Below are 90,050 nucleotides of genomic sequence, written 5' to 3' on the forward strand. Positions count from 1 at the left end.
AGGCGGACCGCCTGCGGCAGCGCGTGGCTCACGCAGCTGGGACACAGCATCTGGAACGCCTCCAGCACCACGACCCGGCCGTGCAGCTGGGCCAGGTTCAGCGGCTCGCTGTTGAACCATTCCGTTGTCTCCCAGGGCAGTGCGGGCGTCAGCAAGCCGCTCGCCGGAGACATCAGCAGACTCATGTCGCTTCCTTCGCGTGTCGACGCGGTTCCTCGGTGGGACTGACACCAGCCTGCCACAAACTAGGTAGGACTCCTACTAAGTTCTTCGCAGAGGTGATCCAGGTCTCACGGCGGAGGACACGTACGATCGCCGTGCACAGTCCCACTGGCGAGGCGGATCCGCATGACTGACACCGACGGCACGGCCGGGCTCGACCGGCGGCTGGCCGACGCGCTCGAGCGACTCGGGCACGGCATGCGGTCGCTCGCGCAGCGCACGGCGCGGGAGCACGGGCTGTCGCCGTTGCAGCAGCAGGTGGTGCTGGCGCTGGGCCGACCGCGGGGTCAGCGCGAGGTGGCGGCGCTCGCCGCGGAGTTCGACGTCACGACGCCGACGATGTCCGACGCGGTGACCGCGTTGGAGCGCAAGGAACTCGTGACCCGCTCCCCCGGCACGGACGGGCGCAGGCGGTCGCTCGCGCTGACCGCCACCGGCGAGGGGGTCGCACGTGGACTGTCCACCTGGGACGACCCGCTGACCGGGGCGCTCGCGGGCATCTCCGAGCAGGACAGGGCGACCACGCTGCACACGCTGCTGCGCGTGATCGCGGACCTGCAGCGCAAGAACGTGGTGAGCGTGACGCGCATGTGCACCACGTGCCGCTTCTTCGGCCGCGACGAGCACGACGACCCGGCGGTGCCGCACCACTGCCACCTGCTGCGCGTTCCGCTACCGCTCGCCGGTCTGCGCACGGACTGCCCCGAGCACGAGCCGGCGGACGCGCCGGTGTCCCGCAGGAAGCAGCGCACCCCCGGCCCGTGACGGCGGTCAGCCGCGCAGGCGCGCCGCCTGGTCCTCGACGAACCCCTCCCCGCGCCGCCGCAGCAGCTCCGCCCACGACTCGGGCAGCACGTGCGCGTGCCGCAGCAGCCGGCGGGTGCCGACCAGGTCCTCCCGGTCGACGTTGAGCACCCGGTGCACCTCGGCCGCCGTGATGCCGTGCGCCGGACTGCTGACGAGCTCCAGGACGTCCCCCGCGGCGAGCCGGCCCGCGCGCAGCACGCGGCAGTAGAACCCGGTGCGCCCGGTGCGTTGCGTGCGCACGGCCATGTCCTTGACGCCGTGGTGCGCCGCCAGCTTGTAGCACGGCCGGCGCGGCTGGCTCACCTGCAGCAGCACCGACCCGACCGAGTAGACCGCGCCGATCACGGCATCGCCTTCCAACAACCCGGACGTGGTGAGGTTCTCCCCGAACGCGGGCGTCGCGAGCTCGCCGACCTCGCCCGCCCAGGCCGCGTAGTGCTCACCGGGGTAGAGCAGCACCGCCTTGTCCGGTCCGCCGTGGTTGACCCGGTCACCCTGCTCGTCGCCGGCGAGCCCCAGCGGACCCACCTCGACCTGCCCCGCCACCGGCGTCTTCGCGATGGCGGAGTCGACGGGACGCCCGCGCCAGGACATCCGCCGCGCCGTTCCGGTGGACACGACCGCCACGTGAGCGTCGCTCATCGCCAGACCTCGTTTCTGGAACCGTTCTTGTTCTCGGCCGGGTCAGCATGCCACAGTGTGGCTAGGAGTCCTAACTACTTGGGAGTGAGCCGGTGTCCGCTGACGACCCGGTCGCCGCGTTGCGCGGGGCCGCACTGAGGGTCACGAAACAACGGGTCGCGGTGCTCACCGCGCTCGGGCGTCATCCGCACGCCGACGTGGACCTGCTGGGGCGGGTCGTGCGCGCGGACCTCGGTTCGGTGTCCACCCAGGCGCTCTACGACGTGCTGACGGCCCTGGCCGAGGCACGGCTGGTGCGCCGGGTCGAGACCGGCCCGAGGGCGCGCTTCGAACTGCGCGGCGGCGACCACGACCACGTGGTGTGCCGGTCCTGCGAGGCGATCGCCGACGTCGAGCCCGGCACCGCCGCACCCCGCGGTCTCCCGCCGGCACACGGCTTCCACATCGACGAGACCGAGGTCGTGCACCGGGGCCTGTGCCCCTCGTGCCGGTCCGGCGTCCAGTTCCCCTGATCAGAGAAGGTCCACCCGATGTCGTTCGAGGACAACACCCACCCCCTCACCACGGCCGCCGGCGCACCGGTCGCCGACAACCAGAACAGCCTCACCGCCGGGCCGCGCGGACCCGTGCTGCTGCAGGACCTCTGGCTGCTCGAGAAGCTCGCCCACTTCGACCGCGAGGTCATCCCCGAGCGGCGGATGCACGCGAAGGGGTCCGGCGCGTTCGGCACGTTCACCGTCACCGGCGACCTCACCCCGTACACGAGCGCCGCGCTGTTCAGCGAGATCGGCAACCGGTGCGAGACGTTCGTGCGCTTCTCGACCGTGGCGGGCGAACGCGGCGCGGCCGACGCCGAACGCGACATCCGCGGCTTCTCGACGCGCTTCTACACCACCGAGGGCAACTGGGACCTCGTCGGCAACAACACGCCGGTCTTCTTCTTCCGCGACCCGCTGAAGTTCCCGGACCTGGCGCACGCCGTGAAGCGCGACCCGCGGACCAACCTGCGCAGCCCCGAGAACACCTGGGGGTTCTGGACGAACCTGCCCGAGGCGCTGCACCAGGTGACGATCGTGATGAGCGACCGGGGCATCCCGCGCTCCTACCGGCACATGCACGGCTTCGGTTCACACACGTTCAGCATGATCAACGCCGCCGGCGTGCGGCACTGGGTCAAGTTCCACCTCCGCACGCAGCAGGGCATCGAGACCCTGACCGACGAGGAGGCGGGTGAGCTGATCGGCCGCGACCGCGAGTCCCACCAGCGCGACCTCTTCGACGCGATCGAACGCGGCGACTTCCCGGCGTGGAAGCTCTACGTGCAGGTCATGCCGGAGGCCGACGCCGCCACCTACCGCTTCCACCCCTTCGACCTCACCAAGGTGTGGAGCAAGGAGGACTACCCGCTGGTCGAGGCGGGCGAGCTGCGGCTCGACCGCAACCCCGGCAACTACTTCGCCGACGTCGAGCAGGCCGCGTTCACGCCGGGCAACGTCGTGCCGGGCATCTCCTTCAGCCCCGACAAGATGTTGCAGGGCAGGCTGTTCTCCTACGGCGACGCCGCGCGGTACCGGCTGGGCGTCAACCACCACCAGATCCCGGTGAACCACCCGCACGGCGCGCGGCTCGTGAACAGCTACCACCGCGACGGCGCCATGAGGGTCGACGGCAACCAGGGTGGCGTGCCCGGTGTGCAGCCGAACGACTTCGGCCGTTGGCACGAGCAGCCCGCGTTCGCCGAACCTGCCCAGCAGATCGGGTCCACAGCGGACCGGTTCGACTTCCGCGAGGACGACTCCGACTACTTCCGGCAGCCGGGCGACCTCTTCCGGCTGATGACCGGCGAGCAGCGGCAGGCGTTGTTCGACAACACCGCGCGGGCGATCAAGGGCGCGCGGGCGGAGACCGTCGAACGCCACATCGGCAACTGCGCCCAGGCGGACCCGGCGTACGGCGAGGGCGTGCGCAAGGCCTGTGAGGCGATCGGGGCGTTGTGACCGGGCGCGGTGTGCGCCCCGCGTCGATCACGGGGCGCACACCGCACAGGATCAGCCGAAGTTCACGTCACTGCACCACATGTAGGTCTGGTCGGAGTGCGACGCCTGCCAGATCGTGAACACCACGTGGTGCCCGCGGTACTGGCCGGACGTCTGGACGTTGAACCTGATGTCCTTGGCAGGAGCGAACCTGCCGGTCTGCGTGATGAAGTCCAGGTTGCCCCAGCCGAGACGTTGCGTGGCGGGGTCGAACCCGTTCTTGCTGACGTACACCCGCAGGTAGTCGGCGCCGTGGCTCGCCTGGTCGTACAGGTGCACCTGGAAGTTCGCACCCAGGCTGGTCGTGCGCCACGGTCCGGGCGTGTTCAGGGAGTTGTTGCGGGACAGGGCGTTGCTGCAGAGCTGTCCGTCCGGTGTGGACCCCTGGAAGTTGCCGCGCAGACCGTCGCGCAGCGCGCTCATCCAGTTCCACATCGTGTCGGAGTTGGCCTGGAAGGCCTGCCAGCACATGGGGTCCTGCTGCTGCATGGCCGGGTTCGTGTGCTGGCTCCCCCACGCCTGCCAGCACTGGTAGGCGCGCGTGGCCGGACCGACGATCGTGCCGTGGGCCGAGGCCACCGGCGTCCAGAGGAACGTGCAGACCAGCACGCTGACGACCACGGCGACGAGACCACGCCGTCTGGCGAGGGATCCAAAGGTGCTGCGAGGGCGCATGAACGAGCCTCCATTCTCCGATGATCAGCAGCGGCGAATTGGGAGCGCTCCCAGAAAATTACCCTACCGGTGACCCAGAGAGATGACAACAACACGGTGCGTGTCCGTCGAACGACCGTGGTGAGGGCGTCGAACGCGGGCCGCACCCGATCGACCGAGCCCGCCGGTCCCATCATGCCGACGCCGTTCGGCGGACTTAGCGTGGGGACATGTCCCTGATCTTCTCCAGCGTCGTCGCCGCTCCCCTCGACGAGGTCTTCGCCTGGCACGCCCGGCCCGGGGCCATCCACCGGCTCACGCCGCCGTGGCAACCGGTGGGGGTCGTGCGCGAGGCGAGCACCCTCGACGGCGGACGGGCCGTGCTGGGGCTGCCGCTGGGCCTGCGCTGGGGTGCCCGGCACACCGAGTTCGCGCCGCCGCACCGGTTCGTCGACGAGCTGGACTCCGCCCCGCTGCGCTGGGCGCTCAAGTGGCGGCACAGCCACGAGTTCGCGGCGGAGGGCGACGGGACGCGGATGACCGACCGGGTGGAGACGCCGGTGCCGGCCGCCCTGCTGCGGTCGATGTTCGCCTACCGGCACCGCCAGCTCGCCGCCGACCTGGCCGCTCAGTCCGCCGCACGCGAGGCGGGCGACCGGCCGCTCACCGTGGCGATCACCGGCGCCGGCGGGTTCGTCGGGACGGCGCTGTGGTCGTTCCTCAGCACGGCGGGCCACGACGTGGTGAAGCTGGTCCGCCGCGCTCCCGCCGCGCCGGACGAGCGGCGCTGGGACCCCGACCGCCCGGCCGCCGACCTCCTGGCCGGCGTGGACGCCGTGGTGCACCTCGCGGGCGAGTCGATCGCGGGCAGGTTCACCGAGGCACACCGCCACGCGATCCGCTCGTCCCGGATCGGCCCGACCAGGGCGCTCGCCGACCTGGCCGCCGCGACCGGGGTGCCGGTGTTCGTCAGCGCGTCCGCGATCGGGTTCTACGGCGCCGACCGCGGCGACGAGGAGCTCACCGAGGACAGCGAACGCGGCGAGGGGTTCCTCGCGGACGTGGTCGCCGACTGGGAGGCCGCCACCGCTCCCGCCGCGGCCGCCGGGGTGCGGGTGGTGAACGTCCGCACCGGCCTCGTCCAGTCCCCCGCCGGCGGCACGCTGCGCCTGTTCCACCCGCTGTTCGCCGCGGGCCTCGGCGGACGGCTCGGCGACGGCCGGATGTGGCAGTCGTGGATCGGCATGGACGACCTGGTCGACGTGTACCACCGCGCGCTCTACGACGGCGGGCTCAGCGGGCCGGTCAACGCGGTCGCCCCGCGGGCCGTGCGCAACATCGAGTACACCGCGACGCTCGCGAAGGTGCTGCGCCGGCCCGCGCTGCTGCCCGTGCCGTCGTTCGGGCCGAAGCTGCTGCTCGGCGAGCAGGGGGCGCGCGAGCTGGCCGAGGCGAACCAGCTGGTCCGGCCGGCCGCGCTCGCCAAGGCCGGGCACCGGTTCCGCCACCCGGAGCTGGAACCGGCGCTGCGGCACCTGCTGGGCCGCGTCTCCCAGCCCTAGGCGGAGCTGGAACCACGCTGCGGCACCCTGCCGGGCCGCGCCTCCCAGCGTTCTCCTAGGCGGAACTGGCGCGCACGAACACCTCGTCCGCGCCCAGCCGCGTGAAGAGCTCCTGGTTGGCCGAGTCGCGGACCGCCGCCACGACCACCGCCGTCGGCGTGAGCCCGCGCGCGAGCCCGGTGACGAGCAGGCCTTCCTGGTCGTCCGGCACAGCCACGACCACCCGTGCCGCGAACGGCACCCGTGCCTGCTGCAGGGTGCAGAGGTCCCGCCCGTCCCCGCGCACGACCCTGGCGCCGTTGGCCAGCGCACCGGTCAGGGCGATCGCGTCGCGGTCGACGACCACGACCTCGGGCGTCTCGTCGTGCAGCGGGAGGTGCCGCAGCACGTCGAGCGCCGCGTCGCCGTAGCCGACGACCACCGTGAGCCCGGTCATCTCGTCCCTCCGATCGCGCGTCGTTCGACGCCCCGCGGTGTCTCGGCCTTGCGCGGCGGGCGGTCGTTCGCGATGAGGACGGCCATCCACGGCAGCGGTACGGACAGCAGCACCAGGGCGAGCGCGAGCCACCAGATCTTCGCGAACAGCACGGCCAGGACGATGCACGGGATGCGCAGGCTCATCATGAGGGCGTACCGGCGCCGCCGCGCCGCGAGCTGGTCCTCGTAGGACGGGGCCGCCGAGGTGATCAGCACGGGCTCTTCCCGTCGACTGGAGTTCACAGAAACACCTCCGTTCCTACTGGTGGTTCGGAGCGGACACCGTCGAGGTTCGTGTCTGCTCGGTCACGCCTGCTGGTTGACTCGGTCACCGCACCGATCCGGCAGGGGGTAGCCACTTGCGACTGAGGTTGAACGACCTCATCGGCCCGGAGCTCGCCGAGCACGCCGAGGAGTCCCGCAGGACCAACGCCGAGCGCGGCGCCAGGAGGGGGCCGGGCAACGCCGAGGAGGTGCGGGCTCTGCGGGGCGCGGCCGCCACGGGGAACACGCTGGTCGAGGCCGCCGGCCGGCAGGTGCCGGTCCGGGTGCTGCGGCCCGCGGGCGCCCCGCGCGGCGTCCACCTCGACTTCCACGGCGGCGGGTTCTACCTGGGCACGGCCGCGCAGGACGACGCGCGCAACCAGCGGCTCGCGGACGCGCTCGGCGTGGTGGTCGTGAGCGTCGACTACCGGCTCGCCCCGGAACACCCCTGGCCCGCCGCACCGGACGACGCCGAGACGGCGGCGCTGTGGCTGTTGGACAACGCACGGGAGCTCTTCGGCACGGACCGGCTCACCCTCGGCGGCTTCTCGGCCGGCTCCACGCTCGCCGTCACGACTTTGCTGCGCCTGCGCGACCGGGCGCGGCGGTTCGCCGGAGCCGCCCTGCAGTTCGGCACGTACGACCTGAGCGGCCGGACCCCGGCGGGCAGGCTCATCGCGGACGAGTACTTCATCGAGGCCTACGCCGGGCACGTGCCCGACCGCACGCTGCCCGACATCTCCCCCGTCTTCGGCGACCTGGGCGGCCTGCCCCCGCTGCTGCTGGTGGTCGGCGCGCTGGACGTCCTGCTCGCCGACAACCTCGCCCTGGCGGCGGGGGTCGTCGCGGCGGGCGGCGAGGTCGAGGTGAAGGTCTACCCGGAGTCCCCGCACGGCTTCACCAACCGCGACAACGGGATGGCGCGGGCGGCGTGGCGCGACATCGAGCGCTGGCTCGCCGCGCGGCTCTCCTAGACTGCCGGTCCAACGAAGATCGACACGAGGTGGCGACATGGAGCTCGGCGATGTCACGCGGACCGCACTGGCCTGCGTCCGGATCTTCAACGGCGCGCTGGGCCTGGTCGCCGCGGACCGGATGGCGAAGAGCCTCGGCGACGAGCTGGGCGAGGACAGGCGGTTCGTCTACCCGGCCCGCATGTTCGGCATCCGCACGCTCGTGCTGGGCGTCGACCTGCTGACGCTGAAGAGCCGCGCGGCCGACGAACGCCGTGTGCTGGGCCAGGCCGTGCTGATCCACGCCACCGACACCGCGGCCGCCGTCTACGCGGGCAGGCGCGGTGAACTGCCCGCCAGGGCGGCGAAGCTGACCACGGTCATCTCCGCGGTCAACACCGTTCTGGCCGTGGTGTCGCTCCTCGCCGCCCGCAAGCGCCGCTGAGCCGGGGCACACGCGACGGCCCGTGTGCCCCGGTGTCTCGCGGACCAGTGACATCCACGGGCGCGAACGACCCCCTGGCAACGGCACCGTAGTCCTCGCAAGCAGGAACTACGAGGAGCCGAGAACATGCCCACCATCACCCTGACCCAGCAGACCACCGCGACGCCGGAGCAGTTCGTCGCCGGGCTCACCGACTTCGGTCCCGGCCGCGCGGACCTCTTCCCCAACAGCGCCGACGCCGACCTGCGGGTGCACGACCGCGGCGACACGTCCGCCGACGTGACCGAGGGGTCCGGCGGCATCTGGGAGCGCCTGCACTACGACTGGTCGGACCTCGACCGGGTCGTGCTGAGGACCGTGGACTCCAACGTGTGGGGCGGCCGGTCCGGCCACACCTACACGTTCACGAAGCAGGCCGACGGCACGACGCTCGTGCACGCCGAGGTCGTCCGGGAAGGCAAGAACCTCAAGGGGAAGCTGCTCGGCCTCTCGCTCGGGCTGCTCGGGCCGAAGGTGCTCGGCGGGGCCTTGGAGAAGACCGTGCGCGCGATCGAGAACAGGTTCGGGTAGGGGGCCGGGCCACGGCTCGTGCGGGAGCCGACGCGGGTGTGGAGCCAGGTGGGAGGACGCCTTCTTCCTCACGCCTGTCATCCAGCAGGAGGAACTGCGGCGCAGGGTGGCCTGATCCGGCAGGCTGGGCCCATGTCCACACCTCCGGTGATCTCGGTGATGCTGATCGTTCCGGACGCCGACGCGGCGGTCTCCTGGTACCGCGACGCGTTGGGCGCCACCCCGTTGTGGAATCTCGGTGGCGTCGCCGGTCTGGAGATCGGCGGCGCGCCGTTCTTCGTCCACCAGGTCAACCCCGCCAACCCCGCGGAGACCAGCCCGGGCGGCGTCACCAGCGTCCGGGTCGAGCTGTTCACCGACGACCCGGACGGCGTCGTCGCACGGGCAGCGGCAGCGGGAGCGACCACGACCGCCGTCGTGAGCCACGAGATGCCGTGGGGCACGCACCGGCAGGGCGGCTTCACGGATCCGTTCGGGCACAGGTGGTCCGTGGGCGATCGGTCACCCCTGGGCTGACTGGAGCGGCCACACCTCCACGACGCCGTGCGCGACCGCGCACGGCGTTCCGGACACCAGGCGCACCGCCTCCTCCAGCGACTCGGCCTCGATGATCGCGAACCCGGCGACCGGCATCGCGGAGGTCATGAACGCGCCCTCGCCGACCTCCGTGCCGGTGCCGCCGGGGTTGCGCACCTGCACCGGCCGTCCCGCGACGCCCATCTCCACCCCGGACGCCAGCAGCCGTGCGTCGTGGGCGTGCGCGGCGTCGCGGACGGCCGGATCCGTGCTGTCGTACCCCGAACGCTCTCCGTAGCCGATCGTCACGAACTTCATGCGCTGACCCTCCTCGAACCGGACTCTCCGGTGTACCGACTCCGCGTCCGCTCGAAACTCATCGCCTCGTTCATCGAGAGTTCACCTCTCGCTTGCCACGCACCACCGGGAAAACCCGTCGAAGTGACGAAGGATCTGGTGCTCGACAGGGTTTTCGCAGAGGTGGACAGTGAAGAGAGCGCTCGGCATCGGCCTGGCGGTGGTGCTCCTGGCGGGCGTGGTGACCGCGATCGTCCTGGGACAGGGCGACAAGGCCGCTCCGCTGGAGAGCGTGCGCGGGGTGATCGGCTCGGAGAAGCTCGCCTTCTTCGCCGACCAGCGGGTCAGGGACGTGTTCGCGAGGCACGGGTTGAAGGTCGAGGTGGATCCCGCCGGCTCGCGGCAGATCGCGACGGCCACCGACCTGGACCCGTACGACTTCGCGTTCCCGTCGAGCGCCCCCGCGGCCGAGAAGATCCAGCGCGACCGCAAGGCCGCGCGGACCTACGCGCCGTTCTCCTCGCCGATGGTGATCGCGACGTTCGACCCGGTCGTCGACCTGCTGACGAAGGCGGGCGTCGTCGGGTCCGGGCCGGGCTACCCGACGTTCGACGTGCGGGCGTACCTGGACCTCGCGGCCAAGGGCACGCGCTGGGACCAGTTGCCGGGCAACACCGCCTACCCCGCGCGCAGGAACCTGCTCGTCACCACGACCGATCCGCGTGACTCGAACTCGGCGGCGATGTACCTCGCGATCACGTCGTTCGTCGCGAACGGCGGGGTGGTGTCGTCGCCGGAGGCCGAGGCGAAGGTGCTGCCCGCGGTGGCGAAGCTGTTCCTGGACCAGGGGTACACGCAGAGCAGCACCGAGGGCCCGTTCGAGGACTACCTGTCCGCGGGGATGGGCAAGACGCCGCTGGTGCTCGCGTACGAGGCGCAGTTCGCGGACCGGGTGGTGCGCGGCGACTCCTCGATCCGGCCGGACATGAAGCTGCTGTACCCGGCGCCGACCGTGCTGTCCAAGCACACGCTCGTGCCGTTGCGCGGGGCCGGTGACCGCGTCGGGCAGCTGCTGCAGACCGACGCCGAGCTGGGCCGGCTCGCCGCGACGTTCGGCTTCCGCACCGCCGATCCGAAGCACTTCGACGAGATCGTCCAGGAGAAGAACCTGACCGTGCCGCGGACGATCGTGGACGTGGTCGAGCCGCCCGCGCACGAGGCGCTGGAGCGGATGCTCGAGGCGATCGCGAAGCAGTACTGACATGACCGACTTCGCGCTGACGCCACCGGACCCCGTCGAGCCCGTGCCGGTCGACCGCGCCGCCGGGCTGATCCCCGTGTCGGACAAGGCGGAACTGACCTCGCGCGCCGAGGCGTTCGTCGCGGCGCTCGCGGCGGCCGACCCGCGCTCGCCCGACTTCGGCCGGATCGTGGACGACGCGCTCGTGCTCGGCGAGGCCGAGATGCGCGCGGCGGCCCAGATCGCGGGCCGGCTGCTCGACCGCACCATCGCGTCCGTCTCGTCGCCGGTCCCGGTGTCGACGAGCCTGACCGAGCTGCGGCGGTCGGTGCGCGAGCTCGACCCGCAGGACCTGAGCAGGCTGACCGGCCGCAAGATCCTCGGGTTCCTCCCCGGCGGCAACGCGGCGCGCGGTCTGCTCGCCCGGTTGCGAGCCGCGGACGAGCCGATCAACCGGATCGTGCTGAAGCTGCGCTCGGGCCAGGACGCGCTGAAGCGCGACAACGCCGCCATCAAGGGCGAGCGGCAACGGTTGTGGGACCTGATGACCGCGCTCTCGCGCGATGCCGCGCTCGCCGGCGAGATGGACGAGGCCGTCGAACGCCAGGTGGCGGTCCTCGACCTGGCCGAACCCGAACGCGCGCAGGCGTTGCGCGCCGACGTGCTCTTCGGGCTGCGCCAGCGGCACCAGGACCTGCTGACCCAGCTCGCCGTGTGCGCGCAGGGCTACCTGGCGCTGGACGTGGTGCGCCGCAACAACGACGAGCTGATCAAGGGCGTCGAACGGGCGGTGAGCACGACCGTCACGGCGTTGCGGATCGGCGTGGCGGTCGCGGCGGCACTGGCCGGGCAGCGCGAGGTGGTCGACCAGGTCGACGCCGTGCGCGGTCTCACCGACTCGCTCCTGCGGTCCAACGCGACGCTGATGTCGGTGCAGGGCGAGGAGATCCAGCGCATCGCGTCGACACCCGCCGTCGGCATCGACGCGGTGCGGACCTCGTTCGACCAGATCTACGCGGCGATCGACGCCGTCGACACGTTCCAGGCCCGTGCCGCCGACTCGATGTCGAGCACGGTGTCCGCGCTGGACGCCGAGATCCGCCGGGCCCACGACCACCTGAGCCGCGTGCGCGGCGCCGAGGAGCAAGCATGATCCGCCGCATCGTCCCCGCGGTCGCCGCACTGGCGCTGCTGGCGGGCTGTTCCGACGAGGCAGATCCGGCGAGACCCGTCGGGGACGCCGAGCCCGGCACGCTGCGCGTCCTCGCCGGCAGTGAGCTCGCCGACCTCCAGCCGGTCCTCGACGAGGCCGCAAAGGCCACCGGCATCAGCGTGAAGTTCAGCTTCACCGGCACGATCGAGGGCGCGGAGAAGGTCGCGAGCGGCGCCGCCGAGCAGGGTTTCGACGCGGTCTGGTTCTCCTCCAACCGCTACCTCGAGCTCGTGCCGGACGCCCAGAAGCGGCTCGGCACGCCGACCAAGGTGATGTCCTCCCCCGTCGTGCTCGGCCTGCCCGCGGCCAAGGTGAAGGAGCTCGGCTGGGACGCGCGGCGCGTCGGGTGGGCGGAGATCGCGCAGGCCGCCGGCGAGCGGAGGTTCACCTACGGCATGACGGACCCGTCCGCCTCCAACTCCGGCTTCTCCGCCCTGGTGGGGGTGGCGGCGGCGTTGTCCGGCTCGGGTTCCGCGCTGGACGCGGCCAGGATCGACGCCGTCGCCCCGCAGCTCCAGCAGTTCTTCTCAGCCCAGACCCTGTCGGCCGGCTCGTCGGGCTGGCTGTCGGAGGCCTACACCCGGCGCGCGAAGGGCGAGGACCCCGGCGCCGGGGTGGACGGCCTGATCAACTACGAGTCGGTGCTGCTGTCGATGCCCGACCCGTTGACGCTCGTCTACCCGAGCGACGGCGTGGTGACGGCCGACTACCCGCTCACGCTGCTCACGTCGGCGTCGCCGGAAGCCCGGGAGGCGCACCAGAAGCTGTCGGACTTCCTCAAGGGCGCGGACGTCCAGCGCAAGATCGTGGAGACCACGCACCGCAGGCCCGCCGTGCCGCAGGTGCCGCTCGACGGCAAGTTCACCGTCAAGGACCTGGTGGAACTCCCGTTCCCGGGCAGTCAGTCCGCTGTGGACGGTCTGGTCACGACCTACTTCGACCGGCTGCGCCGTCCGTCCCGCACGCTCTACGTGCTCGACACGTCCGGGTCGATGCAGGGCGACCGGATCGACGGGCTGCGCCAGGCGCTGACCGGGCTCACCGGCGCCGACGAGTCGCTGGCCGGGAGGTTCAGCCGGTTCCACGGCCGCGAGCAGGTGACGTTGCTGCCGTTCAGCTCCAGTGCGCGGCCGGCTCTCGAGTACGAGGTGCCGCAGACCGATCCCCGGCCGGTCCTCGACCAGATCCGGACCACCGCCACGGGCCTCGGCGCGTCCGGCGGCACGGCGATCTACAGCAGCCTGCGCGGCGGCTACGACGTGCTGCGCCGGCAGATCGACGCCGACCCGGACCGGTTCACGTCGATCGTGCTGATGACCGACGGCGAGAACACCGGCAGCGAGGACGTGCGCGACTTCCAGCTGTTCCACCAGGCGCTGCCGCCGAACCTCAAGGGCGTCCCGATCTTCCCGGTGCTGTTCGGCGAGAGCGCGACCGCCGAGATGGAGCAGGTGGCGAAGATGAGCGGGGGCAAGGTGTTCGACGCCCGCGGCCGGTCGCTCTCGGCCGCCTTCAAGGAGATCCGTGGCTATCAGTAGGTACCTGGCCTCCTGGAAGAACCTGGCCGGGTGCGCGGGCGGGCTGCTCGGCCTCGCCCTGCACTTCGCCGGGCTCGCCGGGTCGTACTGGGTCGTCGTGGTGATCGGCCTCTACGGCGTCGGCGCCCTGGCCGCGCCACCGGAGCGGATCACGCTCGTCACCGATCCGGAGGAGGAGGCGGGCGCGTTGCGGACGGAGCTCGACGCCCTGGTCGCGCGGGTCGGCACGCTGCGGGTGCCCGACGAGGTCCCGCCGAGGATCGCGCGGATCGCCGAGGTGCTGCACGGGATGCTGGACCGGCCGCGCGCGCTCCGGGCCGACCCGGACGCGCTGCACGCCGTCACCCGGCTCGTGGGCACCGACCTGCCGTTGTCGGTGCAGACCTACCTCAACCTGCCGTGGTGGTACGCGGCCGCGCGCGGCTCAGGCACGGAACTGGTGCGGCAGCTGAACTTGCTGCACGCCGACGCGCGCAGGACCGCAGAACGGTTCCACGCGGCCGACGCGCAGCGCCAGGCCGACCACACCCGCTATCTGGAGGACCGCGACCGCTGACTCAGGCGATCGCCGCCGCCGCGGCCCGTCCGGCCGTCCGGCCCGAGAACAGGCAGCCGCCCAGGAACGTGCCCTCCAGTGCGTTGTAGCCCATCATCCCGCCGCCGCCGAACCCGCTCGCCTCGCCGGCCGCGTACAGGCCGGGGACGGGCGTCGTCCCGTCCACCAGGCACCGGCCGGACAGGTCGGTCTCCAGGCCTCCCAGGGTCTTGCGGGTGAGGATGTTCAGCCGCACGGCGATGAGCGGGCCGTTGGCCGGGTCCAGGAACCGGTGCGGCTTCGCGGTGCGCAGCAGCTTGTCGCCGCGGTAGGAGCGGTGCTGCTGCAGGAAGGTGACCTGGGCGTCCTTCGAGAACGGGTTGGTCAGCTCGCGGTCGCGCGCTTCGAGCAGCGTGCGCAACGAGGTCTCGTCGATCAGCCCCGACTCACCGATCTTGTTCATGCCGGCGACGAGGTCGGTGAGGGTGTCCGCCACCACGAAGTCCGCGCCGTGCTTCTTGAACATCTCGATCGGCGAGTTCGGGTTGTTGCCGCGGGCCCTCGCGAGCAGCAGCTTGAGGTCCCGGCCGGTCAGGTCGGGGTTCTGCTCCGAGCCGGAGAGCGCGAACTCCTTCTCGATGACCTTCTGCGTGAGCACGAACCACGAGTGGTCGTGGCCGGTGCGACGCAGGTGGCCGAGCGTGCCGAGGGTGTCGAAGCCGGGGAAGTACGGCGCGGGCAGGCGTTCTCCGGTCGCGTCCAGCCAGATGCTCGACGGGCCGGGCAGGATGCGGATGCCGTGGTTCTCCCAGATCGGGTTCCAGTTCCGCAGGCCCTCGACGTAGTGCCACATGCGGTCCGCGTTGATCACGCGCGCGCCCGCCGTCTTCGTGATGCCGATCATCCGTCCGTCCACGTGGGCCGGTACACCCGCGACCATGGTCTTCGGCGGGGTGCCGAGCCGCTCGGGCCAGGACTCGCGGACGAGGTCGTGGTTGCCGCCGATGCCTCCGGACGACACGACCACGGCCTGCGCGCTCAGCTCGAACTCCCCCGCCACGTCGCGGGAGGAGGCCTGGCCGCGTTCGATGGTGCTCGGCGCGAGCACCCGGCCGCGGACACCGGTCACGGTCCCGTCTGTCACCACGAGCTCGTCGACGCAGTGGCGGAACTTGAAGGTGATCCGGCCGGTGGCGGCGTGGGCGCGCACGCGGCGTTCGAAGATCTCGACGACGCCGGGCCCGGTGCCCCAGGTGATGTGGAACCGCGGCACGGAGTTGCCGTGCCCGTTCGCCCGGCCGTCACCCCGCTCGGCCCACCCGACGACGGGGAACACCTTGAGCCCCATGCCGCGCAGCCAGCTCCGCTTCTCGCCGGCCGCGAAGTGGACGTACGCCTCGGCCCACCGCCGCGGCCACTCGTCCTCGGGCCGGTCGAACTGCGCGCTGCCGAGCCAGTCCTGCCAGGCGAGCTCGTGGGAGTCCTTGATCCCCATCCGCCGCTGCTCGGGGCTGTCGACGAACAGCAGCCCGCCGAGCGACCAGAACGCCTGCCCGCCGAGCGACTGCTCGGGCTCCTGGTCCAGCAGCAGCACCTTCTTGCCCGCGTCGGCGATCTCCGCCGCGGCGGCGAGGCCGGCCAGACCGGCTCCGACCACGATCACATCGGTGTCCACGCGCACTCTCCACATCGTCCCGGGGCGCCACTCTCGCCGACGCACGTGCGCCGAACCAGATGACTTGTCAGCCTCTCACAGCTAGGTTTGTCATCCGCTGACAAGGAGACTCCTCGTGCCCGACTCCCGCGACCAGGTGCGCCGCCGGATCACCGGCGACGTCTCCGCGCTCGTCGACCTGCTCCTGGGCGTCATCCAGGCCGAGATCCCCGGCTACCAGGTGCTCGACGCGGTGCAACTGGACGAGGTGCGCGCCCAGATCCGGTGGAACGTCGACCGCGTGCTCGGCCTGTGGGCGACCGGAACCGCGCTGACGGAGGCCGACACCCAGCGGTTCCGCGGCGTGGGCGCGGTCCGGGCGAGGGACGGCCGCCCGCTGGCCGTGATCCTCCGCTCGTACCGGGTCGCCGCGCGCGAGTTCATGGGCCACGTGGCCGACCACTACGGCGACGCGCTGACCGCCAAGGACATGGCCGACCTCGCCCAGGTGTGGCTGGCCGCCGACGACAAGCTCGCCGACGCGCTGCACGAGGGCTACCAGGCGGCCGAGACGTCGATCAGCACCGACCGCGACCGCGCGCTCAGCAGGCTCGCCGGCGACCTCGTGCTCGGCCGGCACGCCCACGAGGGCGCGTTCGTCGCGCGCCTGCGGGAACTGGGCGTGCACCTCCCCCGCCGGTTCACCGTCGTCGTGCTGCAGTCCGCCGCGTCCGTCGAGACCGTGCTGCCGCTCGCGTCGGAACCCGTGATGCACACGGTCATCGACGGCACGGGGGTCGTGGTCACCGGCCAGGTCGACCTGCCGGCGCTGCACCGCCGGAGCACCCGCTGTTGCGTGCTCACGGACATCGGCGCGAACGAGGCCCCGCGCTGGTACCGGCTGGCGAAGGCGTGCCTGGAGCGGGCACCGGCGGACCGCCTGGTGTTCGACCGCGGGGACGCGGAGGTGCTCGCGCTGGTGGCCGGTCGCGCGGACGCGGACCCCGGCCGTGCGGCGTCGACCGTGCTGGCGGAGATCGCGTCCGGGCACGAGCACCTGCTCGAGACGCTCGACGCGTTGTTCGTGGCGGGCAACGCCGAGGAGGTGGCCGCGTTGCTCGGCGTGCACCCGCAGACCGTGCGCTACCGGCTGCGGCGGATCACCGCGATGACGGGACGCGACCCGCGCCTGCCGTGGGACCTGTTCGTGCTGCAGTGCGCGCGGCTCGCGCAGCGCTGACCGTTGTGCCCCAACGCCGGCGACGATCCGCCCGCCTCCGGGTCTCTCGCCCGCGCCTGCCACCGGACAAACTTGCAGGACAAGGCCTACGCGGGGGTCTCGGCGGGCGCCTCGCTCAGCTCCGCGACGGCCCTGCTCGTGAGCAGGGTGATCCCGACGACGATCTCGGCCGCCCCGAGCAGGAGCAGCAACGTCGCCGCCGACACGAGGTGGTCGGTCAGCACACCGCCGAGCAGCACGGCGACCGGGTAGGAGCCCTGGCCGAGCAGCCGCCGCGCGCCGAACACGGTGCCCTGCTGCTCCGGCGGCACGCGTTCCTGCCAGATCGCGGTGAGCGGCGCGTTGGTCAGCTGCACGGCGAGGTTGCGCGCGCAGCCCGACACCGCCCACGCCCACGGCAGCGAGGTGGCCACCAGGGCGACGCGGCCCACCAGTCCGCCGGCGAGCACGCCGCCGCCGACGAGGAAGCGCCGCGGCACCCGGCCCGCCACCAGGACGATCGCGGACGCCCCGAGCAGCAGGCCCGCGGAGCTCGCGATGTTGTACAGCGCGAGGTTCCACTCGGGGTTGTCCGCCGAGGTGAGCACGAACGCGGTCAGCACGGCCGCGCCCATGCCGTTGAAGAAGTTGTTCCAGGCGAACGAGAGCTGCAGCCGCCGGAACCTCCGGTCGCGCAGGATGTACCGCACGCCCTGCGCCGCCCCGGCGAACGGGCGCAGCGGCCGCTTCGGCCCAGTGGGAGCGGAGTCCCAGCGCGCCAGCAGGGCGAGGCACGCGGCGATCGTGAAGCTCACCGCGTCGAACAGGAACACGAGCGACGGGCTCGCGAAGCTGTACACGGCGGCGCCGAGCACCGGACCGGCGAACGTCGGCAGGTTCTCGACGAACGACACCGTCCCGTTGACCTTGGTGAGGTCGGCCTCGCCGCGCAGCTGCCGCACCGAGGCGGACAGGCTCACCGACAGGGCGGCGTCGACGAAGCCCGACAGCGCCACCACCGCGAGGATCGCGCCGATCACGCCGGGGGTGAGCGACTTGGCGAGCGCGGCCAGCACGAGGGCACAGCACGCGAGCGCCACGTCGCAGGTGATGATCACCGCGCGTCGCGGGAAGTGGTCCGCCACGGCACCCGCGAGCGGTGCCAGGTAGATGCTCGTGACGAACTTCGCGGCGAGCACGAGGGCGAGCGCGGCGGCCTGCCCGGTCGCCGCGTACACGGCCATGCTCAGCGCGAAGGTGGCGGCACCGGACCCGGTGAGCGACACCACCTGACCGCCCCACAGCAACGCGAACGCGCGGCGCCCCATCAGTCGAGTGCCGCTCGGCGCAGGAGGTGTTCGAGCAACTCCGCCCGCAGGGTGGCCGACTCGACCAACCTGCCGACGAACAGCGCACCGCTGCTCGTGAAGTGCTCGCAGTGCTCGGTCAGCGCCGCGGCGAGGCTGCGCACCGCCCCGACCGCGTCCTTCGACGCCTGCCGCACGGCTTCCCCCTCCCGCTCGGAAATGTCGTCCGCACGCAGTTCCGCGGTGCGCCACTGCAGCAGCTGGGAATAGACGGCGGCGGCGTGCAGCACGCGGTCGAGTTCCCACGCGCGGTTGCGCGTCCTGCTCGCGGTCTGCCGCCAGTAGATCGGAACTTTGGGACTGGTCGTGGAACTGTAGCCGGGCTTGAACACCTTTCTCGTGAGCAGGAGGTGGTTGACCGACTGGTGCACCGACTCGTGGTAGATGTTCTCGGCCATCAATCGCGCCGACGGGAAATCCGTCACCGTCACCGGTGGAACGTGCCGCGCGGCCCGTGCGGAGAAGAAGATGCAGAGCGGGAAGTCCGGCAACGAACACGAAGTGATCAGATCAGCGTCCGAGTCGCTTTCCACGAACGCCAGTGTGGTCACGTACTTCGCCACCAGATCGAATGCCCACGGCCGGCTCGCGAGGAATTCCAGCGCGGCGACGATCGTGGCGCGCTGGTCGTCGCCGGGCAGCACCAGCCGGTGCCCGGTCAGGCCGACCTCGTCCCACAGCCGGCTCGCGGTCGCCGGGAGCAGCCAGTGGAACTCGCGGCCCGCCACCGTGAACGGTTCGGTGATCGCGTCGGCGACGCTGGTCGCGTCCGGGCGGCGCAGCAACACGTCGTGCAACGCGAACGGCAGCGTCCCCGGCGGCACCGCGTGGGCGAGCCCGAGCTCACCCGCCACCTCGGCGGCGGTCCCCGTGGCGTCGATCAGAGCCGAGCCGGACTCGGGTACCGACAGCCTCACCGTGGCCGTCACTGCCAGCCCCAGGGCGCGACACCGACGTCGGTGGAGCGGAAGTCCCCGAGCTTCTCCAGCTTCGCGATGGCCCTGCCCTCGCCCGGGACCAGCTCGTTCAGCCGGTCGACCAGCCGCTCGAGCTTCTGCGGCGCGGTGAGCGACGGTTCCGGCACGAGTTCGTCCAGCCGGCGGCGGAGTTCGACCAGCTTCGACCGCGCGGTGCGCCGGTGCGCGGTGACCAACTGGGACTTCGGCACGACCCGCGCCAGTCGTTCCAGCCGCTCGTTCGGGCTGAGCGACGGGTCCGGCAGCAGGGTGATGAGCCGCACGGAGAGCTCGATCAGCTCCTCGGCGATGGCCTCGAACGGCTCGTCGAACTGGAAGAAGTACTCGTTCTCCTCGAACGGTCGCACGCGGTGCGTGTCGTCGGCCGGCATCAGCGGCTCGTAGACGACGTCGATCCTGATCGGTCCCACAGGCATGAAAGTCCCCCCAGCGAGAAATGGCAGAAATCGGGCGGGGGTGCCGCGCCTTCGCGACGACGCGGCACCCCGTTCGACTTACTTGCCGGCCGACGCCGGGAAGTCCGGCACGGAGTGGTCGAGACGACGGGTGAGCTGCTCGACGTTCAGCTGCTCGTCGTTGTTCTCGACGGCGACGTCCTGCTGTTCGGCGTTCATGTGAAACCCCCAAATTGTCACGGTCATCAACGTGCGCGGAGGACACGACACTTCCGCAATTCATTGATCCGTGCCCCCCAGCACGAACGCAACGTTAGCAAGCGAGCACGCAGAGGCAACCCGAACACGATGTGATCCATGTCACTCAACATGGAAATGGGGTGAATCGGCCGAGTGACCGAAATGAATCAAGAAGAGGTGATCACTTTCTCCGTCGCCGCACTCCCGGCCGCCGGGCGCACCACGGGGTCCGCGGGGGCCGGTCCCGTGCATCGCCCTTAAATGCGTGCCGACCACGTATGTGGCGGCTCGCGCCCTCCGCTAGGTTTCCCCAGTCCTGGCTGGAGAAGTGCATTCGAGGGTGAAGCTGTGCTGGTGCCGGAGTCGGCGTTCGAGCGGGCGAAACTGGGTTCCGGGCAACACTTCGCGGTCGTCGCGCCGCCGGGTGCCGAACGGACGCGCCAGCTGGTCCGGACGACGGAACTGGCTCGCGCGCACGGTTTCTCGGTCGCCTGGGCCGGGGCCCGCGCGGACGCTCCCGCGTTCTGGCCGTGGCACGCGATCCTCGCCGGGCTGGGCACGGACACCTCGGTGCTCGACGCCGCTCCCGAGGACGTCGTCGCGGCCCTCGCCGGATCGCCCGCGCTGATCGTGATCGACGACGCCGACGTGGCGGCCGAGCAGGCGGCCCGGCTCACCCGGTTCGTGGCGGGCCACGTCCACCGCCTGCCCGTCGTCCTCGTCGTCACCTCCGCCACGACGTCGCCGGTCGAACGGGCGCACGCCGCCCTCGCGCAGGGCCGGATCACCGAGGCCCGCGACCTGCTCGACCAGGCGGCGCGCGACGGTGACCCGGAGGCGGCGCTGGGCCTGCCGGGCATGTGGGTCAACAAGTACCGCGCCCGCACCGACCGCGCGCTCGCGATCGCCCGCCTCCGCGAGGCCCTGGCCACGTCGCCGCCCGAACCGTTGCGCACCAGGCTGACCACGCGGCTCGCGGCAGAGCACGCCTACGACCGGCGCGAGACCGAGGGCGCGCTGGAGGCGCTGGCGGAGGCCAGGGGCACCGGGGACCCGCTGGCGCTGGCCGAGGCGCTTTCCCTGGCGCACCACGCGTTGTGGTCTCCGGAGCACACCACCCAGCGCCTCGGCCTGGCCGGCGAACTGGTCTCCGTGGCGTCGGCGGCGGGTCTGGAACTGCTGGCGCTCAGCGGTGTCTGCCGCCGCACGATGGACCTGTTCTGCCTGGGCGACCCGCACGCCGAACGGTCGCAGGCCGAGCTGGCCCGCCGCGCGTCCGGCCACCCGGCGCTGCTGTTCTTCCACGCCGCGATGGACGTGATGAGGACGATCCGCGCGGGCCGGTTCGCGGAGGCCGAGCAGAAGTCGTCGGCCTGCCTGGCGATCGGGCTCGACGCGGGCGACGTGGACGCGGAGACGTTCCACAGCACGCACCTGTTCGCGATCCGCTGGTTGCAGGGCCGCGGCGGCGAACTGGTCGACCTCGCCGAGCAGGTCACGCACTCGCCCACGTTGCCGGACCTGGAGTTCAGCTTCGAGGCCGCGCTCGCGCTGCTGGCACTGGAGGCGGGACAACGGGATCGCGCGCGGTCGGCGTTGCACCGGCTGACCATCAACGGACTCGCGGCGGTGCCGCTGTCGAGCACGTGGATCACCTGCATGTTCTGCGTAGTGCACGTGGCCGCCGCGCTGGGCGAGGCGGACATCGCCCGCGAGGCCTACGGGTTGCTCGCACCGTTCGCCGCGCTGCCGGTCGTGCCGGCGACCGCGATCGTCTGCTTCGGCTCGACCGAGCTGCTGCTGGGCATCGCCGCGACGACGTTCGGCGACCCCGGTCTCGCCGTCGGGCACCTGGAACGCGCCGTCACCACGAACATCCGGCTGGGCAACCTGCCGATGACCGCCTACGCCCGCGCCACCCTCGCGGCGGTGGCCGGAGGCGAGCGCGGCCGGGCGCTGTACGACGTGGCGATCAACGACGCGACCGCGATCGGCATGACCGCCCGCGCCGCGCAGTGGGCCAAGGCCCGCGACGGGCTCTCCGGCCGGGTCGTGATCCGCCGGGAGAACGGGTGGTGGGTCGTGTCGCACCAGGGCAGGGAGATCCGCGTCGAGGACCTCGTCGGCATGCGCTACCTCGCGCGGCTGGTGGCCGATCCCGGCACCGAGATCGCCGCGCTGGAACTGGTGGGCGGCGAGGACAGCGGCAACCAGGCCGTGCTCGACCCGGTGGCCCGCGCCGCCTACCTCACCAGGATCCGCGACCTGCGCGCCCAGTTGGACGACCACCCCACACCGCGGCTGGAGGCCGAATTGGAGGCGCTGCTCAGCCACCTGGAACGCGAGACGGGCATGGGCGGCCGCGGCCGCAACTTCGCCGGCCCCGCCGAACGCGCCAGAACCGCCGTGCGCAAGGCGATCCGCCGCGCCATCGACACGATCGCGGCGACCGAGCAGTCCACGGCGGACGCGCTGCGCGACTCCGTGACCACGGGTTACCGCTGCTCCTACCGGCCCGGCTGACCCCTCGGCCACCGCGCGGCCGCCGGTTCGCCACCGGGGCCGCGCAGGATGGGGTGAAAGGCCGGGTCGTGGCTCGCACCCCCCAGGGCGAGCCGCGACCCACCCCTGGTCAGTGCTTCCGAGGGGGACGCACTGACCGACGGCGGGAAGCGCCGCGACCCGCACCCCCGACACGGGCCGCGGCGCTCCCGCCCACACGGGAACCGCGCGGCCACCGGTCCCTAGCCCGCCAGCACCGCCGCCTCCCGCCGCCGCAACCCCGACCCCGGCTCCATCCCGAACTCCTCCACCAGCAACGCCCGCACCCGCCGGTAGGTCCGCAACGCGTCCCCGGCCCGCCCCGCCCGCTGCTGCGCCTCCATCAGCAGCTCCCACAACGACTCCCGCAACGGGTACAGCGCCACCAGCCGTTCCAGCTGCGCGATCGCCTCGGCGTGCCGCCCCTCCAGGCACAGCGCCGCCGCGTGGTTCTCCTCCGCGAACGCCAGCGCCTCCCGCAGCCGGGCGATCTCCGCCGCGGCCCAGCCCTCCACCGGGCAGTCCGCCAGCGGGTCACCGCGGTGCAGCGCGAGAGCCTCCGCGTAGCTGCCGCGGGCCACCAGCGAGTCGAACTCCTCCACGTCCACCACCACCTGCGTGACGTCGAGCAGGTAGCCGGGTTCGCGGGTCAGCACCACGCCGTCCGCTCCGGCCAGTTCCAAGGCGCGCCGCACCTTCGCCACGTGGCCCTGCAGCGTCTTGGTCCCGGTCGGCGGCACGTCCTCGCCCCACAGGCCGTCGACCAGCGCGGACCGCGACACCAGCCGGCCGGTGCGCAGCGCGAGCATCGCGAACACGGCACGCCGCCGCGCGCCCGTGAAGCGCACCGGGCCGTTCGGGCCGCGGACCTCCAGCGGCCCGAGCAGCCGCACCTCGATCTTCATCACCATTCCCCTCCCCTTGGACACAAGAAGAGGCGTGCCACGGGTGTGCCGCGCGGTGGCACATCACGCGGACATAACGCAGCGGCAACAGAAAGATGTACCGACCGAGTACTCGGTCGGTACGCTCGCGCTCATGGACATCGAGACGGCGATCGCCCGGCTGGACCTGGCGCGGAAGGTCCGGCTGCTGACCGGGTCCGCGCTGTTCGCGCTGCACGAGGAGCCGCGGATCGGGCTGGCGTCGCTCCAGGTGTCCGACGGGCCGACCGGGGTGCGCGGCGCCGAACTGCGCGGCGGCACGATCGCGTGCGTGCTGCCGAACGCCACGCTGCTCGCCCAGCACTGGGACGTCGCGCTGGCCCGCGAGGTCGGCGAGGTGCTCGCGGACGAGGCGGCGGCGCAACGGGTGCACGTCGTGCTCGGCCCGACGATCAACCTGCACCGGACGGCCCTGGGCGGCCGGCTGTTCGAGGCCTACAGCGAGGACCCGCTGCTCACCGGCCTGTTCGCGGCCGCGTACGTGCAAGGCTTGCAAGGCAAGGGGATCGGGGCGACGCCGAAGCACTACGTGGCCAACGAGTCCGAGACCGAGCGGCGCACGGCCAGCATGGTCGTGGACGAGAAGACGTTGCGCGAGGTCTACCTGCTGCCGTTCGAGATCGTGGTCGCGGACTCCGCGCCGTGGGCGATCATGGCGGCGTACAACAACGTCAACGGTGTCCCCGCGACCGAGCACCACGAGCTGGTCGAGGGCGTGCTGAAGGGCGAGTGGGGGTTCGACGGCCTGCTGATGTCGGACTGGTTCGCCACGAAGTCCACGGCGGCCAGCGCGAACGGCGGCCTCGACCTCGCCATGCCCGGCCCCGGCGGTCCGTGGGAGGACAAGCTGGTCGCGGCCGTCGAGGCGGGCGAGGTGGCCGAGCGCACCATCGACGAGCACCTGTCCCGCCTGCTGCTCCTGGCCGCCCGCACGGGAGCGTTCGGCGAGCAGCGCACGTGGCCCGGCGACCTACCCGCACCGGACAGCCCCGCCCGGCGCGAGCAGCTGCGCCGGTTCGCGGCCGGCGGCATGGTGGTGCTGAAGAACGACGGCGTGCTGCCGCTGGAGCAGTCCGCGACAGCGCTGATCGGCCGCCACGCGATCGACACGGTCGCGCAGGGCGGTGGTTCCGCCGGGGTGCGGCCGCCACACGTGATCAGCATCGCGGACGGCCTGACCTCGGAGCTCGGCGCCGCGGTGTCCGTTGTGGACGGTGTCGAGGTCCGGCTCCGCCACGCCGCGCCCGGACCGGGCGTGCTGAAGGACATCCGCGCCACCACCTACGACGCCGACGGCGAGGTGCTGGCGACGCGGGACATGGAGATCGCCGAGCTCGCGGCCTACGGCGGCTGGGCGCAGGGTGCCGCGTCGATCGAGGTGTCCGGCGAGGTCGTGCTGGACGAGCCCACCCGGATGCTGATCGGCGTGCGCGGCTTCGGCGAGTGGACGGTCGACGTCGCCGGACGGCGGCACGCCGCGGTGCTGGCGTGGGCCGACGGCATCGTCGAGGAGGCACTGCTCAAGCCGCCGCACTGGACGGCCGAGGTGCTGCTCTCGCCCGGCGACCGGATCACCGCCCGCGTGCGCGGGGCGAGCGCGCTGGTCGGCCTGATCACCCAGCCCGTGCCCCGCTCCCCCGCCGACGCGATCGGCGCCGCGGTGCGGGCCGCGCGCGAGGCCGACGTGGCGGTCGTGGTCGTCGGGCTCACCGAGGAGCAGGAGACCGAGGGCTTCGACAAGACCACGCTCGCGTTGCCGGGCGAGCAGGACGCGCTGGTCGCGGCCGTGGCGGCGGCCGCGAAGCGCACCGTCGTCGTGGTGAACGCCGCCACGCCGGTGCTCATGCCGTGGCTCGGGCAGGTCGACGCCGTGCTGTGGGCCGGGTTGCCCGGTCAGGAAGCCGGTGACGCCGTCGCGGCCGCCCTGCTCGGCCACGTCGAACCGGCCGGGCGCCTGGTCACGACGTTCCCGCGGGCGGACGCCGACGCGCTGGACCTCGTGCCCTCCGACGGCGAACTGCGCTACGACGAGGGAACGCGGATCGGCTACCGGGGCGCGACCGACCCGTTGTTCTGGTTCGGCCACGGCCTCGGCTACACGACCTGGGAGTACGGCGCGGCCACCGTGCACGGCGCGGTCGACTCGGTCCAGGTCGAGATCACGAACACCGGCGACCGGGCCGGGCGCGAGGTCGTGCAGGTCTACCTGCGCCCGCGCGACGAACCGGTGCGCCTCATCGGGTTCGCGGTCGCCGACGTCGAACCCGGCCGGACCGCACGGGTCGAGGTCCGCTGCGACCCGCGCGCCCAGCGCGTCTGGTCCGGCGGCTGGCGGGAGATCACCGGCGACGTGCTGATCGCCCGCGGTCTGGGCGACGTCCGCGTTACCCTGCCCGCTGATCAGGAGTGAGGTGACGCGGTGTCGGTCCCGCCCAGGTATCGGACCCGGTCGCGGGTGGACTTGTCGGGCGAGGAGTCGAGGGCCAGAGCGGTGGCCGTCGCGACGGAACTGTTCGCGCTGACCGGGTTCAAGGGCACGTCGGTCGCGGCCGTGGCGGCACGGACGGGGCTCTCGCAGTCCGGTCTGCTGCACCACTTCCCGAGCAAGGCCGCGCTGCTCACGGCCGTGCTGGAGGAACGCGACCGGCAGGACGGCGACTTCCTGGCAGGCGGCGACGGTCCACCGCTCGGCTGGGCCGCGTTCGACGCGCTGGGTGCCCTGGTGGCGCGCAACTCGACGCGGCCGCACCTGGTCGGGCTGTTCGTGCGGCTGGCGGCCGAGGCGACCGATCCCGCCCACCCCGCGCACGCGTGGGTGCTCCAGCACTACAGCGGACTGACGAGGTGGCTCACCGACGCGGTGCGCACGGGCCAGGAACGCGGCGAGATCGCGGCGGACGCCCCGGTCGCCTCACTGGTGCGCCTGACGATCGCGGTGGTCGACGGCGTGCAGCAGCAGTGGTTGCTCCACCCGGACCAGGTGTCGATGACGGCGGAGTTCGAGGAGTTCACGAGAACCCTGCGCGCACGCTGGTCGCGCTGACGTCCCGCAAGGTGGTGGCCCGGATTCAGTCTGGGGGACCCGTCCGGGCCACCGGTCTTGCGGAGAGGTGGCCGACGTGCGCGGTGACTTTCACACGCCGGCCGGGTTCTGGGGGAACCGGACCCGGCAACTGCGCCGACCCCCAAACCCCGGGTTTCTCGGGCCCGGCGGCGCAGGTACCGGATCTGGACACAAAGATGACAGGGGGCGTGCACAGATTTCGCCCAGGGCGTGCACAGACCGTCAGGAAGTGCGCGAGTATGGCTGTGCACCCAACGCCTGGATCATCGAGGAGCGATCTACCTGTGGAGTTCCTGCTGCTCGGTTCGCTCGCGGTACGGCGGACGGGCACCTCGCTGGAGCTGGGTGGACCCCGGCAGCGCGCGGTGCTCACGATGTTGCTGCTGCACGCGAACGAGGCGGTCAGCGTCGCACAGCTGACCGAGGCGGTGTGGGACTCCCCGCCCGTGGCGCCGGAATCGAACCTCCGCACGTACGTCGCCGGGCTGCGCAAGGTGCTCGGCGACCGGCTGGTCACCCGTCCCGGCCACGGCTACCAGCTCACCGTCGAACCGGGCGAGTTCGACCTCGACGCGTTCGACCGCCTCGTGCGCGACGGCGAGAACGCCCTGGCGGACAACGACACCGAGGCCGCGGCGGACCTCTTCGGCCAGGCGCTCGCGAAGTGGCACGGCGTCCCGACCGCCGAGCTGAACGCGGGACCGTTGCTGCGCGCGGAGTTCACCCGCATCCAGGAGCGCAGGCTCACCGCCGTCGAGAAGTACGCCAAGGCCTGCCTGGAGCTCGGCCGGTTCGACGACGTGATCGACCGGCTGCGGCGCGAGTCGGCGCTGCACCCGTTGCGCGAGGAGTTCTGGGCCCAGCTGATGCTCGCGCTCGACCGCTCCGGCCGGCGCGGCGAGGCGCTGGAGGCCTACGCGACGGCCCGCCGGCACGTGGTCGAGCAGGTCGGCGTCGAACCGGGCGCGCGGTTGCGCCAGTTGCAGCAGGTGATCCTCGAGAGCCGGGTGCCCTCGCCCGCGGCGTTGAACGCGCACCGCCAGCTGCCGATGGACATCGCCGAGTTCACCGGGCGCGAGGCCGAGCTGCGGCGGCTGTGCGAGCCCGGCCCGCAGACCACCGTCGTGATCTCCGCGATCGAGGGCATGGCCGGAGTCGGCAAGACCAAGCTCGCGGTCAGGGCGGCGCACCGGCTCGCCCAGCGGTACCCGGACGTGCAGCTGTGGGCCGATCTGCACGGTTTCGACGCCGACGAGCTGCCCGCGGACCCGTCCGCCGTGCTGGAGAGCTTCCTGCGCCTGCTGGGCGTGCCCGGCGGGCAGATCCCGGAGTCGCTCGAGGAACGCGCGGCGCTCTACCGCGACCGGCTGACGGGCACGCGCGCGTTGGTGCTGCTGGACAACGCGGCCGGCGAGGACCAGGTGCGGCCCCTGCTGCCCGGCAGCCCGAGCTGCCTGGTGCTGATCACCAGCCGCCGCACGCTGCTGCGGCTCGACGGCGTGAGGTCGGTCTTCCTCGACGTCTTCACCCCCGGCGAGGCGCTCGCGCTGCTCTCCCGGATCGCGGGCGACGACCGGGTGCGCGCCGATCCCGAGGCGGCGCAGCGGATCGCGGAGCTGTGCGGGCACCTCCCGATCGCGGTCGCGCTGGCCGCGAAACGCCTCGCCCGCCGTCCTCAGTGGACGCTGCGGGACCTGGCGGACCGCCTCGAACGGGGAGGCGGTCTCGGTACACGAGGCGTGTTCGACCTCTCGTACCAGGCATTGCCCGAGCACCAGAGGCGTCTGTTTCGCCTCCTCGGACTCCACCCCGGAGAGGACTTCACCGCCGACTCCGCCGCCGCCCTCGCCGGCCTGACCACCTACGAGGCGGGCGACCTGCTGGAGACGCTGCTCGACGAACACCTGCTGCAGCAGCACACCCCGGGCCGCTACAGCCTGCACGACCTGCTGCGCTCGTACGCCGTCGAGCAGGTCACGGCCGCCGAACCGCCGCCGGCCAGGGCGTTGGCGCGGCGACGGGTGCTCGACTGGTACGTGCAGACGGCGTGGCTCGGCACGCGGCAGCTCAACCCCCAGCGCAAGCTGGAGATCGGCCCGGCGGACCCCGCCGTGCACCCGCGCGCGTTCGCCGACCGCGACGCCGCGTTGCTCTGGTTCGACACCGAACGCGCGAACCTCGTCGCCGGGGTCCGCGACGCCGCGCAGCACGACCTGCCCGAGCAGTGCTGGAGCCTCGCCCAGTGCCTGTGGGACTTCTTCAACTTCCGCAAGCACTGGGTGGACTGGATCGACACGCACGGCGTCGCACTGGCGGCCGCGCGCTCGGTCGGCGACCGCGACGCCGAGGGCCGGATGCTGATCACCCTCGGCATCGCGCTGCGCGAGGTGCGCCGGCACGACGAGTCCCTCGACTGCACCCGGCAGGCGCTCGCCATCTTCCGCGCGACCGGGGACAAGGCCCGCCAGGTGCCGGCCCTGAACAACCTCGGCATCGTCCACATGACGCAGGGCCGGACCGAGGAAGCCCTGGCGCACTACGAGCAGAGCGCCGCGATCTCGGCCGAGCTCGGTCAGACCCACGCCGAGGCCGTCACGCTGAACAACATCGCGCTGCTGCACGCCGACGCGGGCCGCTACGACGTCGCGCTGGCGCGGTACCTGCGGGCGCTGGAGATCCGCCAGGACATCAAGGACCCGTACAGCGAGGCGATCCTGCTCAACAACATCGGCGAGGTCCACCGGGGACTGCTCGACTTCCCCGAGGCCGTGTCCTACGTCGAGCGGGCGCTGGAGACGTTCCGGGCGATCGGCGACCTCTACGGACAGGCCGAGTCGCTCGACAACCTCGGGCTGGCACTCGACGGCCTCGGTGACCGCCGCGGCGCGGAGAAGTGCTGGCTCGAGTCCGCGGCGTTGTTCGAGGAGCTGGGCGAGCCCAAGGCCGAGGAGGTCCGCGCCCGGCTGTGACCGGGCGATCAAGTGGAGCGCGATCCGTGCCGTATCGCGTGTCTTCAGCCTGGCTGGACTGCCTCCGGGCGAGTTCACCACAACTGAAGACGTGAGGACACGGCATGAAGGACCTCTCTTTCGACCCTGACGACCTGGAGCTCGGCGACCTCGCGGTCACCTCCCTGCGCGACTCGGTCGCGCTACCGGAGTCCGGTGCCTCCGGCGGTGCGTCGTCGTGCTCGTGCGGCAGCTCGTCGTGCAGCAGCTGTACCCAGCCTCCCGTCCAGAACGCATGAGCGACCGCGTGCAGGGAGAAACCGCGCCATACGCACTCGTGCGCCTGGCGGCCCTGCCGCACCCGGACGGCGCTGCGGCGGCAGCGCCGTTCCGGCGGGCGGTGGAGGCGCTGGCGGCGGCCGAGGCCGCGCTGGTGTCGCTGGCCGGCCCGGTGTCGGACCTGTTGCACGACAGCGCCGGCACGCACTCCGACGACCACCACCGCGCGGTCGTGCTGCCGCTGCGCCGCGACGTCCACAACGGACGGTCGCCGCGCGCCGCCCTGCGCGCCGAGGCCGCACCGCTGGTGGCGCGGTTCCCGCAGCTCGGCGAGTGGCTGGCCGCGGTGGACCGGCGCGCCGAGCTGACCGAGGAGGTCGAGCGGCTGCTGCCGGACGCGCTCGCCGCCGAACGCGAGGTGCTCGCGTCGTTGTGCGGCACCGAGTCCCTGCGCAAGGCGGCCGTCTTCAGCGGACGTGACCTCTGGCAGGGACTCGCGCGCGCCGGTGCCGCCGACAAGCGCGCCCGCAAGGCCGAACCGGCCGTGCTGCGCTACGCCCTGCGCGCGACGTCGAAGACCAGTCCCCTGTCCTGGTACGCGGCCGTCGGCTGGGCCACCTGGTCGCCCGACGCGCCCGAGCCCGACTGGGGCACGCCGGTCGCCGTCACGCGGGTCAGCCAGGTGCTGCTGGCGCGACTGGTCGCGGCGCTGCTCGCGGACCGCGCGCACCTCTTCGACCACCCGCACCGGCTCGCCCCCGACGTGCACACCGAGGGCGGCCAGGTCCGGTTCCGCCGCGACGTGCCCGCGCGCGGCCCGCTGCGCGCGTACGTCGGCATCCAGGAGGACGTGGAGCTGGCGTCGAGCCCGCCGCTGCAGTTCCTCGTCGGCCTCACCGGCGCGAACCCCAAGGGGATCAGCCCCGCCGAGCTCGCCAGCGCGCTCGCGACCCGCCTGCCCGACGGCGAGTCCGACCGCGCGCAGCACTACGTGGCGCTGCTGCTCGACATCAAGCTGCTCGTGCCGGTGCTTCCGGTCGACCCGCAGGACCCCGCCGCCCTGCCCGCGCTGGCCTCGTGGCTGCGCGACACCGCACGTCCGGAGCTCGCCGACCGGCTCGTCGCGTTGCACCGCGACACGGTGGCGTTCGCGGACATCCCTGCGGCGGAGAGGCCCGCCGCGCTGGCCGCCCTGTTCGCGTCTTGGGAGGAGCTCGGCTCGCTGGTGGGGGCGGAGCTGGGCGACGTGACACCGGTGAGCGAGGACGTCGTACTACCGCTGCCGGTGCGGCTCGGACGCCGGCACGGCTACAACGGCGTGAAGTCGCTGACCGGCCTGACCCCGTTGCTGATGCTGTTCGACCGGCACCTCGCGATCCGGCGGCACTCGCGCGACCTGTTCGTGTCGTCGTTCGGCCACGGCGGGACGGCTCGGCTCGCGGAGTGCGCGCCGTTGATGCACGAGGCCATGTCCGGCGCTCCGACCGGAGGGCTGGGGGCGAGCCGCGCGCAGGTCGCGGACCTGGTGCGGGACGGCGTGATCACCGACGAGGTGGTCTCCGCCGCCGCGGACCTGCTGCCCGCGTGGATGAAGACCCGGCCGGTGTCGTACTCGTTCTTCGCCCAGCCGTCGCCGGACGGGCTGGTGGTGAACCACGTCTACGACGGGTTCGGCCGCTTCCCCGGCCGGTTCCTCGACCTGCTGCCGCCCGAGGCGTACGCGACCGTCCGGGCCACTTTGGACGGTGTGTTCCCGCGCGGGTTCGCGGAGCACCGGCCGGTGCAGGGCTTCACCCCGAACCTGCACCCGCTGCTCGGCCGTGCGGAGATCGGCGAGGACCCGCGGTGGGCCGACCACACGCCGGACGCCCTGGAAGTGTTCCACGACCAGGAGAACGACGAGCTGCGCCTGCGCCGCCGCGACAGCGGTGCCGTGCTGGACGTGCTGTACCTGGGCTACCTCATGCCGATCTCGCTGCCCGACCGGTCGGCCGCCCTGCACGCCGACCTCTCGTGCGGCGCGGCGGACCTCACGCCGCTGCAACCGGTGTCGGTCCTCGGCGACGTGCGGGTCGCCGATCGCCTGCGGTACCGGGACGTCGTGCTCGGCCGGCGCTACTGGGACTTCCCGTCGGCCGTGCTGCGGGAGGCGTTCGGCTCGGTGGCCGGCGCGACCGCCCTGCGCGCCCGGTACGGCCTGCCCGCGCAGCTGTTCGCGGGCATGGGCGGGGTGATCGCGTCCCGCGAGGACTTCGAGGCGCGCGTGAACGGCCCCAAACCCCAGTACGCCGACCTCACCAACGCGCTGCACCTGCGCTGCCTGCCCCGCCTGGCACCGCGCTACGGCGAGCACGTCCGGCTGACCGAGGCGCTGCCGGTGCCGTCCGGGCAGGTGTTGGAGATCGTCGCGGAGACCTACCGGAGGGCCGGATGACCGACGTCGTCGTGCACTACCACGACCCGATCAAGGCCCCGCTGCTGCGCGACGGCGTGCTGCCCGCACTCGCCGTAGTCGAAGGCGCGTTCGCCGACGTCACCGGCCACGTCGAACGCCACTGGCTGCACGGCCCGCACCTCCGGGTCGTGCTGACCGGCCCGTCCTCCTCGTCCGCGGCCCTGCTGCTCGCGACCCTGCTGCGCTCCCACCTGGCCGCGCACCCGTCGGCGGTGGAGCTCTCGGCGGAGGACCAGCTCGCCCACGCCGAGAGCGCGGCCGTCGCCGAGCTGCTGCTGCCCCCGTTCACCCCGTTGCACCCCAACAACTCCGTGCGCATCGAACCGACCGACGACACCCGCCTGCGCTCGCTGCTGTCCGAGGCCCACATCGCGGTGCGCGCCGAAGGCCTGCGGCTGGGGGTTCCGGTCCTGCGCCACTCGCTCTCGGTGCCACGCGCGACCCTCGCCCTGACCGCGATGGCCGTCCACGCCGGCCGGTACCCCGCCGGCCTGCGGTACGGCTACCACTCGTTCGTCTCGCACGTCGAGGACTTCCTGCTCGCCAGCGACCCGGACGGCAAGATCCGGTCCACATTGGACGCCATCTGGACCGCAAACGCTTCCGCCGCCTGCACCCTGGTCGAGCAGGCAGCGTCCGGCCACCCCGCGACCCCGCTGCAGGCGGCCTGGCAGACCTGGACCATCGCCCTGCGCCTGACCGCCGAGGACCGCTACGACGCGGGCGACCTCACCGCCGACCCCAACCCCCGCCACGGCGAACGCGCCTACGAGGTCGGCGACGAGAGCGCCATCCGCCGCTACAACTACGGCGAGCGCACGAAGTTCAGCGACTACCACAACGCCATGTGGACGGTCGACCTCTCCGACCCTGCCATCGCCCGCTCCATGGCCGTCTACCGCGTCGGCACCAACGTCCTCTACCAACTGCTGGCCATCTGCGACGTCACCCCGATGGAGCGCTACGCGGCGGCCCACCTCCTCGCCCAGGCGGCACAACAGGTCCTCGGCACCACCTGGGCCGACCAGTTCGCCGCCCTGCCGAAGGTCGGGTGACGCGCGTGCGCGTGCGGCTGCGCCCGGCCGTCCAGGCCACCCAGACCCCCGACGGCCTGCACCTGCGCGGCTGGGCGTCGAGCTGCACGCTGTCCGGGGGCTCCGGCCTGTGGAAGGTGTGGCAACGCCTGGCCCCACAACTGGAAGCGGGCCTCCCGCGCGCTGATCTGGAGGTGCCGCCCGGTACCGCCGAGCCGGTGCGGGCGGCGGTCGCGTTGATCGTGGAGCAGTTGTGGGAGCACGACATGCTGGTCGAGATGCCGGAGTGGGGTGCGGACGCGCCGGCTCCGGAGGTGGCGGCGTGGCTGGAGTCGGCGGCGGCCGAGCCGGTGGAGGCGTGGCGGCGGCTGCGGGCGGTCACGGTGGTGGTGACGGGGCGCGGGCTGCTGGGGGACGCGGCGGTGCGGGCCGTGGAGGCAGTGGGCGTGGCGGTGCTGCGGGCGGGATCGACCACGCCCGTGGTGGGAGACCTGTCGACGGCGGCCCCGCAGGGTCCCGAGGACGTGCGCACCGCGCCGATTGACCGGGCGGAGGCTGCGCGCGCCACCCTTGCCACCCCCGCCAGCCCGGCCACCCTGTCCGCGGGCGACCTCACCCTCCAGGCGGCCTGCGGAACCGAGGTCGGCTACGCCCTCCCACCCACCACAACCCTCACTTCGGTCAACACTGAAGCCACTACACGAATCACCGCAAGACTGGGCCTCACCGGCGACCCAACCGAACCCCTGGCCACCCTCGTGGCATGCGCCGCCGTCCACCGCCTGCTGTCCACTGTGGCCGGTCTCCCCGACCCCGCCACCACCCTCGGCGACAGCACCTACCCGATGGTCCTAGTAGCCCGAACCAACCCCCTCACCGCCACCTACCACCCGCTCCTCGACGGCACCCCCGACCCGGACCCGTGGCGAGCGCTCGACGCCCTCACCGACGAGGAACTCGGCCCGGTCGACACCCCGGAGTTCGGCGACCTCCCCCAAGTCCCGGCCAACCTCGCCACCGCCGGCAACGCGCTGGGCATCGGCACCACCGCCGACCAGGCCCGCCTCAACGCCGCCCTCCACGCCCTCAAGTCCGACGGCGTGCTCGGACTCGACGACACCCACGCCCGCGGTGCCGCCCTGCGCCACGCCGTCCGCCACCACCGCGGTGAGCCGGCCGACGCGGACGAGTGGACGAGCGACCCGACCGCCCATCGGTGGTGGAAGGCGCTCACCGCGAGGTTCGGCGTCGCCGCCGTGATCCGAACAGAACGGCTCGCGCCAGGCGTGTACCGGGCCGAGATCGGCAACGGCCGGCGGGTTCTCGCGTGGGCGGTCGAGGCGACGGCGGCGGACGCGGTGGCCTTCGCCGCGCTCGCCGCCACCGGGTACGCCCAGGCCGGACGGGACGGCACGGCCCACCTCAACGGCGCCGCCCCACAGCAGCCGAAGGACCAGCCCGAGTGGGTCACCAGGCAGTGGCACTGGCCTGCCGACGTGCGCGACCGCGAAGAGCGGCTGCAGCAAGCGATCGCGCGGATCCCAGGTGTCCGGGTCGTGCCAACAGAACTCGACCCGGAACTGCGCGCGGCCGGTCTCAAGGCGTACCGATGATCCGCCACGACGGCGCGTTGACGCTGATCGGGCCGGACAGCACGGAGGCCGCACGACTCGCGACAGCCAAAGCGCCACCAGAAGCCACCCTGAAAGGCGTGGTCGCACCGGCATTCCTGCCCCTCCTCACAGCGATCGAGAGCCACGACGCCGTCATCGCGCTGCGCACCGACCTCGGCCTCGTCTCCACCCACCCGGTCCACCCCGAAACCGCTCCCCCCGAGGAGAACACCAGCACTCCCAACGGGGAGCTCCGCGCGCCGAACAAGACCCTCGACGTCAAGAACGCGGTCGTCGACTTCCGGTACGGGCCCGTCACCGCGCTGTACCGGACCGGGGACCTGCCGCTCGCCACCGTCACCGCCGAACTCGACGGCCACACGGCGGGCTACGGCCGCACCACGACGTTCGCGGAGGCCGAACGGGTGGCCATCTTCGAGGCCGTCGAACGCCTCAACGGCATGCGCCCCCGCCACCCGGACCCGGCACCGCGCTCCTACGCCGAGCTCGGACCGGAGCGGGCACTCGACCCACAACGCTTGGGCCTCAACGACTTCGGCGACGCCTACCACCCCGACCTGGAGATCCGCTGGGCGCAAGGCTGGTCGTACACCCGGAAACGACCCGTCCTGGTGCCGGAGCAGGTCGCGTACTGGGCCGCGCCCACGCCACCGGAGCAGCGGTTCGTGCACGAAACGTCCAACGGCTGCGGACTCGGCAACAGCCTGACCGAAGCGGTGCTGCACGGTCTTTTCGAGGTCGCCGAACGCGACGCGTTCCTGCTGGCCTGGTACGCCCAGACACCGCTGAGAAGGATCAAGCTCCCACCCGACCCGTTGCTGCACCTGCTCACCGACCGGCTCGAAGAGCTCGGCTACGAGCTGCTGTTCCTCAACGCCACCAACGACCTGGGCATCCCGGCCGTGCTGACCCTCGCCAGGGCCACGAGAAGCGACCTGCCCCAGGCGTTCTTCGCCGCCGGCGCCAGTCCGGACCCGGTCAAGGCGCTGCGATCCGCCGCCGTCGAGGTGGCGGTCGACGTGGAAGCCTTCGCCGACCGCGCGAGAGCGAACCCGGAGAACTACACCGCAGAACGCCTGCGCAACCTCCTCCACAACCCGACGCAGGTGAAGACCATGGACGACCACGTCGCAGTCAACACCCTGCCGGAAGCGCGCGAACGCTACGCGAACCTGGTTAGCGACGCTCCTGCGAAACCGCTCGAAGACCAGCGAAACCACACGGACCTGCGCGAGCTGCTCGACCGCTACACCGAGGACCTGCGCGGCAAGGGACTGGAGCTGATCGCCGTCGACCAGTCCGACCCGCACACCGCGGGCACCCTCGGCCTGCACTGCGCCAAGGTCATCGTGCCCGGCGCGCTGCCCATGACGTTCGGCCACCTGCACCGCCGGACGGGCGTGCCCCGGCTGCGCACCAGCACCGGCCACCCCCACCCGTTCCCCTGAACCACCGTTGGAGCAGCTGTGACCTGGACCGGCCTGCACTGCAGGGTCAACTGGAACAGAGCGGACCTGGACACGTTCATCGCCGAGACGCTCGCTCCCGCGATGGCGGGCCGGGAGTGGTACTTCCTGCGCTACTGGGAGACCGGCCCGCACCTGCGCGTCAGGATCAAGAACGCGCAGAACGCCGACAAGCTCGAGATCCAGCTGCGGGAGCTCATCGCGGCCCAGGAGTTCGACCAGCAGGAGGGCGACCCGGACTGGCTGCCGCACGGTGACGTCCGCGAGGTCGAGTACGTCCCGGAGACCGAACGGTACGGCGGCCCGCACGCGCTGCCGATCGCCGAGGAAGTCTTCTGCCACAGCACGGAAGTCGCCGTCGCCGTGCTCAAAGCCACCCACACGGACAGCGCGCGGCTCACCGCCGCCATCGACCTCACGATCGCCACGGCCAAAGCACTCGACCTGAACCTCCCGCAGGCCGCGAGCTGGTTGCGCAGCCTCGGCGCCGGCTGGCGCAACGTCCAGGAGCAGGCGCCGGCGCCCACCATCGGCTCCCAGCACGCCGCGAACCAGCTGCTCGCCAAACGCGGCCGCGACCTCGCCGCCCGCTGGCACCGCGAACCGCGCGGAGCCGTCGCCCACTGGCGCACCACCATCAACGAAGCCAAGCAACAGCTCGACGTCTGGCTCCCGTACGTGTGGGCCTCCCAGCTGCACATGCTGCTCAACCGGATGGGCATCACGCCCAACGAGGAGCGCATGATCTGCTGGACCACCGCGGCCGCCGCCCTGTCCCCCACCGGCCTCACGGACTTCCACGACGACGGCGAGACCGCGCCGGACCGCCGCTACCTGGAGGCCAGCAAGTTCCTGCCGGGGTTCGCCGACCAGCTGCCGCGCAAGGCCGACGCACCGAGGCACCACTGGCCCGCCTCCACGGCGCTTCCCTCCACAGTGGACACCGACACGCTCCGGGCGCGCAGGACGAGCCGCGACCTCACCGGTGACCTGAGCGCCGAACAGCTCGGCGACCTGCTGTGGAACGCGATGTCGCCCAAGGACGGCCGGTGGCCGTACCCGAGCGCGGGCGCCCAGTACTGCGCGCGGATCAGGCTCATCGCGCTCGGCGTCGACGGCCTCGCCCGGGGTCGTTACGAGGTCAACGAGGTCGAGCGCGCCCTGACGTGGTTCGGCGGGGCGCCGTCGATCGACGACCTCGAAGCCACCTCGATGTGGTTCGGCCCCGGCGCCACCGAGCTCGCGGGCACCCCGGCCGTCCTGGCGCTCTACATCCGGCTCGGCTCGCTGCGGCAGACCTACGGCCTGCGGGCGCTGCGGTTCGCGTTCACCGAGGCCGGGCACCTCGCCCAGAACCTCACCGTCACGGCGGCGAACCTGGGCATCCGCACCGGGCTGGTCGGCGGGTTCTACGACGACATCGCCCACGACGTCATCGGGCTCGACGGCGTGGACGACGCGCTCGTCTACTTCCTGCCGCTGGCCTCAAACCTCGACTGAGTCCAGCAGCTCCTCGACGGTCGGCGAGATCGCGGCCGCCGCCCGCGCGTCCCGGAACCGGCGCTCGATGCCGAGATCGCGGCGGAACGCCGCGTCGCCGCACACCTTCATCGCGAGGTCCGTGACCGCGACGGCGGCCTCGGTCGCGGTGACCGCCAGCAGCCGGACGCGGTCGGCCGAGCGCTCCGGGTGCCACGTCACGGCGGACAGGGTGTCGTTGTACAGCACCCTGAGCGCGTCCGTGCGCAGCCTCATCCGCGCGAGGTCGGACCTCGTGCGCGGATCACCGCCGCCGAGGTGGCCGACCGCCGCCGCCAATGAGCCTTCCATGACCCCCAGCGACACCGCGGCCCCGAGCACCACGAACCACGGGAACGCGAGCTCCTCCGACCACAGGCGGTTGGACGCCGGGACCCGCACGGGGTCGGCCTCCACGCACGTCGCGACGGTGCCCCGCAGCCCCATCCCGGCGTGGTCGGCGGGTACCAGCAGACCCGGTGCCTGCGCGGGCACGAGCCACAGCGCCGGGCCGCACGACCAGACGTAGCTGTCCGCCTCACCCGCCGCGATCACCCAGCTCTTGCGCGCCCGCACCTGCACCACGTCGCCGTGCGCCGACGACTCGCCGGTCGGCCCGAAGGCCGCCAGGGTGGACAGGTGCCGGCCCGCCGCGATCTCGGCCCGCACCCGGTGGGGGCCCGAGCGGTCGAGCACGGCGGCCGCGGAGTAGTGCGAGCGCAACACGGAAGCCGTTGCGGCGCACACCCTCGCCACCTGCTCGACCACCCGGCCGGCCGACCGGATGTCCTGCCCTCCCCCGCCGACCGTGCGGGAGATCGTCATGCCCAGCAGCCCCCGCGCACCGAGGGCGTTCAGGGCGGCGCGCGGGAACCTGGAGTGCTGGTCCACGTCCGCGGCGTTCGGTGCCACCACGGTCTGCACGATGCGGAGCAGGTCCGCCCGGTACGTCACGTCGGCGGGTAGAGCGAGTAGGACGGGAAGTTGCCGTACGGGCGTTCGTCCGGCGGTCCCTCGGTCACGGCGTGGACCAGCAACGGGCCGCCCACGAACGCGCCGCGCCACGACGCCCCGCGCCCGCCGAACACCTCGTCCCGGTCGCCGCGCGAGCGGGGCTTGTTGATCCCCACCTTGAACGCCTGGACGTCCGCGCTCAACCGGCGCGCGGTGGCATCGTCGTCACAGGCCAGCGACGCGACCAGCGCGCCGTTCGAGGCGTTCATCGCGGCCAGCAGCTCCGCCTCGGTGTCGACCAGCACGATCGTGTCGACCGGGCCGAACGGCTCCGCGTGGTGCAGCACCGACGAGCGCGGCGGGTCGAGGATCGCGACCGGCGCGAGGTACGCGGCGGTCTGCTGCCCCGGCAGGAACCGGCCGGAGTCCGGGGATCCGCGGTACAGCGGCACACCGCCGGCCCGGATCGCCTCGTCCACGACGTCGTCGAGCTCCTTGGCCTTCGCGTCGTTGATCAGCGGCCCGAAGTCCAGCTCGGGCAGTGGATCGCCGGGCGAGGCGACGGCGAGCGGGTGCCCGAACCGCACGTCCCGCACCGCGGGCAGGTAGACGCTGAGGAACTTGTCGAACAGCGACCGCTGCACCACGTACCGCGGGTAGGCCGTGCAGCGCTGCTTGCCGTAGTCGAACGCCTTGCGGATCTGCGTGCCGAGCATGTCCCAGGAGTCGGTCTCCCAGACTCCCCAGCAGTTCAGGCCCTCCTGTTCGAGGACGTGCCGGCGGTTCGAGTCGACCAGGCGCGCCGCGATGGCGCTGCCCACGTCTCGACCGCCCACAAAGGACACACAGCCCAGGAAAGACGACCCGACCAGCACCGGTGCGAGCTCCGACCCGCTGCCGGACACCAGCGTCAGCGGCAGTCCCGACCGCACGGCCAGCGCGGTCGCGAGCGTCAGGCAGCTCACGCCGCCGTCCGTCGGCGCCTTGGCGATGACGGCGTTGCCCGCCAGCGCCTGCACCAGCATCGCGTGCATCAGCACGCTCATCGGGTAGTTCCAGGAGGCGATGTTGCTGACCGGGCCGTTCAGCGGCGACCGGCCGGCCAGCATCGAGTCGATCTCCTCGACGTACCAGCGCACGCCCTCGATGCAGCGGTCGACGTCGGCTGTCGCGAGCCGCCACGGCTTGCCGATCTCCCACACCAGCAGCAACGACAGCAGGTCGCGGTGCTCGGCGAGGGCGTCCAGCGCCTCGGTCACGCGGGCCTTGCGGTGCGCCAGGGGGACGTTGCCCCACTGGATGTGCTGGTCGACGGCCGCGACGACCGCCCGTCCCGCGACCTCGAAGTCGAGGAAGGGCGGTCCCGCGGTGGTGGTGCCGTCGACCGGGCTCGTGGCGGGCATCGGCTCGCCGGACCGGCTCCACTCGCCGCCGAAGTGGTTGAGCAGCCGATCGTCGTGGAACGCTTCGGGTGCTGCCTTCACGCACTGCGCGTACACGTCGTCCCACGACGTGCCGGGCTTCAGGATCAACGACATCGGAGCGCCCCTCCCTGTCGATCAGCGGTTCTGCACGTGCTGCCAGCCGAAGCGGCCCTTGATGCAGAGGTTTCCATGCGTGACCGTGCTTTCGTGCGGTGACGTGACCTTCACGATCTCGTTGTCCTGCACGTGCAGGGTGAGGTTGCACCCGACACCGCAGAACGTGCAGATGGTCGTCGTCTGCGTCTGGGCCTCTTCGTCCCAGGTGCCGTCCTCGCGCTTGTCGTGCTCGCGCTTGAAGCTCAGCGCACCCGTCGGACAGACCTCGATGCAGTTGCCGCAGTAGACGCAAGCGCTTTCGGGCAACGGCGTGGAGAACTCCGTGGAGATCCGCGAGTCGAAGCCGCGGCCGGCCACCGAGATCGCGAACGTGTTCTGCCACTGGTCGCCGCACGCGTCGACGCACTTGTAACACAGGATGCACTTGCCGAGATCGCGGACGTACAGCGGGTTGTCCACTTTGGTCGGTTGCCGCACGGTGGCGGCGGTCCGGCCGTCCGGTTCCTCGTGCTCGCCCGGATGGCGGTCGTCCCGGTCGGTCGACGGCGGTGCCGGCGGGCCGAAGCGGGAGGGGTCGGCACCGCACGCGGACATCCACTCGTCCACGTGCGGCGTGGTGGAGAGGTCCGTGGCGGACCCGAGGAGTTCCAGCACCAGCTTGCGGCTGTGCTTCGTGCGGTCGGAGTCCGTCCGCACGACCATGCCGGGCTCGACCTTGCGCGAGCACGACGGCACGAGCGTGCGGGAACCCTCGACCTCGACCATGCAGACGCGGCAAGCGTTTGCGGGCTTGAGCGTGTCGCCGTAGCACAGCGTCGGGATGGATTTTCCCTGTGCCGTGCAGGCATCGAGGATCGTGGCGCCTTCGGGAACGCGCACGGACTCGCCGTCGAGCGTCAGCTCGACCAGGCGCTTCGGCAGGCCGATCTCGACAATCGTCATGACGTCGCCTCCGTCGCGTACCCGAGCCGGTCGAGGGCGGACTCGATGGCGTTCCAGGCGGTCTGGCCCAGCCCGCAGATGGACGAGTCGCGCATGACCTGCCCGACCTCCCGCAGCAGCCGGAGGTCCTCGGCCGACGTGCTCAGCGGGCGCTTGCCCACGAGCCGGTGCATCGCCTCCTCCTGCCGCACGGTGCCGATGCGGCACGGCACGCACTGCCCGCACGACTCGTCGCGGAAGAACGCGGCGATGCGCAGCAGGAAGCTGCCCAGGTCGGCGGTGTCGTCGAGCACCAGCACGACACCGGAGCCGAGCGTGGTGCCCGCGGCGCGCGCGTCCTCGAGGGTGAGCGGCAGGTCGAGCTCGTCCGGGCGAACGAACCCGCCTGCCGCCCCGCCGAGCAGTACCGCTCGCAGCTCCCGGCCTGGCGGCACGCCACCCGCCAGGTCGAGGAGTTCTCCGAGCGTGGTGCCGAACGGCACCTCGTACACGCCCGGACGACTGACGTTGCCCGACAGGCAGAAGAGCTTCGGGCCGGTCGAGCCCGCGGTGCCGATGCCGGTGTAGGCCTCGCACCCCTCCGTGAGGATCACCGGCACGTTGACCAGCGTCTCCACGTTGTTGACCACCGTCGGCTTGCCGAAGAGACCCGACTCCACCGGGAACGGAGGCTTCGAGCGCGGCTCGCCGCGGAAGCCCTCGATCGAGTTGAAGATCGCCGTCTCCTCGCCGCAGATGTACGCACCCGCGCCGCGCCGGATCTCGATGTCGAACGAGAACCCCTCGTGGCCCATGATGTTCTCGCCGAGGAAGTTGCGCTCACGAGCGCGGGCGATGGCGTTGCGCAGCAGGTGCAGCGCCCGCGGGTACTCGCCGCGCAGGTAGAGGTAGCCGCGCGAGCAGCCGGCCGCGAACCCGGCGATCGTCATCGACTCGATCACCGCGTACGGGTCGCCCTCCATCAGCAGGCGGTCCTTGAACGTGCCCGGTTCGCTCTCGTCCGCGTTGCACACCAGGTAGTGCGGGCGAACGGGCTGGCGGGCGGTCGCGTCCCACTTGCGTCCCGTCGGGAACGCCGCACCGCCGCGGCCCACCAGCCTGGCGTCGGTGACCTCGCGAATCACCCCGGCCGGCCCCAGGAGGAGAGCCGTCCGCAACGCCGCGTAGCCGCCCGTCGCCCGGTAGTCGTCGAGCGACTCCGGGTCGACGACGCCAACCCGTTTCACCAACCGCAGACCGGCCGCACCGGCCTGCGGCACCTCCGCGCGCTCACCGTCCACATGAGAGGGACCGGCGGCCGCCACCGCGATCACCTCGTCGGCGGTGGTGGGCGCGAGGAGCTGCTCCGCCGCCACCTCCCCCGCCTCGAACGCGAGCGCGACCGGAGCCTTCTCGCACACCCCGAGGCACGGGCTGCGCAACCACCCGCTCTTCGCCCCCGCCGGGCCCAGCTCGCCGGTCAGCCTGTCGCACAACGACTTCGCGCCGTTGACCTGGCAGGCCAGGTCGACGCAGACGTGCACGACCCTCGCCGGCCGCTCGGACAACGAGAACAGCGAGTAGAAGCTCGCCACCCCGTAGGCCTCGGCCGGCGGGATGTGCAGGACGCGGCAGATGTGGTTCAGCGCGCCCTGGCTGATCCAGCCGACCCGGTCGTTGACCGCGTGCAGGGCGGGCAGGAGCTGGTCCCGGCCCCTGCCCGCGAACAGGTCCACGACGACGCGTTCGGCCTCGGACGGTTCGACGTCGAGCAGTTTGAGATCCACTCAGCCCACCTTCACCGGAAGCTTGTCGATGCGAATGGCCGCGGCCTTGTACTCGGCCGTTCCCGCGATCGGGCAGGTCGCCTCGATCGTGAGGACGTTGACGTCGATCTCGTCCGGGAAGTGGAACGTCATGAACACCAGCCCCGGCGTGAGCCCGTCGTCGATCCGCACCGGTGCCACGACCTGCCCGCGCCGGCTCGTGATCCGCACCTCCTCACCCGCTTGCACCCCGAGTGTGAGTGCGTCCTCCGGACACAGGTCGAGCGTCTCGCCGACGCGCAACGGCGACTCGAAGCCGTGGGACTGCACGCCGGTGTTGTAGGAGTCGAGCCGCCGCCCGGTGGTGAGCCGGAACGGGAACTCGTCGGTCAGCTCGTCCACCGGCGGGCTGTGCGGCACCGGCGAGAACGTGGCGGGCATGCCGCGCTTGACCGGGTCGTCCTCCCACAGCCTGCCGTGCAGGAAGCTGGGCTCGAGGGAGTCCTCGCTCGGGCACGGCCACTGGATGCCGCCGAGCGCCTCCAGCCGCTCGTAGGTCATGCCGGTGTGGATCGGCGACAGGCTGCGCAGCTCGTCCCACACGTCCTGGCCGGTCTTGTGCTCCCAGTCCGCGCCGAGCCGCCGGGCGATCTCGCCCATGATCTCGATGTCGTCGCGCGCACCTTCCGGTGGCGTCAGGGCTTTGCGCACCCGCTGCACGCGACGCTCGCTGTTGGTGAACGTGCCGTCGGTCTCGCACCAGGCCGCGGCGGCGGGCAGCACGACGTGCGCGAGCTGCGCGGTCTTGGTGAGGAAGATGTCCTGCACCACGACGTGGTCCAGGTTGGACAGTCGCTTGACCGTGTGCTCGCAGTCGGCCTCGGACTGCACCGGGTTCTCGCCGATGATGTACACGGTGGTCATGTCACCGCGTTCCATCGCCTCGAGCATCTGGGTGAGGTTCCAGCCCTTGGCTGCCTTGAAGTTCGAGCCCCACGCGTCGTTGAACTTCTTGGCGACGGACGGGTCGGTGATGTCCTGGAAGCCGGGCAGCCGGTCGGGGATGGCGCCCATGTCGCCGCCGCCCTGCACGTTGTTCTGCCCGCGCAACGGGTTCAGGCCCGCGCCGTACCGCCCGACCTGGCCGGTGAGCAGCGCCAGGTTGATGAGGCTCAGCACGTTGTTCGTGCCGTTGTGGTGCTCGGTGATGCCGAGCGTCCAGCTGAGCTGACCGCGGTCCGCCTTGGCGTAGGCGTGCGCGAGCTCGCGGATCAGCTCGGCCGGCACACCCGTCTCCAGCTCGGCGACCGGCAACGTCCACGGCTCGACGGCCTTCACGAACTCCTGGAAGCCCTCGGTGGCCCGCTCGACGAACGACATGTTGGTGAGGTTCGAGGCGATGATCTCCCGCGCGATCGCGTGCGCCAGCGGGATGTCCGTGCCGACCTTGAGCCGCAACCACTTGTGCGCCCACTTGCCGGTGCTGGTGAGCCGCGGGTCGACGACGTAGAGCTTCGCGCCCTTGTTGACGGCCTTCAGCACGTGCTGGAAGAAGATCGGGTGCGCCTCCCGCGCGTTCGACCCCCACAGGACGATCAGGTCGGCGTCCTCGATCTCCTGGTAGGAGGAGGTGCCGCCGCCGCTGCCGAACACCTTCGCGAGGCCCGCGACGCTCGGCGCGTGACAGGTGCGGTTGCAGCTGTCGACGTTGTTCGTCCCGATCACGGCCCTGGTGAACTTCTGGGCCATGTAGTTCATCTCGTTGGTGGCCCGCGCACAGGAGAACATGCCGAACGCGTCCGGACCCCCGCTGGCGACGTTCCTGCGGAAGCCCTCTGCGGCCTTGTCCAGCGCCTCGTCCCAGCTCGCCGGTCGCAGCACTCCCGCGTCGCGCACCAGGGGCTGCGTCAGCCGCACGTAGGGCTCGGTCTTCTTCCGCCTGCTCATCGTCTGCACCTCCTTCCTACATACTGTATGCAATCTTCTGTCTGCGCTAGCCCCTGTCGTGGTTCGGTTGTGCGGAGAGGAGCGGATCGGCGAGCGCGCCGGGTCGCGCGGACAGGGGTGATCGGCGGATCACCCCTTGTCCCAGCATCCGCGCGCGAACGCCGCCACGTCCAAGTGGCGGCGTCTATCGCGTGATAGGGCGCGTCTATGACGACGCGGTCGGTCAGGCGCCGGAGGTCACGCCTCGGCGAACGTGTGCGCGAAGGCCGGCGGTGCGGCCTCTGCGGATTCCCCTCGCCCAGGACGACGAGACCCGGTCAGGGGCCGGCGACACGCCCCGGAGAACCCGTGCACGACGACCGCCGGCACAGCAGTCGGCCCGGCCCCCGCGCCCACCACGACCCGACCGGTCAGGCGCCCGAGGTCACGCCTTGGCGAACGTCTGCGCGAAGATCGGCAGCACGGACGTCAGCTGGGCCTGCGCGGACTCCTTGCTCTGCCCGGACGCGGTCACAACGGAGATGAGTGTGCCTCGCCCGATCAGCGCGGAGCACGACCACGGGACGAATCCCGCGTCGGGGTTCGTCTCGCAGTGCGCGAAGAAGTCGTCCACGCCCTGCGGCTTGGCGACCGACGTCGCCTCCTCGGCGCCGCGGCTCTTGGCGCAGCGGCTCAGCCTGGTCCGCACGGCCCCCACCAGAGCGGCCGCCGTGCGGTCCGACATGGCGTGGACGCGTTGGAACAGGCTCACGCCGCCCGTCCAGACCCGGCTCCTCGCCACCGAGGTGCCGTCGACGAGCATCTCCTCCGTCCCGCAGAGCAGGGCGACGATCTCGCGGTCCGCGCCGATCTCGCCGTCGGTCGTCGGCGCGCTCCCCTTGACCTGGCCACCGAGCGCGGCGAAGGCGTCCGCCGGGGCGATCGCGGCCTTGGCGCGCTCGTTCAGCTCGGCCGGGGTCGGCGGCGCCGTCGTCGTGGTGGTGGTCGTGGCCGACGGCGGCGCGGCGTCGGGTGTGCCGGTGCAGCCCGCGGTCAGGACGACCACGGTCAGGACGGCAGCACAGATCCTCGTGTTCACGTGATTCCCCCAGAGTCACACCCGAGATCGGGCTCCGGTCCACAGTGAACCAGACGACTCACAGGTCACGGCGGTCGAGGTGCTTGTGCAGCAGGCGGTCGAGCTCCCCGCGCACGTCCAGTCCGCGGGTCAGCCCGAGCACCGCCCGCGCGAGGATCGACACCTGCTCCCCCGCGACGAGCCCGATCCGGGGCACCCGCTGGGGATCCTCGATTCGCACGACCCGCATCCCCTCCGGCGTGCCGAACATCTGCAGCCACGCGTGCGCGATGACGCTCGACCACTTCCGGGTCGCCACGTGCGCCCACAGCGTCGCCACCGTGTCCGCCTCGATCACCGGCACCGGTTGCACGCCGGCGTCGGCGAAGACCGAGTCGAGGATCCGGCGGTTGCGCATCTTGGAGGTCAGCAGGCACAACGGCAGCGCGGCCACGTCCGCCCACCGCGCCACCGGGCGGTCGGCGATCTCCTCGTCGGCGGGCGTCAGCAGGACGTAGCGCTCCTCGTACAGCGGCACGGCGCGCACCGAACTGTCCACATAGGTCATCGCCAGGTCGAGCTCGTACTCCTCCAGCCCGCGGGTGATCTCGGCGGAGGACAACGACTCCAGCGTCACCCGCACGTGCGGGTAGCGCTCGCAGAACGGTCCCGTCAGCAGCGGCGCCACCGGGAGCGCTGTCGGGATCGCCCCGATCCGGAGCACCCCCGACAGCGACTCCCTCATGCGGGACAGGTCCTGGCGCAGCGCGTCGCGATCGGCGAGCATGCGGTGCGCCCACAGCAGGACCCGTTCCCCCTCCGGCGTCAGCGACTCGAACCGGCGGCCGCGGGACACGATCGGCACCCCGAGCTCGCGTTCGAGCTTGCTGATCGCCGCCGACAGCGACGGCTGGGACACGTGGCACGCCTGCGCGGCGCGCGCGAAGTGGCGTTCACGGGCCAGGGCGACCAGGTACTCCAGCTGTCGCAGCAGCAACTCAGGACACCAGCGACGTGCGGGAGAGCAGGTCGATCGCCGCGTAGACGTGCCGCAGCGTCGGCGCCGGCACCCTGGTCAGCTCGGCGATCTCCACCACGGCGGCGATGATCGCGTCGATCTCCAGCCGCTTGCCCGCCTCCAGGTCCTGCAGCATCGACGTCTTGTGGTGCCCGACGCGGCGGGCGCCGTCGATGCGCTTGTCGATCGAGATCTGCGGATCGCAGCCCGCGGCCCTGGCGATGGTCAGGGTCTCCGCCATCATCTGGGCCACGAGGTCGCGGCTGTCGTGGTGGTCGCAGATCTCCACCATGGTCGCGCGGGTCAGCGCGCTCAACGGGTTGAACGCGACGTTGCCCATCAGCTTGATCCAGATGTCCTCGCGGACGTCCTTCTCCACCGGGCACTTCAGCCCGCCCGCGACCATCGCCTCGCTCAGCGCCACGCACCGCGGCGAGATCGACCGGTCCGGCTCGCCGATCGAGAACCGGGTGCCTTCGAGGTGCCGGATCACCCCCGGCGACTCGATCTCGGTCGAGCAGTAGACGACGCAGCCGATCGCCCGTTCCATGGGCAGCACGGCGGTCACCGCACCGCCCGGGTCCACGGCCTCGATCCGCTGCCCTTCGAGGGGATGGCCGGTCATGCCGTGGAAGTACCACCACGGGATCCCGTTCTGCGCCGCGATCACGGCGGTGTCCGGGCCCATCAGCGGTGCCAGCAGATCGCCTGACGACGCGTACGAGTACGCCTTCAGACCGAGGAAAACGTAGTCGACCTCGCCCACCTCGGCAGGATCGGAGGTCGCGTGTGGACGCGCGGTGAAGTCACCGCGCGGGCTCAGCACCCGCACGCCGTGCTCGCGCATCGCGGCGAGATGAGCCCCACGGGCGATCAGGTGGACTTCCACGCCCGCACGATGCAATGCCGCACCGACGTAGGCACCGATCGCTCCGGCTCCGAGAACAGCGATCTTCATAGCACGCCCCGCTCTGCCGCTCTCCAAGGAGAGATTGCATACAGTATACGGACAACACGACTGTTCCACTAGAAGTGCTTTTTGCATACGAAAAGCTGTATTCTGTCCGGCATGACCTCTTTGCCCAGTGGCCGCCGGGCGCCCCGCGGCTCTCTCAGCGCCGCGGCGACCCGCCGGGTCGAACGCCCCGCACCGCTGCGACAGGCCGTCTACGACGCCCTGCTCGAGCTGATCGTGAACCGCACCCTCGCCCCGGGCCAGCACCTCGTCGAGGCCGAGCTGGCCGAGTACCTGGGCGTGAGCAGGCAGCCGGTGCGCGAGGCGTTGCAGCGCCTGCAGACCGACGGCTGGGTCGACCTTCGGCCCGCCCAGGGCGCCTTCGTGCACACCCCGACCGAGGAGGAGGCCGACCAGCTGCTCGCCGTGCGCAGCGTGCTGGAGACCTACTCGGCCAAGCTCGCCGCCGAGCACGCCACCCCGGCCGACGTGAAGCTTCTCAGGAAGCTGCAGAAGGCCGGCGAGGAGGCCCTGGTCACGGCCGACGTCGAGCGCCTGGTCAAGGCGAACGCCGACCTGCACGCGGCCGTCGCGGCGATCGGCCGCAACAAGGTCCTGTCCGAGATGATCGGCCTGGTCGACCGCCGGGTGCGCTGGTACTACACCCCGATCGCCCGCCCCCGCAGCCGCGACTCGTGGAACGAGCACGCCGAGCTGGTGGCGGCCATCGCCGACGGCGACGCGGAGCGGGCCGGCGAGGTCATGCACAACCACGCGGAGCAGACCCGCCAGACCTACCACGACCGCAAGACGCCCGAGAGTTCTACCGAGAGCGACTGACCCTTCACCGTCAGATCACCCAATTCGGTCATTTGGTACCGTACGGGTGATCCGCGACACGATGGCGGCGGATTGCATACAAAACGCAGTATGCTGAATCGGGTCAGGGACGGGGTCGACGGAGACCCGCGAGAGGATCCCCGGCGAGTGCCCGGGAAGTGGGTACCCACCGGACATGACCCCGGCCGCAGCCCTGACGTTCCCGCAGCGCAGTGCCTGGTGAGCTGCTGCGCGCCCTGGGAACCACCACCGACAGGAGGAAGACCATGTCCCGCTTGAAGAACTTCGCGCGTTCCCTCACCGAGCCCCGCGGCGGCGCTTCCGCCGACGGCCGCGCGCTGGGCCTCGGCCTGTCCACCGCGCTGTCGGAACAGCGCAAGGACGCCGAGGCCCAGGCGGCCGTGGCCAAGACGCTCCGCAAGGACGCCGAAGGCCACACGATTCACGGCTGAGAGTCCTTGACCGGAGCGTCCTGCTCGCTCCGGCGGGCACTCTCGGCGTCCTCGACGGCGGACAGCGCTGCCCGGCGCGAGGTGTGCAGGCTCCACACCGTCGTGATGGCGAGCGTCACGACGATGACGCCGAGCGACACGGAGATCGGGATCTCCGGGGCCCACGAGACACCGTGGTGGTGCATCGCCTCGAAGATGAGCTTGCACCCGATGAACGCGAGCACCACCGCGAGGCCCTTGCTGAGGTGCACCAGGCGGTCCAGGAGACCACCCACCAGGAAGAAGAGCTGGCGCAGGCCCATCAACGCGAACGCGTTGGCGGTCAGCACCAGGTACGGCTCCTTGGTGAGCCCGAAGATCGCCGGGATCGAGTCGACCGCGAACAGCAGGTCCGTGGTGCCGACCGCGACCATGACGACGAGCATCGGCGTCACGACGCGCTTGCCGTCGACACGCGTCGTCAACGAGGCACCGTGGTAGACGTTCGTCGCCGGCAGGAACCTCTTCACCGCGCGCAGGGCGGCGTTCTCCGGGACGTCGGCCTCCTCGGTCTCGTCCTGCTTCAGCAGCTTCCACGCCGTGAAGATCAGGAACGCGCCGAAGAAGTAGAACAGCCAGTCGAACCGCGCGATGGCCTGCGCTCCCGCGGCGATGAACACCGCGCGCAGCAACAGGGCCAGGATGATGCCGACGATGAGCACCTTCTGCCGGTACTCCCGCGGCACCGCGAACCGGGCCATGATGATCACGAACACGAACAGGTTGTCGACGCTCAGCGAGTACTCGGTGATCCAGCCGGCGAAGAACTCACCGCCGTGGCCGGGCCCGGCGAACACCGTGACGCCGAGTCCGAACAGGACGGCCAGGCCGACGTAGAAGAGCACCCAGTACAGCGACTCGCGGAACGACGGCTCGTGGGGTTTGCGGACGACCAGGTAGAAGTCGAACGCGATGATGGCGGCGATGCCGCCCATCGTCGCGACCCACACCCAGACGGGAAGATCCAACATCCTTGGCTCCTTCGGCGGAAGGGAAGGTCAGCGGGCAGCGGTGGCACGCGCACGAAGACGCACCGCGATGCGTTCGTGCAGCCACAGGAAACCGATGGCCCAGCCGAGGCTCACGATCCCTTGGTAGGCGAGGAAACCCGCCAGGTCCGGAGGCGTCCGGAGCCGGCCGGTGAGCACCAGGCCCACGGTGACCTCGTGGATCAGCCTGGCCAGCGGGAAGGCCGCCAGCCAGTAGAGGGCGACGGGGGCGAACCGCCCGGACGGGAGCCGGCCCGCTGCCACCAGCAGGCTGAACACCCCTCCGAACGCGCCCAGCGGCAGGCCGAGCGCCACCGTCGTGACGAAGGCCCACCCGAGCGGCTGGCCGACGAGCGCGGCCAGCCCTCCCGCGACGAGCCCGGCGGCCAGGCCGACGAACGCGCCGGGGACCGCCTCCTTCGGAAACCCTTCGCGGATCCGCATGTCAGCCCACCACCACGCCGAACTTGAAGAGGCTGAAGAACAGCATGCCCAGGTAGAACACCGCGCCGAAGCCGATGATGACGTTCGTGACCAGCTTGGGGCGGATGGGTTTGGGCAGCATCCGGTTGTTCACCAGCAGGAGCACCACGCAGTAGGCGCCCATGGCGAACGTCGACAGGAACGCGAGCACGTCGAGGATCGCGCCCGGCCCGTCGGCGGGTCCGAACAGCAGGATGAGGATGCCGAACGTGATGACACCCCAGAGGAACCCCGCGTAGAGGTGGGACATGCGGAACTTCTTCGCGCCGGGCACGAAGTGGTACGTCATGTCCGCCTGACCGCGGGAGAACGAGTCGAACAGGCCCAGCGTGGCGTTGAGGCCGATCAGCGCGATGAAGCCGAGGAACACCCCGCCGAGGACCGGTCCGCCGGCCGAGGCGAACGCGTCCGACATCGCGTTCAGGGCCGCTTCCCGTTCACCGGACTCGATGAGCGCCTTGACGTCCGGGCTGGTCCGGCTGGCCGACTGCGCGAGGACCGTGAAAGAAACCGTGACGAGCATGGTGATGCCCCAGAAGAGGAGCAGCGCGTCGAACGTGACCCAGCGCCGCCAGCCCTTCCACTTCGCGAGCTCCGCCTTGTCGTCGGTGTCGAACATGAAGCCCCGGCTGGGCATCTTCTCCTCGTCGCCCGCGTGCCGCAGACCGCGGACCTTGGGGATGTGCGCGCCCATGCCGGCGCCGCTGTCGCGCAGGTGCAGCGTGTACCACATCTGCTGCATGCCGGACGGGCCGGCGAACGCGATCGAGCCGACGATGATCGGGAACCACTCCGGCGACATGGCCTGCGCCGGGAAGTACCCGAACTGGAACATGCCGGTCACGGTGCTGGTCAGGTCTCCCCAGGTGCCGACCATCGCCGCCACCACGGCGGTGCTGACGACGAGCAGTCCGATGAGGATGGACAGCAGGTTCTCGAGCAGGTTGTAGATGACCTTGGCCAGGCTGAACAGCACCCCGACCAGGATCAGGCCCACGCAGGCCGACACCGTCCAGGGTATGCCGGTGATCTTCTCGAGGGCCGCCGCTCCGGCCGACAGGTGACCCGGCCAGATGTAGACGAGCACCGCCACGACGAAGAAGAACCACATGATCGGTTTGAACACGCGCGCCGCGCCGAAGAAGATGCTCTCCCCCGTCGCCATCGCGTACCGCGCCATCTCGAGCATGACGACGGCCTGCAGCGTCACGCCGATGAGGAAGAGCCACCTGATGTCCGGTCCGAAGACCAGCACCAGGCGTGGCCACATGTAGGACTCGCCCATGCCCACGCCGAGGGCCACCAGGAACACCGTGGGACCGAGCAGGTGGATCGACGGTGGTGCGTCGGGGAGTTTCCTGATGGGCATCGCTTCCAGCCTGCCCGCGGGCCAGACGCGCTCGTCCTTCTCAGGTGGCGAACTGGTTTCCGTGCGAGCGACCAGATTTGGATCATCCACGGTTAACAACCTCCAGAGGACCGGCTGTCTTCGTTGACCTCCCTGGCGGGTTCGCGACCGTGGGCGTGTTCACGGTCGCGGACGGGCCATCTCTCCTTGCACGCCGCGAAAAGGTCGTTGGCCTCGCCGAGGCCAACGACCACTCACGACTCAGTCACAGCAGACCGGCGGCACGGGCCCACCGGTACTTCGCACCCAGTACTGCGACAGGCTTCTCCGTTGTGTACGGATAAGCAACCACCCCATGGCGGTAGAGAAATTCGCTGGCTTCCTCTACCTGCACGTCACCCGCGAGGGACGCGACGACGGGCTTGTGGATGCCGTTCGCCCGGTACTCCTCCACGACGTCGACCACGAGCTCCGCGAACACCATCGGTGGCGTGACGATGGTGTGCCAGTAGCCCAGGATCAACGAGTGGACGCGCTCGTCCGCGAGACCGAGCGCGATGGTGTTCCGGTACGTCGAGGGCGGTTCCCCGCCGGTGATGTCGACCGGGTTGCCCGCCGCGCCGAAGGGCGGGATGAACTTCCGGAACGCCGCGTCCAGGTCGTCCGGGATGGTCATGAGCGTCAACCCGTTGTCCACGCAGGCGTCCGAGAGCAGCACTCCCGAACCGCCGGCGCCGGTGATGATGACGACGTTCTCGCCCTTCGGCGTCGCGAGCAGCGGGATGCCACGCGCGTACTCCAGCAGGTCGTTCAGGCCGGGGGCGCGGATCACGCCGCTCTGCCTGAGGATGTCGTCGTAGACGCGGTCGTTGCCGGCGAGCGCGCCGGTGTGCGAGCTCGCCGCCTTCGCGCCCTGGTCGGTGCGTCCGGCCTTGAGCACGACGACCGGTTTCTTGACCGAGACCCGTTTCGCCGTCTCCGCGAAGGAACGACCGTCCTTCAGGTCCTCCAGGTGCATGGCGACGAGCTGGGTGTTCGGGTCGGCCTCGAAGAACGTCAGCAGGTCGTCCTCGTCGATGTCGGCCTTGTTGCCGACCCCCACGATGGACGAGACGCCCATGCCCGCGGACCGGCTGAACCCGAGGATCGCCATGCCGATCCCGCCGCTCTGCGACGTGAGGGCCACCCCGCCCTTGACGTCGTACGGCGTGCAGAACGTTGCTGAGAGGTTCTCCGGCGTGTAGTAGTAGCCGTAGATGTTCGGGCCGAGGATGCGCACGCCGTGCTTGCGCGCGATCGCCACGATCTCGTTCTGCAGCTCGATGTTGCCCGTCTCGCCGAAGCCGGACGGGATCATGATGGCGCCGCCGACGCCCTTCTTGCCGACCTCCTCCAGCGCGGCCGGCACGAACTTCGCCGGGATGGCGAACACCGCGACGTCGACGTCTCCCGGCACGTCGGCGATGCTCGCGAACGCCTTGATGTCGAGGATCTCGTCCGCCTTGGGGTTGATCGGGTAGATCGTGCCCCCGTAGCCGCCGTTGACGAGGTTCTTCATCACCGAGTTGCCGATCTTGCCCTCTTCGTTCGAGGCACCGATCACGGCGATCGCGGACGGCTTCATGATCCGGTTCATCGACGCGAGGATCTCGTCCTGGGTGAACCTCGTGGGCTCCTTGGCGGCGTCCTCGTCGACCAGGATCCGCACGTCGACCGCGGTGGCGCCCTGTGGCGTCGCCAGCACGGGGTTGAGGTCGACCTCGGCGAGCTGCGGGAAGTCGGTGACGAGGTCCGAGACGCGGTGGATCAGGTCGGCGAGCTTCCCGGCGTCGACGCCCTGGGCGCCGCGGACGCCGCGGAGGATCTCGGCGGCCGCGATGCCGTCGACCATCGAGCGGGCTTCCTCGGAACTGGTGGGCGCCAGCCGGAACGTGACGTCCTTGAGCACCTCGACGAGCACACCGCCGAGCCCGAACGCGACGATCTTGCCGAACGTCTCGTCGGTGGTGGCGCCCACGATGACCTCGTGGACGTCGTTGCCGGTCGGCAGCTGCTGCTGGACCTGGACACCGGTGATGTCGGCGTCCGCCTTGTAGTTCTTCGCGTTGTGGATGATCGTGCGGTAGCCCTCGGCGACCTCGGAGGCGTTGCGCAGGCCCACGAGCACGCCGCCGGCCTCGGTCTTGTGCAGGATGTCCGGTGAGACGATCTTGAGCACGACCGGGTAGCCGATCTCCTCGGCGAACGCGACGGCGCCCTCCGACGACTTCGCCAGCGCCTCGGCCGGGGTCGCGATCCCGTAGGCGTCGCAGACCCGCTTGCCCTCCGGCGCGGTGAGGGAGGATCGGCCCTCGGCCCGCACCTTCGCGAGTACGTTCTCGACCGCGGCGCGGTCGTAGCCGTTGTCCGGCATGAGAAATATTCTCCCTAGGTGATCAGGGTCCGCAGCGGAGCCCGGGTTCGACGGGAGTCGTGCCCGAGGTGCGGCCGGACGGCATGGCGTCGTGCGGGGTCGTCCGGCCGCGCCGGTGGGCACGGCTGTCGCAGACTTCGGTGCGGGGCCTAGATGACGCCGGCGGCGCGCAGTCCCGCGAGGCGGTCCGCGCTGTAGCCGAGTGCTCCGAGCACCTCGTCGTTGTGCTCACCGAGCAGCGGCGGCCGCTGCACCTCCACCTGAGAGTCGGAGAGCTTGAGCGGGTTGCCGACCGTCTTGAACGTGCCGCGCTCCGGGTGCTCGACCTCGACCACGGTGCCGAGCTCCGCGAGCGTCTCGTCCTCGATGATCTCCTTGGTGGACAGGATGGGTCCGCACGGGATGTTGTGGGCGTTGAGCTTGTCCATCACCTCCCACTTGGTGTGCTTCTCCGTCCACTCCTCGATCAGCGCGAACGCCTTGTCCAGCTTGGAGAGCCGGACCTCGGGCGTGGCCCAGGCCGGGTCGTCGGCGAGCTCGGGCCTGCCGATCAGCTCGGTCAGCGGGGCCCAGCCGACGGGCTGGATGATCACGTAGATGTAGTCGTTGGGGCCGCCGGGGGCGCAGCGCACCGCCCAGCCGGGCTGGCCACCACCGGATGCGTTGCCGGAGCGGGGCACCTCGTCTCCGAACTGCTCGTTCGGGTACTCCCCCAGCGGCCCGTGGGCGAGCCGCTGCTGGTCGCGCAGCTTCACCCGGCACAGGTTCAGGACGGCGTCCTGCATCGCGACCTGGACGCGCTGGCCGCGTCCCGTGTTGGTCCTCTGGTACAGCGCGGCCAGGATCGCGGCCACCAGGTGGATGCCGGTGCCCGAGTCGCCGATCTGCGCGCCCGTGGCGAGCGGCGGACCGTCCTCGAACCCGGTGGTGCTCATCGAGCCGCCCATCGCCTGTGCGATCACCTCGTACGCCTTGAAGTCGGCGTAGCGGCCGGGGCCGAAGCCCTTGATCGACGCGTAGACGAGGCGGGGGTTGAGCTCGTGCAGCTTCTCCCACGGGTAGCCGAAGCGCTCGACGACGCCGGGGCCGAAGTTCTCGACGAGGACGTCGACGTCGGCGACGAGCTTCTCGAAGACCTCCTTGCCCTCGGGAGACTTCATGTTGAGCGTGATGCTCCGCTTGTTGCAGTTGAGCATCGTGAAGTAGAGACTGTCCACTTCGGGCAGATCGCGCAGCTGGCCGCGTGTGATGTCGCCCTTGCCGGGCGTCTCCAGCTTGATGACGTCCGCGCCCAGCCAGGCGAGCAGCTGGGTCGACGACGGTCCGGACTGCACGTGCGTCATGTCGAGGACTTTGACGCCCTCCAAGGCCTTGGTCATCTCCGGCTCACCTACTTGTACATCGTCTGGTTCATGGTTCCGGGCGCGTACACGTCGGGGTCGATCCACACGTTGATCAGCGAGGGCTTGCCGGACTCGCGGGCGCGCCGCAGCGCCGGCCCGATGTCCTTGGGGTCGCGGACCTCCTCGCCGTAGCCGCCGAGCATCTTGGCGAACTGGTCGTACTTGACGTCGCCGAGCGTGTTGCCGACGCGCTCGCGCTCCAGCCCGTACTTGGCCGCCTGGCCGTAGCGGATCTGGTTCATCGACGAGTTGTTGCCGACGATGCCGACGAACGGCAGGTCGTAGCGGACCAGCGTCTCGAAGTCCCAGCCGGTGAGGGAGAACGCGCCGTCGCCGAAGAGGGCCACGACCTCCTTGTCCGGCCGCGCGAGCTTCGCGGCCAGCACGAACGGGACGCCGACGCCGAGCGTCCCGAGTGGACCGGGGTCCATCCAGTGGCCGGGCGACTTGGGCTGCACGACCTGGCCGGAGAACGTGACGACGTCGCCGCCGTCGCCGATGTAGATGGAGTCCTCGGTGAGGAAGTCGTTGATCTCGCTCACCAGCCGGTACGGGTGGATCGGCATGTCTTCGGAGCGCAGGTGCTCCAGGCGCTTCTGCCGGGCCTTCTCCTCGACCGCCTGCAGCTCCTCGAGCCACACCTTGCGGCCCATCGCGCCGTTGTCCTCACGACCGGACGCGGCCTGCGACACCGCGGACAGCACGAGGTCGGCGTCGCCGACGATGCCGAGGTCGACGTCGCGGTTCTTGCCGACGGTGCGGTAGTCGAGGTCGATCTGGACGACCGTCGCGTTCGCGGAGAGCCTGCGCCCGTAGCCCATCCGGAAGTCGAACGGGGTGCCGACGATGACGATGACGTCGGCGTTGTCGAACGCGTACCGGCGCGAGAGCTGGAAGTGGTGCGGGTCGCCGGGCGGCAGCGTGCCGCGGCCCGCGCCGTTCATGTAGGCGGGGATGTTGAGGGTGCGGACGAGCTCGACCGCGGAGTCCGTGGCCCGCGTCGTCCACACCTGGCTGCCCAGCAGGATCGCGGGTTTGCGGGCGTGCACCAGCAGGTCCGCGAGCTTCTCGATGTCGGCCGGGTCGCCGAGGGCGCGCGTGGAGGCGCGGTAGTGGCCCGCCTCCGGTACTCGTGCCTGCGACACGGGCACCTTGGCGTCCAGCACGTCGCGCGGGATCTCCAGGAACGACGGGCCGGGCGCGCCGGCGTTGGCCTCGCGGAACGCCATCGACACCATGTCCGCGATGCGCGCGGTGTGCGGGACGTTCGCCGCGAACTTGGTGATCGGCGTCATCATGTCGACGTGCGGGAGGTCCTGCAGCGAGCCCATCTTGTGCTGGCTCAGCGCACCCTGGCCGCCGATCAGCAGCATCGGGCTCTCCGCGCGGAACGCGTTCGCGACGCCCGTGACGGCGTCGGTGGTGCCCGGGCCCGCGGTGACGACCGCGCAGCCGGGCTTGCCGGTGATGCGGGCGTACCCGTCGGCCGCGTGCGCCGCGACCTGTTCGTGCCGGACGTCCACGACGGCGATGCCCTCGTCCACGCAGCCGTCGTAGATGTCGATGATGTGCCCGCCGCACAGCGTGAAGATGGTGTCGACGCCCTCGGCTTTGAGTGCCTTCGCCACCAGGTGGCCACCAGAGATGGACTCAGGAATCGACTCCGGCTCCGCGGAACTCGTCATCGGCGATCAGCTCCCCTTGGCGCTCGACTGTAGATTGCATACCGTATGAGGTAGGCATATCGTTACTCCGCTACCAACCGGATGTCCATAGATGGCCGCAAGTTTTCGGCGAGAGGACGTAGACGGTGGATCTTTTCGAACACGAGGCGCGGGACCTCTTCGAGCAGTACGGAGTGTCCGTTCCGCGCGGTTTCGTGGCGGACACTCCTGAGTCCGCGCGCGAGGCCGCCCGGCAGCTCGGCGGCACCGTCGTCGTGAAGGCTCAGGTGAAGACCGGCGGGCGCGGCAAGGCCGGCGGGATCAAGCTCGCTTCGTCGCCCGACGAAGCTTTCGCCGCCGCCACCGCGATCCTCGGGATGGACATCAAGGGCCACACCGTGCACAGGGTCCTGGTCACCGAGGCGAGCGAGATCGCGGAGGAGTACTACCTGTCGTTCCTGCTCGACCGTGCCAACAGGACGTTCATCGGCATGGCGTCGGCGACCGGTGGCATGGAGATCGAGGAGATGGCGGACTCCATCACCCGGATGCCGGCGTCGTCCTTCGACGCGGCCGCCGTGTTCCCACCGGAGATCGCCGCCCAGGTCGACGAGGTGGCTTCCGCCCTGTGGAAGGTCTTCGTGTCCGAGGACGCGACCCTGGTCGAGGTGAACCCGTTGGCGCGCACCAAGGACGGCCGGATCGTCGCGCTGGACGGCAAAGTGACCCTGGACGACAACGCGTCGTTCCGGCACTCTCGGAGCGCGGACGACGTGCACGGTGACCCGCTGGAGGCGCGGGCCGCCGAGAAGGGGCTGAACTACGTCAAGCTCGACGGCACCGTCGGGGTGATCGGCAACGGCGCGGGCCTCGTCATGTCCACTTTGGACGTCGTAGCGCTCGCCGGTGCCGCCCCGGCGAACTTCCTCGACATCGGCGGCGGCGCCTCGGCCCAGGTGATGGCCGACGGTCTCGACGTCATCCTCTCGGACCCGTCGGTCCGCAGCGTGTTCGTGAACGTGTTCGGCGGCATCACCGCGTGCGACGCGGTGGCCAACGGAATCGTGCAGGCCCTGGAGATGCTGGGCGACCGCGCCGACAAGCCCCTGGTCGTCCGGCTCGACGGCAACAACGCCGAGGCGGGCCACCGCATCCTCGACGAGGCACGACACCCGCTGATCACCGTGGCGCACACGATGGACGACGCGGCGGGCCGTGCCGCCGCCCTCGCTGGCAAGGAGTCCTGATGGCGATCTTCCTCGACGAGCACAGCCGCGTGATCGTGCAGGGCATGACGGGCTCGGAGGGTGCGAAGCACACCCGCCGCATGCTCGCGGCCGGCACGCAGGTCGTCGGCGGTGTCAACGCGCGCAAGGCGGGCACGTCCGTCGCGTTCGACGACGTGACGCTGCCGGTGTTCGGCACGGTCGCCCAGGCGATGGCGGAGACCGGCGCGACCGTGTCGGTGCTCTTCGTCCCGCCCGCCTTCACCTGTGACGCGGTGATCGAGGCGATCGACGCCGAGATCGGCCTGGCCGTGGTGATCACGGAGGGCGTCCCGGTCCACGACACGGCACGGTTCTGGGCACACGCGCAGGGCCGTTCCACCAGGATCATCGGCCCGAACTGCCCCGGCATCATCAGCCCCGGCAAGTCCAACGCGGGCATCATCCCGGCGGACATCACCAAGCCGGGGTCGATCGGCCTGGTCTCGAAGTCGGGAACCCTGACGTACCAGCTGATGCACGAGCTGAAGGACTTCGGCTTCACGACGTGCGTCGGCATCGGCGGCGACCCGATCGTCGGCACCACGCACATCGACGCCATCGCGGCGTTCGAGGCGGACCCGGAGACCGAGCTGATCGTGATGATCGGCGAGATCGGCGGCGACGCCGAGGAGCGGGCGGCGGAGTTCGTGCGGGACACCGTGTCCAAGCCCGTGGTCGGCTACGTCGCCGGGTTCACCGCGCCCGAGGGCAAGACGATGGGCCACGCGGGCGCCATCGTCTCGGGGTCCTCGGGCACGGCGGAGGCCAAGAAGCAGGCCATGGAGGCGGTGGGGATCAGGGTCGGCAGGACGCCGTCCGAGACCGCCGCCCTGGCGCGGGCGATCTTGACGAGCTAGCCCGAGCAGATCGCCCTGTCCGCCACGTCGACGGCCGACGGTGTGCCCGACCCCTGCCAGTTCGTGTTGGTCACGACCGCCGCGAACCGGCCGTCGTCGGTGGCCAGGGTGAGCGAGTAGTGCCCGGTCGTCAGCGCGCCGTTGTGACCCCACGCGGTGACGCCGCACGACAGCGGCATCTTCAGCAGCGCGAGGCCGTACAGGTCGGCGGAGCCGAACGTGCGCTTCATCTCGGCCAGCGCGGCGGGTGAGACGAGCCGTCCGCCCAGCAACGCCCGGTAGAACCGCTGCAGGTCGTCCACAGTGGACTCCATGGCGCCGGCGGTGCTCCAGAACGACAGTTCGACGGCGGTGGTCGCCTCGGTCCAGAAGAAGAGCTGGCCGAGGCGGCCGCCCAGGTAGCCGTTCAGGAACGGGGCCTTCAGCGCCCTGTCCCCCGCCGCCGGGAACCGCGTCTCGGTCAGGCCGAGCGGCGCGATGACCCGTTCCGCGATCGCCGTGCCCGCCTGCTTGCCGGTGAGGCGTTCGACGAGCAGGCCCAGCACCAGGAAGCCGACGTTGGAGTAGTTCTGCGCGGCTCCCGGCGCGTTCTGGGCGGGCTCGTCCATCGCCGAGCGGACGAGCTCGGCCAGCGCGTACGTGCCGTCCGGGCCGGCCTTGGCGTCGCGGACGTCGCGGACCAGCCCGCTGGTGTGCTGCAGCAGCTGGCGGACGGTGATCACGTCACCGTCGTAGTTGCCGGTGACGACGCCGGGCAGGTACCGCGAGACCGGCGCGTCGAGCTCGGCGCGGCCCTCGTCGACGAGCTGCAGGACGACCACGGCGGTGAACGTCTTGGTCTGGCTGCCGATCCGGAAGTGGTCGGCCGCGGTGATCGCGCGCTGCTCGCGGAGCTTCGCGGTGCCGGTCGACCGCGTGCCCGTCCCGGAGTGCACGGCGGCACCCGGTCCGGCCTGCGCCAGGTACCGGTCGAGCACCGTCTGCACACCGTCGTCGGCCCGTGCCGGGACGGCGCCGAGGAGCAGGAACGCGCAGACGGCGGCGATGAGGCGCTTCACGCGGTCACCTCCTGCGCGGTCGGCAGCTCGGCCGTGCCCGAGGCCTTGTCCCCGATCACCGACATCGCCTGCTTCACGATCTTCAGCACGGCCGACGCCCCCTCGACCAGTTTGATCAGGTTCTCCCCGCTCGCCAGCAGCTCGCCGAGCTTCGCGGCGATCTGCCCGCCGCACTCGACGGCGATCTGCACGCACTGCGGGATCGCCACGGCGATGCTCTGGCCGAACGTCACGGCCGCCGACGCGATCGCCTGGGTCATGATCGGCACGATCTTGCCGACCGCCTCGGTGATCAGCCGCGTCACCTCGGCGACCACCTGCGCGACCACCTCACCCGCCTTGATCAGCGCGGTGGCGTTGCTCAGCGCGGTCTCGGCGACGGAAAGCACGCCGTCGACGAGCTCCTTGCCGGTCTTGGCGTACTCGGCCGCGCTCTCGCCGGTCCAGCCGTCGGTCTCGCTGCCCGCCTTCTCGCCGTACTCGCCGGCCAGGGTGGTCGCCGTCCTGCTCGCGTCCTGGAACTCCCCCGCGCCGCGCCGGACGCCGTCCGGGTCGCCCTTGAGCTGCTCCAGCGGCTCTTCCAGGAACGAGATCATCGGGGTCAGGAACCCGGCGCCCGCGCTGTCCAGCGCCTGCAACGGTTTCCCGTTCGAGCCCAGCTCGCTCAGCGGGGCCTTCGGCGTCTGCTTGAGGTCCGACGACAGCCACTCGTCGCCGGAGATGGCGCTCGTGGTGGTGCGGAGCTCGTTCAGCAGCGCGGCGATCGTGCCGGCGTCGGTGGCGGTCACCGGTCCACCCCCGCGAGGTCCGCGGCGTTGCGCTCGTCGGTGCGCTGGTAGGTCTCGGCGGTCTGCCGCATCCCCTCGCCCACTTTGTCCATTGTGGACGCGATCTGTGCGAACGCGCCCGTGGTCTCGCCCATCGGGCCGCTCAGGCCGGAGCTCAGGAACTGCGCGAACGAGCCGAGCGAGCCCTGGCCGGGCCCGGACGGCAGCCTGGTGCCGGTCTCGGACAGCTGGTCGGCGTACCCGGTCAGCGTCTTCGCGTGCCGGCGCAACTGCTCGTGGTCGGCGGTGAAGCTCATCGCACGGCCTCCGGCAGGTTCGCGGTGATCTGGTGCAGCGCGTCGCTCTCGCCGAGGTAGTCGGCCATGACCTCGGTCATCCGCGCGCTCGCGAGCCGTTGCGCCTCCCGCGCGGTGCTGACGATCAACACCGCGAGGGTGTCGACGTCGAGCTTGCGCGCGGTGGGCGTGAGCGCGACGTCGCCGAGCACGCCGCCCGCGTTGACCGTCACGGTCACCTCGCCGCGCGGCGAGGTCGCCTTCGCCCCCACCTCGGCCAGGCTCGCGCTCGCGGCCCGCGCGTTGTACGCGACCCGTTCCAGTCGTTCCTGGTAGTCCGCCAGCCACTGTGCTGGATCCACTTCTCTCCCCCTCTTCTAGGCTCGCGCGACCGCGGCGAGCTCTCCGATGGCGCGAACGAGGTCGTGGTGCCGCAGCGGGTTGACGCTCACCCAGCCGTCTTCACCGACGTCGACCCTGACCCGTCCGCCCGCACTGTCCAACCAGGACACCTCGCGACGCTGCCCGCCCCGGACCACGCCCGCCTGCCCCTGCCCGGTGACCTCCAGGTCGAGCCCGGCGCCGGGCGGCAGGGTGATGGGCATGAGCTGCGCGGGCGCGGCGTGCGGCACCACCGCCGCGAGCTCGTCGCCGAACTCCTCCGCGCCGACGTGCGCGACCCGGACCGTGCTCTCCACCTGCGTGCACACGACGGCCTCGGCGCCGTGCACCAGCGCGACCGCCCCCGCTCCGGGCACGACGAGGTCGACCACGGCGGTGTGCTCGTGCAGCGCCGTGACCAGTGCCGCCGCCATGCCGGTCGGCCCGTGCGGAGCCGCGAGTCCGCGCGCCTGCAACCCGTGCCCGGCCTCGGCGAGCAGGTCGGCGCGTTCGTCCGCGTGCCTGCCGAACGACGGCACCCGCAGCGGAAACGGCCAGCGCACCCCGGCGTGCGTGGCGAGCAGGTCCATCTCCACCAGGTCGAATGAGATCACCGGTCCGCCTTCCGCGCCTGGTCGGCGTCCGTCTCGGTGTAGCCGGTCTCGATCGCGGCGAGCACCTGCCGGAACTCGCGCACCTCGCGTTCCGCGGCCCCCACCTCGGCGGCGAGCCCGGACCCGGCGTCGCGCAGCCGGCCCGACAGGTCCCGGGCGGGCGGCGCCGTCCCGAGCAGCGGCTGCCGCTCCGCGAGCCGGCTCGCCGTCGCCACCAGGTCGGCGGTCAGCTCGGCCAGCCTCGTCAACGTCCGCACCCGGTCCTGCAACCGCTCGGGCGCGACCTCGTAGCCGTTCACGCTTCCTCCCCGATCACGGCCGGCGACACCCGCTCGGTGACCGCGAACAGGTCGTGGTCGAGCGTCGGCATCTGGTTCTCGTGCCGCTGGTCCTCGTCCTTGCGCGCGGCTCCGGCGGCGGGCGCGCCCAGGGCGTTGTTCTGGGCCTGTGCGCGGGTCTCGGCGACCGACACGCCGGTCGCCGTGATGGCGCCGTGCGGGCCGAGCACCACCCCGGCCCGCGTTCCCGGCGTGACCTGCTGGCTCACCGGCTGGACGGCAGGGGTCGCCGGAACCGCGGCTGCGGCGCGTGGGGCGGAGCCGCGTGGGGCGGAGCCGACCAGCTGCTGCCACGGGACGCCGCCCGAGCTCGGGGTCTTGACCTGGGCCGCGGGTGCGGTGCGCGGGGACGGGGCGGCCTGCGGGACGGTGCCGCGGGCGTCGTCGATCAGGCGGCCGCTGCCGTTGAGGCTGGACTCGTAGGTCTGCATGGCGCGCACCGCCTGGGCCTTCTGCTGGTCGGCGGAGGCGGCGCCGAAGTAGAGGTAGAAGCCGGAGGTGGCGCCGGCGGGCACGGTCGGCGCGCTGGGCAGCGTGAACGAGCCGGGCGAGAACGAGCCCGGTGCGAAGGAGGCGGGCGCGGTCGGGAGCGCGAACGGCGCCGGCGCACCCGACGCGGTGAGTGCTCCCAGCGCGCTCTGCGGCGCGAACGACGTCGGCATCCCCGGCGCAGGCACCCCCGCGAACGCCGGCAACGTCGTCCCCGGTGGCGGCGGCATCGCTGCACGCGCCGCCGCCAGCGCGTCCGCCGAGTCCTGCGCGGCCCTCTGTCCCGCCGCCGCGAGCTCGCTGATCTTCCCGATCCGCTCCGCGAGCGCACCGAGTCGCGCGGCGGCCTCCTCCGCCGCGGCCCCGGTCCACCCGTCGAGCAGCGCGGCCCGCTGGTCGCGGAGCACCTCGGCGTGCGCGTCCAGCGCGGCCCGGTGACGAGTCCACTCCTGCGCGACCGTGCTCACGTCCGCCACGTCGGCGTCCTGCCACAGCATCCGGTGCAGCTCTTCGTGGCTGTACGCCTCCCAGTTGATCTCACCAGGCGACACCCTCGAACCCCCTTCGTCGGTCCCGGTGAACGATCACACCGGGCCAAACGAGGGACCAGGCCAGACGACCGGCCACATGTGGCCGGTCGGTCTGATCAGCGGGAACGCGTCAGGTGGTCCTGCAGGCGCGCGTGCCGGAACTGGTAGACCGCGCCCGCGCGGCGCAGCACGCCGCGGCGGTAGGCGTCGTCCAGGAACGCGGGCAGGCGCCACGGCAGCTTGCCGGTGAGCGGCAGCCAGACGCGCGCGAACACCACCCACTGGCCCCAGGCGGTCAGGCTCAGCACGTACGCCAGCCCTCCGCCGACGCCGCCGACCAGACCGAGCGCCAGGGCCGTCGTCGGGCTCCACACCACCTCGAACCGCAGCGCCGTCAGGCCGCTCGCGACGATGCCGGTGGCGCCCGCGACGAACGCCGCGAACGCCGGCACCATCACCGCGACCAGACCGAGCACCGCCCGGCGGTTCGCCGCCAGCAGGCCGGACGGGCTGCCGGCCGAGCGCACGTCGAGCGGTGCCTCCAGCGCGGCGGCCACGACGAACACGAGGCCCGCGCCGACGCCGAACACCAGGCCGAACACCCCGATGTCGACCAGCACCCCGGCCGTCAGGTCGAACCCCGGCGTGACCAGCCAGTACGCCATCGCGCGCACAAGCCCGTACGCGGCGCCGACCGCCCCGCCGAACCCGAGCCCGAGCAGGCCGCGCGCCCACACCCGCCTGCCGAGGTGACCGCGCAGCCGCAGCCGGGTCCGCACGGGCTCGATCGGCGTCCGCACCACCACGAACCGGTGCGCCACCCCGAACAGCACGCCCGTGACCAGCCCGATCATCACCGCGAACAGCAGCCCCCGGACCCCGAGGGAACCCACCAGCGCCGACTCCAGCACGAGGTCCGCGACGCCGACCGCCACCCCGACGCCCAGGCCCGTCACCGCCGACGACGAGCCGAACCGCCACCACGCCACGTCGTGCGTGCCGAGCCGCGTCAGGTGGTCGGCGAGATTGCCCAGCCACGGCCGCACCCGGTCGGCATCCACCCCGTACACCGCCGGGATGAAGCTGCCGAGCAGGTGTTCCTCCAGGTCGGCGGCCTCGTGCAGGTCCAGCAGCGCCAACGGGTCGTGGTCCGGGGTGTCGCTGTAGATCCGCCGGGCCAACGCCACCATCAACGGCGTCGTCAGCACCTCGGCGAGCGGGCCGCCGCGCCGCACCTCGTCCAGCACGGGCTTCCAGGCGTTGCCGCCCGGTCCGGTCTTGCGGGTCGTGCGGGGCAGGTAGTCGGCGAGGTCGTCGACGGTCAGGTCGCACAGCACCACCGCGGCCGCGGACGTCAGCACGTCGGTGCCCTCGACCGCGTCGCGGTACTCGTCCACCCGGCTCGTGAGCAGCAACGGCAGGGTGGTGCTGTTCAGCGCGTTGAGCGCGGGTCGGTGCAGCCCCGCCGCGATCTCGTCGAACCCGTCCAGCACGGGCAGCACGCGCTGGGAATCGACCAGCGCCGCCGCCAGCGTCCCGCCGCCCGGACCGGCGGCCGCGAGGAACGGGTGGTCGCGCGTCAGCTGGTCGGCGAGGAAGTCCCGCAGCCCCACCCGCGACGGGTGCCACGCACCGAGCTGGAAGATCACCGGCACCGGGTCGGACGGGACCGCGGCCCCCAGCAGGTCCAGGACGAACCGCGTGGTCAGCACGGTCTTGCCGGAGCCGGCCCTGCCCAGCACGACCAGCCGCCGCGAGCCGACCCGGCGGTAGACCTCGACGACCTGGTCCAGCCGTCCGTCCAGAGCGGCGGACGGACGGACGTTGCGCGGGCTGTCCATCCACGTCGGCGGCGCCTCGTCCCACCGCACCGGCAACGGCACGGGGTCGTGCACCTGCCGCTGCTCCTCCTCGCGCCGCCACCGGGCCTCGACCGCGACCTTCAAGGTCTCGACGGCCTCGTGCAACGGGTCGAACCGCACGGGCTCATGAACCGCCACGGGTTCATCTCGCCCAGCGGCGGAGAACAGCTCCGTGCGTTCAGCGCCCGTGAGCTCCAGTGCGTCGGCCAACGCGCGCACGGTGCCGATGCGCGGATCGGTCCGTTCGCCCGTTTCCAGCCCACGGACCGTGCGAATGCCCACGGCCGCACGACTCGCGAGCGCCTCCTGGCTCAATCCCGCCCGCTGCCGCCACTGACGCAGCAGTAAGCCGAACCGGCTCCCCACAACCGCCCCCTCGTCCCGGTGATCAGCACACTACCGAGACGGCCGTGTCTCGTGGCCGATCCCATCCGGTTGGAGGAAGATCGCGGCTGTGCTGAGCGAGTGGCTCGAGACCGTTCCCCCGCTGCTGGTCTACGTCGTCGTGGGCCTGGTGGTGGGGATCGAGAGCACGGGCGTCCCGCTGCCGGGCGAGGTCGTGCTGGTCGCGGCGGCGCTGATGGCGTCGCACCACGACGGCGTCTCCCCGCTGTGGGTCGGCGTCGCCGCCTCGGCGGGCGCGATCCTCGGCGACAGCGCCGGGTACGCGCTGGGCAAGCGGTTCGGGTCGCGGATCTTCGGCTGGGCGGGCGAGAAGTTCCCCCGGCACTTCAGCGCGGACAAGGTCGACCGCGCCCAGGCGCTGTTCCGCAGGCACGGCGCCTGGGCGGTCTTCTTCGGCCGGTTCGTGGCGTTGCTGCGGATCCTGTCCGGACCGCTCGCCGCCACGATGGGCATGCACTACGGGAAGTTCCTGCTGGCCAACGCAGCGGGCGGCGTTGCGTGGGCCGGGGGCACGACCGCGGCGGTCTACTTCGTCGGAGAGGCCGCCGAGCGCTACCTCAAGGACTTCTCCTGGATCGCGCTCGTGGTCGTGCTGCTCGCCGTCGTCGGACTCAGCGTCCGAGGCCGGCTCCGCCGTTCACGCCGATGACCTGGGCGGTGATGTGCCCGGCCTCCGGCGAGGTCAGGAACGTGATCGCCGCGGCGACGTCCGCCGGGGTGCCCGCGCGGCCGTTCGCCGGGGCGCCGACGAGCTTCTTGCGCCGTTCCTCGCTCAGCGTGCCCCCGAAGAACTCGGTGTCCTCGGTGACGCCCGGCGACACCACGTTGACCGTGATCCCCCTGCCTCCCAGCGCGAACGCGAGGTCCGCCGTCCACGCCTCGACCGCGGACTTGGCCGCGCCGTAGGCCCCCGAGCCGCGCCGGCCCGCGATCGAACCGAGCGTCACCACCCGCGCGTTGTCCGCGAGCCGGGGTTCCAGCGCGGTCGTCACGAGGACGGCGCTGATCACGTTCGACTCGTAGTTCGCGAGCCACAGGTTCTTCACGTCGGTCAGGTTCTGCGGCGCGGGCAGGCGCCGGGTCATGTTGCCGCCCGCGTTGTTCACCAGGACGTCCACGACGGACGGCAGGTCGTTCAGCGCCGCCTCCACCGCGCCGGGGTCGGCCGCGTCGAACACGACCGCCCGCGCGCCGATCTCGTCGGCCGCCGCCTTGAGCACGTCCTCCCGCCGTCCCGTCACCACCACGTCGAGGCCCTGCTCCACGAGCCGGGCCGCCACCGCCTTGCCGATGCCCGTGCCGCCGCCGGTCACCACTGCTGTGCGTGTCATGCGACCTTTGATAGCAGCGGAATACCCGCAGGTCGATCGGCCTGTCAGCCCACGACGGTTCACGTCTGTGACTACGCTGCTCAGACCGACTCCACTGGGGAGAAGATCACATGGAAACCCGCACTCTCGACACGGACAGAGCGGTCATCACCTACGACGTGAGCGGCGAGGGCCGCCCGTTGATGATGATCGGCCAGCCGATGGACGCGAGCGGCTTCACCGCGTTGCGCGCGCAGTTCCCGGACCGCAAGGTGATCACGTACGACCCGCGCGGCATCGGCCGCAGCACCCGGTCGGACGGTCGCACCGACAACACGCCGGAGATCCAGGCGGCCGACGTGCACGCGGTGATCCAGGAGGTCGGCGGTCCGGTCGACCTGTTCGCGTCGAGCGGCGGCGCCGTCACGGCTCTCGAACTGGTCGCCGCGTACCCGGACGACGTGACCACGCTCGTCGCGCACGAGCCGCCGATCATCGACGTGCTGCCGGACGCGGCCGCCGCGCGCCGGGCCCGTGACGCGTTCATGAACGCCTACCAGGCCAAGGGCCAGGGCGCGGGCATGGCGGCGTTCATCCAGATGAGCTCGTGGCAGGGCGAGTACACCGACGAGTACTTCGCGTTGCCGCTGCCCGACCCCGCCCAGTTCGGCATGCCGGCGGAGGACGACGGCACGCGCGACGACCCGTTGCTCGGGACGCACTCGCTCGCGATCACCGACTACTACCCGCAGGTGCAGAAGCTCGCGGCCGCGCCCACGCGCGTCGTGCTCGCCGTCGGCGAGGAGACCGGTGACGCGTTCACCGCGCGCACGGCGATCCACACCGCGCGGTTGCTCGGCCAGGAGGCCGTCGTGTTCCCCAGCCACCACGGCGGGTTCATGGGTGGCGAGTTCGGGTACGCGGGCAAGCCCGAGGAGTTCGCGGCCAAGCTGCGCGAGGTGCTCGGCTGACGAACGCCGGTGGCTCGCGTCCGGTGGACGCGAGCCACCGCCGTCAGCGCAGGAAGGCCTCGACCACCTCGACGACCCGCTGCCCGGCGGCGAAGTCCGCGAGGTCACGCGGGTGCTCGCCGCGCACCGCCCGCGCGAACGACGTGAGCCGCGAGTAGTCCGACCCGGTCTGCTCGAGCTCCACCCGCTCCCACGGTCCGCCGTCCGAAGTGGACAGCAACGCCCACTGGTCCAGGCGCAGCGACCGCTCGGTGCCCCAGACCGTCCACTCGTAGACCTCCGGCCCGGCCAGCCCGGAGAACGCCGACACGTGCACCGGCACGTCACCGCCCCGCAGCACACCGCGTGCCGCGACCTCCGCCGCACCGGGCTCCGGGAAGTCCGCCGACACCGACTCGACGGTGAGCGGCCCGAGCAGCCGGTCGGTCAGGTAGACGAAGTGCGACAGCACCTCGCGGACGAACCCGCCCTGCTCGGCGCGCGAGAGCCAGGTCGCGTCCGCCTGGAACGCCCTGGGCCAGCGCGGGAACTGCAGCCGGACCTCCACGCCGCGCAGCTCGCCGATCGAGGGCAGCCGCCGTTCGATCTCGAGCGTCGCGGCCATGTCCGACAGCGCGAAGTTGACGGCGTTCGGACGGCCGGCCGCGGCCTCGGCCAGCGCGCGGGCCTCGGCCAGGTCGACGGCCAGCGGCTTCTCGCAGAACACCGCCTTGCCGGCCGCGAAGGCCTTCAGCACGAGCTCGGCGTGGGACGCGGGTGGCGTCGAGACGTACACCGCGTCCACATCGGACAGCACGTCGTCCAGTGAGGAGAAGACCGGGACGTCGAGCGCGCGGGGTGCGACGTCGACGCCCGCGACCACGGTGTAGCCGGGATGCTGCCGCGCCGCCGTCAGCATCCGGGTGCCCATGGCTCCCAGGCCGACGACGGCGAGGCGAATCGGATCAGCGATCATGCGCTCTATTCTGCCGGTGCCCAGGCCTTCGAGAGCTTCACCCGCGCACCGGTCTGCAGCAGCGAGCCGGTGTAGAGCCGCGACGCCACGAGCAGGATCACCACGACCGTGGCCGCGAGGATGCCGAGCGAGAGCACCGCCTCCCACGCCGCCGCCTGCTCGGCGAAGAGCCGCACCGGCATCGCGACGCCGGCCGTGAACGGCACGAACGACATCCACTTGAGCACCACGGGGTTCTCGTAGAAGAACTGCACCCCGAAGTACGGGCCCATCACCGCGATCATGACGAGGCCCATCGTCGAGCCGAGGTCCTCCTGGCGGCTGACCAGCGCGCCCGCGACCGCCCACATCGACGAGATCAGCACGAACCCGAGCATCAGGAACGGGACGAACCAGCCCAGCGCGGGCGCCACCACCCCCAGCAGCTCACCGAGTCCGGCGACGCGCAACGCGATCGGCGCCGCGAGCGCCAGCACCACGACCTGGCCGAGCGTGAGGATGGTGTGGCCGAGGATCTTGCCGGCGAGCAGCGCCCGCACCGGCACGGTCGACACGAGGATCTCCACGATCCGCGTCTGCTTCTCGGTCACGGTGCTCTGCGCGATGGCCGCGCCGCCCATGCCGAACATCAGGAACACCAGGCCGAACACGATGACCGTGACGGACCGCTGCCCGGAGGTCACCGCCGACTGCGCCAGCAGCTCCACCGGCGGTGCCTCGACCAGCTCGCTGATCACGCTGTTCGGCGGGCTGTTGAGCGCGAGGACCTTGACCCCGGCGCCGTCCGGCACGATCGCGGCCTCGACCTCGTCCTCGCGGACGAGGTCGGCGGCCTCCTGCACGCTGCCGACCTCGCGGACGTCGAGCGCCTTGCCCTGCACCGCCTGCGACGCCGAGCCGACCACGGCGACCTTGGGGTCGTCGCCGCCGAACACCGTCGGCAGGATCGTGAGCGCGAACAGCGCGGCGACCGTGAAGAGGAAGCCGATCCAGAAGCCCTTGGTGCCGACCAGGGTCTTCATCTCGCGTTCGGCGACGAGCCACGTCGCCTGGCTGAAGGACGCGCGGGCCATGTCAGATCACTTCCTTGAAGATCTCGTCCAGCGTGGGCACGACGGGCGTGAACGACCGGACCTCACCGCGGTCCAGCGCCGCCTTCAGCACCTGCTGGGGTGCCGCCTCGAACACCGCGCGCGGCCCGTCGAGCTCGAGGATCGACACGCCGGGCACGTCGCGGACCCAGCCCGCGTCCTCCGCGACGACGATCTCGTAGCGCTCGCCCGCGTGCCGGGCGCGCAGCTCCTCGCGCGACCCGCTCGCCGCGATCCGTCCCTTCGAGATGATCACGACGTCGTCGCAGAGCCGTTCCACGATCGCGAGCTGGTGGCTCGAGAACAGCACCGGCACACCGTTCGCGGCGCGCTTGCGCAGCACGTCCAGCACGGTCTCGACGGCGATCGGGTCGAGACCGGAGAACGGCTCGTCGAGGATCAGCACGTCCGGGTCGTGCACCAGCGCGGCCGCGATCTGCACGCGCTGCTGGTTGCCGAGCGACAACGCCTCCAGGCGGTCACCCGCGCGGCCGGTGAGCTCCAGGTCCTCCAGCAGCTCGTCGGTGTTGCGCTGCGCGGTCTCGCGGTCGACGCCGTGCAACCGCGCGAGCCACGTGATCTGCTCGCGCACCTTCATCTTCGGGTAGAGGCCGCGCTCCTCCGGCATGTAGCCGAAGCCCGGCCGGCTCTGGCCGGTGAGCTCCTGCCCGTTCCAGCTCACCGACCCCCCGTGCGCGGCGAGCACCCCCAGCACGATGCGCATCGTGGTCGTCTTGCCCGACCCGTTGGCGCCCAGGAAGCCCGTCATCCGGCCGGGCCGGACGTCGAAGCTCACCTCGTCCAGCACCTTGTGATCGCCGAAGCTCCGGCTGATCCCCCTGACAGTCAACATGGGGAGAACGGTATTTCGTGACGATCAAGATCGCGTCCGCCGCGCGGCATCATCCTCGCGGAGGACCCCTTCCGGGCTAACGTGCCCGCATGACGACCTTCCGGCTCGGCGCCTACGCCGTGGCGATCGAGAACGACCACGTGCTGCTCGTCCGCTGCACCTCGGCGTTCGACGACGGTCACTGGTCATTGCCCGGCGGCGCCGTCGAGCACGGCGAGGACCCGGTCGACGCGGTGGTGCGCGAAGTGGCCGAGGAGACCGGGTGCGTCGCGGAGGTCGACCAGCTGCTGGGTGTGGACTCCCGGTTCATCCCCGCGGCCGAGCGCCACATGCCGGAGAAGGGCGACCACCAGAACATCGGGATCTTCTACTCGGTGCGGATCACCGGCGAGCCGAGGCCGGAGCCCAACGGCGCCACGGTCGATCCTCTGTGGACACCCATGGCCGATGTCGCCGGACTGCGGCGGGCCGCGCTGGTGGACGTCGGTCTGGCGCTGGCGGCGGGAAGGCCGCCGACCGGGCATGTCGCCGCGGTCCCGGTCGGCGGCCTGGTCATCCACTAACGCGCTCCGGCGGTCACCCCCAGCCGGTGGCCGCCGGTGTAGACGTTCATCGAGCTCCCGCGCAGGAACCCGACCAGCGTCACGCCCATCTCCTCGGCGAGGTCGGCGGCGAGCGACGACGGCGCGGACACGGCGGTGAGCACGGGGATCCCGGCCATCACCGCCTTCTGCACCAGCTCGAACGACGCCCGCCCGCTCACCATCAGCACGGTGCTCGTCAGCGGCAGGCGGCCGTCGCGGGTGGCCCAGCCGACGACCTTGTCGACCGCGTTGTGCCGGCCGACGTCCTCGCGCAGGCACAACAGCGCGCCCTGCGCGTCGAACAGGCCGGCCGCGTGCAGTCCGCCGGTGCGGTCGAAGACCCGTTGCGCGGCACGGAGTTTCGTCGGGAACGCGGTGACCTGCTTCGGGTCGAGCCGGATCGGGTCGTCCGCCACCTGCCAGGTCGCGACCGTGCGGACGGCGTCGAGGCTCGCCTTGCCGCACAGTCCGCACGACGAGGTGGTGTAGAAGTTGCGCTCGATCGACGGGTCGGGTGGCGCGACGCCCTCGGCCAGGCCGACGTCGAGCACGTTGTAGGTGTTGCTGCCGTCGGCCGTGGCGCCCGCGCAGTAGCGGATCGACACGACGTCCGACGGCGCGCGCACCACGCCCTCGCTGACCAGGAACCCCGCCGCCAGGTCGAAGTCGTCACCCGGTGTGCGCATGGTGACGGCGAGGGACTTGCCCCGCACGCGGATCTCCAGCGGTTCCTCGACCGCCAGCGTGTCCGGCCGCGCGGTGGCCGAGTCGTCCACCAGCCGCACCACGCGGCGCCTGCTCGTCACTCGTCCCAAGACTTGCCTCCCTGCAGAGGGCGACGCACTCGTCGAGCAGCCGCCGCAACACGTCGTCCCCGGACATCGCCCTGACCGCCTTCACCACGACCCACCCGCGCGGCCACCACCGCGGCGCGACGATCCCGGCCCTGCGCGCGCAGTGCGCGATCAGCCTCTCCCCCGGTGCGTTCTCCGTCCCGATCACCCTGGTGGCGAACGGGAGCAGCCGCCGCCGTCCCTCCTCTGTGGACTGGTCGTTGACGCACCGCGCCACGCACGCCAGCACCGGGTGCACGCAGGCGGGCCGGTCCGACCACACCTCGCCGGCGAGCACGGACGTCAGCTCCATCAGGCAGCAGCCGTCCGCCGGCGTCTGGTGCCAGCCCCGGTCGAGCCGGGGCACGCGGCTCACAGGCGCGGCCTTCCCGGCTGCGACAGGTGCGCCGTGAGCACCGCGCCCGCCAGCCCGAGCGCGCCGGCCGCGACGAACGCGAAGGTCGGACCCTGTGAGGCGAGGACGACCGCGGCGATCAGCGCGCCGGCGGCCTTGGCCGTGTAGAGGACGCCGAAGTTCCGCGCGCCGTGCGTCTCGCCGAAGTACTCCCGCGTCACGCCGACGAGCAGCGAGTAGCAGCAGCCGGTGCCGAGGCCCGCGAGGGTCGCGCCGACCAGCAGTCCCGCGACGTTCTGGGAGTACAGCAGCACGAACTGCGCCAGCCCGCCCGTCGCGAGCGTCCAGACCAGCGCCCGGCGCCGCCCGACCCGGTCGCTGATCCACCCGACCAGCACGCGTCCGGTGCCGGTCGCCGCCGCCAGCGTGGCCAGCGCGACGACCCCGAGCACCCGGTCGCCGACGAACAACGGCAGGTACGCCAGGTCGTAGAGCGACACCGCCGCCGCGAACGCGACCCCGCCGTACAGCCACCAGAACGTGCCGCACCGCATCGCCTCGTGCGTGCGGAACTCCTTGAGAGCGGACCGGTTCGGCACGCGGGCGCGGTCGAGCGCCCACTCGCGGGGAGGGATGTGCGGCGGCCACCAGTGCTCGGGCGGGTCCTTCATCAGCGCGCCCGCCACCGCGACGACGACCGTGATCGCGACCCCGGCCTGCACGAGGAAGCCGCCGCCGAAGAAGAAGCCCGCGGCCAGCACGAAAGGCACCGACCCGTACGCGAACGCCCCGCTGACGAACGCGACCTTGCGCGTGACCCGTTCCGGGTACCAGCGCACGACCGTGCCGAGACACGTCGCGTAGACGAGACCCGCGCCGATGCCGCCGAGGATCGCGTACCCGACCAGCTGGTCCCGGCCCAGGGTGACGAGCCCGGCGCCGCAGAGCACGGCCCCGATCCACATCGCGCCCGTGGACGTGAGCCGCCGCTGGTCTCTCAGCCAGGCCGCCGGGAACGCCGTGCCCGCCTGGCACACCGTCCACAACGCCAAGGCCCAGAACAACTCCGGCACACTCCACCGGTCCTGCAACTGAGGGATCAGCGCCCCGAACCCGTACTGCCCGATGCCGGCCGCGAGCATCGCCGCCCAAGCGGCCCACAGCACCGTGCGACGCGAACGCCCCGACGCCTCGACGTCGGTCTCCCCCACCCGGTAGAGCCTGCCGACGTGATCACGTACGTAAGTCGCGACCGACATGCCCTTCACCCCGTCCCGAGGATTGCATACAGTATCCGGTAGGCTATACCACGGGAGCCCTGATGAACATGCCCTGGACGCTCGCCCGCCAGACGGCCCGCGAGGCCGCGAAGCCGTTGGACGAGATCGCCCTCCCCCTGCCCGACGCCCTGGGTCTCGCGCTCGCGTCGGGTCTGCGCGCGCTGACCGACCAACCGGCGTGCCCCACGTCGGCGATGGACGGGTACGCGGTGGCGGGACCCGGTCCCTGGACCGTGGTGGGAAAGGTGGCGGCCGGAGACCCGGTGCCGGGCCTGAGACTGCGGGCCGGGGAGGCGTTCGGGGTGGCGACGGGGGCGCCGGTGCCCGAGGGGTCGGACGCCGTCGTGCCGGTCGAGCGTTGCTCGCTCGCCGGAACCCTGCTGGTGGCGGACTCGGTGCCGGGCAAGCACCTCCGCCGTCAAGGCGAGGACTGGTCGGCGGGCGACGAACTCGTCCCGGCCGGGTCCCCTGCCACCCCGGCCGTCCTGGGCCTGGCCGCCGGCGCGGGCCACGACACGCTCCTGGTCCACCGCCGCCCGAGCGTCGCCGTGATCGTGACCGGGGATGAGCTGCTCCGCTCGGGGCGGCCGCGGCCCGGCCGGGTGCGGGACGCGATCGGGCCGATGCTGCCCGGTCTGCTGCGCGGCGCGGACCTGGTCGGCACCACCTACCTGCGCGACGACCCGGAGGCGCTGGCCTGGGCGCTGGTGGGCGTTCCGGACCAGCTCGACACCCCGCACCCCCTCGCCACCGCCCAGCCCGGCGCCGCATTCCCCCTCGCCACCGTCCAGCCCGGCACCCCTCGCTCCCCGGCCACCGTCCAGCCCGGCACGCCTCGCTCCCCCGCCACCACCCAGCCCAGCGCCCCGTTCCCCCTCGCCACCGCCCAGCCCGGCACCCCTCGCTCCCCCGCCACCGCCCAGCCCGACGTCCTCGTCACCTGCGGCGCCACCTCGGTCGGTCCCGCCGACCACCTGCGCCGCGTCCTGCGCGACCTCGGCGCCGAGGTCCTGGTCAGCGGCGTCGCCTGCCGCCCCGGCCACCCGATGCTGCTCGCCGTCCTCCCCGACGGCCGCTGCGTCGTCGGCCTGCCCGGCAACCCGTTCGCCGCGCACGCCGCCGTCCTGACCCTGCTCCAGCCGCTGCTCGACGCCCTCGGCGGCCACACCGCCCGTCCGCCGGTCACCGCGTGGCTGGGCGATGTGAACGCTCATCCCCGTGACACGCGCCTGGTGCCGGTCACCCGGTCCGGCGGGCTGGCCGTGCCGGTGGGGCACGACCGGCCGGGGTCGCTGTGGGGCGCGGCGCTCGCCGACGCGCTCGCGGTCGTGCCGCCCCGTCACCGCGGCGGCGAGGTGGAGGTGCTCACTTCCGGGAGCGCCAGCTGACCTTCGACGACCCCGTCTCCGGCGCGTCCTTCACGACCGTGCGCACCGGCAGGCCGAGGAAGTCGGAGAACCGCGCCACGTGCTCGGCCAGCCGGTCGACGTCGAAGCCCGGCAACGGCCGCAGCTCCACGTCCACCGAGGTCTTCTTCAGCACGCGCCGCCACAGCCCGGCGACCTGGCCGTCCTCGACGATCGTCGCGTGGAACATGCCGTTGTACGTGGAGATCGGGATCTCGTCGTAGCGGGTGAAGAACGCGCTGCGGTCCTTGTAGCCGATCAGCAGTTCGTCGTAGGCGGGCAGCACGAGCGCGCCGGAGCCCGGCGTGAGGTCCGGCGGCAGCCAGTACTCCTTGCCGTCGAAGGTCTCGCACACCAGCGACGACTTCACCGCGTCGAGGCCGCGGGAGGCCTCGCGCACGCCGATGCCGCACCAGTTCGCGAAGTCCGCGAGCGTCGCCGGGCCGTGGCTGCCGAAGTAGCGCGACGCCAGCACGGCCATCGCCTCGTCGCCCTCCAGCGCGCGCTGCTCGGGCGCCCACTCGTCGAGCAGCACGAACGTCTGCTCCTTGCCGCGCGGCGGCCCCGGGACGACCAGGCCCTCCTGGGCGAGGTGGATGAACGTGAAGTAGCTCTGCTGCCGGTCGTCCGGGATGCCGACGCCCGCCATCAGGTCGATCATCTCGCGCCGGGTGAGGCAGCCGACGCCGGTCAGCGCCTCGACGAACGTCTTGCGCGCCAACGACATCAGCTCGGGCGTCATGTGGTGGTACGCCCACGCCTTGGGGGTGAGCCGGGCGAGGTCGCGGGCGCCGAACAAGCCCAGCATCCACCGCACGTCCTCGGCCGGGACGTAGTGGATCGTGCCGCGCATCAGCCAGGTGCGCACGATCCGGCCGGACCGCAACGCGTCCTCGACGTCGGCGATGCGGGCGCCGGCCGTGCGCAGGCCGATCGCCCACAACGACTGGCCGTAGTCCTGGCCCTGCACGGCGCCGAGTGAGCGGACGACGTCCTCCGCCGACCCGAGCCGCCCGATGTTGCCGAGGCGCAGCGCCGCGATGTCCATCGGGACAGTCTCGGCGACCGCGCTCCAGCCCCGCTCAAGCGGGCCAGCAGCCCGTGTACCCCTCCGCGAGGTAGCGCGACCCGGCCTCCGAACCGACGACCGAGGCGAGCTCGCCGAGCTGGCGGCGCGCGTCGAAGTCCGTCGCGGCGGGCAGGGTGTGCAGCATCGTCGTCATCCAGTACGAGAAGTGCTGCGCCTTCCACACCCGGTCGAGCGCCCGCGGCCCGTACTCGTCGAGCGCGTCCATGTCGTTCTTGAGCAACGCGCGTCCGATCACCTCGCTGAGCACGCTCACGTCGGCCAGTGCGAGGTTGAGGCCCTTCGCGCCGGTCGGCGGCACGGTGTGGGCGGCGTCGCCGGCGAGCAGCAACCTGCGGTGGCGCATGGGTTCCGCGACGAACGAGCGGAAGCGCAGCACCGTCTTCTCGGTGATCGGGCCCTCTTTCAGGGAGAACCCGTCGGGCCCGGCGACCCGCGCCTGCAGCTCCTCCCAGATCCGGTCGTCGGACCACTGGGCGGGGTTGGTGTCGGGGTCGCACTGGAAGTACATCCGCTGGTGCGTCTCGGTGCGCTGGCTGATCAGCGCGAACCCGCGCGGCGAGTGCGCGTAGACCAGCTCGTCGGCGCTGCGCGGTGCCTCGGTGATGATGCCGAACCAGGCGAACGGGTACTCGCGGGAGCTGTGCCGCCGCACCGCCTCCGGCACCTCGGTGCGGCAGATCGACCGGGAGCCGTCCGCGCCGACGAGCAGGTCGCAGCGCACCTCCTGGGCGACGCCGTCGCTGTCGGTGAAGCGGATCGCGGGCCCGGTGATGTCGACGGAGGTGTCGCTGACGCCGAACCGGACGTCGCCGCCGTCGCGGGCGCGCGCGTTCGCCAGGTCCACGAACACGTCGGTCTGCGGGTAGAGCCAGACCGACTCGCCGACCAGCGCGCGGAAGTCCACGCGGTGGCTCTCGCCGCCGAACCGCACGTCGATGCCCTCGTGCGGGTGGCCCTCGCGCAGCACCCGGTCCGACACCCCGGTGTCGGCGAGCAGCCGCGCGCTGTCGGCCTCCAGGATGCCCGCGCGGACCGTGTTCTCGATCTCCCGCCTCGTCCTGTTGTCGATGACGACGCTGTCGATCCCGTTGAGCGACAACAGGTGCGAGAGCATCAGCCCCGCCGGCCCGGCACCGACGATGCCGACCTGCGTGCGCGTCATGACAGCTCCTTCCCGGTTCACACGCCCTCCTTCAGCACCCGGCGCGCCACCGCGAACGCGTGGTTCGCCGCCGGCACACCGCAGTAGATCGCGCTCTGCAAGATCACTTCACCGATCTCGTCCTGGGTCAGGCCGTTGCGCACCGCCGCCGCGACGTGCAGCCCCAGCTCGTCCCAGTGCCCGCGCGCGATCAACGCCGTCAGCGTGATCGCGCTGCGCGTCCGGCGGTCGAGCCCGGGCCGCGTCCAGATCTCACCCCAGGCGTAGCGGGTGATGAGCTCCTGGAAGTCCCGAGTGAACTCGTCCGGCGCGGCCCTGTCCACGTGCGCGTCCCCGAGAACCTCTCGCCGGACCTTCATGCCGTCGTCGTAGGACACCGCATCTCCTCGATCACCGTTCACGCCACCTCGTCAGCGCCACGTCCACGAACGTCCCGGCCGCCCCGAGGTACGACCCCGGATCCGTGCCGCCGCCGCGTTCGGCCAGCAGGTCCGCGGCGGCCGCCCGCGCCCGGCGCTCCATCACGTCCGCGCGCACCTCGAGACCTTCCACCAGTTCCGCCGCCTGCGACGCCGCCACCACGGCCAGCTCCAGCAACGCCCGCAGCGCCGGCCACTCCGCGTGCCACGCCCCGTCCGGCCGCTCGTCCACCGCCCGCGCCGCGCACAGGTGCAGCTGCGCGCCCAGCCCGGGAGCCCGCAGTGCCGCGCTGTTGACCAGCACCGACAGCACGGGGTTCTGCTTGTGCGGCATGGTCGACGACCCGCCGCGTCCCGCGACGAACCCCTCGCGGACCTCGCCGATCTCCGGGCGTCCGAGCGTCAGCAGGTCCGCGGCCATGACGCCGAGAGCGTCGCAGCAGCGCACCACCGCGTCGCCCAGCCGCGTGACCGGCGCGCGGTAGGTGTGCCAGGGCGTGCCCGGCCACACCAGCCCCAGCTCGGCGGCGAACGCCGCCGCCGAGGCGACCGGGTCCGCGACGCGCGACAACGTCCCGGCCGCGCCACCGCACTGCACCGGCAGCACCAGGGCGTCCAGCTCGTCCAGCGCGTCGAGCACGCCCACCAGCCACCGCGCGGCCTTGAGCCCGAACGTGATCGGCACGGCGTGCTGCGTCAGCGTCCGTCCCGCCATCACGCTGGACCGGTGCTGCTCGGCCAGACGGGCCAGCGCGTCCGCCACGCGGCCGAGGTCCGCCGTGACCCGCGCCAGGGCCGCACGGGCCAGCAGCATCAACGCGGTGTCGAGCACGTCTTGGCTCGTCAGTCCGGTGTGGACGGTTGTGGAGACCTTCGACCGCAGCGCGGAGACCAGGGGCAGCACGGGGTTCCCGGCGGCCTCCACCTCGGCGGGGTCGAGCGACGGCACCCAGTCGCCGAGCGAGAGCGGCGATCCGAGCACGCCCGCCCAGGCGACCTCGACCTCCAGCATCGCGCGGACCAGCGCGTCGTCGTCGACGAGGCCGGCGGCGCGGTGGGCACCAGGGAGCACGATCACGTCCGCGGGAAGGTGAGGAACGTCGTCTCGGACGGTCCCTGCAGGTGGAGGTCGAACCGCAGGCGCCCGTCGTCCTCGCGCGAGGCCACCAGGCCGTCCACGGCGTTGTCGGTCCCGGGCAGGTAGATGCGGGTGAAGAGCCGGTCGAGCAGGCCGCGGGCGAACACCGTCACCGCGAAGAACGGCAGTCCGGGCTCGACGGTGCTGAACCAGTAGTGCCCGGCGCCGTCGGTGCAGCACCGGCCCCAGCCCGTGAACCCGGCACCGCGCCGGCGCAGCGAGCCGCCGACACGCGGCACCACCCCGGCCGCGTCGGACTGGCGGATCTCGATCATCGCGTCGGGCACCGGGTCGCCCGCGCCGTCGTGGACGTACCCGTGCAGCACCACCGATCCCGCCGCGCCGAACGGCACCAGCTCGGCGTCGCCGGGGTAGGCGAGCGCGTGGTGGAAGAACGGCCCGACGGTCTGGCCGGGGGTCGCTCCGGAGATCGCTTCAGTCATCGGACGGCTCCAGGTAGGTCGCGTGGCTGCCCGTCAACACAATGTCCCACCGGTAGCCGAGCAGCCACTCGTGCTCGGACTGGCCGTGGTCGTAGGTCGCGATCAGCCGGCTCAGCGCGGCCGGGTCGGTGATGGACTGCGCGATCGGGTCCAGCGCCAGCAGCTGGTCGCCGGGGAAGTACATCTGCGTGATCAGCCGCTGCGTGAAGTCGGTGCCGAACAACGAGAAGTGGATGTGCGCGGGCCGCCAGGCGTTGTGGTGGTTGCGCCACGGGTAGGGACCCGGCTTGATCGACGTGAACGAGTACCAGCCGTCGTCGTCGGTCAGGCACCGACCGACGCCGTGGAAGTTCGGGTCGAGCGGCGCCGGGTGCTGGTCGCCCTGGTGCGAGTAGCGGCCGGCGGCGTTGGCCTGCCAGATCTCGACGAGCTGGCGGCGCACCGGACGTCCGTCGCCGTCGAGGACCCGGCCGTGCACGCGGATGCGCTCACCGATCGGCTCGCCGCCGCGCTGCAGGGTGAGGTCGGCCTCGACCGCCGCGACGTCGGAGTGCCCGAACACCGGCGCGAGCAGCTCGGCGCCCTCGGGGTCGACGAGCTGCAGCTCCTTGGTCGGGTGGCGCAACGCCGTGCTGCGGTACGGCGCGAAGTCCAGCAGCGGCGCACCACCCGGTGAGTCGGCCTGGATCTTCGCGATCTCGTCGCTGATCTCGTGCTGGCTGGTCGTCACCCGACGGAACGCTAGGCAAGCGCCGCGCGGGAGTCGACAGAGGTTTCCACTGAACGGAAGATCACCCGTTCACTTGACGCTGTCGAGACGACCGCTCATATTGGAGGGATGCCCAGGGCCAGCGTGCGAGAGCAGATCGTCGAAGCCGCGTTCGAGCAGTTCCACCGGCACGGCTACAACGCCTGCGGCGTCAAGCTGATCACCGACAGCGCCAAGGTCCCCAAGGGCTCGTTCTACAACCACTTCGAGAGCAAGGAAGCCCTCGCCCTCGTCGTGATGGACCGCTACGGCGAGACCCGGCACCTGGACCGGCTCCGGACGCCGCGGACGGCGCCGCTCGCGAGGCTGCGCGCGCACTTCGAGGCGCTCGCGCGGGACATCGTGGACGTCGGCTACGAACGCGGCTGCGTCTTCGGCAACTTCAGCACCGAGGCGGCCGACCACATCCCCGCGATCCGCACGGCCGTGGACGCCGCGTTCGGCCACTGGGCCGCCGCGCTCGCCGCCACGATCCGCGAGGCCCAGGCCGACGGGAGCGTCACGACCGGCCAGAGCCCCGAGGTCCTCGCCCGGTTCCTGCTCAACGCCTGGGAGGGCGCCATCGTCGGCGAACGCGCGACCAAGGACGGGTCGTCGTTCGCCGCGTTCTTCGCGGTCGCCTTCGAGGTCGTCCTGCGCTGAGATCCCGCCGACAGCGGCCGGACCCGCGCTTGACGAGGTTAAGACGACCGGTCATATTGAAGTCATGAGCGCCATCCAACCCCGCTTCCGCACCATCGACGGCCTGTCGATCCGGTACGCCGTGAGCTCCGGCAGCAAGCCCACCGCGCTGTTGCTCAGCCCGTGGCCCGAGAGCATCTACGCCTACGACCCGACCTGGGCGAGGCTCGCCGCGCACGCGCACCTGGTCGCGGTCGACCTGCCCGGCTTCGGGCACTCCGAACTGCGCGCGGACCTGTTGTCCCCCAGCAGGATGGGCGAGTTCGTCCTGCGCGTCGCCGACGCGTTCGAGCTCGACCGGCCGCACGTCGTCGGCCCCGACGTCGGCACCAGCGCGGTCCTGTTCGCGGCCGCCGCGGCACCCGAGCGGTTCCGCAGCGTCGTGGTCGGCAGCGGCGGCGCGCTCTCGCCGACCGACCTCGGCTCACCGCTGCACGAGTGGGTCCACGACGAGGACCTCGCGCCCTACCGCGCGCTGGGACCCAAAGATGTGGTGAACGTGGCCATGGACGCCATCGAGGGCTACGACCTGTCCGACGTCGTGCGGCAGGACTACCTCGCCGCGTACCAGGGCGACCGGTTCGTCGAGCAGATGGCGTACGTGCGCGCGTACCCGGAGGAGCTGCGGAAGCTGGACGCGCTCCTGCCGGGCATCACGACGCCGGTCCAGCTGGTCAACGGCGACCACGACCCCGTGGTGCCGGTGTCCAACGTGGAGCACCTGCACCGGCGGCTGCCGAACAGCGCGCTGGACGTGGTGGAGGCCGGGCACTTCGTGTGGGAGGAGAACCCGGACGCGTACGCCCGGGTCGTCACGTCGTTCTGGGCGCGGACCTAGCCGGCCGTGCAGGCGGCCCCGTTCACGCTGAACGCCCCCGGCGGCGACGTCGGGCCGGTGGCGGAGCCGTTGAACCCGAACGTCACGGAGCCGTCCTTGACGATCAACGCGTTGTAGGCGGCGTTGGCCACGCTCACATCCGCGCCGGACTGGGACACCGTGCCGTTCCACAGCTGCGCCACGGTCTCGCCGCCGCCGAAGCGCCACGCCACCGTCCACCCCTCGACCAGCGCGCCGCTGACGTTGCGGATGGTCACCTCGGCCTGGAACGCGCCGGCCCACTGGCTGGTGACCCGGTAGACCACGACGCACGGCGCGGCGGGCGGTGGAGGCGCGGCACTGGTCGGCGGCGCGGTCGAGCTGGGACAGTCCCCTTGCGCCCAGAGGCCGAGTTTCGCCTGCTGCGCCTTGTTCTCCGCCTCGACGAGCGGCCCGCCGTCCACGCCGGTGGTGCGCAGGAAGCCGTACTGCACCGCGAGCAACGCGTAGTCGTTGCCGTCGGGCAGGGCCAGCGACACCTCGCCCGGCGTGATGCTGCTGACGTGGACCTCCTTGTCCCGCAACGTCTTCGTGGCGAAGTCGAGCGCGGCGGCCGCGGCGCACGGCGACGGTTCGGCCAGCAGGGAGACGCGGGCGCGGGTGCCGTTGGCGAGCTCGACGGTGCGCGCGTCCACCACGGCGCGCACCTTCACGGTCGGCTCTTTCGTTGTGGCGTCAGAAGAAGAGGCGTTGGGTGCGGGGAGTGGCCTGCCGTCCTGCGGGGCCGTGCACCCGGCCACGAGCAAGGTCAACAGCACCAAGATGTGCTTCCGTGCTGCCATTGGACAAATCTATCGCCGGAGGCAGCGTCCGCAATCGGCTGTTCGGAGTTGATCACTGCGGGCTTTCGGAGTCGTCGCGCGGTCGAGCCGCGCGCGACGGCTCCGGGTGTGCGAGCGTGGAGTGGCCACAGTTGTGCGGATGGTTCCCTGCCGTTCATCGGCTCGTGGTGATCAACCGAAAAGATCAGGACGTTCCTCGTCCCCTGCCGATGGAGGTCTCAAGTGCACACCCTGCAAGCGCACTGGGCACGTCGCCTGCTCGCCGCCCTCGCCGTCGTGGCGTCCGTGCTCGGCGTGACCACGGTCGTCGTCACGCCCGCCGCCGACGCCGCCGTCTACAGCTCCTGCACGCAGACCCGGTGCAGCGCGGCCCGGTCCGCCAACTCCACCTGGTCGTCGAAGGGCTACCCGAGCACCCGCGGCTGGGTGTCCGGCTGGCCGAACGGCCAGTGCAACTTCGCGGGCGGCGTGCACCAGAACCGCGAGGGTCAGCTCCCCGCCGGCCACTACTACCTGGAGTTCGACGTCTACCCGCGCGCGTGCGGCGCGTCCCGGGACGCGTACCGGATCATCGTCGACCGCACCGCCGGCACGGTCTACTTCTCCCCGGACCACTACGCCAACTTCTACCGCCTGTAAGGGTGTCACCGGGCGCGGGGGGGGGGGCCCCCCCCCGCGGGGGGACGCCCCCCGCCCAAAAAGACCGCCCCCACCCCCGCCCCACCGTTTTAACTCCCCCCCCCCCCCCCCCCCAAACTCCCCCCGCCTTTCGGGGGCCCCGGGGGCCGGGGGGCCAACCCCCCCCCCCCCCCCCCACCACGTGTGCAGCGTCGTGAGCACGTGCGACCGCGCGCCGTCCGGGCTCTCGCCGAGGTCGGCGCCGGTCAGCTCCACCAGCCGGTCGAGCCGGTACCGCACGGTGTTCGCGTGGATGTGCAGCGCCGAGGCGGTCGCGCTCAGCCGGCCGCCGTTGTCGAGGTAGCACACCGCCGTCGCCACCATCTCGTGGTGGAACGTGCTCTTCGGGTCCAGCTGGCCGAGCAGCGAGTCGGCGAGCGTGTCGGCCAGGCCCGGGAACGCCGCGAGAGCGGTCTCCCCGGCGAGGTCGGTCAGCGGCCGCACCCCGAGGGACGCCCCCGCCGCCGCCAACGCCTGCGTGCACAGCGAGTACGTGCCCCGCAACGACTTCAGCGCCGTCGCCGGGGACACCACCAGCAGGTCGTCCGACCAGGACGGCGGCACGTGCGTGAGTCCCGCGAGCCGTCCCTCGACCAGCCCGTACACCCCGCCGGAGAGGTGCAGCCGCTGTTCCAGCGTGCGCGCGTGGCTCGGGTCGGTCACCCCGGACACCACGCAGTGGTACCGGCCGTCGGGGCGCAGGCCGGCGCGCGCGAGCTCGGCCGTGTCCGGGAAGTCACCGGACACCAGCAACCGCCGCAGCACCTGGGCGTTCAGGTCGCGGGCCGTGCGCGACAGCTGGAGCTCGGCGGTGTGGTAGCCGCTGACGATGTGCCGCTCGACCGCGCCGACGTAGTGGTCGAGGTCGATCATGAAGTCGAGGATCGTGCCGTCGTCGACCCCGAGCGACCGCGCGAGCTCGACGGCCGCCCTGATCAGCTCGGTGCGCCCGGCGTGCACCCCGCGCAGCAGCCCGGCCATCGACACGCCCTGGGCGGCGCGGTCGGCCCCGAGCGCCAGCGCGGCCGAGAAGTCGCCGTCCTCGGGCGAGCCGCCGCGTTCGAGGTGCGCGATCCCCTCCGCCAGCAGGAACGCGATGTGCCGGCGGTTCTCCTCCGCGGGCAGCCGGGCGACCTCCGGCGAGTGGCCGCGCGCGGCGTCGACGACCCGCTCGACGACCTTGTCGTCGGCGGCGACGGCTTCGAGCACCTGGCGGACCATCGCGGACATCCCCGGCACAGCGCCTCCGCAAACACGCACGTTGTGTGACGGCCACAACACGGCCGTCGCCGTTTGGGGACGGGACCCTATCCCCCGCTCTCCCGTTGCTGGTTAGTTGCTTTACGCGAGAGTAATTCGCGTTGGCACCACCCTTCAACGAGGAAGGCCCTGGGATGTCAGACCGGAACATCAGCCGCCGCAACCTCCTGGCCGCGAGCGGCGCCATCGGAGCGATCGCCGCGAGCGGGACCCTGGGGCAGGCGGTCGCCGGAGCGGCACCGCGCGTCGACGCGGACGTGATCGTCATCGGGCACGGCCTCGCGGGCCTCGTCGCCACCTCGGAGCTGGCCGCGGCGGGCCGCAAGGTGCTGCTGCTGGACCAGGAACCCGAGGCCAGCCTGGGCGGACAGGCGTTCTGGTCGCTCGGCGGTCTCTTCTTCGTGAACTCGCAGGAGCAGCGGACCGCGGGCATCAAGGACTCGCTGGAGCTGGCCCGCGCCGACTGGTTCAACACCGCCGGGTTCGACCGCGGCGTGAACGACCCGCTGGGCGAGGACTACTGGGCCGCGAAGTGGGCCGAGGCCTACCTGAACTTCGCCGCCGGCGAGAAGCGCGACTGGCTCTACGGCCTCGGCGTGCGCTGGGTGCCGATCGTCGGCTGGGCCGAGCGCGGCGGGCAGTTCGCGGACGGCCCGGGCAACTCGGTGCCGCGCTTCCACATGACGCTCGGCACCGGCCCCGGCGTCATGGAGCCGTTCGAGAAGAAGGTGCGCGACGCCGTCCGCGACGGCAAGGTCACCTTCAGGTTCCGGCACCAGGTCGACGGCCTGATCACGTCGAACGGCGCGGTGACGGGTGTGCGCGGCAGCCTCCTCGAGGCGAGCAGCGCGGCCCGCGGCACCCCCAGCTCCCGCAAGAAGGTCGGCGACTTCGAGCTGTACGCGCCGATGGTGGTCGTCACCTCCGGCGGCATCGGCGCGAACAAGGACCTGGTGCGCCGCAACTGGCCCGCCCGCCTCGGCCCGGCACCGCAGCGCCTCATCACCGGCGTGCCCGCGCACGTCGACGGCCGGATGCTCGCGATCTCGGAACTGGCCGGCGCCCGCCTGGTCAACCGCGACCGCATGTGGCACTACACCGAGGGCATGATCAACCACACGCCGATCTGGCCGGACCACGGCATCCGCGTGCTGGCCGCCCCGTCGTCGCTGTGGTTCGACGCCCGCGGCCGCCGGTTCGCGAACCCCGGCATCCCGTCCCTGGACACGTTGGGAACGCTGGAGCTGATCGGCAAGTCCGGTTACGACTACTCGTGGTTCATCCTCAACAAGAAGATCATCGACAAGGAGTTCGTGCTCTCCGGCTCCGAGCAGAACCCGGAGATCACCGCCAAGAACCTGGTCGCCTACCTCGCGATGCGGCTGCTCACCAGCACCCCGCCGCCGGTGAAGGCGTTCATGGACAAGGGCGTCGACTTCGTCATCAAGAACAACCTGCCCGACCTCGTCGCGGGCATGAACCAGCTGACCGGGCAGAACCTGGTCAACCTCGACGAGCTGCGCCGCCAGATCGTCGTGCGCGACCAGCAGGTGGACAACCCGTTCACCAAGGACATCCAGGTGATGGGGATCCGCAACTCCCTGGCCTACAGCGGCGACAGCCTCGCCCGCACGGCCTCGTTGCACAAGATCCTCGACCCCGGCTCCGGCCCGCTGATCGCGATCAGGATGAACATCCTGACCCGCAAGACCCTCGGCGGCCTGCAGACCGACCTCACCGGTCGCGTCCTCGGCGCGAACGGCCAGCCGATCCGCGGCCTGTACGCGGCGGGCGAGGTGGCCGGGTTCGGCGGCGGCGGCGTGCACGGCTACCGCGCGCTGGAGGGCACGTTCCTCGGCGGCTGCCTGTTCTCCGGACGCGCGGCCGGCCGGGGCGCGGCGGCGGAAAGCGCCTAGCGACCAGGACGTGCGGGGTCTGCGGTCTCCCCTGTCGGCCGCAGCCCCCGCACCACGTCGAGCACCCGCGCCAGCGAGCTCTCCGGCGTCTCCACCGCGGAGTCGAGCACCAGGTGCTCCTCCTCCCACGGCTCCCACAGCCCCCGCATCCGCTGCACGTGCTCCCACGACACCGTGGGGTACCACCCGGGAATGCCGCGGTCGCGTCCCTCGATCCGCGCGCGGTGCACGGTCTCGTCCGAGCACACGCACTCGACCCCCACGAACACGCCCCCGAGCCGTTCGACCAACTCACGCCACTGCGCGCGGTCCTCGCGGGTGTGCCCCGACGTGTCGAGGACGACGTCGATCCCGAGCTGGACGTGCCGCGCGACCATGGCGACGAGGGTGACGTCGACCATCGCGTTCAGTGTCTCGTCCGGCAACTCGGGGAACTGGGTGATCGTGCCCAGCACCCAGTCCAGCGAGAAGACCGGCCGCCCGAGCGTGCGGGCCAGCGATTCGGCGAGCGTGCTCTTGCCCGCGCCGGGAGCCCCGGCGACGAGCACCACCACCGGGCTCTCGGTGGTGGGCGTCAACTTCAGGTAGGCGTCCCTCATCGCTCCACCTAAACATCGATGCGGGCGCCCATGATCACTGTTCGCTCTCGGGGCAATCCGAAGTGCTCGGCCGCGTCCGCCGTGATGTAAGACGTGGCGACGAACAACCGCTTGCGCCACCCGGCCATCGTCGCCTCCTTCCCGCGCTGCAGCTCGATCTTCGACAGGAAGTACCGCGCGTGGTCGAGGTCGAGCCCGCCCTCGGTCTTCGCCGGGTCGAGCAACGCGAGCGCGGCGGGCACGTCCGGCGTCTCCATGTACCCGAACCGCGCGTTGACGTGGATGATCCCGTCGTCCTCGTGCCCGAGCTCGTCGACCTCGACCCGCCGCTCCGCAGGCACCCGCGGCACCGGCTCCGTCTCGATCGACACGATCACCACGCGCTCGTGCAACACGTGGTTGTGCTCGACGTTGGCCCGCATGGCCAGCGGCGCGGTCTCCTTGCCCCGGTTGAGGAACACCGCACACCCCGGCACGCGGGTGAGCCGTTGCGAGTGCAGCTCCTCGACGAACGCCTGCAACGACCCCTCGGCCTCACGCCGGTTCCGGGTGACGATCGCCCGCCCGCGCTGCCACGTCGTCATGACCGTGAACGCGGTCAGCCCGATCAGCAACGGCAACCAGGCCCCGTGCAACAACTTCGTCATGTTGGCGGCCAGGAACAACAGGTCCACCCCGAGCAGCACCACGCACCCGAGCCCGATCGCCCACACCGGCGCCTTGAACCGAACCCGCGCGATGAACAGGAACAACGTCGTGGCGATCGTGATCGTCCCGGTCACCGCCATGCCGAAGGCGAACGCCAGCGCGGCGGACGTCCGGAACGCGAACACCAGCGTCAGCACCGACACCATCAACACCCAGTTGATCCACGGCACGTAGATCTGCCCGATGGTGGACTCCGACGTGTGCGCGATCCGCAACCGGGGCAGGTACCCCAACTGCGCCGCCTGCGACGCCACCGAGTAGGCCCCGGTGATCACCGCCTGCGAAGCGATGACGGTAGCCGCCGTGGCCAACACGACGAGAGGCCACCGCCCCCACTCGGGCACGAGCAGGAAGAACGGCCCGCTGATGTTCGCGGGGTCGTCCAGGATCAACGCCCCCTGCCCCATGTAACTCAACACGCAGGCCGGAAACACCAAGAACAACCACCCGCGGGCAATAGCGGGCCGCCCGAAGTGCCCCATGTCCGCGTACAACGCCTCCGCACCCGTAACCGCCAGCACCACAGCAGCCAACGCAAAGAACGCGACATCGAAGTGCCCGAACAAGAACCCGACCGCATAAGTCGGCGACAACGACCTCAGGATCTCCGGATGCCCGGCGATCCCCCCGATCCCAGCAGCACCAATGACGGTGAACCAGAGGATCATCACAGGCCCGAAGAACCGCCCGACAACTCCACTCCCCCGCCGCTGCACCAGGAACAACCCCACGATGATCAGAGCGGTGACCGGCACGACGAACCGCTCCAACTCGGGCTCGACGACCTTCAACCCCTCCACCGCCGACAACACGGAGATGGCGGGCGTGATCATGCTGTCGCCGAAGAACAACGCGGCCCCGAAGATCCCCAACCCGGCCAACGTGGCGGCGGCCTTCCGCCCCTGCTTCGCCTTCCACCGCCGCAACAGCGTGATGAGGGCCATGATCCCGCCCTCACCGTCGTTGTCGACCCGCATGGCCAGCAACACGTAGGTGATCGTCACGATGATCGTGACCGACCAGAAGATCAGCGACACGACCCCGTACACGTTGTCGACGCTGACCGGCACAGGATGGGGATCAGCGGGGTTGAAAACAGTCTGAATCGTATAAATGGGACTGGTCCCGATGTCCCCGAACACCACCCCCAGCGCCCCGACGACAACCGCCAGCCGCACGGTGTCCCGCCCGAGCTTCCGCCGAGCGGCAACGGAGCCAGAATCCCGCTGATCAGACACGAGCGGCACCCCCTAGACAGTTGCCCGCAAGATAACCGCGCCCCCACCCCACCGCAGAGCACAACAGGGTGATCTTTACGCATCCCTGACGCCGCTCCACCCCACCCCGCCCCACAGCGAAGCCGAAGGCGAGCAGTCCTTAGCAAACGGCTTGGGCGGTGGGGTCCCATCACGAGTCGCGCCATAGCACTTGCTGCACCTGAGTAGGGGTGTCAAGTCGACACGCTTTTCGTCGACAGTACAACCCCCCAAAGGGGTTGGGCGCGCTGGGGGGGGGGGGGGGTGGGGACC

86 protein-coding genes and 1 pseudogene (1 of these 87 only partly in view) are annotated in these 90,050 nt (G+C 71.6%); 37 read left to right on the forward strand and 50 right to left on the reverse strand.

Going from position 1 to position 90,050, the window contains the following annotated elements:
• Positions 1 to 185 carry the beginning of a redoxin domain-containing protein gene (locus ABZX02_RS37600; protein ID WP_355305801.1) on the reverse strand. The gene continues 343 nt to the left of window position 1, outside the view, so only the first 185 of its 528 coding nucleotides appear in the window; the start codon lies at positions 183 to 185; the stop codon falls past the left edge of the window.
• A 163-nt stretch (positions 186 to 348) separates the two neighbouring features.
• Between ABZX02_RS37600 and ABZX02_RS37605 the strand changes: the two genes are divergently transcribed.
• Positions 349 to 987, forward strand: a complete 639-nt coding sequence (locus tag ABZX02_RS37605) for a MarR family winged helix-turn-helix transcriptional regulator (RefSeq protein ID WP_355305802.1) — start codon at positions 349 to 351, stop codon at positions 985 to 987.
• Positions 988 to 993: 6 nt separating this feature from the next.
• Here the strand turns inward: ABZX02_RS37605 and ABZX02_RS37610 are convergent, their stop codons facing one another.
• Entirely contained in the window at positions 994 to 1,671 is a 678-nt protein-coding gene (locus tag ABZX02_RS37610) for an MOSC domain-containing protein (RefSeq protein WP_355305804.1), read from the reverse strand.
• Positions 1,672 to 1,763: 92 nt separating this feature from the next.
• Here ABZX02_RS37610 and ABZX02_RS37615 point away from each other — a divergent pair, with 92 nt between their 5' ends.
• On the forward strand, positions 1,764 to 2,183 hold the full coding sequence (locus ABZX02_RS37615; protein ID WP_355305806.1) for a Fur family transcriptional regulator: 420 nt from the start codon (positions 1,764 to 1,766) through the stop codon (positions 2,181 to 2,183).
• 18 nt (positions 2,184 to 2,201) lie between these two features.
• Positions 2,202 to 3,668: a catalase gene (locus ABZX02_RS37620; RefSeq protein ID WP_355305808.1), complete on the forward strand. Its 1,467-nt coding sequence runs from the start codon at positions 2,202 to 2,204 to the stop codon at positions 3,666 to 3,668.
• A 51-nt stretch (positions 3,669 to 3,719) separates the two neighbouring features.
• Here ABZX02_RS37620 and ABZX02_RS37625 read toward each other — a convergent pair whose 3' ends face one another.
• A complete protein-coding gene (locus ABZX02_RS37625; protein WP_355305810.1) occupies positions 3,720 to 4,382 on the reverse strand; it encodes a lytic polysaccharide monooxygenase in 663 nt (220 codons plus the stop codon).
• 209 nt (positions 4,383 to 4,591) lie between these two features.
• Between ABZX02_RS37625 and ABZX02_RS37630 the strand changes: the two genes are divergently transcribed.
• Positions 4,592 to 5,923: a TIGR01777 family oxidoreductase gene (locus ABZX02_RS37630; RefSeq protein ID WP_355305812.1), complete on the forward strand. Its 1,332-nt coding sequence runs from the start codon at positions 4,592 to 4,594 to the stop codon at positions 5,921 to 5,923.
• A 55-nt stretch (positions 5,924 to 5,978) separates the two neighbouring features.
• On the opposite strand, the gene ABZX02_RS37635 is transcribed toward ABZX02_RS37630, so the two are convergent.
• The gene (locus tag ABZX02_RS37635; RefSeq protein WP_355305814.1) at positions 5,979 to 6,359 is read right to left on the reverse strand and encodes an NAD(P)-binding protein; all 381 of its coding nucleotides are present in this window, start codon (positions 6,357 to 6,359) and stop codon (positions 5,979 to 5,981) included.
• Positions 6,356 to 6,643: a DUF3099 domain-containing protein gene (locus ABZX02_RS37640; protein ID WP_355305816.1), complete on the reverse strand. Its 288-nt coding sequence runs from the start codon at positions 6,641 to 6,643 to the stop codon at positions 6,356 to 6,358. The genes ABZX02_RS37635 and ABZX02_RS37640 overlap by 4 nt, the downstream gene beginning before the upstream one ends.
• A gap of 116 nt (positions 6,644 to 6,759) precedes the next feature.
• On the opposite strand from ABZX02_RS37640, the gene ABZX02_RS37645 reads away from it, so the two are divergent.
• The 4 genes from ABZX02_RS37645 (at position 6,760) to ABZX02_RS37660 (ending at position 9,148) form a co-directional block, all read left to right on the forward strand.
• Entirely contained in the window at positions 6,760 to 7,638 is an 879-nt protein-coding gene (locus ABZX02_RS37645; RefSeq protein ID WP_355305818.1) for an alpha/beta hydrolase fold domain-containing protein, read from the forward strand.
• Positions 7,639 to 7,675: 37 nt separating this feature from the next.
• Complete coding sequence (locus ABZX02_RS37650) at positions 7,676 to 8,062, forward strand: hypothetical protein (protein ID WP_355305820.1); 387 nt, start codon at positions 7,676 to 7,678, stop codon at positions 8,060 to 8,062.
• 126 nt (positions 8,063 to 8,188) lie between these two features.
• Positions 8,189 to 8,632: a hypothetical protein gene (locus ABZX02_RS37655; RefSeq protein WP_355305821.1), complete on the forward strand. Its 444-nt coding sequence runs from the start codon at positions 8,189 to 8,191 to the stop codon at positions 8,630 to 8,632.
• 132 nt (positions 8,633 to 8,764) lie between these two features.
• On the forward strand, positions 8,765 to 9,148 hold the full coding sequence (locus ABZX02_RS37660) for a VOC family protein (RefSeq protein ID WP_355305823.1): 384 nt from the start codon (positions 8,765 to 8,767) through the stop codon (positions 9,146 to 9,148).
• On the opposite strand, the gene ABZX02_RS37665 is transcribed toward ABZX02_RS37660, so the two are convergent.
• Positions 9,134 to 9,466: a YciI family protein gene (locus ABZX02_RS37665; protein ID WP_355305825.1), complete on the reverse strand. Its 333-nt coding sequence runs from the start codon at positions 9,464 to 9,466 to the stop codon at positions 9,134 to 9,136. The genes ABZX02_RS37660 and ABZX02_RS37665 overlap by 15 nt on opposite strands.
• 169 nt (positions 9,467 to 9,635) lie before the next feature.
• Between ABZX02_RS37665 and ABZX02_RS37670 the strand changes: the two genes are divergently transcribed.
• From ABZX02_RS37670 to ABZX02_RS37685, 4 genes are read left to right on the forward strand one after another with little or no spacing between them, the layout of a single operon-like run.
• Positions 9,636 to 10,706, forward strand: a complete 1,071-nt coding sequence (locus ABZX02_RS37670) for a hypothetical protein (protein ID WP_355305827.1) — start codon at positions 9,636 to 9,638, stop codon at positions 10,704 to 10,706.
• Between the two features lies 1 nt (position 10,707).
• Complete coding sequence (locus tag ABZX02_RS37675) at positions 10,708 to 11,838, forward strand: toxic anion resistance protein (RefSeq protein ID WP_355305829.1); 1,131 nt, start codon at positions 10,708 to 10,710, stop codon at positions 11,836 to 11,838.
• The gene (locus tag ABZX02_RS37680) at positions 11,835 to 13,436 is read left to right on the forward strand and encodes a VWA domain-containing protein (RefSeq protein ID WP_355305831.1); all 1,602 of its coding nucleotides are present in this window, start codon (positions 11,835 to 11,837) and stop codon (positions 13,434 to 13,436) included. Before ABZX02_RS37675 ends, ABZX02_RS37680 begins: the two co-directional genes overlap by 4 nt.
• Positions 13,423 to 13,992 (forward strand): hypothetical protein, encoded by a 570-nt coding sequence (locus ABZX02_RS37685; protein ID WP_355305833.1) that lies wholly within the window; start codon positions 13,423 to 13,425, stop codon positions 13,990 to 13,992. The genes ABZX02_RS37680 and ABZX02_RS37685 overlap by 14 nt, the downstream gene beginning before the upstream one ends.
• A 1-nt stretch (position 13,993) precedes the next feature.
• Here ABZX02_RS37685 and ABZX02_RS37690 read toward each other — a convergent pair whose 3' ends face one another.
• The gene (locus ABZX02_RS37690) at positions 13,994 to 15,661 is read right to left on the reverse strand and encodes an FAD-binding dehydrogenase (RefSeq protein WP_355305835.1); all 1,668 of its coding nucleotides are present in this window, start codon (positions 15,659 to 15,661) and stop codon (positions 13,994 to 13,996) included.
• Positions 15,662 to 15,761: 100 nt separating this feature from the next.
• Between ABZX02_RS37690 and ABZX02_RS37695 the strand changes: the two genes are divergently transcribed.
• Positions 15,762 to 16,865 (forward strand): helix-turn-helix domain-containing protein, encoded by a 1,104-nt coding sequence (locus ABZX02_RS37695; RefSeq protein ID WP_355305837.1) that lies wholly within the window; start codon positions 15,762 to 15,764, stop codon positions 16,863 to 16,865.
• 86 nt (positions 16,866 to 16,951) lie between these two features.
• Here the strand turns inward: ABZX02_RS37695 and ABZX02_RS37700 are convergent, their stop codons facing one another.
• From ABZX02_RS37700 to ABZX02_RS37710, 3 genes are read right to left on the reverse strand one after another with little or no spacing between them, the layout of a single operon-like run.
• Positions 16,952 to 18,172: an MFS transporter gene (locus tag ABZX02_RS37700; RefSeq protein WP_355305839.1), complete on the reverse strand. Its 1,221-nt coding sequence runs from the start codon at positions 18,170 to 18,172 to the stop codon at positions 16,952 to 16,954.
• Positions 18,172 to 19,140: a hypothetical protein gene (locus ABZX02_RS37705; protein WP_355305841.1), complete on the reverse strand. Its 969-nt coding sequence runs from the start codon at positions 19,138 to 19,140 to the stop codon at positions 18,172 to 18,174. The genes ABZX02_RS37700 and ABZX02_RS37705 overlap by 1 nt, the downstream gene beginning before the upstream one ends.
• Complete coding sequence (locus tag ABZX02_RS37710; RefSeq protein ID WP_355305843.1) at positions 19,137 to 19,604, reverse strand: hypothetical protein; 468 nt, start codon at positions 19,602 to 19,604, stop codon at positions 19,137 to 19,139. Before ABZX02_RS37710 ends, ABZX02_RS37705 begins: the two co-directional genes overlap by 4 nt.
• A gap of 567 nt (positions 19,605 to 20,171) precedes the next feature.
• Between ABZX02_RS37710 and ABZX02_RS37715 the strand changes: the two genes are divergently transcribed.
• The gene (locus tag ABZX02_RS37715) at positions 20,172 to 22,346 is read left to right on the forward strand and encodes a hypothetical protein (RefSeq protein ID WP_355305845.1); all 2,175 of its coding nucleotides are present in this window, start codon (positions 20,172 to 20,174) and stop codon (positions 22,344 to 22,346) included.
• Between the two features lie 221 nt (positions 22,347 to 22,567).
• Here the strand turns inward: ABZX02_RS37715 and ABZX02_RS37720 are convergent, their stop codons facing one another.
• Positions 22,568 to 23,275, reverse strand: coding sequence for an AfsR/SARP family transcriptional regulator (locus ABZX02_RS37720; protein WP_355305847.1), 708 nt, complete (start codon positions 23,273 to 23,275; stop codon positions 22,568 to 22,570).
• Between the two features lie 127 nt (positions 23,276 to 23,402).
• Between ABZX02_RS37720 and ABZX02_RS37725 the strand changes: the two genes are divergently transcribed.
• The 9 genes from ABZX02_RS37725 (at position 23,403) to ABZX02_RS37765 (ending at position 37,688) form a co-directional block, all read left to right on the forward strand.
• Positions 23,403 to 25,718, forward strand: a complete 2,316-nt coding sequence (locus tag ABZX02_RS37725) for a glycoside hydrolase family 3 C-terminal domain-containing protein (RefSeq protein ID WP_355305849.1) — start codon at positions 23,403 to 23,405, stop codon at positions 25,716 to 25,718.
• 45 nt (positions 25,719 to 25,763) lie between these two features.
• Positions 25,764 to 26,351, forward strand: coding sequence for a helix-turn-helix domain-containing protein (locus tag ABZX02_RS37730; RefSeq protein WP_355305851.1), 588 nt, complete (start codon positions 25,764 to 25,766; stop codon positions 26,349 to 26,351).
• A 305-nt stretch (positions 26,352 to 26,656) separates the two neighbouring features.
• Entirely contained in the window at positions 26,657 to 29,341 is a 2,685-nt protein-coding gene (locus ABZX02_RS37735) for a BTAD domain-containing putative transcriptional regulator (protein ID WP_355305853.1), read from the forward strand.
• Between the two features lie 104 nt (positions 29,342 to 29,445).
• Positions 29,446 to 29,619 (forward strand): thiazolylpeptide-type bacteriocin, encoded by a 174-nt coding sequence (locus ABZX02_RS37740; RefSeq protein ID WP_094030699.1) that lies wholly within the window; start codon positions 29,446 to 29,448, stop codon positions 29,617 to 29,619.
• A complete protein-coding gene (locus tag ABZX02_RS37745; protein WP_355305855.1) occupies positions 29,616 to 32,033 on the forward strand; it encodes a lantibiotic dehydratase in 2,418 nt (805 codons plus the stop codon). Before ABZX02_RS37740 ends, ABZX02_RS37745 begins: the two co-directional genes overlap by 4 nt.
• A complete protein-coding gene (locus ABZX02_RS37750) occupies positions 32,030 to 33,109 on the forward strand; it encodes a hypothetical protein (RefSeq protein ID WP_355305857.1) in 1,080 nt (359 codons plus the stop codon). Before ABZX02_RS37745 ends, ABZX02_RS37750 begins: the two co-directional genes overlap by 4 nt.
• On the forward strand, positions 33,106 to 34,701 hold the full coding sequence (locus ABZX02_RS37755) for a hypothetical protein (RefSeq protein ID WP_355305859.1): 1,596 nt from the start codon (positions 33,106 to 33,108) through the stop codon (positions 34,699 to 34,701). The genes ABZX02_RS37750 and ABZX02_RS37755 overlap by 4 nt, the downstream gene beginning before the upstream one ends.
• A complete protein-coding gene (locus ABZX02_RS37760) occupies positions 34,698 to 36,170 on the forward strand; it encodes a YcaO-like family protein (RefSeq protein WP_355305861.1) in 1,473 nt (490 codons plus the stop codon). The genes ABZX02_RS37755 and ABZX02_RS37760 overlap by 4 nt, the downstream gene beginning before the upstream one ends.
• Before the next feature lie 18 nt (positions 36,171 to 36,188).
• Positions 36,189 to 37,688, forward strand: coding sequence for a thiopeptide-type bacteriocin biosynthesis protein (locus ABZX02_RS37765; protein ID WP_355305863.1), 1,500 nt, complete (start codon positions 36,189 to 36,191; stop codon positions 37,686 to 37,688).
• Here the strand turns inward: ABZX02_RS37765 and ABZX02_RS37770 are convergent.
• From ABZX02_RS37770 to ABZX02_RS37805, 8 genes are all read right to left on the reverse strand, one after another.
• Complete coding sequence (locus ABZX02_RS37770; RefSeq protein ID WP_355305865.1) at positions 37,674 to 38,660, reverse strand: acyl-CoA dehydrogenase family protein; 987 nt, start codon at positions 38,658 to 38,660, stop codon at positions 37,674 to 37,676. The two genes, ABZX02_RS37765 and ABZX02_RS37770, sit on opposite strands and share 15 nt — an antisense overlap.
• Complete coding sequence (locus ABZX02_RS37775) at positions 38,657 to 40,198, reverse strand: aldehyde dehydrogenase family protein (protein ID WP_355305867.1); 1,542 nt, start codon at positions 40,196 to 40,198, stop codon at positions 38,657 to 38,659. The genes ABZX02_RS37770 and ABZX02_RS37775 overlap by 4 nt, the downstream gene beginning before the upstream one ends.
• A 21-nt stretch (positions 40,199 to 40,219) precedes the next feature.
• The gene (locus tag ABZX02_RS37780) at positions 40,220 to 41,143 is read right to left on the reverse strand and encodes a 2Fe-2S iron-sulfur cluster-binding protein (RefSeq protein WP_355305868.1); all 924 of its coding nucleotides are present in this window, start codon (positions 41,141 to 41,143) and stop codon (positions 40,220 to 40,222) included.
• Complete coding sequence (locus ABZX02_RS37785) at positions 41,140 to 42,909, reverse strand: NAD(P)H-dependent oxidoreductase subunit E (protein ID WP_355305870.1); 1,770 nt, start codon at positions 42,907 to 42,909, stop codon at positions 41,140 to 41,142. Before ABZX02_RS37785 ends, ABZX02_RS37780 begins: the two co-directional genes overlap by 4 nt.
• Positions 42,910 to 44,835 (reverse strand): molybdopterin-dependent oxidoreductase, encoded by a 1,926-nt coding sequence (locus ABZX02_RS37790; protein ID WP_355305872.1) that lies wholly within the window; start codon positions 44,833 to 44,835, stop codon positions 42,910 to 42,912.
• A gap of 424 nt (positions 44,836 to 45,259) precedes the next feature.
• Entirely contained in the window at positions 45,260 to 45,913 is a 654-nt protein-coding gene (locus tag ABZX02_RS37795; protein ID WP_355305873.1) for a hypothetical protein, read from the reverse strand.
• A 58-nt stretch (positions 45,914 to 45,971) separates the two neighbouring features.
• Complete coding sequence (locus ABZX02_RS37800) at positions 45,972 to 46,889, reverse strand: LysR substrate-binding domain-containing protein (protein ID WP_355305875.1); 918 nt, start codon at positions 46,887 to 46,889, stop codon at positions 45,972 to 45,974.
• Position 46,890: 1 nt separating this feature from the next.
• Positions 46,891 to 47,868 (reverse strand): 2-dehydropantoate 2-reductase, encoded by a 978-nt coding sequence (locus ABZX02_RS37805; protein ID WP_355305877.1) that lies wholly within the window; start codon positions 47,866 to 47,868, stop codon positions 46,891 to 46,893.
• A gap of 111 nt (positions 47,869 to 47,979) precedes the next feature.
• On the opposite strand from ABZX02_RS37805, the gene ABZX02_RS37810 reads away from it, so the two are divergent.
• Positions 47,980 to 48,705, forward strand: coding sequence for a GntR family transcriptional regulator (locus ABZX02_RS37810; RefSeq protein WP_355305879.1), 726 nt, complete (start codon positions 47,980 to 47,982; stop codon positions 48,703 to 48,705).
• Between the two features lie 266 nt (positions 48,706 to 48,971).
• Positions 48,972 to 49,157 (forward strand): hypothetical protein, encoded by a 186-nt coding sequence (locus tag ABZX02_RS37815; protein ID WP_355305881.1) that lies wholly within the window; start codon positions 48,972 to 48,974, stop codon positions 49,155 to 49,157.
• Here ABZX02_RS37815 and ABZX02_RS37820 read toward each other — a convergent pair.
• The 6 genes from ABZX02_RS37820 to ABZX02_RS37845 form a co-directional block, all read right to left on the reverse strand.
• A complete protein-coding gene (locus tag ABZX02_RS37820; RefSeq protein ID WP_355305882.1) occupies positions 49,148 to 50,167 on the reverse strand; it encodes a TerC family protein in 1,020 nt (339 codons plus the stop codon). The two genes, ABZX02_RS37815 and ABZX02_RS37820, sit on opposite strands and share 10 nt — an antisense overlap.
• 27 nt (positions 50,168 to 50,194) lie before the next feature.
• Positions 50,195 to 50,629 carry a hypothetical protein gene (locus ABZX02_RS37825; RefSeq protein ID WP_355305884.1) on the reverse strand — a complete coding sequence of 145 codons (435 nt, stop codon included), beginning with the start codon at positions 50,627 to 50,629 and terminating at the stop codon, positions 50,195 to 50,197.
• Position 50,630: 1 nt separating this feature from the next.
• Positions 50,631 to 52,037: an Nramp family divalent metal transporter gene (locus ABZX02_RS37830; RefSeq protein ID WP_355305885.1), complete on the reverse strand. Its 1,407-nt coding sequence runs from the start codon at positions 52,035 to 52,037 to the stop codon at positions 50,631 to 50,633.
• A gap of 244 nt (positions 52,038 to 52,281) precedes the next feature.
• Positions 52,282 to 54,429, reverse strand: coding sequence for an acetate--CoA ligase family protein (locus ABZX02_RS37835; RefSeq protein WP_355305887.1), 2,148 nt, complete (start codon positions 54,427 to 54,429; stop codon positions 52,282 to 52,284).
• Between the two features lie 149 nt (positions 54,430 to 54,578).
• Entirely contained in the window at positions 54,579 to 55,808 is a 1,230-nt protein-coding gene (gene frc / locus ABZX02_RS37840; protein WP_355305889.1) for a formyl-CoA transferase, read from the reverse strand.
• An 11-nt stretch (positions 55,809 to 55,819) separates the two neighbouring features.
• Positions 55,820 to 57,517, reverse strand: a complete 1,698-nt coding sequence (locus tag ABZX02_RS37845) for a thiamine pyrophosphate-binding protein (protein WP_355305891.1) — start codon at positions 57,515 to 57,517, stop codon at positions 55,820 to 55,822.
• A 125-nt stretch (positions 57,518 to 57,642) separates the two neighbouring features.
• Between ABZX02_RS37845 and sucC the strand changes: the two genes are divergently transcribed.
• Both sucC and sucD read left to right on the forward strand, forming a co-directional pair.
• Positions 57,643 to 58,743 (forward strand): ADP-forming succinate--CoA ligase subunit beta, encoded by a 1,101-nt coding sequence (gene sucC, locus ABZX02_RS37850; protein WP_355305893.1) that lies wholly within the window; start codon positions 57,643 to 57,645, stop codon positions 58,741 to 58,743.
• On the forward strand, positions 58,743 to 59,621 hold the full coding sequence (gene sucD / locus ABZX02_RS37855; RefSeq protein WP_355305895.1) for a succinate--CoA ligase subunit alpha: 879 nt from the start codon (positions 58,743 to 58,745) through the stop codon (positions 59,619 to 59,621). The genes sucC and sucD overlap by 1 nt, the downstream gene beginning before the upstream one ends.
• Here sucD and ABZX02_RS37860 read toward each other — a convergent pair.
• The 8 genes from ABZX02_RS37860 to ABZX02_RS37895 all read right to left on the reverse strand — a co-directional run bounded on the left by ABZX02_RS37860 (position 59,618) and on the right by ABZX02_RS37895 (position 66,322).
• The gene (locus tag ABZX02_RS37860) at positions 59,618 to 60,679 is read right to left on the reverse strand and encodes a serine hydrolase domain-containing protein (protein ID WP_355305897.1); all 1,062 of its coding nucleotides are present in this window, start codon (positions 60,677 to 60,679) and stop codon (positions 59,618 to 59,620) included. The two genes, sucD and ABZX02_RS37860, sit on opposite strands and share 4 nt — an antisense overlap.
• The gene (locus tag ABZX02_RS37865; RefSeq protein WP_355305899.1) at positions 60,676 to 61,467 is read right to left on the reverse strand and encodes a hypothetical protein; all 792 of its coding nucleotides are present in this window, start codon (positions 61,465 to 61,467) and stop codon (positions 60,676 to 60,678) included. Before ABZX02_RS37865 ends, ABZX02_RS37860 begins: the two co-directional genes overlap by 4 nt.
• Positions 61,464 to 61,763 carry a type VII secretion target gene (locus ABZX02_RS37870; RefSeq protein WP_355305901.1) on the reverse strand — a complete coding sequence of 100 codons (300 nt, stop codon included), beginning with the start codon at positions 61,761 to 61,763 and terminating at the stop codon, positions 61,464 to 61,466. Before ABZX02_RS37870 ends, ABZX02_RS37865 begins: the two co-directional genes overlap by 4 nt.
• Positions 61,760 to 62,104: a YbaB/EbfC family nucleoid-associated protein gene (locus ABZX02_RS37875; protein WP_355305902.1), complete on the reverse strand. Its 345-nt coding sequence runs from the start codon at positions 62,102 to 62,104 to the stop codon at positions 61,760 to 61,762. The genes ABZX02_RS37870 and ABZX02_RS37875 overlap by 4 nt, the downstream gene beginning before the upstream one ends.
• A gap of 15 nt (positions 62,105 to 62,119) precedes the next feature.
• Positions 62,120 to 62,737, reverse strand: coding sequence for an ESX secretion-associated protein EspG (locus ABZX02_RS37880; RefSeq protein ID WP_355305904.1), 618 nt, complete (start codon positions 62,735 to 62,737; stop codon positions 62,120 to 62,122).
• Positions 62,734 to 63,036: a hypothetical protein gene (locus tag ABZX02_RS37885; RefSeq protein WP_355305906.1), complete on the reverse strand. Its 303-nt coding sequence runs from the start codon at positions 63,034 to 63,036 to the stop codon at positions 62,734 to 62,736. The genes ABZX02_RS37880 and ABZX02_RS37885 overlap by 4 nt, the downstream gene beginning before the upstream one ends.
• Positions 63,033 to 64,115 carry a hypothetical protein gene (locus tag ABZX02_RS37890; protein ID WP_355305908.1) on the reverse strand — a complete coding sequence of 361 codons (1,083 nt, stop codon included), beginning with the start codon at positions 64,113 to 64,115 and terminating at the stop codon, positions 63,033 to 63,035. Before ABZX02_RS37890 ends, ABZX02_RS37885 begins: the two co-directional genes overlap by 4 nt.
• Positions 64,116 to 64,210: 95 nt before the next feature.
• Positions 64,211 to 66,322 carry a helix-turn-helix domain-containing protein gene (locus ABZX02_RS37895; protein WP_355305910.1) on the reverse strand — a complete coding sequence of 704 codons (2,112 nt, stop codon included), beginning with the start codon at positions 66,320 to 66,322 and terminating at the stop codon, positions 64,211 to 64,213.
• A gap of 88 nt (positions 66,323 to 66,410) precedes the next feature.
• On the opposite strand from ABZX02_RS37895, the gene ABZX02_RS37900 reads away from it, so the two are divergent.
• Positions 66,411 to 67,010 carry a DedA family protein gene (locus ABZX02_RS37900; protein ID WP_355305912.1) on the forward strand — a complete coding sequence of 200 codons (600 nt, stop codon included), beginning with the start codon at positions 66,411 to 66,413 and terminating at the stop codon, positions 67,008 to 67,010.
• Here the strand turns inward: ABZX02_RS37900 and ABZX02_RS37905 are convergent.
• Positions 66,973 to 67,692: an SDR family oxidoreductase gene (locus ABZX02_RS37905; protein ID WP_355305914.1), complete on the reverse strand. Its 720-nt coding sequence runs from the start codon at positions 67,690 to 67,692 to the stop codon at positions 66,973 to 66,975. The genes ABZX02_RS37900 and ABZX02_RS37905 overlap by 38 nt on opposite strands.
• Positions 67,693 to 67,802: 110 nt before the next feature.
• Between ABZX02_RS37905 and ABZX02_RS37910 the strand changes: the two genes are divergently transcribed.
• A complete protein-coding gene (locus ABZX02_RS37910) occupies positions 67,803 to 68,642 on the forward strand; it encodes an alpha/beta hydrolase (RefSeq protein WP_355305916.1) in 840 nt (279 codons plus the stop codon).
• A gap of 43 nt (positions 68,643 to 68,685) precedes the next feature.
• Here ABZX02_RS37910 and ABZX02_RS37915 read toward each other — a convergent pair whose 3' ends face one another.
• From ABZX02_RS37915 to ABZX02_RS37925, 3 genes are read right to left on the reverse strand one after another with little or no spacing between them, the layout of a single operon-like run.
• A complete protein-coding gene (locus tag ABZX02_RS37915) occupies positions 68,686 to 69,597 on the reverse strand; it encodes a Gfo/Idh/MocA family oxidoreductase (protein WP_355305918.1) in 912 nt (303 codons plus the stop codon).
• A gap of 5 nt (positions 69,598 to 69,602) precedes the next feature.
• On the reverse strand, positions 69,603 to 70,670 hold the full coding sequence (locus ABZX02_RS37920) for an ABC transporter permease (RefSeq protein ID WP_355305920.1): 1,068 nt from the start codon (positions 70,668 to 70,670) through the stop codon (positions 69,603 to 69,605).
• A gap of 1 nt (position 70,671) precedes the next feature.
• The gene (locus ABZX02_RS37925) at positions 70,672 to 71,541 is read right to left on the reverse strand and encodes an ATP-binding cassette domain-containing protein (protein WP_355305922.1); all 870 of its coding nucleotides are present in this window, start codon (positions 71,539 to 71,541) and stop codon (positions 70,672 to 70,674) included.
• An 89-nt stretch (positions 71,542 to 71,630) separates the two neighbouring features.
• On the opposite strand from ABZX02_RS37925, the gene ABZX02_RS37930 reads away from it, so the two are divergent.
• Positions 71,631 to 72,104, forward strand: coding sequence for an NUDIX domain-containing protein (locus tag ABZX02_RS37930; protein ID WP_355305924.1), 474 nt, complete (start codon positions 71,631 to 71,633; stop codon positions 72,102 to 72,104).
• Here ABZX02_RS37930 and fdhD read toward each other — a convergent pair.
• From fdhD to ABZX02_RS37945, 3 genes are read right to left on the reverse strand one after another with little or no spacing between them, the layout of a single operon-like run.
• A complete protein-coding gene (gene fdhD, locus ABZX02_RS37935) occupies positions 72,101 to 72,901 on the reverse strand; it encodes a formate dehydrogenase accessory sulfurtransferase FdhD (protein WP_355305925.1) in 801 nt (266 codons plus the stop codon). The two genes, ABZX02_RS37930 and fdhD, sit on opposite strands and share 4 nt — an antisense overlap.
• On the reverse strand, positions 72,795 to 73,334 hold the full coding sequence (locus tag ABZX02_RS37940) for a hypothetical protein (RefSeq protein ID WP_355305927.1): 540 nt from the start codon (positions 73,332 to 73,334) through the stop codon (positions 72,795 to 72,797). Before ABZX02_RS37940 ends, fdhD begins: the two co-directional genes overlap by 107 nt.
• Positions 73,331 to 74,572 (reverse strand): MFS transporter, encoded by a 1,242-nt coding sequence (locus ABZX02_RS37945; RefSeq protein ID WP_355305929.1) that lies wholly within the window; start codon positions 74,570 to 74,572, stop codon positions 73,331 to 73,333. Before ABZX02_RS37945 ends, ABZX02_RS37940 begins: the two co-directional genes overlap by 4 nt.
• Before the next feature lie 62 nt (positions 74,573 to 74,634).
• Here ABZX02_RS37945 and ABZX02_RS37950 point away from each other — a divergent pair, with 62 nt between their 5' ends.
• The gene (locus ABZX02_RS37950; protein WP_355305930.1) at positions 74,635 to 75,981 is read left to right on the forward strand and encodes a molybdopterin-binding protein; all 1,347 of its coding nucleotides are present in this window, start codon (positions 74,635 to 74,637) and stop codon (positions 75,979 to 75,981) included.
• Here ABZX02_RS37950 and ABZX02_RS37955 read toward each other — a convergent pair.
• From ABZX02_RS37955 to pcaH, 6 genes are read right to left on the reverse strand one after another with little or no spacing between them, the layout of a single operon-like run.
• Positions 75,959 to 77,047: a winged helix DNA-binding domain-containing protein gene (locus ABZX02_RS37955; RefSeq protein ID WP_355305932.1), complete on the reverse strand. Its 1,089-nt coding sequence runs from the start codon at positions 77,045 to 77,047 to the stop codon at positions 75,959 to 75,961. The genes ABZX02_RS37950 and ABZX02_RS37955 overlap by 23 nt on opposite strands.
• A gap of 34 nt (positions 77,048 to 77,081) precedes the next feature.
• Complete coding sequence (locus tag ABZX02_RS37960; protein WP_355305934.1) at positions 77,082 to 78,251, reverse strand: 4-hydroxybenzoate 3-monooxygenase; 1,170 nt, start codon at positions 78,249 to 78,251, stop codon at positions 77,082 to 77,084.
• A 17-nt stretch (positions 78,252 to 78,268) separates the two neighbouring features.
• The gene (gene pcaC / locus ABZX02_RS37965) at positions 78,269 to 78,628 is read right to left on the reverse strand and encodes a 4-carboxymuconolactone decarboxylase (protein WP_355305936.1); all 360 of its coding nucleotides are present in this window, start codon (positions 78,626 to 78,628) and stop codon (positions 78,269 to 78,271) included.
• 13 nt (positions 78,629 to 78,641) lie between these two features.
• Positions 78,642 to 79,748 (reverse strand): lyase family protein, encoded by a 1,107-nt coding sequence (locus tag ABZX02_RS37970; RefSeq protein ID WP_355305938.1) that lies wholly within the window; start codon positions 79,746 to 79,748, stop codon positions 78,642 to 78,644.
• The gene (locus ABZX02_RS37975) at positions 79,745 to 80,251 is read right to left on the reverse strand and encodes a protocatechuate 3,4-dioxygenase subunit alpha (RefSeq protein ID WP_355305940.1); all 507 of its coding nucleotides are present in this window, start codon (positions 80,249 to 80,251) and stop codon (positions 79,745 to 79,747) included. Before ABZX02_RS37975 ends, ABZX02_RS37970 begins: the two co-directional genes overlap by 4 nt.
• Positions 80,244 to 80,948, reverse strand: coding sequence for a protocatechuate 3,4-dioxygenase subunit beta (pcaH, locus tag ABZX02_RS37980; protein WP_355305960.1), 705 nt, complete (start codon positions 80,946 to 80,948; stop codon positions 80,244 to 80,246). Before pcaH ends, ABZX02_RS37975 begins: the two co-directional genes overlap by 8 nt.
• 141 nt (positions 80,949 to 81,089) lie before the next feature.
• Here pcaH and ABZX02_RS37985 point away from each other — a divergent pair, with 141 nt between their 5' ends.
• On the forward strand, positions 81,090 to 81,662 hold the full coding sequence (locus ABZX02_RS37985; RefSeq protein ID WP_355305941.1) for a TetR family transcriptional regulator C-terminal domain-containing protein: 573 nt from the start codon (positions 81,090 to 81,092) through the stop codon (positions 81,660 to 81,662).
• A 64-nt stretch (positions 81,663 to 81,726) separates the two neighbouring features.
• Positions 81,727 to 82,539, forward strand: a complete 813-nt coding sequence (locus ABZX02_RS37990) for an alpha/beta hydrolase (RefSeq protein ID WP_355305942.1) — start codon at positions 81,727 to 81,729, stop codon at positions 82,537 to 82,539.
• On the opposite strand, the gene ABZX02_RS37995 is transcribed toward ABZX02_RS37990, so the two are convergent.
• Positions 82,536 to 83,360: a cellulose binding domain-containing protein gene (locus ABZX02_RS37995; protein ID WP_355305944.1), complete on the reverse strand. Its 825-nt coding sequence runs from the start codon at positions 83,358 to 83,360 to the stop codon at positions 82,536 to 82,538. The two genes, ABZX02_RS37990 and ABZX02_RS37995, sit on opposite strands and share 4 nt — an antisense overlap.
• Before the next feature lie 222 nt (positions 83,361 to 83,582).
• Between ABZX02_RS37995 and ABZX02_RS38000 the strand changes: the two genes are divergently transcribed.
• On the forward strand, positions 83,583 to 83,999 hold the full coding sequence (locus ABZX02_RS38000; protein WP_355305946.1) for a ribonuclease domain-containing protein: 417 nt from the start codon (positions 83,583 to 83,585) through the stop codon (positions 83,997 to 83,999).
• 276 nt (positions 84,000 to 84,275) lie between these two features.
• On the opposite strand, the pseudogene ABZX02_RS38005 reads toward ABZX02_RS38000, so the two are convergent.
• A pseudogene (locus ABZX02_RS38005) lies at positions 84,276 to 84,362 on the reverse strand (helix-turn-helix domain-containing protein); the annotation flags it as partial.
• A gap of 13 nt (positions 84,363 to 84,375) precedes the next feature.
• On the opposite strand from ABZX02_RS38005, the gene ABZX02_RS38010 reads away from it, so the two are divergent.
• From ABZX02_RS38010 to ABZX02_RS38020, 3 genes are all read left to right on the forward strand, one after another.
• Positions 84,376 to 84,858: a hypothetical protein gene (locus tag ABZX02_RS38010; RefSeq protein WP_355305948.1), complete on the forward strand. Its 483-nt coding sequence runs from the start codon at positions 84,376 to 84,378 to the stop codon at positions 84,856 to 84,858.
• The gene (locus ABZX02_RS38015) at positions 84,852 to 85,307 is read left to right on the forward strand and encodes a hypothetical protein (RefSeq protein ID WP_355305950.1); all 456 of its coding nucleotides are present in this window, start codon (positions 84,852 to 84,854) and stop codon (positions 85,305 to 85,307) included. The genes ABZX02_RS38010 and ABZX02_RS38015 overlap by 7 nt, the downstream gene beginning before the upstream one ends.
• A gap of 125 nt (positions 85,308 to 85,432) precedes the next feature.
• Positions 85,433 to 87,214 carry an FAD-binding dehydrogenase gene (locus tag ABZX02_RS38020; RefSeq protein WP_355305952.1) on the forward strand — a complete coding sequence of 594 codons (1,782 nt, stop codon included), beginning with the start codon at positions 85,433 to 85,435 and terminating at the stop codon, positions 87,212 to 87,214.
• Here ABZX02_RS38020 and ABZX02_RS38025 read toward each other — a convergent pair.
• Both ABZX02_RS38025 and ABZX02_RS38030 read right to left on the reverse strand, forming a co-directional pair.
• Entirely contained in the window at positions 87,211 to 87,813 is a 603-nt protein-coding gene (locus ABZX02_RS38025) for an ATP-binding protein (protein ID WP_355305954.1), read from the reverse strand. The two genes, ABZX02_RS38020 and ABZX02_RS38025, sit on opposite strands and share 4 nt — an antisense overlap.
• Positions 87,814 to 87,821: 8 nt before the next feature.
• Positions 87,822 to 89,768, reverse strand: a complete 1,947-nt coding sequence (locus ABZX02_RS38030; RefSeq protein WP_355305956.1) for a potassium transporter Kup — start codon at positions 89,766 to 89,768, stop codon at positions 87,822 to 87,824.
• Positions 89,769 to 90,050 lie beyond the last annotated feature (282 nt).

Origin of the sequence: Lentzea sp. NPDC003310, assembly GCF_040610935.1 — a bacterium.
Classification (GTDB): domain Bacteria; phylum Actinomycetota; class Actinomycetes; order Mycobacteriales; family Pseudonocardiaceae; genus Lentzea.

Coding starts and splice junctions, on each gene's coding strand:
- ABZX02_RS37605 (WP_355305802.1), top strand. CDS start 349: ATGACTGACACCGACGGCACGGCCGGGCTCGACCGGCGGCTGGCCGAC.
- ABZX02_RS37610 (WP_355305804.1), bottom strand. CDS start 1,671: ATGAGCGACGCTCACGTGGCGGTCGTGTCCACCGGAACGGCGCGGCGG.
- ABZX02_RS37620 (WP_355305808.1), top strand. CDS start 2,202: ATGTCGTTCGAGGACAACACCCACCCCCTCACCACGGCCGCCGGCGCA.
- ABZX02_RS37625 (WP_355305810.1), bottom strand. CDS start 4,382: ATGCGCCCTCGCAGCACCTTTGGATCCCTCGCCAGACGGCGTGGTCTC.
- ABZX02_RS37630 (WP_355305812.1), top strand. CDS start 4,592: ATGTCCCTGATCTTCTCCAGCGTCGTCGCCGCTCCCCTCGACGAGGTC.
- ABZX02_RS37635 (WP_355305814.1), bottom strand. CDS start 6,359: ATGACCGGGCTCACGGTGGTCGTCGGCTACGGCGACGCGGCGCTCGAC.
- ABZX02_RS37650 (WP_355305820.1), top strand. CDS start 7,676: ATGGAGCTCGGCGATGTCACGCGGACCGCACTGGCCTGCGTCCGGATC.
- ABZX02_RS37655 (WP_355305821.1), top strand. CDS start 8,189: ATGCCCACCATCACCCTGACCCAGCAGACCACCGCGACGCCGGAGCAG.
- ABZX02_RS37660 (WP_355305823.1), top strand. CDS start 8,765: ATGTCCACACCTCCGGTGATCTCGGTGATGCTGATCGTTCCGGACGCC.
- ABZX02_RS37665 (WP_355305825.1), bottom strand. CDS start 9,466: ATGAAGTTCGTGACGATCGGCTACGGAGAGCGTTCGGGGTACGACAGC.
- ABZX02_RS37675 (WP_355305829.1), top strand. CDS start 10,708: ATGACCGACTTCGCGCTGACGCCACCGGACCCCGTCGAGCCCGTGCCG.
- ABZX02_RS37680 (WP_355305831.1), top strand. CDS start 11,835: ATGATCCGCCGCATCGTCCCCGCGGTCGCCGCACTGGCGCTGCTGGCG.
- ABZX02_RS37690 (WP_355305835.1), bottom strand. CDS start 15,661: ATGTGGAGAGTGCGCGTGGACACCGATGTGATCGTGGTCGGAGCCGGT.
- ABZX02_RS37700 (WP_355305839.1), bottom strand. CDS start 18,172: ATGGGGCGCCGCGCGTTCGCGTTGCTGTGGGGCGGTCAGGTGGTGTCG.
- ABZX02_RS37710 (WP_355305843.1), bottom strand. CDS start 19,604: ATGCCTGTGGGACCGATCAGGATCGACGTCGTCTACGAGCCGCTGATG.
- ABZX02_RS37720 (WP_355305847.1), bottom strand. CDS start 23,275: ATGGTGATGAAGATCGAGGTGCGGCTGCTCGGGCCGCTGGAGGTCCGC.
- ABZX02_RS37725 (WP_355305849.1), top strand. CDS start 23,403: ATGGACATCGAGACGGCGATCGCCCGGCTGGACCTGGCGCGGAAGGTC.
- ABZX02_RS37740 (WP_094030699.1), top strand. CDS start 29,446: ATGAAGGACCTCTCTTTCGACCCTGACGACCTGGAGCTCGGCGACCTC.
- ABZX02_RS37745 (WP_355305855.1), top strand. CDS start 29,616: ATGAGCGACCGCGTGCAGGGAGAAACCGCGCCATACGCACTCGTGCGC.
- ABZX02_RS37750 (WP_355305857.1), top strand. CDS start 32,030: ATGACCGACGTCGTCGTGCACTACCACGACCCGATCAAGGCCCCGCTG.
- ABZX02_RS37760 (WP_355305861.1), top strand. CDS start 34,698: ATGATCCGCCACGACGGCGCGTTGACGCTGATCGGGCCGGACAGCACG.
- ABZX02_RS37775 (WP_355305867.1), bottom strand. CDS start 40,198: ATGTCGTTGATCCTGAAGCCCGGCACGTCGTGGGACGACGTGTACGCG.
- ABZX02_RS37780 (WP_355305868.1), bottom strand. CDS start 41,143: ATGACGATTGTCGAGATCGGCCTGCCGAAGCGCCTGGTCGAGCTGACG.
- ABZX02_RS37790 (WP_355305872.1), bottom strand. CDS start 44,835: ATGAGCAGGCGGAAGAAGACCGAGCCCTACGTGCGGCTGACGCAGCCC.
- ABZX02_RS37805 (WP_355305877.1), bottom strand. CDS start 47,868: ATGAAGATCGCTGTTCTCGGAGCCGGAGCGATCGGTGCCTACGTCGGT.
- ABZX02_RS37810 (WP_355305879.1), top strand. CDS start 47,980: ATGACCTCTTTGCCCAGTGGCCGCCGGGCGCCCCGCGGCTCTCTCAGC.
- ABZX02_RS37815 (WP_355305881.1), top strand. CDS start 48,972: ATGTCCCGCTTGAAGAACTTCGCGCGTTCCCTCACCGAGCCCCGCGGC.
- ABZX02_RS37820 (WP_355305882.1), bottom strand. CDS start 50,167: ATGTTGGATCTTCCCGTCTGGGTGTGGGTCGCGACGATGGGCGGCATC.
- ABZX02_RS37825 (WP_355305884.1), bottom strand. CDS start 50,629: ATGCGGATCCGCGAAGGGTTTCCGAAGGAGGCGGTCCCCGGCGCGTTC.
- ABZX02_RS37830 (WP_355305885.1), bottom strand. CDS start 52,037: ATGCCCATCAGGAAACTCCCCGACGCACCACCGTCGATCCACCTGCTC.
- ABZX02_RS37835 (WP_355305887.1), bottom strand. CDS start 54,429: ATGCCGGACAACGGCTACGACCGCGCCGCGGTCGAGAACGTACTCGCG.
- frc (WP_355305889.1), bottom strand. CDS start 55,808: ATGACCAAGGCCTTGGAGGGCGTCAAAGTCCTCGACATGACGCACGTG.
- ABZX02_RS37845 (WP_355305891.1), bottom strand. CDS start 57,517: ATGACGAGTTCCGCGGAGCCGGAGTCGATTCCTGAGTCCATCTCTGGT.
- sucD (WP_355305895.1), top strand. CDS start 58,743: ATGGCGATCTTCCTCGACGAGCACAGCCGCGTGATCGTGCAGGGCATG.
- ABZX02_RS37870 (WP_355305901.1), bottom strand. CDS start 61,763: ATGAGCTTCACCGCCGACCACGAGCAGTTGCGCCGGCACGCGAAGACG.
- ABZX02_RS37905 (WP_355305914.1), bottom strand. CDS start 67,692: ATGACACGCACAGCAGTGGTGACCGGCGGCGGCACGGGCATCGGCAAG.
- ABZX02_RS37910 (WP_355305916.1), top strand. CDS start 67,803: ATGGAAACCCGCACTCTCGACACGGACAGAGCGGTCATCACCTACGAC.
- ABZX02_RS37915 (WP_355305918.1), bottom strand. CDS start 69,597: ATGATCGCTGATCCGATTCGCCTCGCCGTCGTCGGCCTGGGAGCCATG.
- ABZX02_RS37920 (WP_355305920.1), bottom strand. CDS start 70,670: ATGGCCCGCGCGTCCTTCAGCCAGGCGACGTGGCTCGTCGCCGAACGC.
- ABZX02_RS37925 (WP_355305922.1), bottom strand. CDS start 71,541: ATGTTGACTGTCAGGGGGATCAGCCGGAGCTTCGGCGATCACAAGGTG.
- ABZX02_RS37930 (WP_355305924.1), top strand. CDS start 71,631: ATGACGACCTTCCGGCTCGGCGCCTACGCCGTGGCGATCGAGAACGAC.
- ABZX02_RS37945 (WP_355305929.1), bottom strand. CDS start 74,572: ATGTCGGTCGCGACTTACGTACGTGATCACGTCGGCAGGCTCTACCGG.
- ABZX02_RS37950 (WP_355305930.1), top strand. CDS start 74,635: ATGAACATGCCCTGGACGCTCGCCCGCCAGACGGCCCGCGAGGCCGCG.
- ABZX02_RS37955 (WP_355305932.1), bottom strand. CDS start 77,047: ATGGACATCGCGGCGCTGCGCCTCGGCAACATCGGGCGGCTCGGGTCG.
- ABZX02_RS37960 (WP_355305934.1), bottom strand. CDS start 78,251: ATGACGCGCACGCAGGTCGGCATCGTCGGTGCCGGGCCGGCGGGGCTG.
- ABZX02_RS37975 (WP_355305940.1), bottom strand. CDS start 80,251: ATGACTGAAGCGATCTCCGGAGCGACCCCCGGCCAGACCGTCGGGCCG.
- ABZX02_RS37985 (WP_355305941.1), top strand. CDS start 81,090: ATGCCCAGGGCCAGCGTGCGAGAGCAGATCGTCGAAGCCGCGTTCGAG.
- ABZX02_RS37990 (WP_355305942.1), top strand. CDS start 81,727: ATGAGCGCCATCCAACCCCGCTTCCGCACCATCGACGGCCTGTCGATC.
- ABZX02_RS37995 (WP_355305944.1), bottom strand. CDS start 83,360: ATGGCAGCACGGAAGCACATCTTGGTGCTGTTGACCTTGCTCGTGGCC.
- ABZX02_RS38020 (WP_355305952.1), top strand. CDS start 85,433: ATGTCAGACCGGAACATCAGCCGCCGCAACCTCCTGGCCGCGAGCGGC.
- ABZX02_RS38025 (WP_355305954.1), bottom strand. CDS start 87,813: ATGAGGGACGCCTACCTGAAGTTGACGCCCACCACCGAGAGCCCGGTG.